Origin of the sequence: Shimia sp. NS0008-38b, assembly GCF_040370365.1 — a bacterium.
Classification (GTDB): domain Bacteria; phylum Pseudomonadota; class Alphaproteobacteria; order Rhodobacterales; family Rhodobacteraceae; genus Shimia.
In genome coordinates this window covers 962872-1076629 of sequence record NZ_BAABWQ010000002.1, presented here as the reverse complement: position 1 = coordinate 1076629, position 113758 = coordinate 962872, and the positions used below count along the sequence as shown (strand labels likewise).

Genomic DNA, 113758 nt, shown 5'->3' with positions numbered 1-113758 from the left:
TCGATTTATCCTGTCCAATGGGGACAAACCCCTGCCGCCCGCCGAATTTGATGATCTGCCGTCGGTGCTGAAGTCACTTTATTTGCAACAGCATTTTGCGGATTTTGTCGTGGAGGCTCAAGGGAGCTCTCCTCAAGATTTGCACCAACAATTCGGTGAGTTTTTAAAGACCCATAAGCCGCGCGATCGAAACGAGCCGACACAAGTTCCCGGCGTTATTGACGCGCGCAACTGTTAAGAGTGGTAGACCAGATGGCACGTAGCCTAAACCTTCATGACATTCAGGGAAACGTGGTGCGCGCCTATGGGCGGTTCTCATTTCCATTCGCCCGCTATTTCTTTTTCAACATTTCTGAGGCAAAGGCCGGACGCCGCTTTGTTGATGAAGTGCGCCAAAATGTTACCACGGCGGCGCGATGGCCTGAACAGGCGGACAAGCCTCAGTGTACGGTCAACATCGGCTTCACGTTCTTTGGTTTGTATCAGCTGGAGGTGCCGGCCCGCACTCTTAAGGGGATGCCCCATGAATTTGCAGAGGGCATGAAAGATCGCGCGTTTGTTTTGGGCGACCGTGATGTCACCAAAGTCGCGCAGGACGATCCGAACTGGGATGAGCAGTGGGATCAGATTTGGAAAGACAACCGCAAGCCGGGCACCGGTGGCGCACATGACGTTCACATTTGGATTTCTCTAAATGCGCAGCTGGAAACACCGGGAACGGATACGCCCGTTTCAGCCCTAGAGGAGCGCACACAGTGGTTGCGCGATCTTTGCGAGGCGTCCAACGGCGGTGTCCGCCTTTTGGCCACACAAGGCCAAGACGGCACCGCTGAGTATCAAGCCGCCAGTGCCGTTTTTGAGCAGCACGGCGACATATCACTGCCCACACCCAAAGAACACTTTGGCTTTGCGGATGGTATCGGAGACCCGGTGTTTGATGGTCAATTGCCGGAGACAAAAGCCAAGGACGGCGCCATCGGACGTGGCAAGTTTGTGGATGGAAAATGGGTCCCCATCGCCACGGGCGAATTCTTGCTGGGCCACCCAGATGAAAGCCAAGAGTTGCCGCCGTCCGCCATGCCGCCAGAGTTTTCTCAAAACGGAACGTTCATGGCCTATCGCAAGCTGCATGAAAACGTCAGCAGCTTTCACGACGTGATGGCGCAAGAGGCCGCGCGTTTCGCCAAAGTGATGCAAATTTCAGAGGGGGAAGCTGACGCCACATTGAGAGCAAAAATGTGCGGCCGCTGGGCCGACGGGGTGCCGCTGGCGCACAAGCCAACCTACGAAGAATGGCAGAAGTTCCGCGCAGAGAAGGATTTCGACAATAAGGATCCAATCAAAGCGCTAGAGCTTCAAATGTCCTACCTACGCAGCCCAGATGCGTCCAACTTCCGATATGCCGATGACATGCCGGGATTCAAAGTGCCCGGTGGCGCGCATATCCGGCGCATGAACACACGCGACTACCTTGATCCACTGAACAAAGGAGGTGTCGACGGTGATGGGAAACCATATCCAAACGACGGCGCCTCTCATGCGCTTAACAAACGTCGGCGTGTTCTGCGTCGTGGTCTGCCCTACGGCGCCTCCGATCCAACTCAAAACGACGACACCACCGAGCAAGGCGTGGTGATGATGGTGATCGGCGCCAGCTTGTTTCGCCAATTTGAATTTGTGCAGCAACAATGGGTGCAATACGGGCTCGACTTCCATCAAGGCAACAACACTTGTCCTATGGTTGGGGAGCACCGACATCATCAGCGCCACACCATTCCATCCGACCCTAAAACTGGAAAGCCGCCCTATGTCATGAGCAAACTCAAGACCTTTGTGGAGTGCCGCGGTGGCGACTATTTCTTCATCCCGTCCATGACCGCCCTGCGTATGATCGCCATTGGCAACGTGGACCCCACCTAAAGCATCATAAACAGCGTTCTGTTGTTTGCTTTGGCGACGCCGAAGCTGGACATCCAGCCGGACTCCCCCCTAAGTTTTGAACCAACTGTTCAACAAATGGGGTATTCCATGACGAAGACATTTTTGACCGCCGCACTCATGGCCGCCGTGTCAAGCACAGCCGTTTTGGCAGATGGCCATTGTGCCGACGGCAAAACGTTGACCGAAGGCACGCTGACCATCGCCACCGGCAATCCGGCTTACTACCCTTGGGTCATGAATGACGCCCCTGAGAGTGGCGAAGGGTTTGAGTCGGCTGTGGCTTACGCCGTTGCTGAGGAAATGGGGTTCTCCCCTGAAAACGTGGCTTGGACACGCTCTTCTTTTGATCAGGCGATTCAACCCGGTCCAAAAGACTTCGATCTCAACCTGCAACAGTTCTCCATCACTGAAGAGCGTGAAAAGATGGTGGATTTCTCATCCCCCTACTACGCCGCCCCTATGGCCGTTTTGGTTGCAGCCAATGTCGCGGATACACCTGCGACGGTGGACGCCCTCAAAGATCTCGTTTGGGGCGCGATGGGTGGCACCACTGCTGTACCTGTATTGATGAACAACATCGCGCCGTCCGGCGATCCGCTTCTTTATGGCGACAACGCTGATGTCACTGCTGCAATGCAAGCCGGCCAGATCGACGCCGCTTTGTTTGATCTGCCGACCGCCCTGTATCTCAGTGCTGTGGTAGTAGAAGGCTCAGCGGTGATTGGTCAGTTCCCAGCAGACCGCACGGAAAACCCCGACAAATTTGGCATGCTTATGGAAGACGGCAACCCCTTGAAGAGCTGTGTGGATGCAGCTATCGCCTCCCTAACGGAATCCGGGGAATTGGCTGGCATCGAAGCTGAGTGGTTGCAAGAGACCACAGGTGTGCCGCTGATCAAATAACATGACGCACAACAAAACGGCGGGCAAAACCCGCCGTCAAATCTACGAAGATCGCCTGCGCCGTCGCGCGCTCTTGATAGCGGGCTCAAGCTCTGTGGCGGTTTTCCTCGCCATTGTTTTGTTGGTGCCCATGGCGCCGGGCTGGGATCGGGTCAAAGTCAGCTTTTTCAATTGGGAGGTCTTTGTCAAAACCTTCCCGAAACTGCTCGAGGCCTTCAAACTGGACGTGGCGATTTTTCTGTGGTGTGCGCCCGCCATCACCGTCCTTGGCCTGTTGATCGCGCTGGCGCGGGACACCCGCAATCCTGCCCTGTTTCCGCTGCGCATATTGGGCGCGGCCTACACCGATATCTTCCGCGGCGTGCCCGTTGTGCTGACTGTCTATTTGATTGGCTTTGGCATCCCTGGCCTCGGTTTGCCCCGCCCATGGAATTCGCCCTACATCTGGGGCTCTTTGGCGCTGATCCTGACCTACGCAGCTTATGTTGCGGAAATCTTCCGGTCCGGCATTGAAAGCGTTCACAGCAGTCAACGCGCTGCGGCACAATCGCTCGGACTGTCCGATGCAGACACGATGCGCTTTGTGATCTTACCCCAAGCCATTCGGCGCGTGATCCCGTCACAGATGAACATGTTCATCGCCCTGCAAAAAGACGTCGCGCTGCTCAGCTTCATTGGTCCCGTGGAAATCTTTCGCCAAGCGGGTGTCTTCAAATCTCTGCTGGCCAATTTCACGCCCTATGTCGGTGCAGCGATGATCTTCCTTGCGGTAACCATTCCTGCCACACGCTATGCCGACTATCTGATCGCCAAACAAAATCGGGAGCGCAGCTGATGCCAAAACTGGCTTTGAAAGCTGTTGAGAAACGCTTTGGTGACAACACCGTGTGTGATGGTATCAATTTGACCGTCAACGAGGGCGAAATGGTCTGTCTGATTGGGGCCTCTGGGGCCGGAAAGTCGACGCTCCTGCGCTGCATCAATTTGCAAGAAACCATCGAAGATGGCGAAATTCTTCTGGATGGCAAAGACATCTCCTTGCCCGGTCTGGATCCACAACCGGTGCGCCGCCGCATCGGTATGGTGTTTCAGTCCTACAACCTCTTTCCGCACATGACGGCAGAGGAAAACGTGATGCTTGCCCCTCGCCGTGTCTATCGCAAAAGCCGCGCGTCGCTGAAGGCGGAGATCACAGACCTTTTTGACCGCTTTGGTCTCAAGGACCGCATGGGCCATTACCCGGATCAACTCTCCGGCGGGCAACAACAACGCGTCGCCATCGTGCGCGCTTTGGCAATGAAGCCAGAAGTGATGTTGTTTGACGAAATCACCTCCGCTCTTGATCCGCAACTTGTTGGCGAGGTCTTAGATGTGCTGCGCCTGCTCAAGCAAAGCGGTATGACCATGGTACTGGCCACCCATGAAATGGGGTTTGCCCGTGAAGCCGCAGACAAAGTCTGCTTCCTAAAAGACGGCAAAGTGATCGAAGAAGGCCCGCCCAGCGCGCTGTTTGATGCGCCTCAACACAAAGACACCCAAGCGTTTTTGGCGCGCGCGCTTAAGTGAGCGCACCGCCAGTCACGCTTCGGTCAGAAACAAATCCATCACATAAGGAATCGCTTTGATTTCACGCGACCGGTTGCCCGGGCGCATCTGGATCGGCTTGGTGATCCAATCTGCCCATTTCATCCGGCGACACCACTGCTGCGCTAAGGGCCAGATGCCCTCTGGTGCAGCCACCTGATAGACGGCCATGGCCTCGCGCAGCGCACCACGCATCTGAGCGGAATTGGCAGCAACGTTAAACGCAAACACCACCAAATCGCGCGCCTGCCCTTTCGGGGTGTTGTTGCGATGTTGATAGCGCTCAAAATCCAGCAACAGGACATCGCCATTCACAAGGCACATGTCTTTCGGACTCGGGCGCCCATGCGCAAATCCGAGACTGTGAAACGCTCCCAAAGATTGACTGGCATTCAACAACATATCGCGCTTGTGACCGTCACCCGCTTCATGTTGGAGACGATGCCGCAAATCCGCGCCACAATCCGGCAGCACCAGAAACTCCGGCCCATCAGCCACCAAATTCGGCACAGGCGCGTGCTTCGCGTTCATTTCGTGATAGGCCTGACGCTCACGCGCAAACGATTTTCGAGGATCGCCCTTTTGCAAGCGATAGCGAAAATTTAGGCGTTCAGGACGTTTGATCCAAAAGGTTTGCGTCTCTGTTTCAAGCCGCTCCACACGTGGCCCATCTTCTCGGGCACGACTTTCGACGAGCATCTTAAGCTCGTCTTCAACCGATATCGCTGCACTGTGTTCCATTGAGGTTATTTAGAGCGTCACCAAGACGTCGTAAAGATGTGACCAAATCGTCATACCGGCACTGGGCGACCTTTGGCCGAAATCCTTACAATCCACGCAAAACATTGAAACACCTGTTGGAAACCCGTAAGTGCATGACATCCAACACATTGAGGCTCAGATGGCTAACTTCCTCTATCAAAACGACCTGCCCGACGGGCTTGATCTGGGCCCGGTTGTGGCCATCGACTGCGAGACCATGGGCTTAAACCCGCACCGGGATCGCTTGTGTGTGATTCAGATGTCGGGTGGAGACGGCAACGCCCATTTGGTTCAGGTCGCCAAAGGCCAAACCAGCGCGCCCAATCTGGAAAAAATGCTAACCGACCCAAACGTATTGAAGCTGTTTCACTTCGGCCGCTTTGACATCGCTGCGATGTACAACGCCTTTGGCGCGCTGACCGCACCGGTCTATTGCACCAAGATTGCGTCAAAACTGGTGCGCACCTACACGGATCGCCATGGTCTGAAGAACTTGCTGCAAGAGCTTCTGGGTGTCGATGTTTCCAAGCAACAACAGATGAGCGATTGGGGCGCAGAAGCGCTGTCAGACGCACAGCTGGACTATGCTGCATCTGATGTTCTGTATTTGCACGCGCTGAAAGAAAAGCTGGATGCCCGCCTGGCCCGCGAGGGACGCACCGAAATCGCGCAGTCTTGCTATGATTTCCTGCCGACCCGCGCCAAGCTCGACCTGGCAGGCTGGCCCGAACAAGACATCTTCTCGCACTAAATCCACGGACGGACCTCGCCGCATGACCGATGCCGACAAACAGATTTTTCTGGAAACCGCCCGCCGGGTGATTTCCATAGAAACCGATGCGCTCCAAAAACTCGGCACAGGCCTCGGTCCAGAGATTGGCGAGGCCGTTTCACTGTTGCTCGCGGCCAAAGGTCGGGTGATCGTTTCAGGTATGGGCAAATCAGGCCACATCGCGCGCAAAATTGCCGCCACCTTTGCGTCAACCGGCACTCCGGCACATTTTGTGCACCCGGCAGAAGCCAGCCACGGCGATCTGGGTATGATGGCGCAAGGCGACGTGGCACTGGTGTTGTCCAACTCTGGGGAAACACCGGAACTGGCTGACCTCGTGGCGTATACGCGCCGTTTCAACATCCCACTGATCGGGGTGGCCAGTCGACCGGACTCCACGCTTATCAAACAAAGTGACGTGGGTTTGATTTTGCCAAAGACAGAAGAAGCCTGTGGCACCGGTGTGGTGCCCACCACCACAACCACCATGACACTTGCGCTGGGCGATGCATTGGCCGTGGCTCTGATGGAGCATCGCCGGTTCACACCAGAGAACTTTCGCGAGTTCCATCCCGGCGGTAAACTTGGCGCGCAACTCTCACGCGTCCGCGATCTGATGCACGACGGCGACGCGTTGCCCCTGATCACTGAAACCACCCCCATGACGGAAGCGCTCTTGGAAATCAGCCAAAAGGGCTTTGGCGTTGTGGGCGTCACCAACGCCAAAGGTGCGCTTCAAGGCATCGTCACTGACGGGGATCTACGCCGTCACATGGATGGTCTTTTGGACCGAACCGCTGTTGAGGTGATGACCGCCGCCCCTCAAACCATTGCACCCGGCGCATTGGCAGAAGAGGCCGTGGGCATCATGAATCAGCGCAAGATCACATGTCTCTTTGTGGTCGATCCTGCCAGCGACGGTGCCCCAATCGGACTGCTACACATCCACGACTGTTTGCGCGCTGGCTTGGGCTGAACACAGTGCGGCGGCGTCTGACATACTCCGCGCTGGTCGCTTGGCTGAAGGTGCTCTTGCCCTTGGCCGCCCTTGGTCTTTTGTCCACCCTTTTTCTTGTGTCGCACAAAGTTGATCTGGAAAGCGCCATTCCTTTCGCTGATGTAGAGCTGGAAAAGCGGCTGCGCGACCGACAGATCACCGCCCCCTATTTTTCTGGTCAAACCGAAACCGGTCACAACATCACTGTGACCTCGGCCACCGCCCATCCCGATCTTGAGGATTCCTCGCGCATCATCGCGCAACAAGTGGGTGCCCTACTGACCACCAAAGACGGCACCGAGTTGACCGTGACCGCCCAAGCTGGCGACATGGATGGCAGTTTCCAAGAGGTGATATTGGATGGCAACGTGGAGATATTGACCTCTGCGGGCTTCACTATCGAAACTGATGAGATGACGTTTAGCCTAGAGGATGCACGCGCGGAAACCGCTGGACAGGTGACCGCTCAGAGCGCGCTAGGCCAACTTAACGCGGGACGCATGGCACTGCGTCCTTCCGGGGAAAACAATGAAATATATTTGTTTTTCACAAAAGGTGTGCATCTTGTATACACGCCGCAAACGACGACGAGGTGACTTGTGAAACTGTTCCGATTTCTGTTGATGATAACGCTGGTTTTTCCGCCGGTGACCGGAACCGCACAAGGTGTGCAACTTGGCTTTGGCCAGACACAACAAAATATTGGTCTGCCGGTTGAGGTCACAGCCGAAAGCCTCTCGGTCAATCAAACCGATGGCAGCGCTGTGTTTGAGGGCAACGTGGATATTTCCCAAGGCGAAATGCGCATGACAGCCGATAAGGTCAACGTGCACTACAAAGAGGACTCGCAAGGCATCGACCGCCTTGTGGCCACCGGCAACGTACTTTTGGTTCAAGGCCCGGATGCCGCGGAAGCAGATGAGGCCGTGTACAGCATAGATAGTGGCTCCGTGGTGATGAGCGGCAATGTGACAGTGGCACAGGCCCAGACCACCATCACAGCCAATCAAATGATCCTGAATTTGCAAGACAACACCGCCAAATTAACCGGCCAAGTCAAAACCGTTCTGAGGTCCGAATAAAGATGACCAAACCAGAACTCTCAGTCACCGAAGGCCATTCCGGGCTGCTCGTGGAAGGCCTGCGCAAAGCCTATCGCAAACGTGTGGTCATTCGAGACTTCAGTATGGAGTTGCAACGCGGTGAGGTGGTGGCCCTCTTGGGACCAAATGGATCCGGGAAAACCACCACGTTTTATGCCGTGGCGGGCCTTTTGGTGCCCGAAGGTGGCCGTGTGTCCATTGATGGTCGGGACGTGACCACTTTGCCAATGTATCGCCGCGCCAAACTTGGCATCGGATATTTGCCGCAGGAGATGTCCATCTTCCGCGGCCTGTCGGTCGAAGACAACATCACCGCCATTCTCGACATCACCTATCGCGACCGCCACAAGCGCCGCGAGCGGCTCGAAGAGCTGCTGTCTGAGTTCTCCATCGAACATCTGCGTCGCGCCCCGGCGCTGGCACTTTCCGGAGGCGAGCGCCGCCGAGTGGAAATCGCCCGTTGTTTGGCTGCGGACCCCAAGTATTTGCTTCTGGATGAACCTTTCGCCGGTGTCGACCCGATCTCGGTGGGCGACATTCGCCATCTTGTGGCCGACCTTAAAAAGCGCGGCATTGGTGTGCTGATCACCGATCACAACGTGCGTGAGACCCTAGAGATCGTCGACCGCGCCTACATTCTGCATGACGGCAAAGTGCTGATGTCGGGCACACCCGGTGAGGTGGTGGAAAACGAGAACGTGCGTCGTGTCTACCTTGGGGACAATTTCAAGATTTCCTAAGTCGGCCAATTGATCCAGCGGAAAAACGCATAAACTTGCGCTCGATCATTGACTCTTTGCGGGCACAATACTCAAATATACCTATGACATTTGTTCGACTCCCCGCACTGACTGTTGCGGCCTTCTTACCAAGGCCTGGTCATTGGCAAGACGCACAGATGTCGATTTCCAGCATTCGGACCTAACATCATAATGGGCGCTTTAAGCCCGTGGTCCGAGATGTCATCGAAAAGGAGACAGGATGCGCTATCAGATTACCGGTAAACAGATCGACGTAGGCGAAGCCCTTCAAACGCACGTCAAAAACGAGCTTGGCGAAGTGTTAGAAAAATATGCGGGCAGACCTACGGATGCGAACATCACGTTCTCAAAACACGCCCATGAATACATGTGTGAAGCAACGGTTCACCTGTCCACCGGATTGACTGCGCAAGCCAAAGCCCACTCGACCGAAATCTATGGCGCTTTTGACGCCTGTGCCGAAAAAATGGACAAACAACTGCGCCGCTATAAGCGCCGTTTGAAAGATCATCACAAGGAACGTCAGGACCCGGTTGAACTTTTGGGAGCTTCCTCGTATATCCTCGCGCCTGAAGCCGAAGATCATGAGGCCGAGCCCGAAACCCTGCAGCCTGTCATCGTGGCAGAGATGGAAACCAAAATCCAATCTCTCAGCGTTGGCGAAGCCGTTATGCAGATGGAACTTGCAGGGTCACCGGTGCTGGTCTTCAAAAACGAAGGTAAAGACGGGCTGAACGTGGTCTATCGCCGTGAGGACGGCAACATAGGCTGGATCGATCCGCAGACATAAGCGAGCGAGCGTAAAGCGCCCTCCGGAGACACAGGCAAGATGGACCTTTCCACGATCCTCAAGCCAGAGGCAGTACGTGTTGTGACGGCTGCCTCAAGCAAGAAGCGTTTGCTTCAGGAATTTGGCGATCTTGCGGAGTCAGCTTACAAGCTGGCACCGCAACCGATCGTTGAAGCCCTGCAAGAACGTGAAAATCTCGGCCCCACAGGCGTAGGGCACGGGGTGGCGCTTCCGCATGCGCGATCCACACAAATAGATCGCGTGCTCGGCGCGTTTATCCTTTTGGAAAAACCTGTCGATTTCAATGCAGTAGATCGCCAACCCATCGACATTGCCTTTGCATTGTTTGCCCCCGAAGAAGCAGGTGTCGAACATCTAAAAGCTTTGGCCCGCGTGTCTCGTCAACTGCGCGAACCAACGATTTGCGCCAAGCTGCGCGCAAATCCTGACGCGGCCACTCTGTTCACAATTTTGACGGAAGCTGACAAAGTACAAGCGGCATAATCAGCCGCACATAGGTACATCTTACCGCGCCGCAGCCTTGCTGTCGGCGCGTTTTTATTTCCAGCTTTCAAATCCAAACGCAATATAGTCGCGCTTGTAAATCTCCTGCACCTTCTGCTCGATCTCTGCGTCATAAATTGCCTCAAGCGGCACCGGATGACCCGGATCGACAGGCATGGGATCGGGTGCATCCATGCGCCCAATCTGCATCGCCAAAGCTGGCAAGTAGCTCATCATCTCATCTTCACGCACAATCATATCGGGCAGTGCCAAATCAGCGAATCCCTTCATCGCAACCGATTGACTCACCCAATGGGCGTCTTGCCGAATCCCCGTCTGCCCGGCCAGATTCGCCTTCACAAAATCAAGGAAAGCCAAAAACGCTGCCCGATGTTCCGTCGGCCCATATTCTGGACCCGGCGGGTCTTTTGGAATCGGCATTTTATAAACCTGCCGCAACGTGCGCCGGATCTTTTTGTAAACGCCATCCTCAGCGGCCAGAATGCAGTCACAGAACGCCGCATGGGCGCGCACCACTGGATGACGCACAACCGTAAACCCACGATGAGCCTGGTGCGCCTTTTTCCATTGCCGCAGGCTCTTCTGACTGAAATCGCGGATCAACCCCTCTGGACTGACGTGATCCAGCGCAGCCATCCAAGCCTCCACCGTTGCCTGCGGTCCCGAGCGCATTGGCAGGTACAACAACGGCGCCGCAGCACAGGCCACGTAGCTGGGCACAGTTGCCCCGCGTCTGGGTTCAAAGTTGGGCGTGCGGTTCAGGTTGAAGCGGTCCAAATCGGCCAGCGCAAGGGACACCTCGCCAAAATTCTCCACCTTTTCTGACAGCGGGCTCGGGTTCTGGCGCTTCAGTTTTTGGTCCAGCGCCTCCAGCGCGCCCTCATGACCCAGAAACTGCGCCATGCCGTTCATCACCTGCACATCCTGCAGGTCCTCATACGCCACGTAAAATGCGGTCTGTCCGCTGACTTGCAGCGCCCGCATCAATGTGACCTGAAAGTCCTGCAACGCCTCCACGTGTGTGCGAAATTCCGGCCCATCAAATCTCACCTTGCTGTCTCGACGACGGCGCACATCGGTCAATTTCCATTGCCCGGTCGCCTGAGCGATTTTCCAGCTGACATAGCTGTCCAACGGATTGCGGGTCAGCACAATCTTGGCACACCGGCGATCCGCTAAAATCGTGTCCAACACGCGCGGATCGTGGTCATGGAAGTACCGAAACCCTGCCAAAGCTGTATCTGCCTTTACGGCATCAATAAGCTGCTGAGGATCAGCTGTGCGCGCGTCCAGCGTAACCCCTAAAATCTCTGTCTTGTTAGGGTAGCCAATGAAATGAGGGTTAAACGCCTCTCCGTGACACGTCAGGCCATCAAAAGCATTGATGTTGGCTTCTAGAAAGTTGGAGCCAGTGCGCATCTCGGCAAAGACCACAAAATAGTCAAAAGGCGTGTCCATACGGTCTTATTGCACCAAATAAGGTTTGCGGGGAGGTTTCTTCTGGTCTGTGTCCGTTTGTGACACAGGAAAATCCCCCATCAAATAGGGATGCATCCCCTGATTTTTCAGATTCTGTAGGAACTGACCAAAACCGGACAAATCGGTCATGCGCGGGGCTTCCGACAAACGTCGCGCCTTTTCCGAGCCAATTTCGTCAATGATCGTCTGCAGCGGTTCCATCGGTGCTTCGATAAATTCGGCCAATGTCCAAATCCGCACACGCGCCTTGGCATAGGGGCTGCGCAAAGCGTAAAGCTGATCATTTTCCAACTTTTGGAGCCGCGCGGCCTCGCTGCGGATGTCCGCAAAATTCAAATTCGACTTGAACAGTGGAATTGCCCAAGCACCACTGATCACTGACACCTGCGCATTGGGATCTTTGGCGAAAAACCACACCGGCGCGCCTTCGTCTCGTGGCCCCACCTGAAAACACTGACGCTCACCACGCGTGTTCCAAATCAGGTTGGTCAGAAAAGCGATCGAGTTGTAGTCCCGGTTTTTAGGCGTGTCACTCAATGCCCCGTTTATGACCCGTTGCTCGCCCTCAAATTCGGCACGGTCTGGCGCAAACAAATGCCCATGCACCCGCGCACCTGTGGCACGCGCCAACCACGGATGAAAATCTTCAAACAACTCGGCAAACCCATGGAACACAGAATAGCGCCCAAAGGTCATACCGTTTTCCCAACCTTCATTGGGATACCGACTTTGCATGTATAGCCCAGTGCGCCCTTTGGTGCGCCGCTCCACCGCTTTTGCAAAGATCCGGTCAATTTTGGCTGGGTTCGGCTCACTCATCTTAATCGCGCCCTCAGGGCTGCGCAAAAAGCCGTTGTAGAGCTTGTTGGCGCGCGGCCAAATTTTACGCGCCACAAAACAGTCAGACCGCCGCAGCAGCTGCAGATGGTCATCATAAAAAATGTGTGGCTTGCCTTGGAAGTCAAACTTGCTCAGCGTCAGTGACCGACTTTCGATGTTGCTGGAATAGACCCGCGACAATGTCTGAAAATAGCTTTCATCCGGAATCCATACCCGCTTGAAAAATGTGTCAAACACGTCGCGGTCAGGATCTTGCAAAATGGCCGACAAAGTTTGCCGGGTCAGACACCACCACTGGCTGCCCATATGCGGGGTAATGCCATTTGGTATCCGTCGTTTGATGCGTAGAAGCCGCTGAATATCCACCCATTTGTCAAACAGGTAGCGGTGCCGTTTCCAGGAAAACGGGAAATGCAGCGTAAAGCGCTCGTGATCCAGCCCCCCCACGGTCCACGGCACATCTGCAGTGGTGGCGCTTTCGATAAAGTCTGTCCGTGGACGCGCAGCAAGGTAGTCTTTCAGTTCCTGCACCGGCCTCAGCGGCAGACACGACCCGGATGACAGGTAGATGTGGCGCACTTCCGGGAAATCTTTGAGCATGGCCTCGCCAGCGGACTGCGACGCTGCGACAAGCCCCCAACTGCCCCATTCACACTTGTGGCGCTTACAGAACCGGACATCCGCAACGTCGCTGAGCGCATGCACAAATTTCTTATACGCCTTTGGTTTCACCGAGGCATCCACATGGATCACCACAGGACAGCCATAGGTCGTCCAATGACGGGCCACTTGTTCAGCACGATCGAGCGCCGTGTGCACCAACATCAGAATACCGACGCTCATGCCCAGTTTCCTTTGGACATCAGGCCCAGAATTTCCAACTGACGCCAGTTGATGTACTTCTCACTCCACTTACACCACAGCTCCGGGCTGTGCCGCAAACGCTCAGCATAGGCTTTATATTCCACACTGGCAGAATAGTGTTCGTTGCGCTCCAGCTCCTCTTCGGCCTTCACCGTGAACGTGTCGAGAAATTTGGCGTGCAACAGCAACCCAGAAGCCTTCTCTCCGCCCCATTCATCATAGACTTGGTTCAATCCGCGCGGCAAAAGCATGTGTGTGGAACTGGCATAGCAATACCGCCTGTTCCATTTCACCAAGGGAATTTTGTTCAACGCCGGGGCCAATTCAGGCTCGTCAGGGAAAAACACACGTGAGCGCGGCCCCCCCTGAATCCACAAGTTCCCATACATCGGGTTCTTGGTCATCGTGTAGTTGCCAGCATCAAACCAACAGGCAATCTCAAGCGGGTCCTGCCCGGATTGATACGGCTGTTCGGTCATCGGCCCTCGCGGGTACATGTCCAACAACATTGCGCTGAAGCTTTTGATAGAGCTGGCATCCAACCAATCGGTCAACGCGCGAATGGGTCGCGTGTCACAGAACGGGTAGATGAAGAATTCGTCTGGATCCGCCACCAAGCACCAGTGCTTGTGGCCATATCGGAACTGTAGCCAATTCAGCCAATCCACACCAAACTTAGACCGTTTGTAGCTTTTGCGGGTGTGCCAAACCGACACATCTGGCTGCTCCATCAAATATTCCAGCGATCCGTCATCGCTGTCATTGTCCACGATCAAAAAGTGGTTGATGCCTTTGTTGCGATAATAATCGAGGAAAAACGGCAGCCGCACCAGCTCGTTGCGCAGGGTCGAAAACAACAGCAGGTCAGACCCTTTGATCTGTTCTGTCCGGTCGACCATGCTCCGCAGCTCACGCCGCTTACGTATGGCGCGCGCGATGCGATAGCGACGTCTCACCCGAAGTCGATATGAATGCAGCGCGCTCACCGGTCTACAGTGTCCTTTCGTGTCCCCAAGGCACTGGAAACAGGGATATCACGTGACCCTTAAGACGGCGTTGAAATGCGCCTCCCAAGTTGGGGGAACGACATGTCGGCGCACTTGTGGATCAGATTCACCCGCCACACCCTGTGTGGCTGCCAGAGACCTAACAATTGTTTCCCATAGATAAACATCTGAAACGTTTGCGTAAATGGGATAATCATCAAGAATTTCGCGCATCACTGGTAACTCATTGGACACCACCGGCACACCCATCGCCGCGGCTTCCACAGGTGGCAACCCAAACCCCTCCACATGGCTTGGAAACAAAAGCCCGGACGCACCTGCCATTGTGACCGCAAGTGCCGTGTCGCTAAGGTCATTAAATTCAAGAATAAATTTCCCACGCAGGGGGGTTTGATCAAGCCGATCCAACACGCGCTTGCTCTCCCATCCCCGGCGCCCACAAATCACCAGACGGGGCATTTCATCGCCTTCGACGGTCTTTGCCATCTGCTCCCAAAGGGTCAACAGGAAAGCTGTGTTCTTACGCGGCTCTATTGTACCAACGCTCACAAAATAAGGTGACGCTACGTCAAGACCTGCCGCATTGTTCGCGAAATCGAAAAAATCGGGCTCCACACCCAAATGGGCGACTTCAATCGGCGGTACCGGACCCAGCTTTTGCATGTGCCGGGAAATGTCCTCTGCGGACACTTTAGAATTGGTCAGGATCAGGTCCGCAAATTGGCTGCACCGACGCAGGATTGCCGTGAGTTTATCCACCGCCTCCTGTGTCTGATAATGTGGGAAATCCAGTGGAATGGTGTCATGTAAAAACACCGTCACCCGCGCAGCTTCCACCGATTTGACCGCTTTGATCACCCGGTCGGTGAGCGTGGTTTGATCCACATTGATGTATACCGTGCCGGCCGGCAAATGCCGCCGCAACATTCGCCCCAAAGATCTGGGCCGTGCGCGCGCCACCGAAACCTGCCGCGCCAATGTATCCGGCGTGCGGCGTGGGCTGTCCGCACGATGTCTGACACGCGACACCAAATCCACCTTTGGCCAAGGTCGCACCCCGTCGATACACGCCAAACAAGCCTGCATGCCCGCGCGATCCAAAAGCACATACCCCAACCCCGTACGCACCAGGCCAAAGCAGGGCACCTCGTCTGCCACGATGGCACGCAGATAGGCCAAGCACACGCGGTCCACACCAGAAGGGCGGCGCCCCTGCAAAGCAAGAACACGTGTCAATTCCAGCAAGCGCGCTGTGGGATTACTTGTCGTAGTGTCCGGTCTGATGCCATTTCCATGCATCGGCAATCATCAGGTCCATAGTTGAGCGTTTGGGCTCCCACCCTAGCTCTTTCTCCGCGCGTGTCGAGCCCGACACCAACTTGGTGCAATCACCGGCGCGACGCGCACCTTCATGGCAAGGCACGGCTCTATTTGTCACCGCGCGCGAGTGGTCCACCACCTCGCGTACCGAGAACCCAACGCCAGTGCCCAGATTAAATACACGACTGCCTTTGCCATCTAACAGCCAACGCAATCCCAGCACATGCGCATCCACCAAATCACAAACATGCACGTAGTCGCGGATGCAGGTGCCATCCGGTGTGTCATAGTCGGTGCCGTGTATGGTCAGCGCGTCCCGCCGTCCATCAATCGCATCCAACATCAAGGGAACCAAATGCGTCTCAGGTTGGTGAAACTCACCCACCTCAGCCTCCGGGTCTGCGCCCGCCACATTAAAGTACCGGAAAATCACCGCATTCAGATCAAAGGCGCCCTCAAAGTCGCGCAACATATCCTCGATTGCACGTTTGGAAGCGCCATAAGCATTTATCGGCAGCTGCTCAACCTCTTCGTCAAGCGTCACATTATCGTGGTCACCATAAGTGGCACACGTCGAGGAAAAGACAAAATTGCGCACACCAGCCGCAACCGTTGCCTCAATCAAATTCAGCGACCCGCCAACGTTGTTGCGCCAATACAGGCCGGGTTCCTGCATGCTCTCACCCACCTGCGAAAGCGCGGCAAAATGAATGACTGCCACAGGTTGGTATTTGGCAAACACCTCGTCCAAACGCGCCCGATCCAAAAGATCGCCGCGCTCAAAAGGTCCGAATTTTACCGCATCTTCCCAACCTGTACTTAGGTTGTCATAGCTGACAGGCACGTAGCCCGCATTCGCCAATGTCTTGCACGCGTGCGAGCCAATATAGCCAGCTCCGCCTGTGACGATCACGTGCTGCACGATGCAGATCTCCCAAAAGTTGGTTTGTCGAGACGGGGTTTATTCCGCTGCTCGACGTGACGCAACCAGCGCTTCCAGATAAGAGGACAACTCATCACACAGGTCTTCACGCGCCAACCCAAAAGCAACGGTCGCTTGAAGAAAACCAGCTTTAGAGCCGCAATCATAGCGCTGCCCCTGGAACCGATAACCGTAAACGCCACGGTCTTTGGTGATTTCTGTCGCAATCGCGTCGGTCAACTGGATCTCTCCACCGGCACCTTCGCTTTGCTTTGCGAGGTTCTTGAAAATCTCGGGGGTCAAAATATAGCGACCGATCACGGCAAGATTTGAAGGCGCCTCATCTGCTGGCGGCTTTTCCACCATGCCTTTGACAGACACCAAAGACCCCATGTCTTCTTTCACATCAAGAACGCCGTAGGAGGAGGCTTTTTCGTAAGGCACTTCCATGGCCGCAACCATGCAACCACCGGTCTGCTGATAAGCATCGACCATTTGCTTGAGACAGCCAGTCTCTCCCGCAATCACATCATCCGGTAGGATCACCGCAAAGGGTTCATCCGATACCAAACGGCTGGCGCAAGCAACCGCATGCCCCAATCCCATGGCCCGATGCTGACGGATATAGGCGATTGTCCCACTTTCCATGTTGGTGGCTTGCAGCTCGGCCAACAGGTCTGTTTTGCCCTTTTCGCGCAGCGTTTGTTCAAGCTGTGGCGCGTGATCAAAGTAGTCCTCAAGCGCACTCTTTCCACGAGAGGTTACAAAAATGAATTCCGTTATCCCAGCTTCTCGCGCTTCGTCGATTGCGTATTGGATGAGCGGGCGGTCCACCAATGTCATGATTTCTTTGGGCACCGATTTGGTAGCAGGCAAAAACCTTGTTCCCATCCCAGCGACAGGAAATATGGCTTTGGTTACCTTACGTTGCATACGCTACTCACTTTCAATCTACAATTCTCATGCCGTCCTACATTACGTGTAGAAGGCAAATGCTCTAAATAAAATTTACATCCGGCCGATAACACGAACTATTTACCAAAGCCACATGAGGCCAGCCAAGATTTTTAGCAAATCATGTTTTCCTTACCCGACAAGAGCATTCTATGAGCACAATCTCACAGTTTTGTATCAATCGAAGACGTTAGAGATAGCAAACAACGATCCAACAAGCGCAATAACCGCTTGTGCAGGTTTGACCGCAGATTCGGCTGAGACCACAACATCACCGGGCTGAATCTCAAAACTATCTGCACCAAACAGCGTATCGGCTTTTGTCAAATCAAAGGCAAACACCACATGACGCTGCGAAGGACCGGTGCCGTCGGTGCGCAGGTCCTCTTGATCATACTGACGTAACACAAACACGCCTTGCGGGTTGGCGCGCTGAGAGTCCAAGCCACCCAACTGAGTGATGGCCTCCGTTACGGAAATAGATTCTTCGTTGAAATAGATTTGCTCTCTGTCGGATGTCGCCCCAAAACCGATGTAGTAGCGATCATCTTCCTCAACGATAATTTGGTCTCCGCCGCTGACGATCACGTTCTTGGCGGGGTCTTTCAGAAGACTATCCAAGGGAATTTCGTACGATTTGCCTGCGCGTTGAAGCCGAACCAGAGGGTTTTCCAAGCTTGGGCTGATGCCACCGGATTGCGCGATGATCGACAGAATCGACACATTGCGATCGGTCAATGGCAAACGGCCCGGTGTCACCACACCTGTCACAACATCAACGGAATTTCTCGGCCCGCTTGTGACATCAATTTGAACCTGTGCAGACGGCGCAATTGGCGACAACTGAGACTGGATCTTTTCGCGCGCTTGATAGGGCGTCAGACCGGCCACCATAATGTCATTCACGTAAGGTACAAAAATTGTACCCGCATCGGTCACTTCCACAGGGCGCAGCGGTACAGACCGATCTGTCGGGCCCAACAAAAGCGAATTGTCCTGATTGTCCCAAACTGTCAGCGTCACCAGATCGCCAGACTTTATCAAACGGCTCTGAGGCCCGGATTGCCGCGCAAACCAATGATAGTGCCCATGCCAGCCTGATTTCGGCCACGCCGCGATTTTGGCGGCTGACGCGCGTGTCACTTGTTCGACAGCAATATCTTCGGGGACATTTTGTTCACCAACCAGCTCAGACGCAATTGGTCCGCTCCGTGGCAAAGAACACGCGGAGAGGCTCACAAGCGCCAGCGCCGCCAAGATCTTTAATAGTCCTACCTGCATTACAAGCCCCAATTTTTTTGACTTGTTTTACGGGGCCGAGCCCCACACCAACAAGCTCCAAGCCGAATTAAATTAAAAACCGTGCGTAAACTGTCACAACAGCCCAGACACCAAACATTCAACACCAACATCTCAACAATATTTCTTTTGCACAAAAATCACGCGCATTGCTTCTGCTCAAGAACGTCACGGCCAACAAGAAGTCAACAGCGGACGAGATCGCAAAAACTGATTTTAATGCAACTGCGCCTGAGGTATGTCTAGTTCTGAAGCTGCTGCCTAAAAAATAAGTAGCGAAACACCTTTCTGTGGGTCTCCTGGGTAAGAATTTCCCCCTTTTTTGAGAGCAGATTTTTAGTATTTTTTGGCCAATTTGGCTACGTATGTCTGAGAATATATCATGTTTTTCAAAGTGTTATCATCGCTCTCGCACGCTCAAAAATCCCGAATCCTAATGGCCGTCGACTTGGTCATGGTTTCGCTTGCTCTGGGTGTCGCGCAAAGTTTAGCCGACGATTCGCGAGGTCTTGTGCCTGCGCTGTGGCATCTGCCCGTCTTATTGACGGTCTCCGCCGGCATGATCCTGCTTCTTGGACTAAATCGGATTAAGTTAAACACGTACGGCATGGACGACATCGCCAGTACCTTTGTTGTGGCTCTCTCCGCCGCGATCGCTTGTGCGGGCGCAGGCATTTTGATGGGCTCACAGGCGTTGGCCATCACAACGCTGATCGAAATGGCCTGCCTGTTTATGTTGCTGTCTATTGCCAGCCGCATCTTGATGTTCAAGATCGTTCAGAGCGCTTATGCAGCGCAGGGTGTCCGTCGCCGTGTGCTGATTTACGGTGCCGGTCAAACCGGTCAGCAGTTGGCCGCCGCCCTGCAGACCGACGATGAATTTGAAACGGCCTGCTTCGCAGATGACGACATCAATTTGCAAAAACTCACCATCCTCGGATTGAGGGTGCATGCGCCCAACCAGATCCCCGCGCTGGTGCGCCGCATCGGCATCGAACGTGTGATTCTTGCGATGCCCTCTGCTGATCAATCGGTGCGCCTGCGTTTGGCAAAGCGGTTGTCCGGTCTCGGATGTGAGGTTCTCGCCCTTCCGTCATTTGCAGACATCGTTCTGCGCGGAGAAGAGGCCACTGCCGCGGCCCCTGTGGCCTTAAATAGTCTTTTGGGACGGGATGCAGTCGAAGATGAATTGCCCGAAACAGAAATAACCTATCAAGGACGTCGCATTCTGGTCACCGGAGCGGGCGGTTCTATTGGTGGGGAACTGTGTCGCCAGCTGGCGCGCTGTAAACCAGCCGAACTGGTCTTGCTCGATCACTCCGAATACGCGCTCTATCAAATCTCTCAGTCACTGCGCGAATACCACCCCGACACCCAGTTCACGTCGGTTTTGGGATCAGTCGAACACGCAGAGCTCATTGCTGAAGTGCTCAACACCCACAAAATTGATGTTGTCTTTCACGCAGCCGCCTACAAACACGTCGGCCTCGTGCAGGAAAATGCGTTTGAAGGTGTACGCAACAACGTGATTGGCACCCGTGTTGTGGCCGAGGAATCTCGCCGTGCTGGCGTAGAGCGTTTCACGCTCGTCTCAACCGACAAAGCTGTGCGCCCAACGTCCATGATGGGCAGTTCCAAACGTTTGGCTGAGCTTTTGATCCAAGATCTTGCCACGCGGTCAGAACACACGAAGTTCTCGATGGTCCGTTTTGGCAACGTGCTGGGATCTTCCGGGTCAGTGATCCCGCTGTTCCAGCAACAAATCCGCGAAATGGGTCCGGTCACCGTGACCCACCGCGAGGTAACCCGCTACTTTATGACCGTGGACGAAGCTGTGCGTCTCGTTCTGCTCGCCGGAACTTTCTCTCGTGGCGGCGACGTGTTTGTGCTGGATATGGGCCAACCGGTTTCGATCTATGCCATGGCGCGCAAAATGATTGAGGCCTCAGGGCACGCCGTTCGGGATGAACTCAACCCGTCGGGCGATATTGCCATCGTCTTCACCGGCCTCAAAGAGGGTGAAAAAATGCATGAAGAGCTGCTGATCGGCAGCGATATGCTCACCACCCCGCATCCCAAAATTCTACGTGCTCAGGAAAACCAAATTTCGGAACTGGCGGTTGCGGGTGCACTGCAGGATCTGCGCCGCGCAATCGACACGCGGGATGAAACCCTGCTGAATGCGACGATACAACGATGCATCGAGGCGGACGCAATCGAGGTGGCCTCTTCAGGTCTCCCTGTCATTCCAAAACTGACAGTGGTTGGCGAATCTTAAGATCAGCCCTGCACAACGCGGGCCATCAGGCCCCGTAGTAGTCCCGATACCATGCCACAAATTTGGCCACACCTTCGTCTACATTTGTGGCGGGAATTGTGCCGGTCAGCTGTTCCAAAAGTTTTGCATCCGCCCAAGTTGCCGGAACATCACCTGGCTGCATGTCCATGAAGTTCTTTTTGGCCTCTTGGCCAAGCGCAGACTCAATCGCCTCAACGAACGTCATCAACTTTACTGGCTGGCCATTGCCAATATTGACCACACGCCATGGTGCCACCGCACTCAAGCTGTCACCATCCAATGAAACAGCTCGTGCATCCGGCATCGCCGGCACCGCATCGATCAACTTCACAATGCCTGTGGTCAGATCGTCGATATACGTAAAATCCCGGCTCATATCACCGTGATTGTAGATGTCGATGACATCGCCTTCTAAAATTGCCTTGGTGAATTTGAACAGCGCCATATCGGGCCGTCCCCATGGACCGTAAACCGTAAAGAACCGGAACATTGTGGTCGGGAGATGGTAGAGATGCGCGTAGGAGTGCGCCATCACCTCACCGGCCTTTTTGGTCGCGGCATAAAACGACATCTGGCTGTCTGCCTTATGTGTCTCTGCGTAGGGCATCTCCGTATTGGCGCCATATGCAGAACTGGTGGAAGCCAACAGCATATGCTGTGGCGGAAAGGCCCGCGCTGCCTCCAGCAATTCGAAGGTACCAACCAAGTTTGCCTCAACATAAGAACGCGGCGCATCAATCGAATGGCGCACCCCCGCCTGCGCAGCCAAATGAACCACCGCGTCTGGCTTATGGGCTTCAAACAGACCCATCAACACACCCGGGGCCTCCAGTCGACCCTCAACGGCTTCAAAGCCGATATGTTGTTTCAGGATTGTGTGACGCCGCTCTTTTAGAGTGACATCATAGTAATCGGTCATGGCATCGAGCCCAATCACGCGCCATCCATCCTGCAACAATCGCTGCGCGGTGTGAAACCCAATAAAACCGGCAGTCCCCGTAACCAAAGCAGTGCGTTGCTGATCTTGCATCATGTTGTTTTAACATCCTGTTTTTTAGTCTGGCTGAGCCCCTGCAAGAGGGTGTGAGCCAACAGACGTTGCCCGGCAACTCGCAGAAATTCTCGACGCACCCGCGCGCGAAACCTGCGAAGTCGAAACAGTTTTTGGTGGCGTTCAGAGCGACCAAACAAACCACCGACCTGCACCCAATACCCTTTTGGGTCAAACCGCACAGTATGAAAAAGCGCCGTGCGCGAAAAAATGAACACAGAAGGTCGCAGCCCATTCTGCACCGCCACCTCCGCCTCGCGCAAAATTGCACGCCGTCGCCAAAAGCGCCCTGCCATCAGCACCTGTGCCCCTCGCGTGGTTGCCAGCGGGCGAAACCCTTCAGAGGCACGAGAAATCACCGGGGTTTGCCCAAGAGTGCGCGCCTGCCCATCCTGAAACCCTTGGTCCAGCCCGCGCATCAATCGCCCAACATCTCCCGGCATCATGTTGCCGGCCACCATATGAGACACCAACCTGCGACGCTGCGCTGCGCGGTCTTTGCGCCATACCTGAGCGCGCATTGCTTCTGGGCAATGTTTGCGCAAAAACACTGCGGTGCTGGCACCAATTTCGGTCAAATCACGTGGCACCCGTGCATCTGTACGCTGCGTATTGGCCGCATAGCCATGATGCACCTCCGCCAAGGGCACTATCGCCGTTTTGTGCCCTGCCGCGGCCACCCTCAGATTGAGATCCGTCTCATCAAAGAAATAGTGAAAAGCGGGATCAAATCCGCCAAGATCGGCCAATACATCACGCCGAAACGCCATGTTTGTGCCTTCGGTTTTGATCGCCCGCGACGCATCCGGAGTCAGCACCACCGGCGCCTCTCCGTTCAGATCAATCGGTGCGGCCTGCCCGGTGCCATCAACGCTCTGCGCCTGCCATTGCCAGCTGACCCCATTGCGGCCACGCACATATCCACCTGCGGCGGCAACCTCGGGTTTGGCAAAAGGCGCCATAAGGTGATGCAGCCAGCCTGTTTCTGGCACCGCATCATCATCGATGAATGCCACAACTTCCCCTGCTGCCATCGCAATCCCACGATTGCGCGCCGCCGAAATATTAGCCACCTCATAAGGGGCCAGTTTGATCTGGTCTGAAAACGTAGTCTCTTTGACCGCATCCTGACCCGCGTGATCTGTCACAACGATCACCTCAAAGGCCGGATAATGCAGTTGCGAAATTCCCACCAACGCGCGCTTCAGGGCGTCGGGCCGTCCCCGGCTGACCACCACCACGCTGACGGTGGGCTGGGTCATGCCGTCCCCATCTCCGCCATCATGGCCTCGATACGTGGCACATCTTCGGGGTTGTTGAGTTCCCAAAACTGTCGCCCACGCGCATCGACCTCTACACAGAGAACCTGTCGGCCATGCTCCATAAACCGCAACTGCTCCAACCCTTCAAGCTGCTCCAATGGCCCCGCTGGCCAGCGCGGATACGCGCCCAGCGCAGACGGGCGGTAGGCATAAACCCCCACATGGTGGAACACTGGCGTGTCATCTTCATCAGCATAGGTATCAGAGGTGAACGGCACCACTTCTTTAGAAAAGTAGAGAGCATGATGATCGGTGGTGAACACTGCCGTGGTGCCTCCGACGCGGCCCGCTTTGCGGTCATCCAGAAACCCATTTAGCGCACGTCCATCGCACCTCAGTACCGGTGTGGCCACCTCCGCCATTGTGTCCTGGCGCAAACCGGCCACCAGATCCTCAATGAACCATGCTGGCGTAAGCGGCGCGTCCCCTTGAAGGTTCACCACAACCTCATAGCCGCCGCCCAGCGCATCAAAGGCCTCGGCGCAGCGCTCAGTGCCATTGGCGCAGTCAGGCGAGGTCATCACCACCTCTGCGCCAAAGGCTTCACTTGCGTCTTTTATGCGATCATCATCCGTGGCCACGACCACACGATCCACGCCCGAAACCTCACAGGCCGCGTCCCAACTGCGCTGAATGAGGCTTTTGGCCTCACCCGTTGCCCCGCGCAGCTCTGCAAGAGGTTTGCCGGGGTAACGAGAGGAGGCATAGCGTGCCGGAATGACAATCAGTACAGACATTAGGCTTCTTTCAAGTCGACCTTCGGCGCATAGGCAATGAAGAACGGGTTGGCAAAATCTTCTTTGCCATAGGCCAGAGGCGTGTGGTCGTCAAACCGTACCACGTTGCCACCAGCACCCAAAAGCACGGCGTGGCCCGCTGCGGTGTCCCACTCCATCGTGCGACCCACACGTGGATAGATGTCGGCCTCGCCGGTTGCCACAAGACAGAACTTGAGCGAGCTGCCCGCACTTTTCATGTCTTTCACGTTGTACTTGTTGATGTAGTCGTCAGTGGCCTGATCGCGGTGCGACTTGGATGCCACAACGTAAAGCGCAGCGTTGTCGCTTTCCGCCACATTGATCGCTTTCACTTCACCCACAGATTTGGGGTCAAATGCGCCGGTTTCTTCTACCGCCTGACCATCTGCCTGTGTGAAGAACATGCGGTTCTTCGCCGGTGCGTAAACAACCCCGCGCTGCGGCACACCTTTTTCAACGTAGGCAATGTTCACGGTGAAATCACCGCGACGGTGAATGAACTCTTTGGTGCCGTCTAACGGGTCCACGATCAAAAACGTGTCGCCTTTGGCTGCGTGGCTCTCCGACTGTTCTTCGGTCACCAGCATCACGTCCGGGAAAGCCGCGCGCAGCCCGGCTGAAATCAGCGCATCCGCCGCTTCATCAGCTGCCGTCACAGGGCTATCGTCGCTTTTGACTTTCACATCAAAATCATCAGCCCCGTAGATTTCCATGATCTTGTCGCCGGCCAAAATTGCCAGTTCACGGATAACGGGGATAAGAGCGTTGTAATCCAATGTATTTCTCCAGAATGACATTTGTTGTCTATTGGTGTGGAGCCCCTTATGGTCCCTGTGTAAGGGAACGGCAAGATTTCCATGCTACTGATAGAATATAGTCACGCGACAAAGGCAATGTTTCAGCAATCCGCCCCCAAAACGACACTCGCTTCGGCACTGAATTTATCCGAACTGGTGTATCACTCGATCGTCCGCAGCGTGCGCAAGTCGCACGGCAATGCGCTGATGTCGATTGTCATGAACATGCTGCAATCCATCGTGTTTGTGATGGCCTTCTACGTGATGTTCAGCGTGTTGGGACTGCGGGGCGCGGCCCTGCGTGGCGACTTCATGATTTACATCATGTCTGGCGTTTTTCTGTTTATGACGCACACCAAAACCATGAGCGCCGTGGTCGGCTCCGAAGGCCCCTCATCCCCGATGATGAAACACGCGCCAATGAACACCATCATTTCCATTTTGTCCGCAGCCCTCGGCACGCTCTACATTCAGGTGCTCTCGCTGTTTGCAATTCTGTTCATCTACCACGTGGCCTTCACGCCGTTTGACATCGAACAACCACTGCCAACCTTTGGCATGATCCTTTTGGCCTGGTTCACCGGTCTCGCAATCGGCACCGTGTTTTTGGCGCTGAAGCCTTGGTTCCCGACCTTTGTGCAAATTGCCAATACGGTTTATTCCCGCGCCAACATGATCGCGTCAGGTAAAATGTTTGTCGCCAATACACTGCCACCATTCATGCTGGCGATGTTTGACTGGAATCCACTGTTTCACTGCATTGATCAGGCCCGCGGATTTGCCTTCATCAATTATGTGCCGCGCAACTCATCAATCATCTACCCGATTTCCTTGGGAATTGTGCTGTTGATGATTGGTCTGATGGGTGAGTTTTACACCCGCAAACATGCCTCCCTCAGCTGGAGCGCACGTCGATAACCTGCCTTATGGAATACCAAATGCCTTCACGGCATCTAATGTGACACCACCCGCAGCGTCACATTGATACGGCCACCATCTGGCAGCACCGACGAGCTGCCGAATCTGATCCGATCCACCCCGTGATAGGCCAATCGCGCTGCGCCACCCATCACCACAACATCCCCTGAGCTGAGCCACAGAGATTGGGTTTTGCCACCTCTTTCTGTCCCACCCATGCGAAATAACCCATCATCTCCAAGCGAAAGTGACACCACCGGATAGGCAAAATCACCTTCGTCGTTGTCTTGATGCAATCCCATGCGCGCGCCCTCCCCATAGAAGTTGATCAGGCAACAGTCTGGTGTCCGCTCAATCCCGGTCAGCGTCCGCCAAACGTCGAGAATGCCAGCAGGAATCGGTGGCCACTGCATTCCGTCAGGATGGCGGGGTTCATACCGATAACCACCTGCGTCGCTGATCCACCCGACGCGCCCTGCGCTGGTCATTTGAACACTCATCTGTTTGCCAAAACGGGTGACGGGATGGCGCATCGGTGCCACCCGCGCAACCTCACGTAATTCGGCAACCATCTTGGTCTGTGCCGGGCCGTCCAAATGACCTTTGAAGACTTCAAAACCGGCAATTTTTATTGGTGAACGCAGAATTTCGGCCCTCATATTTAAAATGCAGCATAATTTGTAGCGAATCCGCCACAATCCCCCTTCCGAGATGCTTGCAGCACATATTTATGCTCCCTATATACGCTGCGAAGCGCATAGCGGCTCACTGCCAATATGCTAAGTGGATCGAGGCTTGGATGCCATAACGGGTCCGACCTTGAAATATCGCCTTACGTGAAAGGGATCAAAATGAGCAAAGTGATTGGTATCGATCTCGGTACAACAAACTCCTGTGTCGCCATCATGGATGGCTCTCAACCGAAAGTCATTGAAAACGCCGAAGGTGCGCGCACCACGCCGTCCATCGTCGCGTTCACCGATGACGAGCGCCTTGTGGGTCAGCCAGCAAAGCGCCAGGCTGTGACCAACCCAGAAAACACCGTATTTGGTGTCAAACGCCTGATCGGCCGCCGGGTTGATGACGCGGATTTGGCCAAAGACCTGAAAAACATGCCGTTCTCCGTAATCAACGGCGGCAACGGTGACGCTTGGGTCGAAGCCAAGGATGAGAAATACTCTCCATCCCAGATTTCTGCTTTCATCCTCGGTAAGATGAAAGAAACCGCTGAGTCCTACCTCGGCGAAGATGTGACGCAAGCGGTCATCACCGTTCCTGCGTACTTCAACGACGCTCAGCGTCAGGCCACCAAAGATGCCGGCAAAATCGCTGGCCTCGAAGTGCTGCGCATCATCAACGAGCCAACCGCCGCCGCTCTGGCCTACGGTCTGGACAAAGAAGAAACCCAAACCATCGCGGTCTATGACCTCGGCGGCGGTACCTTCGATGTGACCATTCTCGAAATCGACGACGGCCTGTTCGAAGTGAAATCCACCAACGGTGACACGTTCCTGGGTGGTGAAGATTTCGACATGCGCATCGTGAACTACCTCGCGGATCAGTTCAAAAAAGAGCACAGCGTCGATCTGACCAAAGACAAAATGGCGCTGCAGCGTCTGAAAGAAGCTGCTGAAAAAGCCAAGATCGAACTGTCCAGCTCCAGCCAGACAGAGATCAACCAGCCGTTCATCTCGATGGACCCTGCCACCGGCACACCACTGCACATGGTCATCAAACTGACCCGTGCAAAATTGGAAAGCTTGGTCAACGATCTGATCAAAGCCTCCATGAAGCCTTGTGCAGCCGCTCTGAAAGACGCTGGCCTGTCTGCCAATGAGATCGACGAAGTTGTTCTCGTGGGTGGTATGACCCGTATGCCGAAGGTTATCGCTGAGGTGACCAAATTCTTCGGCAAAGAGCCGCACAAAGGTGTGAACCCAGACGAAGTTGTTGCCATGGGCGCCGCCATTCAGGCCGGTGTTCTGCAAGGTGACGTGACGGACGTTGTTCTGCTGGACGTGACCCCGCTGTCTTTGGGTATCGAAACCCTTGGCGGTGTGTTTACCCGCCTGATCGACCGCAACACCACGATCCCAACCAAGAAGTCTCAGATCTTCTCCACAGCCGAAGACAACCAGAACGCTGTGACGATCCGCGTCTTCCAAGGGGAACGTGAAATGGCTGCGGACAACAAGATCCTTGGCCAGTTCAACCTCGAAGACATCCCGCCTGCCCCACGCGGCATGCCACAGATCGAAGTGACCTTTGACATCGACGCCAACGGCATCGTGTCTGTGGGCGCGGCGGACAAAGGCACCGGCAAAGAGCAGAAGATCACCATCCAAGCCTCTGGCGGTCTGTCTGATGCGGACATCGAAAAGATGGTTCAGGACGCGGAAGACAACGCCGAAGCCGACAAAGATCGTCGTGAGATGATCGAAGCCCGCAACCAGGCCGAAAGCCTCGTGCATGACACTGAGAAACAGGTGGCAGAGCACGGCGACAAAGTGGACCCATCCACTGTTGAAGCGATCGAACTGGCAGTTGCAGCACTGAAAGACGAGTTGGAAGATGACGGCGTCACAGCTGAAAAGCTGAAGTCCGGCATCCAAAACGTCATGGAAGTTGCGATGCGTTTGGGCGAAGCGATCTACAAATCTGCTCAGCAGGACGTCGGTGGAGAAGCACCAGACATGGACGAAGGCCCAGCAGCCGATGATGACATCGTCGACGCTGACTTCGAAGATCTGGATGACAACAAGCGCTAATCGCAGCGCTAAGGACTAGAAAATCGGGCCGGTCCGCTTGCCGGATCGGCCCTTTTCAGTCCGGCCAAAGGAGTAACCCATGGCAAAACGTGACTTCTACGAGGTGCTTGGCGTCAACAAAGGGGCTTCAGCGGACGAACTCAAAAAAGCCTATCGCAAAAAAGCCAAAGAACTGCACCCTGACCGCAACTCGGACAATCCCGAAGCGGAAAATCAGTTCAAAGAGGCCAACGAAGCTTACGAAATTCTCAAAGACGCAGAGAAAAAAGCAGCCTACGACCGCTTTGGTCATGCCGCCTTTGATGGTGGTATGGGCGGCGGTGGCGCCCGCGGCGGCCATCCCGGCCAAGGTGATTTCTCATCAGCTTTCTCAGATGTGTTTGATGACCTATTCGGCGACATGATGGGCGGCGGTGGTCGCGCTGGCGGGGGCCGTCAACGTGCGTCTCGCGGTGCTGACCTGCGCTACAACCTGCGTGTGTCTCTGGAAGAAGCCTTCGCGGGCCTGCAGAAGACCATCAACGTGCCAACCTCCGTGGTCTGTACCAGCTGTGATGGATCCGGTGCAGAAGGCGGCGCGGAACCGGCCACCTGCCCAACATGCTCCGGCATGGGTAAAGTGCGTGCACAACAGGGTTTCTTTACGGTCGAGCGCACCTGCCCGACGTGTTCTGGCTTGGGTCAGATCATCAAAAACCCCTGTAAGTCTTGTAACGGCCATGGCCGTATAGAAAAAGACCGCGCGCTGTCTGTGAACATCCCTGCAGGTGTGGAAACCGGCACCCGTATCCGGCTCGCTGGTGAAGGCGAAGCTGGCATGCGTGGCGGCCCCGCCGGTGATCTCTACATCTTCATTGAGGTCAGCCCACATAAGATCTTTGAGCGCGATGGTGTGAACCTCTACTGCCGCGTCCCGGTCTCTATGACCAGCGCAGCGATGGGCGGCGACATCGAAGTGCCCACCATCGACGGTGGCCGCTCTCGTGTGAAAATCCCGGCGGGCTCTCAATCCGGCCGTCAGATGCGCCTGCGCTCCAAAGGCATGCCCGCCCTGCGCGGCGGCGGCTCAGGCGACATGATGATCGAGTTGGCGGTGGAAACCCCGGTCAACCTCACCAGCCGCCAGAAAGAGCTGCTGCGCGAATTTGAAGAGCTGTCGGAGGAAAACAACCCCGAAAGCAGCAGCTTCTTCAGCTCTGTCAAAGGGTTCTGGGACAGTATGAAGGGGTGAGCCGCGTCTCGGAAACCCTCCAGTGGAGGGTTTCAGCGGCGAACGGGCGGAGCCCAAAGAGCAAAACGAAAAGCTCCTGTAGACATCTTCGGGAGCTTTTCATCGTTCTATCAACCGTCGCGATCCTGCTCTGCTATCCAGAGCACGTACGCGCAATCCGCTCCATCAATTTCGACAACCCGACTGTTGTGCATCAAAACGCCCAAACCATGCTCCTCTTCCCATCTACAATCAAATTGGTAGCCTACATAAGGAACGCCATCTTTCGAAATTTGATGCACAAAGACTTCTTCAAGGACCACAACTTTTGACAGTTCATCGACTGTTGCGAGTGTCGGCAAGTCCTCCTCATTTTCATCGAGGTTGTAGTCTTCGAAGTATTGTTTCCGAAAATCTGGATAGGCAGCAAAGACCGCGTTCAGCAGAAAAGGTTTTTGCATTTCATAGTTGTTGTAAAACCATTCCACCAAACCAATTTCAAACGCACTCATTGGAGAGTCGTCTCTGCCTTCAGGTGCAAAGGTCAGAACACTGGTGTGCCCTTGAGCAAAGTCTGACCATGCAGGCAACAAAACGTCCGATTGCCACCAATGCTCCCTAAATTCAAATTGCATAGCGCATCTACCCGGTCCCCTCCAAATGCCCCATCACGGCCGACAAAACCTCCTCAGGCCGTTCCTCAATCAAGAAATGCCCCGCCGCGAGCCCCTGCCCAACAGCCTTAGGAAACCACACCTTCCACGTCTCCAGCGGATCTACGTGGTGATCAATCGCGCCCTTGGTGCCCCATAAGATCAAACAGGGCATATCAAACTGCCGCCCTTCGTCGGCCCGGTCATGCTCCAGATCGACACCAGCCCCCGCCGCATAGTCGCGGCACCAGGCGTCCACCACTGACGGCTTGCCCGCCGCAGCCTCATAGGCCGCCATCGCTGCGGGATGAAACATCCCCACATCACCGGACAGCCCCACCAAAGCAGAGCGCATATACATCACCGGATCACTGTTGATCAGCGCCTGAGGCATGCCGCCCGGCTGCGCCAAAAACATCCAGTGATAGTATTTCTTCGCCAGCCAATCATCCATCGTGCGCCACACGTCCAGCGTGGGCAGAATGTCCATCAGAGCCACCGACAACACCGCCTCGGGGTGATCCAACACCATGCGGTGTGCCGTGCGGGCCCCGCGATCATGGGACACCACGTGAAACCGCGCATGCCCCAAGGCCCGCATCACAGCCACCTGATCCGCCGCCATGGCGCGGAAGGTCATATCCCCGTCCAACGCCGTCGAGTCGCCATAGCCACGCAAATCCGGCACGATCACGCGGTACCGCTCCGCCAGCTGTTCGGCGATCACATGCCACATCACATGCGTTTGCGGAAAGCCGTGCAGCAAAAGCAATGGCGTACCTTGCCCACCAACCTTTGCGTGAATTGTTGCGCCGGCCAACGGAATATCGATCTCAGAGAACCCTGAAAACATATTGCTTAAGCCGTGATTACTCCCGCAACGGTGCCAAAGAGTACATTGCCCGAAGAAGCTCGCCGGGCTGAACGTCCGGCATCGCCGCTTTGAAGATCTCTTGCATGGTCCCGCGCGCATACATCACCGACAAAAGTCGGTCGACCAGCAGGCGAAACTCGGTGTCGCCGCGCGCCATTGCCAATCCATGCTGTTCAACGGTCAAAAGCGCGTTGCCCAATTTCATATTCTCGCGCTGAGGGCTGTTAAGCCATAGACCCGCCAATATTGACTGATCCGCAAAATAGGCCGCCAATTCCCCATTCTCCATTGCCCGCATCGCAGCACCATGATCTGCAAATCGCACAACCTCAGCAAAGATTGCAGTGGACGCCAACGTGTTGTTCAACGCGGTCTCCGTTGTGGTGTCACGCCGCACACCCAATTTTTGCCCCGCCAGATCTGCGAGATTGTCAGACCCGTTCAGTGGCAACAGCACAGATGTGCCATCCGCAAAGGTTGGAATTGAAAAGTCCACTATTTCGCGACGGCTCAATGTGATCGTCGCAGCACCGCACAACAGGTCGACGTCTCCAGCGGCCACTCTTTCGAACCGATCTTGAACGGACACAGGGACAAACTCGACATCCAAATTCGGGATCTTGATGTGGTTCAAAATACCCTGCGCAAGCTCGCCGCAGACGAAAGGTGAATAGCCGGCTGGGCTGCCATCTTCAGATTGGTATGAAAGCGGCGCAGCATCGATCCGATACCCAAGCTTCAGCATGCCAGTTTCTTTGATGCGATCCAATGTCTGCGCACTTGATGCGCCCGCAACCAAAGCTCCTGCCAAAAGGGCTGTCATAAATGACTTCATAATGTGTCCTGTCATAAAACCACATGGAATTACCCCACTGTCACAGCTTCCACGCGCGGTCACAAGTCGGTTGTGACGCTGAAAGCGTTAACCGGCGAACAACCTCCGCAATACAGTCGCAATACCGACGTAAAACCGATCCCTCAAAACGCCGTGGTCCAACTAATTTTAACCTTTGGCCGCCGAAATTAACCTTTGGTTTACCAAGATTGGGCAAGCTTGCTTCATGACCAAAGCCCGCGACTTTGTCCAAAGGCCGCTACCGTTTTTTGAGACGGATGAGGCCCCTGTCGCACCACTCACAACTGGCAAGGTGCCCTCCTATCTTGCCGATCATCGCAAACGTCTGCGCACCCGTTTTCTCTCTGGCGGGGCGCAGGCTTTGCCCGATTATGAGCTACTGGAGTTGGTCCTGTTCCGGGCGATCCCACGGCAAGATGTCAAACCGCTGGCGCATAAGCTTCTGGAAACATTTGGAGATTTCAACGCAGTCGTCAGTGCCCCGATCGTGCGTCTGTCAGAGGTAAAAGGCGTCGGCGAGGCCGTGATCTGTGAACTTAAGATCATAGAAGCTGCGGCTCATCGTCTTGCCCGGTCCCGTGTCATAAATCGACCGGTGTTGTCGGGGTGGAATGCGCTGATTGACTACTGTCACACGACCATGGCCCATCGTGACACCGAACAGTTTAGGGTGTTGTATCTAGACACAAAAAACACACTGATTGCGGATGAGCCACAGGCAGAGGGCACCGTAAACCACGTCCCGGTCTACCCACGCGAAGTTGCCAAACGGGCGTTAGAACTCAACGCCAGTGCTTTGATTTTGGTCCACAACCATCCCTCCGGCGACCCCACGCCGTCCGAGACGGATATTTCCATGACCCATCAAATCAATACAGCCTGCAACGCGCTGTGTCTGACGTTGCATGATCATATAATCATTGGAAAATCTACAGAACTGAGCTTCCGCTCTAAAGGCTATCTGTAGTTCACTTAACCCAAATCTCCACCCGCCTGTTGACCTGCCGTCCCCAATCGGTGTCGTCACAGGCCATCGGCATCGCCTCGCCAAAGGCATGCACTTGAATATCAATCCGCTCAGGGCTTGCTGTCTCAGCTGCAGAAAGCACAGCTTGCCTCACCACCTCTGCACGCTTGAGGGCAATTTTCTGGTTGCCTTCTGCGGGTCCGTCTCCGTCGGAAAACCCAATGAAATAAAGGCTTCTCGCGTCATACATTCCAGCCTCGATTGCCCGCGCAAGCTGTTGCACATTTGAGCGTGATTGCGCATCTAGCCGCGACGATCCAGCCTGAAATCTAAACGATGTCGACAATCGTTTCATGCCTTTTAGAGTGCCCGTCATGCTCTGCAACACCTCAAGGCTGACCTCGTCACCAGCCCCCGTGATCGCATTGGCAAAACGATCCCCTTGTAGATTGATGGATATTTCCTCTGCGGTTTGGTCCACAAATCCAGCGCGCCGAATAACTATCTGCGCCGAAGGACTGCGCGTATAGCTCAGAAAATCACGCGCCACTTTCGGTAGCCTTCGCGCTGGAAAATACAGAAACATCGGTGCGTTAAGCGGATAGTCCTCGGTCTTGATAGTGCGCCGTGACGCGGTCATTGAACGTCCACAGGACCCGGTCAGGGTAACCTGCTGTGTGCTGCCGGTCTCGGCAAAAGAAGCAATCCCGATCGCAAAGGGGTCACGCTCCACAGCACTTACCAAAGCATCGTTGCGCCCATGGCGTATGGCGATTCCGGTTGTCGTCAGATTGGCGCGCTTCATCAATTGATCTTCCACCGCCTGTGCGAAGCCAGACGTGGATGCGATGAGATGCAAGGTGATCGGCGCATCTGGGCCACCCAAAATCGACCAGTTGTCAATTTTTCCTGCAAATACATCGGCCAACTGCGACAATGACAACGTTGCGACCGGATTGCCCGCCGCCACAACGGGCACCATACCATCCAATGCCAAGACTCGGCTTCTATTGGCATCCGTCATGTCGCCTAGACCTGCCTCAAACCCGAGCTCAGCCTCTTTCGGCCGGATTTCTCGCAAAGACATGGCGATGTCAGCCTCATCAGCCAAAAGGTCAGCGAACCCTTCATCTGCGTTGCTGGCGTGAAACTGAAACCGCGCTAAAGTTTGTCCCGTGCTCGACGCACTGAGTTCGTAGCTAAACCTATCCAACGCTTCGGCATCTCGTTTCACGGTGTAGCCTTCGTTGCGCGCGAAAGCCTCCAAGAGTGCGGGCAACAGAATATCTGCCATAGTCGCTGAACCTGAGATCGCGATGTCCGCCACATAGTTGATAAGGTTGGGGCATCCTGGTCCCTCACAGGACACACCAGAGCCATCTACCGTAAGCTCCCCGAAGACAGTATGGACACGGTAAAACTCGCCATCGAACCCCAATAGAGTTCCGGAAATTTCGACCTCACCATCGTGAGACTTGAGCAATACATCCTGCGCAAATCCCGGAAGTGCCCCGCAAAAAAGAAAAAGTGCGGCGCATACCGCCGCACGAACTTTCATCATCTTGATGTCCTGACCGCCAGTTTAGTTTTGTGCGATTGTCAGGTCTTCTACGAGGTTTTTCAACAGGAGATATTCCCCCACGGCGGAGCAATCTGGCATTTGCATCGTAAGCTCATGCAGATCTCCCAAAACACCCTGTCTCAGTGCCAGACTGGAAAGAGAAATTTCTTGATTACAGTTGGATGCGGTAACTTCGGCCTCGATGCTTATGGCAATGTCACCAGAGGCTTTTGCGATGCCACTGGGGAACGTATAAATCTCTGCATTGGTGCGATCACCCTGCGCGGCGCCATTTAGGCGCATCAAGAACCCTCCAGAGCCGCCAGCAAGCGCAGCTACCGCACGTGGTGCTTCTCTCCAAACATGACCAGCATCGCCATAGCCCGCACCAAATTCGCGCGCATGAAGCTCAGGTCCATCGACACCGTGCCACTGAAGAACAACCCGGTCGTAGAACGGTAGCGAGTCCACACGAGCGCGCGCACCCACTTGCGCACCGTCTGAAAACGTCACTGTGAAAGCAGCTTCTTCGGCAAGAGCCGGCATGACAATTTCTGCAAGCCCCTTATCAGAAAGAACTTTTCGGAAGCTCAGGCCTTCGTGACTAACTTGGACAGCTGACTGGGACTGACAGGGAGCTGAAATATGCAAGACGACAAGTGCGCCAGCCGTCGTTTTGGCGGACACATCTGCAGCACAGCCCAAGCGCGGAACTCTTTCTTCGGAAGGCACCAATCCTACCGGTAAATCATCCGATACGGCTACCAGAACAGGCGCGTTGGGAAAAGTGGCCGCAATTCCTTGCTCTTTGGGCATGTTGGGCAACGCCACAATACTACCGAGTTGCGGGACATTTAGGTCTTTAGGCAAATAGGTGTCATCATAGGTTCGGGCGCCGCTCTGATGCTCTTCGACGACGAGTACGGCCGCTTCACTGGTTTGCATGACGAAGCCTATACAAATCGCAATTGAAAACGTGGCAAATGCCAATGCGTAACGACGATAAACGTTTTTTAGATCCTGCATCTTTTCTCCTTGCGCCCACACACGCCTCGATGCCGTAAGGTCACAAGCAAAAAGGGCGCCCATAAGGCACCCTTTTGATCTTTGTCTGTCACTTTTGGACAAAAATTAGGTCAGTCTACCATGACAATGCTTGAATTTTTTGCCTGATCCACAGGGACATGCCTCGTTGCGACCAGGATTTCCCCACGTGCTTGGATCGTTTTCATCAAACCCATCTCGGGCTTCACCTGCGGGCGCCTCTGACTGCGCAACACTCGCAGGCGGTTGGTCTGCTTGGGCACCAGCCATCATGGCTTGCTGGCGTTGCGCCATTTCTAGTGCCAATTGTTTTTGCTCTTCCTCAGAGATCGGCCGTACTCGAGAAAGTGTGGTGGTTACATCAAGCCTTAGGCCATCCAGCATACTTTCAAATAGCTGGAACGCTTCATTTTTGTATTCGTTCAACGGGTCCCTCTGGGCGTACCCACGGAAACCAACAACGGAGCGCAGATGCTCCAGCGTCAAAAGATGCTCGCGCCATTTGGTGTCAATAGTTTGTAAAAGCACCTGCTTTTCGATCATCCGCATGGCCTCCGGACCAAAGCTCGTAGCTTTGGCAGCCATCATCTCGTCGGCAGCATCTTCCAAGCGCTCACGTACACTGTCGTCGTCCACACCTTCTTCATTGGCCCACTCAATAACCGGCACATCAATATTCACATGCTCAATACACGCCGCATACAGGCCTTCGGTGTCCCATTGATCTGCATAAGTTTTTGGTGGCAGGTGACGCTCGACCAGCTCGTCAATGACTTCATGACGCATGTCTTGAACAATCTCAGACAGGTCTGCGGCTTCCATGATATCGCGCCGCTGTGAAAACACCACCTTACGCTGGTCGTTCATTACATCATCAAACTTCAAGAGTTGCTTGCGAATGTCAAAGTTACGGCCTTCAACTTTGGCCTGCGCGCGCTCAAGCGATTTGTTCACCCAAGGGTGCACAATGGCTTCACCCTCTTTCATGCCCAAAGACGAAAGAACTTTGTCCAGACGATCGGAGCCGAAAATCCGCATAAGATCATCTTCAAGGCTCAAGAAGAAGGAAGAGCGTCCAGGGTCACCCTGGCGGCCAGAACGCCCGCGCAACTGATTGTCGATCCTGCGGCTTTCATGTCTCTCTGTTGCAAGCACAAAGAGGCCACCGGCTTTTTTGACGGCTTCTTCATCAGCAGAATGCTGTGTTTCAATTTGCTCGCGGATAGCTGTGTGATCACCGTCGGGATCAGCGGCGATGGCCTCGAGCACTTTGAACTCCACATTGCCACCCAACTTGATGTCGGTGCCACGTCCGGCCATGTTGGTCGCGATCGTGACCGCGGCCAATTTACCCGCGTCTGCCACGATTTGGGCCTCTTGCTCATGTTGACGGGCATTCAGAACACTGTGTTTGACGCCAGCTTGATCCAGAAGATTGGACAAGAACTCTGATTTCTCGATCGATGTGGTCCCAACAAGGATCGGTTGACCTTTTTCATTGGCTTCCTTGATCGTCTCGACAATGGCGTCAAATTTTTCACGCGCTGTGCGATAGACGGCATCATCTTCATCGACACGTGCGATGCCACGGTTGGTCGGAACTTCAACCACACCAAGGCCATAGATTTCTTGAAATTCTTCTGCTTCGGTCGCTGCGGTACCGGTCATTCCACCAAGCTTGTTGTAAAGGCGGAAGTAGTTCTGAAAAGTTACCTGCGCGAGTGTGACGTTCTCAGGCTGAATGTCACAGCCCTCTTTGGCCTCAATCGCCTGATGCAAACCTTCAGAAAGACGCCGCCCAGCCATCATACGGCCCGTAAACTCATCGATCAAAACAACCTGACCATCGCGAACAATGTAGTCTTTGTCCTTGGTGAACAGTTTATGTGCCCGCAGCCCTTGGTTTACATGATGCACAATTGTGGTGCTCTCCGGATCATATAGGCTCTGCCCTTCGGGCAATACGCCACGGGCCTGGAGGTGTTCTTCTAGAAACTCGTTGCCCTCATCGGTGAAAGTCACGTTCCGTGTTTTTTCATCCAAAGCGTAGTGGTCGTCCTGCACATCTGGGATCAACTGGTCAATTGCCACATACATATCGCTGCGATCCTGGCTCGGACCGGATATGATGAGCGGCGTACGCGCTTCGTCGATGAGAATACTATCCACCTCGTCCACAATAGCGAAATTGTGTTCGCGTTGGGACATCTCAGTCAGTTCGCTTTTCATATTGTCGCGCAAATAATCAAAGCCGAGTTCGTTATTGGTCGCGTAGGTAACATCACATGCATAGGCCGCACGCTTCTCGTCTTCAGGCTGCTGAGGGTAGACAACACCGGTGGTCATCCCCAGAGCACCAAAAACGTTACTCATCCAGTCAGCGTCCCGTTTGGCAAGGTAGTCATTCACGGTAACCACGTGCACGCCCTTACCCGTCAAAGCGTTCAAATACGCGGGGAAAGTGGCGACCAAAGTCTTACCTTCACCGGTTTTCATCTCTGAGATATTGCCTTGGTGCAGAAAGATCCCACCCATCAGTTGGACGTCAAAGGCGCGTAAACCAAGTGCACGCTTCGCCGCCTCACGACAGTTGGCGAAAGCTTCAGGCAACAGGCTATCAAGCGGCTCACCGCCTTTTGCCCGATCCACTAAATCCTGTGTTTTCGTTTTGATTTCATCATCGGAAAGTTTCTCAAACTCCGGTTCCAGAGCGTTGATTTTTTCAACGATCGGACGTGTCGCCTTGATCTTCCGATCATTGGGCGTGCCAAAAACTCTTTTGGCGATTTTTCCGAAACCGAGCATATAACTTGTCCTTCGTTGACGCTTTCTTGCGTGGCTAAATCTTGCTGTCGTGCTCCAGTGCTCCTAGAAACGAGAAACAGCCTGTTTGCCTTAACCTCAAAGCGATGTAAGGGGCGTCAGGAACAGTGTCAACGCCGCCAGCCCACGCGGCACCAGCCAAGGACGAAACGATGTCAAAACACCTCAACTTCCTGTGCACTTGTGCAGCTGCAGTTTGTTTTTCTCTGCCCGCTACTGCACAAGAAGAACCATCTTTGGACACCGTTATGGCAACGGTGAACGGTGAGGTAATCACTCTTGGCGACATGATTTCCGTTCGTGCCGGTCTACAACAACAATACCAAGAATTGCCCGTTGAGACCCTCTTCCCCAGCATTTTGGACCAATTGGTTCAACAAACCGCACTGGCTCAAAGCTTGGCTGATGTGCCCCAATACGTCGAAATCGCCCTGAATAACGAACGACGCACCTTAATGGCTTCTGAAGCGTTGGAAGCATTTGTGGCGACCAATGAGGTGAGCGACGATGATCTCAAGGCAAGTTATGATGAAGAGTTCCGTGAATTTGTTGGTGAGGATGAATTCAACGCAAGCCACATTCTCGTTCCTTCTGAAGAAGAAGCCATCGCAATACGAAAAGAGCTTACCGATGGAGCAGACTTTGCAGAGACCGCAAAGGTGAAATCCACCGGGCCCTCCGGTGCATCTGGTGGCAGCTTGGGGTGGTTTGGTACTGGGCAGATGGTAAAGCCTTTTGAGGACTCTGTGATGGATTTGGCGGTTGGTGAAATCTCTCAACCAGTTCAAACCCAATTTGGCTGGCATATCATCATCTTGAACGACATCCAAAAATCCGAGGCTCCGACCTTTGAAGAAGCACGTCAGGAATTGCTAAACCGTGCTCAACGTGTCGCCGTCGAAGCATTTATTGCAAAACAAGCCTCCGAGGCAGAAGTTGACAAATCTGGCGCAGAAAATGTGGATCCAACAGCGCTTCTAAGGGTAGATCTGCTGCAACCTAGTCGGACACAGGATTGATCCATGGCTGAAATCACGCATGTATCGCCGTTGGCACCCTCTGATTTTCCAGACATTCCCATCGTTGACGGAGTCGCTTTTGCCACCGCAGAGGCTGGAGTAAAATACGCCGGTCGCAAAGACGTGATGCTCGCACAATGCGCTCCGGGAACGACAATTTCAGGTGTATTTACAAAGTCCGCGACCCGATCGGCGTCGGTGCTGGACTGCCAAGAAAAAATTGGCATATCCAGCGATGCGGGCGCGGCAATTATTGTGAACGCAGGCAATGCCAATGCGTTCACCGGCAAAAACGGCGTGACGGCCACCAAATCTGTCACACATGCAGTTGCGGCCTGCCTTGATGTTCCAGAGGAGCGTGTATTTTCCTCCTCTACAGGCGTTATTGGAGAACCGCTTCCCCATCAGCGTATCACTGAGAAACTTGAAGTGCTAAAAGCAAACCTTTCAGCGGCATCCATAAGGGATGCGGCAGAAGCGATCCGGACAACCGATACATTTGCTAAGGGTGCGAAGTGCATTTTTGAGACCAATGGAAAGACCGTCAACATAGCGGGCATTGCCAAGGGCTCAGGTATGATTGCGCCCGACATGGCCACGATGTTGGTCTATATTTTTACTGACGCCAAAATTTCACAGTCAGACCTGCAGTCTGTGGTGTCTGATCTCAATGCCGAAACCTTTAACGCCATTACGGTGGATAGCGACACTTCTACGTCGGACACACTCTTGGTGGCAGCAACAGGTGCCTCAAACGTCGAAGTCACCTCAGAAACAGAAGAATTCCGGCAGGCTCTTCATTCAGTAATGCTACAATTGGCGCATTTGGTTGTACGAGACGGTGAAGGTGCAACGAAATTTGTTGAAGTGAGGGTGACGGGTGCAGCGTCTAAGGCCGATGCACGTACTCACGCCATGGCCATCGCAAATTCTCCGTTGGTCAAAACTGCTATCGCTGGCGAAGATCCCAATTGGGGTCGCATTGTAATGGCCATCGGTAAATCTGGTGCTGCGGCCGATCGGGATCTTTTAAGCATTCGCTTCGGCGACATTTTGGTTGCGGAAAACGGCTGGGTGTCGCCGGACTACAAAGAAGACGATGGCGCTCAGTATATGCAGAGGCAGAACATCCAAATTTCGGTGGATTTGGGTTTAGCGGAGGCGCAAGACACCGTGTGGACCTGCGATCTCACACATGGGTATATCACCATAAATGCGGACTACAGATCTTGAGGACGGTTCTCGTATCAGCTGTCGTCCTTGTTGACGCCGATGGGCGTATCCTTTTGGCGCAACGCCCTGAGGGCAAGTCTATGGCGGGCCTCTGGGAATTTCCGGGCGGCAAAGTTGAACAGGGCGAAACCCCGGAAGCCGCTCTAGTTCGGGAACTTCAAGAAGAGCTTGGAATAGGCACTTGGGCGAGTTGTTTAGCACCTCTTACATTTGCGTCTCACAGCTATGAGAACTTTCACCTGCTTATGCCACTTTATGTCTGCAGAAAATGGGAGGGTGTTCCACAACCCAAAGAGGGACAAACTCTCAAGTGGGTAGGCGCTGAAAAATTAAGAGATTTTGAGATGCCACCCGCCGACATTCCACTGATTCCGATGATTCGTGATTGGGTTTGAGTCAAAATTTAGTCATGCGTCTAATTTTTCCGCTCAATTTATGCGCGAAATTGGAAAGATTTTCTTCATTTTTTCGGGATGCACGCTATTATGACATGTGCATGACGATCCTGTTGTGCACCAAATGTTAACCAAACCGATGTTTATTGGATGTCAATCAAGTGGGGATTTTTGACATGCTTAAGACAATAACTGTAGGCAGCTGTGTATCGATCCAGGGCCCTGTCGTGAAAAACTTTCCAGATGGGCGCGTGTCCATCCGTGTGGGTGACAAGGTGTATTCTGGTAAACCGATTTCCTAACCACAGCCACATGAGCAACGAAAAAAGGGCCTCTCCTATTTCAGGAGTGGCCCTTTTTCTTAGTAACTTGGATTTTTGTGTACGCTGGATCACTCCAGCGTACGTGTAACCTCTTCACGTTCGAAGATCTCGATCACATCACCCGCGCGAATATCGTCATAGTTCTCAAATGCCATGCCGCATTCCTGACCAGACTGAACCTCTGCCACTTCGTCCTTAAAGCGTTTCAGAGTCTTCAGTGTGCCTTCGTGAATCACAACGTTGTCGCGCAACAAACGCACACCAGCGGAACGACGCGCGATACCTTCAGTAACAAGACAGCCAGCAACTTTGCCGACACCAGTGACTTTGAAGACCTCTTTGATGGCTGCGTAGCCAATGAAGTTCTCGCGAATTTCAGCAGATAGCAGACCTGAGGCTGCCGCTTTCACATCATCAACCAAATCGTAGATCACAGAGTAGTAGCGGATCTCTACACCTTTTTGATTGGCGGTGTTGCGAGCAGAAGCGTTGGCACGAACGTTAAAGCCCATGATTGGCGAACCACTGGCTTCCGCCAGACCAACATCGGTTTCGGTAATCGCGCCCACACCGGAATGTAGCACGCGAACTCGCACCTCGTTGTTGCCGATTTTCTCCATCGCTTGAACGATCGCCTCGGCAGAGCCTTGCACGTCAGCCTTTACCAAAATTGGCAGTTCGGCAACATTTTCGTCTTCCTTGGCTTTCTGCATCAACTGTTCGAGAGTTGTAGCTGCACCCGCAGCGGCGCGTTTATCCTTAGCAACCTGAGCGCGGTATTCGGCGATCTCACGAGCTTGAGCTTCAGTGGCAGTCACGTTCAAAACGTCACCCGCTTCAGGTGTGCCGTTCAGGCCAAGAACCTCTACGGGCACCGAAGGTCCGGCTTCCTTTACGCGCTCGCCTTTATCGTTAATCAGCGCACGAACTTTACCATATTGCTCGCCCACGACGAAGATGTCGCCCTGACGCAGGGTACCTTTCTGAACCAGAACGGTTGCAACCGGGCCACGACCGACGTCCAATTGAGCCTCGATCACAGCCCCCTGCGCGGCACGATCTGGATTCGCCTTGAGCTCCAAGATTTCGGCCTGCAGCGCAATCGCTTCCAACAGAGCATCCAGACCCTGGCCAGTATGTGCAGAAACTTCCACATCCTGAACTTCACCGGACATGGCTTCCACGATGACCTCATGCTGCAGCAACTCTGCGCGCACTTTATTTGGATCCGCTGCCGGTTTGTCGATCTTGTTGATCGCCACGATCATCGGCACCTCGGCAGCCTTTGCGTGGTTAATCGCCTCGATGGTCTGAGGCATGACCGAGTCATCGGCCGCCACCACCAACACTACGATGTCTGTCACCTGCGCACCACGAGAGCGCATAGATGTAAAGGCAGCGTGACCAGGTGTATCGAGGAAAGAGAGTGTTACATCATCATCGGTTTTGACCTGATACGCACCAATGTGTTGAGTGATGCCTCCGGCCTCGCCCGAAACCACTTTTGCATCGCGAATCGCATCCAAAAGTGACGTTTTACCGTGGTCAACGTGGCCCATGATGGTGATTACCGGTGGACGGGACTGCAAGTCACCTTCAGCTTCATCACTGTCGGAGATCACATCTTCCACGTCAGCGTCAGAGACACGCACAACTTTGTGGCCAAATTCTTCGATGATCAACTCAGCTGTATCAGCATCAATTGTTTGGTTTTGCGTGACCATCATGCCCATGTTCATGAGCGACTTAACAATGTCAGCAACACGTTCGGCCATACGGTTAGCCAGCTCAGACACAACAATGGCCTCTGGCAGCTGCACATCACGCACAACCTTTTCGCGCTCAACTGTGCCACCCATCGCTTTTTGACGCGCGCGCTCTTGCTTACGCTTCATCGCAGCCATCGACCGATGACGATTGTTTTCACCACCAGTTGCCTGGCCCAGAGTCAACTTACCGGAACGGCGACCGTCATCTCGACCTTTACCACGACCACGCTGTTCACGTTCCCGATCAGCTTTTCGAGGCGCTTGCGTTGGAGCGGGCTTTCCAGTCGGTGCGCCGCGCCCTTGAGGAGCCGCCGCTGCCGACGGAGCAGCAGCGGGCGCTGCGGCTTCAGCTGCCGCACGCTTGGCGGCCTCTTCCGTCTCTTTTTTCTTACGTTCTTCTTCTTCGGCCTTTTTACGCGCTTTTTCTTCAGCTTCACGCTGTTCACGCTCTTTGGCTTCCGCTTCAAGGCGACGCCGTTCACGTGCCTCAGCCCGTTCTTTTTCTTCGGCTTCACGCTTTGCAGCGTCTTCAGCTTCGCGCGCTTTCGCAGCTTGTAGCGCTTTCAAACGGCGCTCCATTTCCGCATCCGAAATGCCCGCCGGGCGGCGATTAGGATCACCACCTGCTTTGGGGGAAGCGCCCCCAGTTTTCGCCGCACCAGGCTTGGGCACTACAACGCGCTTGCGCTTGGTTTCCACCACGACATTTTTCTTGCGTCCGTGGCTAAAGCTCTGCGTCACGTTGCCAGGGCGGCTTCCACCGCGCAGACCCAAGGTTTTTTTACCGTCGTTATCGCTCATCTGGCTGTCTTGTCCTTCCCGGAGGCCGATGCCACCGTTTTTTCGCGTACGCCTTTTAATCTTAGGGCTTCCTCTACAACACGTTTTGTGAGTCCGCCAGACGCAAGCGCTCCATGTATCACAGTTTGTCTCCCAAATGCCAAACCCAATTCAGCGGCTGAGAGCCAATCTATGTGGTGCCCTCCAACAGGAGGTCTTAGTTTCGTTTTGCCACGTTCAGAGCCATCACTAGCCTGCAGCAGGACCACGGCGACATCTTTGGTCAGCCAGTCCTTCACTTTTTCGTATCCAGTCACGGCCTTACCCGATTTCCGAGTAAGGCTGATTAAATCCACAGTGCGGCGCCCGAGTTGGCGAGACACTTCTGCAACCAAATCTTCCGGCACGGAAACCTGTTGCTTTGCAGCCCGAGCGAACACGCCTTTCTTGGTCGCTTTCGCCAGAACTTCGGCATTGGCCGTGACCCATATCCCGCGACCGGGCAATTTGCCAGCGATATCCGGCACTACCTGATTATCAGGGCCGACGACAAACCTAATGAGCCCTTCGACAGGCAGCACGTCGCCTGTGATGATGCACTTGCGCTCTGGCATTTCGCCCTTTTTGCCGGGACGGCCACCTCGGCTCATTTCACGCCCACTGAGGCCTGAGATCAGGCCTCAGCCTCCTCGGTTGCGCCGTCGTCGCCGTGTTCGTCTGCAGTTTCCAAATCTGCCGGATCAACCCATCCCAAAACGATACGGGCAGTCATCACCATATCCTGAGCCTCTTCAAGCGTTATGCCATAAGGCTCCAAAACACCGTCATCTTTGATGCGCTCGCCATTTGACGTGGTCCAACCACCCGCGAGTTCCCAGTCAGCACATGTAGCAAAGTCTTCGAGGTTGAGAACGCCATCTTTCGCCAAAGCTTCGATCATTTGGGGTGTCAAACCATCAAATGCAACAAGGCTGTCCTGAACACCCAACTCGCGAGCCGCATCCAGAGCGGCCTTATTTTTTGCATCAATGTAGTCACGAGCACGCGCTTGAAGTTCGTTTGCTGTACCTTCATCGACACCGTCGATAACAAGCAACTCATCAACTTCAACGTAAGCAACTTCTTCAAGGTTGGAGAAGCCTTCAGACACCAGAAGTTGTGCGAAGAATTCGTCGAGGTCCAAAGTATCCATAAACAGCTTGGTACGCTCTTCGAACTCTTTCTGGCGGCGCTCAGATTCGTCCGCTTCTGTCATGATATCGATGTCCAGCGCCGTCAGCTGACTTGCAAGGCGCACGTTTTGTCCACGGCGACCGATTGCAAGGCTCAACTGCTCATCGGGAACAACAACTTCGATCTTACCGGCTTCTTCGTCCAGAACAACTTTGGACACTTCGGCTGGCTGCAGTGCGTTCACCAAGAACGTTGGCTGATCTTCATTCCAAGGAATAATATCGATCTTCTCGCCTTGCAGCTCGTTTACTACTGCTTGAACGCGAGAGCCGCGCATACCCACACACGCGCCGACAGGATCAATCGATCCGTCATGCGAGATCACAGCAATTTTAGCGCGCGAACCTGGATCACGAGCAACAGCTTTGATGTCAATAATGCCGTCATAGATTTCTGGCACTTCCATCTTAAACAGTTCGGCCATGAATTCTGGCGCGGTCCGGCTAAGAAAAATCTGGTGGCCGCGCGGCTCACGGCGCACTTCCTTAATATAGGCACGCACTCGGTCGCCAGAGCGATAGCTCTCACGACCAATTTTGTCATTGCGACGCAAAACAGCCTCAGCACCGCCAACATCAACAATCACATTGCCGAATTCTTCGCGTTTCACTGCGCCGTTGATGATTGTACCAGCACGATCTTTAAAGTCTTCGTACTGACGATCACGCTCAGCTTCACGCACCTTCTGCAAAATCACCTGCTTGGCAGACTGCGCAGCGATCCGGCCCATTTCAACTGGCGGAACTTCTTCTACAAAGACGCTGCCAACTTCAGGATTCTCCATGTACTGCTTTGCCTGATCAACCGTAAATTCCGCTTGATAGTTTTCCAGCAGCTCATCCTCGACGACAGTGCGCACACGCGTGAATGTCGCCTTGCCGGTTTTGCGGTCGATGGACACGCGAATATCCATCTCAGCGCCGTAACGGCTTTTGGCAGCGCGTGCGAGCGACTCTTCCATCGCCTCAACAACAAGGCCAGGGTCGATCATCTTTTCGCGCGCAACTGCTTCGGCAGTTTGAAGCAGTTCAAGTTGGTTTGCAGAGGTGATTGCCATTAGTCTTTACTCCTCGGACTCGCCGGTCTCGATGTCGTCAAATTCTTCTTCGTTCAAGATGCCCGCGTCTTTACGAGCTTTCAGCATCTCTTTGATCAGATCGTCAGTTAGCATCAGTTTTGCATCTGCCAACCAATCGAAGTTCAAGCCAACCGTTACGGTTTCACCTTTGTCTTCGATATTGATCAGCACATCTTCGCCTTCAATACCCGCTAAGATACCGCGAAAGCGCTTGCGCCCATCAATCAACTCGGAAGTCTCAATCTTGGCTTCATACCCTTCAAAGGCATCAAAGTCTTTCATGCGCGTCAGCGGACGATCCACGCCGGGGCTACCCACTTCCAGAGTATAAGAGTCTGCCAAAGGATCTTCGACATCCAGTACAGCGCTGATGGCATTGGAAATCTGTGCGCACTCGTCAACTTCAATACCGCCGCCCGGCCGTTCGGCCATGACTTGCAGCGTGTGGGACTTGCCGCCCATCAAGCGCAAACGTACTAATTCGAACCCCATGTCCTCAATGACAGGGGTGATAATATCAGCCAGCTTACGGTCTATCGCCGCCTTGGCAATTAGTTCACTCATATACGTGTTCCAAACACAAAAAAACGGGCGCGCGGCCCGTCGATCTTTCCCGGTGGAGCGCTTGGACTAACCCGCGCGCGCCGCTGTTGGAGGGGATATACGTGTGGAGAGCTGAGTCTGCAAGTCCCAATCGTATCCTGCGTTAAGCCCGCCACCACCTTTCAGCAAAACGAGCATTGTCCATCGCATAATGTGCACCAATTTTTGCCGGGACTGCAATGCTCCCCGAGTGCGCCTGCAAGTGATTCATAAATGCAGGAACAACCAGACCGCTATGCGATCGAACACGCTCTTGTAGATCAATGTAGTGTGTTTTGCGTTTGGCTGTATCCATCTCTGAACGCGCAGCCGCTAATGTGCGGCCAAATTGCGGATCCTGCCAACCACAACGATTCCACATCGCGCCGGGAGCAAGAAAAGTGGAGATCGCCCAGTCTTCCGTTGCTCGACCAGCCGTGGATTGTAGGTGCGCATGTGCATCGGCTGTCACGATCTCAACACGAAGCCCAACCCGTGCCATTTGGCGTTTAAACAGAGAAACCGCCCCAGCACCTTCGCTTGATACTTGCACTCTCAGGTGATCAACTCCGGCCTTAGACAAAAGCGACCTGGCCTTTGTTGGATCGAACTCTAGTCCAGAAAGGTTTTCAGCGAAATATGGGTTTGCCGGACCGACAGGTGTGTCCGCACCGATCCGCCCAAACCCCAAGAGGGTTTCATCCACAAATTCAGATCGATCAATCGCGTGTTTGACAGCTGCGCGCACTGCATCCAGATCAGTCCATGACACATCGCCAATCACGGCAAAGCAGTAGTGTTGATTACCACTCAAACTCTGCAGAGACAAAGAGCGCATTTCATCAACTTGGAGGGCGTGCGCGGGAGAAAGTTGCGCGGAAACATCCAACGCTCCCTCCAGAAGGCCATTTACTCGAGCGGCCGAATTGGGTTCATTCCACAGGTCAATTTCATCAAAGAAACCGGCCTTGTCACCCTTGTAGTGCGAAGCGACCCTTGTGGCCCTTAGATGGACGCCGGGTTCGAAATTCTCAACCCGATAGAGACCCGTCCCAACGCCGTTTTGTTGCGCCAGCTCAACATATCCGGAGGGATAGATCACCAAATGGTAGTCAGAGACGAGGTAAGGAAAATCAGCATTGGGCGCGGCCAAGACGAATTGAACCTGATGCGGGGTGACTTCTCGGATGTGTATCACATCACGCAGCAAAGGCTCCGCCGGCGACACACCGACCGCCTGCATGTGCAACGCAAAACTCTCGATCACATCCTGCGCGACAAAGGGTTTTCCATTGTGAAACGTTGCATCCGATTGCAGATCAAAGGTCCAAACCTTTGCATCCACACTCGCCTCCCAACTTTTCGCCAACTCCCCGCGGAGTGCGCCATCAGGACCAATTTCCGTTAAACAATCAAAAACAGCGCCATGTGCCGCGGCCATCATGAAAAGACTATCGTGAGTCCGAGTGTCCCAGCTGTCCAATACAGACCCACCAGACAAGGCTGCACGCAAGGTTCCACCCCGTTTGGGCGTCGCCGCAGACAAACCCATACCAGACGCCGCAAGCACACCGGCTGCGGCACCAGAGGTCAAAAGGCTGCGTCGGCTGATTAGAGACAAATGCGTACTCCGGTTGGTCGGTTCCAAATCAGACGCATTTCCACCTTGGATGTCCAGACGAATTCTCAAATTCTGGCAAGATCGTCCATGATGCGTACAAGTTCTGCGCTTATGCCGGGCTCTGACAAAGCATGACCTGCGTTCCGTATGATGCGCAAGTGTGCCATTTCTCCCCACGCTGTCGCAAGATCATGCGCAGCTTTGGGTGGACAAATCATGTCGTAGCGACCCTGAACAATGTAGCCAGAAATGCCCTTGAGGATTTCCATATTCGCAAGGATGTGCCCGTCCTGCTCAAGAAAACCGCGATTGGTGAAGTAGTGATTCTCCAAACGCGAAAAGGCGCGCGCGTATTCCGCCGGGGCTTCGCCACCGGTTCCATTTGAATATACCGACGCCAGCGCATTTTCCCAACTTGCCCAAGCGCGGGCGAACTTCACCTCAGTTGCATGATCACCACTAAAGAGGCGCTTATGGTATGCCGCAATCAAATCACCTTGCTCAGATTCCGGAATAACATCTTTAAACCGCTTCCAAGGTTCGGGCCAAAAATGCCCAGCGCCACCGCCATAAAACCAATCTAGCTCCGATTGCATCATGAGGAAAACCCCACGCAAGACCAGACAGGCCGTGCGCGCCGGGTGGCTTTGGGCATAAAGAAGGGACAATGTCGCACCCCAGCTTCCACCAAAGACGATCCATTCGTCGATATCCAACGTAGTACGAATATCTTCCATATCTGAGACCAAGTGCCAGCTGGTGTTGTGCTCCACTGCTGCATGGGGGCGAGACCGACCACAGCCGCGCTGATCGAAGAGGATGATACGATAGTACTTAGGGTCAAAATAGCGACGCATCGCTGGACTACACCCGCCGCCGGGGCCACCGTGCACAACAACAACCGGCAACCCACTTGGATTGCCAGATTGTTCCACGTAGATGCTGTGGCCATCGCCCACGTCCAGCATCCTCTGGTCAAATGGTTCGACCGGCGGGTAAAGATAGTGCACTGCGCGCTTTTGGCCCGAGTTTTTGTCCATGTCCGACCTATACTGGTTGCGACGCCCAAATGAGCATGGAGAGATTAAAATGCAAGCCACCAATACCACGGTAGACCCTGCCGAAGTGGCCAAGTTCGAGGCTATGGCGGCAGAGTGGTGGGACCCAAATGGTAAATTTAAGCCACTTCACATGCTCAATCCCTGTCGTCTTGACTACATTACGTCTCAGATTGCGGCAGAGTTCAATCGCGACCTTTCAATGCCGCGCCCATTTGAAGGTTTGAGACTGCTTGATATTGGCTGTGGCGGGGGCCTATTGTCTGAGCCAATGGCGCGTCTAGGCGCTGATGTGATCGGAGCTGATGCAGCGGCGGGAAACTTACCCGTCGCCCGCGTACATGCGGCACAATCTGGCCTTAAAATTGACTATCGGCACTGTACAGCAGAATCACTTTCAGAAGCGGGTGAGCAATTTGACATTGTTCTAAACATGGAAGTTATCGAGCACGTGGCCGACCCACTAAGCTACATGACAGCCTGCCAGAAATTGCTCAAACCCGGTGGTCTACATTTGTGCTCAACCATAAATCGCAACGCCAAGAGCTTCGCGATGGCCATCGTTGGGGCAGAGTTTGTGATGCGTTGGTTGCCCAAAGGCACACATGAATGGAACAAATTCATTACGCCCGATGAGCTATTTGCATTGATCGAACAGTCCGGTCTTGCTCCCGTTGATCGCAAAGGCTTTGTGTTCAACCCACTTAGTTGGCGTTGGTCCATCTCAGACCGTGACCTAAGTGTGAACTACGTAACCGCGAGCATAAAACGCTAAATGAGCCTAGCCATGTTCTTCTAGTTTCAACCGCAATTCACGCAAAATGGGGAGGGCTGCACGAACGCGGTCGTCTCCAAGTTTGCTCACCATGTCGTTGATGATTGGCGCCATACAGGCGAGCGCGGCATGCCGCGCTTGTCGACCAGCCGGACTAATAGCAACCATTTTCCGGCGCGCGTCGTCCCAGTCCGGGCGGATATGTACGTATCCTGCAATCTCAAGTTTGTGCAACGTATTGGTCATAGCTCCGCGTGTTAAATGAAAAGTCTTAGCCAGTTGCGCAGGGCTGCGTTCAATATTTGAGCGGTCTAGGTGGTTTAGAACAGAAAAATGCGACAACTCCATGCCCTTAGGCAACACCTTCGACAACCGGGATCTGGCAAGCTGATCCACCATTAGAATCTCGCCAAACAATGTAATGGCCAATCCGCTCGTTTCGTTCATTTAAGGCCCGCTAAACTCTCGATCGTGTTGCAGTGATGGCACTTGCCTGCGCGCTTTGTGGACCAAAGACAAATCGACATCAACAAGCGTCACACCAACACTCACACCCGCATCAGCAAGAATCTCTCCCCAAGGACTGACAACCATAGAATGCCCATGTGTGCGACGGGAGTGGCCGCGACTACTTGAGTGAACACCTGTTTGCGCAGGCGCGATCACAAAGCATCCTGTCTCAATGGCGCGCGCGCGCAGAAGCACTTCCCAATGCGCAGCACCTGTGACGTGTGAGAAAGCCGCAGGGACTGTTAAAATCTCAGCGCCCGCCTGCGCCAAGGCGCGCTGCAGTTTGGCAAAGCGGACATCATAACACACTGTCATGCCGATTTTGCCAAACGGGGTCTCTGCCACCACAGCTTCTTCACCTGGTCGATAGCCATCAGACTCCCGGTAAGTTTCTTCCGGCGTGACGTCAACATCGAACATGTGGATCTTATCATAGCGCGCGACGATTTCTCCGGTGTCTGAGATCACAAAGGATCTGTTCGCAAATCTCGCATCGGGGTCGTCTGTCTTAAGTCCCAGGCTGCCAATCAGCAGCCAAATCGAAAGCTCAGAGCTTAGTTTTTGGAGGGACAAGAGCGTGTCGTCCTCACCCTCATGTTGTAGAACGTCGCTTTGCTGCTTTCTACTGGTAGAAAGACAATTCATAACCTCTGGCAAAAAGGCAAAGTCCGCGCCGCGCGACTTTGCCTCCCGCAACATCTTGGAGGCCTGCGCCAAATTGTCCTTGGGGCTATCCGAAGAGGTCATTTGAAGAAGAGCGACGCGCATGTTCAGGTCACGCTGCCAAGAGCGAATCTAGCTTCCCTGCTCGCTCCAAAGCGTAAAGATCGTCACAACCGCCAACGTGTGTATCGCCAATAAAAATCTGAGGCACAGTTCGCCCGCCGTTTGCCCGCGTGATCATCTCTGGTTTGCGGTTGGGGTCCTGAAAAACGTCGATTTCGGTAAACGACACGTCTTTCTGATTCAAAAGGCGCTTGGCGGCATGACAAAATCCGCACAGAGGGCTGGTGTAAATTTCGACAGGCTGCATGTTGTATCCTTTGCGTTCTTGCAACATTTGTCAGGCATTTAGGTGCCCTTTGCAACGCGTGCCAGTGTCACCACACACACATCTTTGGCATTTCCATGTAAACAAGCCCTTGTTGCCGCTTTCAGCGTCGCACCACTTGTCAATACATCATCCACAAGAAGCACGTTTGCGCCACCCAACAAAGTGCTCCATTTGGGATTCGGCACAATGGCATTGTTAAGTTTTGCATAGCGCTCTTTCGCCCCAAGACCTTCCAAACTGCCGCGGGCGCCGATTCTGAGCAACAAGTCGGGACAATAGCGCGCACCTAGCATTGCAGCCAAAGCTTGGGACATCAATGCAGCTTGATTGTATCTCCGCTTTAACAGACGGAGTCGATGTAGCGGAACAGGGGCAATCAGAACGTCTTGCGTGAGTAACGGTTTGGCCGCCTGTGCCAACCATTTTGCGGCAGGCAAAGAGATGTCAGTTCGATCTCCATGCTTCAGCGCCAAGACCAGATCTCGTCCCGCTGCGGTATACCTAAATGCTGATCGCCCCTTGCTCCAAGGCGGTGTCTCGACCAGACACTCATCACAAACCACACCGGCTTGCGCATCTCCTCCAGCCATTGGTCTCCCACATGTGTTGCAGACCTCTGACCCCAGAAACTCCACCTCTGCCCAACACGCCGCGCATAGTCCAAAATCACTTTCGACCATGACACCGCAAGCCACACATCTGGGCGGAAACAAAAGCTGCAACGCTGTTTGAATCTTACCCTTCACAGGCCTATTGTCTGCGCTATGCAAAATAACCCTCAACTAACTGACAGAACAACATTGGATCGCAACCGAGCGCGTGCCGATCAAACATCCGGCATGTTCTTACACCACGCGGCGATAGACGAGATTCAGGATCGCCTCAGCATGGTTAACAGGGAGTTTACAAGCCCAGCCATTGTAACGGGGTTTCCTGATGTTTGGGCAAGTTGCGTCCCAAATCCAACTCTTGTTCCTGATACGGATGTGTTGGACCTGAAAGACGGCACCCATGATTTGGTGATCCATGCCATGGGTCTACATTGGGCGGATGACCCCGTTGGGCAAATTATTCAATGTCGCAGAGCTTTAAAAGATGATGGGTTGTTTCTAGCAGTGTGTTTCGGAGGACAAACGCTCAGCGAATTGCGCGCATCCCTCGCACAAGCCGAAATTGAGATTTCTGGCGGCCTGTCTCCACGTATAGCGCCGATGGCAGAGATCCGGGAATTGGGTGCGCTACTACAACGCTCTGGCCTAGCCTTACCTGTCGCAGATTCCGTCCCGCAAAAAGTGACCTATGAAACACCTTGGTCGCTGATGAACGATTTGCGTCTCATGGGTGAAAACAATGCCTTACGAGACCGGATAAAAACGCCAACACCGAAATCTATTTTGATCCGAGGTTGCGAAATCTACGTAGAGACGTTCATGGAACGCGGACGTATTCCTGCAACCTTCGAATTGATTTTTCTCACAGCCTGGGCACCGGATGATAGCCAACAACTACCGCTGCGCCCCGGCTCTGCTCAAAATAGGCTCGCAGATGCGCTCGGTGCTTCTGAAATTAAACTCCCTAAGTGACCAGCCAAATCGGACTCCCTAAATGTCTCAAGTGACCCGCCCACCCCACGCTCCAACGGAGCACCCAAAAATCGCGCGCGGAAAGACCGGCGTGCTGCTCGCCAACCTTGGAACGCCGGACGACTACAGCTATTGGCCGATGCGTCGATATCTGAACGAATTTTTGTCAGACAAACGAGTCATCGATTACCCGGCGTGGAAATGGCAGCCGCTTTTACAACTCATCATTCTGACAAAACGCCCTTTCTCAAGCGGCAAAGCGTATGAGTCGATCTGGGACAAAGAAAACGGCGAAAGCCCTCTGATGGTCATAACCAAAGAGCAAACCACAAAAATCGCGGAGACCCTTACGGAGCGACACAGCGATCATGTAATGGTTGATTTTTGTATGCGGTATGGAAATCCTTCAACAATTTCCAAAGTCCGCGAAATGGTGGCGGCAGGCTGCGAACGTATTCTGTTTTTTCCCTTGTATCCACAATACGCAGGCGCAACCACCGCGACAGCCAACGATCAATTTTTCCGCGCGCTCATGAAAGAAAAATGGCAACCTGCTGCGCGCACCGTATCGGCCTACTTCGACCATCCTGCCTATATTGAAGCTTTGGCTCAGTCTGTTGAAGCGTCTTACGCCATGCAACCCGAACGTCCAGAGTTGTTGGTGGTTTCTTACCACGGGATGCCAAAACGCTATCTGATGGAAGGTGATCCTTACCATTGTCAGTGCCAGAAAACGACGAGGTTGCTGAAGGAGCGATTGGGATGGGACGACACTGAGCTGCGGACAACGTTTCAATCTCAGTTTGGTCCGGAGGACTGGCTCCAACCCTATACGGTGGAAGAGGTCGCGCGTGTGGCCGCCGAAGAAGGAAAGAAAAGTATTGCCGTTATCGCGCCGGCATTTTCCGCGGACTGCATTGAAACGCTCGAAGAGATTAACGAAGAGATCAAAGAGAGCTTTGAGCACGCTGGAGGCGAACACTTTCTCTACATTCCATGTTTGAACGCAGATCAAGCACACGTGGGTGCTCTGTGTGACATTATCGACGAAAATTTGGGGGGATGGGTGTCCTAGAGCCTTTTCGGTGCTTTGAAATTCAACCCTGAAACGACAAAAAGGCGGGGTACTACCCCGCCTTTTTGAATTTTAAACGTTGTTCGTTTTAGCTTGCGGAAGCAGCAGCTGCAGCAATAACCAGCAGCAGCAGCGGAATCCAAACACCGCTTGCGGAGCTTCCAGCTTCTTCTTCAATCACTACAGGTTCAACAACCGGATCGGCCATGGAGCCAGCAAATGCAGTGGAAGCGGCAGCAGTCAGAGCAGCAGCGAGAACGAGTTTCTTCATAGTATCCTCCAGAATTCGCTTGCCACCATTACAATGAGGGCGATGACAAGCACCCAAGACTTACCTCGTAGTACCCGTCTAAACAGCAAATCTGAGTGTTTGCAAACACAAGAATGCTGTTCCGCGCCTACCAGAGACAAAATGTCGTCAAATTAGCAACACTTGTGTGCCGACTTTTGTCAATGAAAACAACTCGGCAATGTGCTCATTGTACAATCCAATGCAGCCGTTTGAGGACCGGCGCCCTATCTTGCGCGTATCATGAGTTCCGTGAATACGGTAGTAGGTCCAACTCAAGTAAAGAGCATGTGTGCCCAATGGGTTATCGGGACCCGGGCCAACATAATCAGGCCATTCCGGATTGCGTTTCTGCATAGACGGTGTTGGACGCCAGCTTGGACCCTCAACTTTGCGTACGACTTTGGTGCGCCCGAGCCGTGTGAGGTCCTCCGTCAAAGGTACGGACGTCGGGTACAATTTGTACACTGACTCATCCTCTGACCAATAGTGCAGCGCACGTGAGGTGACATCCACCAACACAGCGCCGTTGTTAAGGTTACTAAAATAGGGGGCCCAATCCAGCGAACGGAAACTGGAAATATTGCGCACTACACGCTCATCCAGATCGCGTTCTACTTCGGTGGTGCCCGGCTCCGTTTGCGCAATCGCAGGCGTGCTCAAAAAGGCAGCACCGCTTGCCAAGAATGCCCGGCGGCCAAATCTGTTGGACCGATTTGCAGTCATGTTCTTCTCCAGAAACTCAGACTTAAAGTTGTCGCCAGCATATGGCGGGAATGCCTCAGTCGCAATTCAATCAATTGTCAAAGAGCGATGTCACGCCGATGTGGGTTTTCACGGCAACTTTGCGCAGGTAGGAGTGTGTCATTAAATTTTGGTGGACAGGATCACAATGCGTGTAATTGCTCTTTTGTTGGTGGCAGCTCTTGGTTTGACGGCATGTGGACCCGGGACTGGGTCGTCGGGTGCGCGCCAGTACAAGATTTCTTCAGGCAACACGTCACGTGTTCAGTTTCGCGTGCTTGATTCCATCAACGCGTTGCGACAAGCCTCCGGAGCGCCAGCGGTCGAACTGAATGCGCAACTCAATGCAGCAGCAGCCACGCACGCCCGCGATATGGCGCTGCAGAACCGTCCTTGGCATTTTGGCTCTGACGGTTCCTCTCCCTTGGATCGTGTTTCCCGCGTTGGGTATACGGGGAGTTTAACGGGAGAAACCATCAGCGAAACTTATGAAAGTGAAGTTGAAACCCTCGCAGCTTGGATGCAACAAGACGACACCCGTGCCGTTATCCTCGACCCAAAAGCCCAAGACATGGGATTTGCTTGGTTCCAAGAGGACAACGGTAAAATCTGGTGGACAATGGTCATGGGACGTCAGCCTGACACCGTATTCGCCGGGCTCTAAGGATAGATAGACACCACGGTTCCGTTGTTTACCATGGCATAGATATCACGCATTTCCTTATCGGTCACCGCAATGCAGCCCGCGGTCCAATCGTCTTCGCCGTTCCGAAACGCTTTGGGACGCCCATGGATAAAGATATCACCGCCGGGCGATTTCCCAATCGACGCCGCATATGCCCGGTCTGCTGCATTGGGATAAGAAATGCCAATTGATAGGTAAAATGCGCTGTTGGGGTTACGTCGATCGACCAGATAGTCACCTTCAGGCGTGCGACCATCCCCCTCGATTTGCTTATGACCAAGTGGTTCAAAACCCAGCTCGATATCATAAGATTCAAGCACTTGATCGTGGTGCAGCAAGTACATCTTCCGACGCTCTTTAAACACCGCAACACGCGTCACTTCAGGTCCATTGTAGGTGATAAATTTGCTCGAACAACTTGCCAACGCAAACGCCAGAACGGCAATCATCATCGCGGAAATAAGACGCATCCTGCGGTCCTCTTAAGTATGTTTTTTCTGCCTCTGCAATCAAACTACCAGAACTGCAAGGCCGTTTCTTTTCACGGCTGCGTGATACACCCTATTTCCGAATAAACCTTGAAGCCAACTCCACATGAGACGACCAACGGAATTGATCCACAGTCTGAACCCATTCCAAAACATATCCGGAGGCCACCAGCACAGCGGCGTCTCGCGCAAAGGTCACCGGGTTACACGACACATAAGCGATCTCTGAAACATGCGATTTTGCCAGTTCAGAGATTTGTGCTTCTGCACCAGCCCGCGGCGGATCAATCACGGCAAAATCATAACGTAGATCTTCCGCAATCACCGGGTTTCGGAACAGATCTCGCCTCTCACTTGTCACTTGTTTTAGACCACTGGAGCCACGCCAGCCTGCATCCAATGCACTGACCATCGATATCTCACCTTCGATCCCATGCATCTGGTATTTTTCTGCAAGCGGGAACGTGAAAGTCCCACACCCAGCAAAGAGATCAACGCCAATTTTTCCGCCTGATATAGCCCGTTTAACGGCTGCGAGGAGGGCTTGTTCACCCTCCTTTGTCGCCTGCAAAAAGGCACCCGGTGGTGGCACAATCCGGGCGGCTCCAAATAGCTGATATGGCGTCATCCGCGTCGTGACCACTTCACCGTCCCAGGTCAGGCGGGCCAAACCAAAACGCTCCGCCTGCTGAGCCAATCCCGCCAACAACGCGCCATCAAGTGGTTTGCCTCCTGAAACAGCAAGATCCAGACCGGTTTCTGCCAAGGTCACGGTTGCGCTCAACGCGCCTTTGCGTGACCCCGCCATTTGGCTCAACTCCGAGACAATCTCCAAAGCCGGCATCAGGTCGGGATGCAAAAGTTGACAATCTGGCACATCCACAATGATGTCAGAAGCCCGCGCGTGAAATCCGACCAATGCGCCTTTCTTTGTGCGCCGTGCGGACAGAACCGCACGCCTGCGCGATTGGCTGGGCGACGTGATGATTGGCAACAGGTTGCTTTCCAAGCCTTGCGCGGCCAAAGCTTGCCGCACAACGTCGACTTTCCAAGTGGCCACAAACCCATCTGACGCGTGCTGCAACAAGCATCCCCCACAGGCTTTGAAGTGGCGACAAGGTGCTTTGACACGGTGCTCGGACGGTTGCAAAACACGCATATTCTTCAGCGTATTGCCCTCAACATCACCTTCCACAATTTCATCGGGAAGGGTCAGAGGCGCATACAGTGGGCCGTCGGCAATTCCATCACCGTGCAGGCCCAGTCGCTGGATTTTGATCTGGCTCATACCTGTCCCCTAAACGGCGACGGGTATGAGGTCAATTTTTACTCCGCTGCTTCATCCGCATTCAGAAAGCCGCCTGATTGTCGCGCCCAGAAACCCGCATAAAGTCCAGCATGCGCCAAGAGTTCAGAATGGCTACCCTGCTCCACGATACTGCCTTGATCTAAAACGAGAATTCGATCCATTTCGGCGATGGTCGACAGGCGGTGTGCAATCGCAATCACGGTCTTTCCAGCCATCATGCCATATAGCGTGCGTTGGATCGCTGCCTCAACTTCACTATCCAATGCACTTGTGGCTTCATCCAGCAACAAGATCGGCGCATCTTTCAAGATGACACGCGCCAAGGTAATTCGTTGGCGTTGTCCACCTGATAGTTTCACACCGCGCTCACCAACATGTGCATCGTAACCTTTGCGACCTTGGGGGTCCTCCAACTCCAGAATGAAGTCATGCGCTTCGGCTTTTTGCGCGGCAGAGATCATCTCGCTTTCGGTGGCGTTTGGACGTCCGTATAACAGGTTGTCACGAACGGAACGATGCAGCAGCGAACTGTCCTGTTGCACCATGCCAATCATGTCGCGCAGACTGTCTTGGCTGACCTGCGAGATATCCTGCCCATCGATCAAAATACGCCCGCTTTCGGCATCATAGAACCGCAGCAACAGTTTCACGAGCGTGGATTTTCCGGCGCCAGAGCGACCAATCAAGCCAACTTTTTCGCCGGGTGCTATTGTGAGCGCCACCTTTTCCAAACCGCCACTGTCACGACCATAGTGGTGCGTCAGGTCTTGAACCTCAATTTTTCCTTCGGTCAAATTCAAGCGGTCTGCCGATTTTTCATCCACCAGGTCAATAGGTTGCGCAATGGTTTCCATGCCTTCGGCCACCACACCCAACTGACGGAAAAAGGAGGTGAGCGCCCACATGATCCAGCCGGTCATTGCATTGAGCCGCAAACTCAGGGCCGTGGCAGCGGCAACAACACCAACACTTGCCTGACCCTGCATCCATAGCCAGATGGCCCAACCCACAACAGCCACAATCAACACACCGTTCAGGGCCACCAACATGATGTCCATCAACGTGAAGATACGCATTTCTTTCTGGAAGGTTTCCCGTGTGTGTTCAATGGCTTCCTTGGCGTATTCAAGTTCACTGTTGTTGTGTGCAAAGAGCTTCACCGAATGGATGTTGGTATAGGCATCCACAACCCGGCCCGTCACCTTGGAGCGCGCGTCAGACGCCTCCTTTGAGGCTGGCCCAACCCGCTTAACGGTCCAAGCGACCAGACAGCCATAGAGCACAAGCCACCCCAACATAGGCAACACCAAACGCGGGTCGGCATCAGCCAAAAGGAATGCAGCACCAACCACATAGGCGATCGAGAAGGTGATGGCGTCAAACACTTGGAACACAGCTTCGCCGGCGGCGGGTGGGGTTTGCATAATGCGGTTGGCGATGCGACCGGCAAAGTCGTTCTCAAACCAGCCAACAGATTGACGCAAAACATGTTTATGGGCCCGCCAACGGATCAAAGTGCCAAAGTTTGGCAGCACGGTGTTGTTCAGCAGGAGGACATCCAGGGCCTGCAACGCCGGGCGCAAAAACAGCACAAACAGGATCACGACAAGAAATTCCGTCGCGTGATTGTCCCAAACCTGTGCGGGATCGCCGGACAGTAGATCCACAATGCGGCCCATATAGGCGATCAGACCGATCTCAACCGCCGCCACAATAACTGACATTATCGCTGCAAAAACAAAGACTTTGCGAAACGGCTTCGCATAGTCGCGCATAAACGGCCACAACTTGGTGGGAGGCGCATCTACTTCATCGTAGTCGCAATAGGGGTCAACGAGAGTCTCGAAATACTTGAACATGAGAAGTCCTGAAAAAAGTCAAAAGTGCAAAATGAAGTGACTTGCCATATCTGGCCGCCACAGCAGTCAGATTGGCTTATGAAAACCAGATCCCGCGATACATCTTGCACTCCTTCTCATGGTTGAGTCGCTGTTATGCTGTCTGAGCGTTGCCGCTTAGTCAACATCGGATTTACCATAGTTTTGTGACGTCGGTATCACGTCGGTATTGCGACTGTTTCACGGAGGTGCGCCGCTTGTGTCTCAGGAAAAGGCAAACACAACGCGCGTTACCGTTGCTCCGCGCCAACGGCGCGGCCGGGCCCAAGGCTTTTGGTGTCAGCCAAAAGGGGCGGGAGCCCCGGCTTGCGAACGTTTTCAGTCCAGACTGTCGAGAAGTTGGGATTTGCTGAGCAGGAAGCCCGAGCCAATCCAACGCGCTTCCAACTCTTTGAGCGCGGTGCCCAGCGCGGCGCCCTGAAACTGCGCCATCAGATCACCAGGGCGGATCGGAAACTCCGCCTGCGCGCCCGCCTCTGCCTGTTCAAGCTGTGCGGAGTCCCATGGCGTTTCCAAAACCGCAGCGCGCAGCAAAAGAATGGAGCGCGCCGCCGCAACGCCATGGCGATAGCCAAGCGCGCCGGCACCCTCCATCGATTCCAAACCAGCGCGCAGGAGGTCTCGCGACCGGCTCGCCTTCTTTGACAGACGCAATGCGGTTTCCACACCCACCCCGCCCAGCGCAGTGAGGCGTCTGATCGGATCGATGGGCACGTGATTGACCTCTTCCAGATGCACCAGAGGCGCCAAAGCCCTGTCATCGGTGCCCGGTAGGATCTGCGACAACACTCCGGTGCTGCGCATGGCCGCCACCGCAGGCGCAGGATCATCGGCACCCATGAGCTTTAACACCTCAACGCCGACTCGTTCTTTGGACAACGACAAAAGACCTTCGGTGTTGGCGGCAATGGCTGCCAATGCCTCCGGGTCCATGCCGTCTTCTGCATCGCCATAAAGGGCGTGGAAACGGAAGTAGCGCAGAATGCGCAGGTAATCCTCACAAATGCGATCTTGTGCATTGTCTATGAACCGCAGGTGACGCGATTGCAGATCCGCCATGCCGCCGAGCGGATCAACCACGGTGCCATCGCTGCGCGCATAAAGCGCGTTCATGGTGAAGTCACGGCGGTGCGCATCATCCTCAACCGAGTCAGAGAACGCCACCACAGCGCGCCGACCATCGGTGTCGATGTCGCGACGAAATGTTGTGATTTCATGCGGAATGCCATCTGCAACCACCGTGACTGTGCCATGATCCACACCAGTAGGAATGGCGTGCAGCCCTGCAGATTTGGCCAATGCCATCACCTGTTCGGGGTGTGCATCTGTGGAAAGATCAATGTCATTGACCGGCGCGCCCAAAAGCGCGTTGCGCACGCAGCCTCCAACAAACAGAGCTTGGTGGCCATGTGTCTCTAACATGGCGCAAACGGCCTGTGTTGCCGGGTTGGTCAGCCACTCTCCACTTATCTTCATGACACGCTCACCCGTTCTGCCAAGCCCCGCAAAATACGCGCGGTCGCGCCCCAAATGTAGTAGGGTCCAAATGGCACAGTGTAGTAGTGGCGCCGTTGTCCTTGCCAGCGGCGTGATTGTATCAAAAACCGGTTGGGATCGGTGACATGCGCGAGGGGCACGGAGAAGACTTCTTCGACTTCACCGGGCTCGGGGATCACGTCGAATCTGTCTCTAACATGGCCCAAAACCGGGGTGACCAGAAAGCTCGTCACCGTTTCATGAGTGGGCAAAGTGCCCAATACATCGACATGTGCCGTGGGCAGTCCAATTTCTTCGTGGGCTTCACGCAGCGCCGCCGCGACCACATCCGCATCTCCCTCATCTTGTTTGCCACCGGGAAAGGCTATTTGCCCCGGGTGATGCTTCAAATGGCTGGCGCGTTTGGTGAGGATGACATGTGGCGTGTCTTGTCGCATCTCTATTGGCACCAACACCCCCGCCGGGCGCAGTTTGCGCCCTTTAGGAAGCACAACATCGGGATTGAGATCAAAGTCAGAAGAGGCCGCGCTGTCTGCTGACAACGCGGCCTTGATATGGGCGAGTGGATCAGACGCCGGTGGCATCTGAACCGGACGTTTTGGCGTCAAATCCCACCGTAGCGGGATCAAGATCGTAGTGGGTGCCGCAGAATTGGCAATCGGCGGTCACACGGCCTTCTGGCGTGGTCATTTTTTCGATGTCTTTGGCCGAGTAGATCGACAGCGACTGACGCACGCGGTCCTCAGAGCAGGTGCAGCCAAATTTCACCGGCTGTGCATCATAAACGCGAGGGGATTCTTCGTGAAACAGTCGCACCAACAGATCCGTGGGCGGCACGGACGGACCAATCATTTCCAGATCTTCGACGGAATCCAAAAGGATATTCGCTCGGTTCCAGTTTTCTTCATCGTCCTCGTTCAACACGTCTTTGGCCAAGAGCAGGCCACCTTCGCCGCTGCCGCCTTCACCGGAGACATGTGGGCTTGCTTTGGGCATGTGTTGCAACATGATGCCACCCGCACGCCAATGCTCTCCCACGCCAGGCTCAATAGATTTGCCAAACTTCAGAGAAAAGCGCGTGGCCAACTGCTCTGACTGGGCAAAGTAAGCTTCCGCAGACGCCTGAAGCGACCCACCGGCCAGCGCAGAGATGCCTTGGTATGGCTGGGTTCCTTCGCCCTGATCAATCAGAACGGCGAGGTAGCCGCCACCCAGTTGTTCAAACGGTGTGCCATCTGTGAGACGGTCCTCATCAAAGCTCGCATAGGCGCGAATGCGTGCGATATCACCTTCCTTCTGCGGCGCGTAATAGTCCGTCGCGATCATCCGCACAGGGCCATCGGTCTGCACCTGCAGCGATAGTTTCCAGCGCAGGCTGATGGTTTGACCAATCAGCGCGGTCAGAAGCGCCATCTCGGCCACCAGCGCCTCAACCGTCTCCGGGTAGGCATGTTGTTTCAGCACACCCGAAAGCACACCATCCAGACGGGCCACACGCCCGCGAATATCAGATTTGTCCAACTGGAACGGCAGCACAGTGTCGTCCCAGGCAATTTTGCTTGCAGCGTTCATGGGGTTTCCTTATCGGCCTTCCCTTGCCATACCGCGACTATATAGGGCCAGCAAGGGCGACAAAAAGGGGTTTCATAAATGATACCACGTTTCGGGACACCACCACACAAAGACAAACGCTATACATTGCGCCCGGGTGCCTATGCTGTGCTGCTGCGCGAGGGGCAGATGCTGATCACACATCAATCAGCACCGTTCCCCGAGTATCAGCTGCCCGGGGGTGGCATCGATCCCGGAGAAAGCCCTGTGGTGGCGTTGATGCGGGAGGCCTATGAGGAGACCGGGTATCGCCTCACAAAGCCACGGCGATTGGGGGCGTTTCGCCGGTTCACCTACATGCCGGAATATGATCTTTGGGCCGAAAAGCTGTGCACCATCTATGTCGCAACACCAACGTTGCGTCTTGGCCCACCAAGCGAACCCGGGCACAAAGCGGTTTGGATGGATGTGGCTGAGGCCATTGCGGTGCTTGGAAATGACGGGGATCGCCACTACGCGTCGCAATTTTTGCCGTAAGAAGGCTTATGTGCCGCGGTATTCCAACAGGATGCCGGACACATCGTCCGGGAATCCCTTGCCGCCTGAAAATTCGTCCAGTTTCCAGACCATGGCCTGAAGCGTGTTTTCGAGTTCATGATCCTGTAGATCAACCATCATCGCCGCAAGCCCCTCTTCGCCCAGCATGCCGGTGCCGGTGTCCGGACACTCTGTCACGCCGTCTGACAGCAAAAACAGCCGGTCACCTGCATTCAAATCGATCGAGAACTGCTCATACTCTGCGCCCGGTATCAGACCGACCGGCAATCCGCCGGGCCCGTCTTGTTCGATGGTGCCATCGGCACGCTGCACGACAGGATGCGGATGTCCCGCTTGGGCCAACACCACGCGACCCGTGGCCAGATTTACATCCGCCAAAAGCATCGTGAAGTAATGTTCGGTTTCCATCTCATCCAAAATGATCTCATTCAGACGCGCCACCACTTGTTCCGGTGGCAGATGGGTATGGGTGCCATCCGGCAGCACCTGCATCGCAACGTTGTGCTCAGGCGAGGTTGCCGAGAGGTACCCCGCCAGACGCGCAGTGATCAGCGCGGAGCTGATGCCGTGGCCAGACACGTCAATCGCATACAGTCCAATCCGTGTGTCGGTGATTTTATAGTGACCCACCAGATCACCACCCACATGGCCAGAGGACTGCAACAACAAAGATACAGAGCCGCGGCCGAAATCCCGGAACCGTTCCGGCACCAAAGACTGCTGCAACTTCTTAGCGGCCAAAAGGTCGTTATCCAAAGAGTCGTACAACCGCTGAAGTTCGTCCAACGTTTCGGAAATCATTTTGTTTTTGTCGGTCAATTCCCGCTGCATACGCAAAATACGTTCTGCCGCAGAAATCCGGGCGCGCAACTCATAGCCATTGACCGGCTTGGTCAGGAAGTCATCCGCTCCGGCATCAAAGCCCTGCGCAACCTCGGTCTTTTCGCTCTTGGAGGTCAGCAGAATGAAGTAGCCGTATTTCTCGGTCTTCAACTCACGAAACGCACGACAAAACTCCAGTCCGGACATGCCAGGCATCATCCAGTCCGAGAGGATCAAATCTGGCGGATCTTCCCGACAGATATCGAGCGCTTCTTGTCCAGAAGCGGCCTCGATCACATCATACCCATCTCGTTTCAGAGACAGGCTCAGGATACGGCGTTGCACACGGCTGTCGTCTACCAACAGCACGCGCTTGATCACCCCAACGTCTGGGGCGACATTTTCCACCGATTGAACAGAGGTCGTTGACAAAACTCCTGAGCCCTTGTTGATATTTTGACTTATTGCGTCAGACATATAATGTCGTCGCTACTTAACATGCCGTCAAAAGTAAAAATGAGATAGTTCAAATTTTATCGGCTAGGATTTGTTAACACTTTTTTGCCATTCTGTTGGGGGAATTTATGAGGAAGTACCCATGATTGACTGGGAACGGGTAGAAGAGCTGCGCAGCGAGATCGGCGCGGAAGACTTCGGTGAAGTGGTGGAACTCTTTTTGGACGAAGTCGAGGAGGTCATCGGCCGCCTCCGCGAAGGGGCCGATATCAGCAATCTCGAAGCGGATTTGCACTTCCTCAAAGGAGGAGCTCTGAACCTTGGATTCCGTGCTTTTTCTCAGCTTTGTCAAGCAGGTGAGGCCGCAGCAGCGGCGGGTAAAGCCGATACAGTTGACCTGTCTGCGATCTTGAATGCCTTTGCGGAAAGCAAAGATGTTTTTTCTCAAAAACTCGCGGCTGCGTAACCCCTGATACGCTGTGAGCGGGCGTGACATCGCCGCTCTTGGTGTTGCTCAAATGCACAGTCGCTGAGTCAGAAAAGCCTGATGGCATCACGTCATACGGGCATTTCTGATTCGTTTTGCCTGTCCGTCGGATGGTTTTCCTCCAAAACGTCGGCGTTTTTCGGCCTGTCGCGACACATCAGAGCACAAATTGGCCTAAGGTTTCATCGTTGGTGATGTCAGTATAAGTCATGCCAGCCTGTTCGATGCGACGGAACAAAGCTTCGAAATTCTGCGGGCTGGATGTTTCAATACCGATGAGAACCGACCCAAAGTTGCGCGCCGATTTTTTCAGATATTCGAACCGGGCAATGTCATCTTCCGGACCAAGGGTTTCCAGAAAATCGCGAAGCGCACCAGGACGTTGGGGCATGCGCAAGATAAAGTATTTCTTCACACCAGAGTAGCGTTGCGCACGCTCTTTGACTTCGGGCAGGCGTTCAAAATCAAAGTTCCCACCTGAGGTCACGCAGACCACGGTTTTGCCTCTGATCTGGTCTGCCACATCGACAAGTGCATCCACAGCCAAGGCACCAGCCGGCTCCAGCACGATGCCTTCAACGTTCAACATTTCCAGCATGGTGGCGCAAATGCGATCTTCCGACGCCGCCAGCACATCGCTGAGATTCATGTCCGACAGGCGCGCAAATGTCTTGTCGCCAATCCGCGCCACAGCGGCGCCATCCACGAAGCCATCCACATGCGCAAGGCTCACAGGTGCGCCCGTTTCAAGCGCGGCGGCGAGGCTCATACCGCCTTCGGGTTCGACTAAAGTATAATGCGTGCTGTGCCCAAAAAAGCTGCGCACACCCGCAGACAGGCCGCCGCCGCCTACAGGAAGGATGATATGATCGGGCGCAGACCCCAGCTGATTCGATATTTCGACGGCCACAGAGGCCTGCCCCTCGATCACGTCTTCGTCGTCAAATGGGGATAAAAAGGCGGCACCGGCTTCTGAGCAATAGGTTTGGGCCGCTGCCAATGTGTCGTCAAAATAGTCGCCAACCAGACGAATTTCGACGTTGTCGCCACCAAAGACTTGGGTTTTGAAAATCTTCTGTTGTGGCGTGGTGACCGGCATGAAGATCACCCCCTGAACGTCAAAATGTTTGCACATGTAAGCGACGCCTTGGGCATGGTTGCCCGCGCTGGCACAAACAAAAATCGTCTGATCCGGGGCGCTGACCCGAAGCTTGCGCATGGCATTAAACGCGCCGCGCAGTTTGTAGGACCGCACGGGTGTGAGATCTTCGCGCTTGAGCCAGATATCGGCGTCAAAACGGGCAGAAAGGTGGGCATTCAGCTGCAGAGGCGTGGCGGGAAAAACGCTGCGCATGGCGGCTTCGGCAGTGCGGGCACATTTACGAAATTCGCTCATGTGCCCTGAGTGGCCGAAGCCAGAGGTTTTGGCAAGGGTCAGTCGACGGAGCGGCCTTCAATGAAGTGGCCATATAGGGTGGTTAGGGCGCTGATGTTCAGTACAAACAGAACACTTGAACAAAGGAGGGAAACCAAACTTCCAATTGCCATCGAAACTCGGGATGCAACGGCGACAACCTGATCGACAGCAAACCCAACTGAAAATAGAACTAATAATAGAATTGCGATTGCGCTCGTCGCTCCTTTGGTTGCGGAGAAAGCTTCCATTATTCCCAACCGTTCGCCTATGGCAGCGGCAGGAAGAACGACAACCAAGCGATACATAAGTACAGACACACCAAACGTCATGACTATCTTAAAAATGGAGAACGCCTCCAACGAGTGCGACAACGCCAGAGTTCCGATGCTGAAATAAAAGGGGGCGGCGACAGCGAGGCACAAAACAATAAGTATAAGGCTACGACTGAAGTATGAAAGCATCAGCTCTCTACGAAGTGGAGGAACCCAGCTTGTTGGGGTTTCCTCTAGCAAAACGAACCGATGCCAGGAGACCACCGTCCAAAGAAAAACAAGGACGAGCAATATGGCAGCGCTCAGGAGAGTGAAAAGCTGAGCGACGGAGCTGCCAAAAATAGATGACGATACGCCCCCAAGAGCGACGATTGCCGCCGCCCCGAAAATCACTGGAACCAAAAAAAAACTTTAAGCACCTCGCGCCAATTCCCAACAACCATGTTCAGCGCATGTTTGAACAGTTTCCAACCCTGCATTTAGTACCTCTTGTAGCTCGTATTTTTGGTTTATTTGTTGCGACGTGCTCAACAAGCCCACAACCCGGTGCCTGCGTTCACGCTTTCAACGTCTGTACCAAAGCCGCCTAGGTTTTGTCGCCTAGGTTCTCACGGCGCACCCCATGGCGGCTTTGGCAAGGGTCAGTCGATCGGGCGGTCCTCGACGGCAACGCCGTAAAGGGTGGTCAAAAAGCTGATACCCAACAAGATATAGAGCCAATTGATCGCCAAAATTAAAACACCGCCGAGCATGGGGATAAGGCCACCAATGAAGGCCCCCAAGAGAGCCAATGCAAAAATGGTCCCAACAAATACCACCATCGCGCCCAAGATCGATCCAGACAGCGGTTTGGTGGCGGCCCATGCCTCTTTCATTCCTATTTTGTTGCCGATGGCACAGGCAGGTAAAATGGGAGACAGACGATAAAATGCCCAACTGCCTGCAATAGCAACGACTACGACGGCTGCGATGGCCAAAATAGGCGCCCAAAAGAGTGCACCGCCAACAAGGATCGCTACGAAAACAGTTGCGAGGCCGACCACAAGACCAAGCAACACGCCATAGCCAAAGTACGCCAGTATGCGCCCGCCATAGAATGTCGGCACCACACCATTGGGATACTCTTCGAGCAAGACAAACCGATGCCACGCAACTGCAACCCACAACGTGGCAATCATGGTCAGCAGTTGGAAAATCAATGAAGACGCCGGAGGCGAATTTGGATTTCCGGGATCAAAGTCCATAAGGAAGTAGTCGGGTCCATACAAAATCAGCGCCACTATGAGCACCGCGAGCAAAGGCGAAGACAGCCGCAGAGATTGATGTAAATTGCCAAATATCAATCGTAAAGATTGCCGTAGAAGAGTGAAGCCCTGCATAAAACATCCCAAAGTTTAGCTGAAATCAAAGTTTTCGCGCTTATCTGATCCAGATTTCTCGACAAATGCAAGTCTGACAACCCGGTCTCCTTGCCCACAGGGCCAAAACCCGTTATCGCGCGTGCGATATATGGACGAAGGGAAGTTACATGTCGGCTCCGAAGAAAGTTGTGCTGGCCTATTCCGGTGGCCTGGATACCTCGATCATCCTGAAGTGGCTGCAAACCGAATATGGCTGTGAGGTGGTGACCTTTACCGCGGATCTGGGTCAGGGCGAAGAGCTTGAACCTGCGCGTCAGAAGGCGGAACTCTTGGGTATTGCACCCGAAAACATCTACATCGAAGATGTGCGAGAAGAGTTTGTGCGCGACTTTGTTTTCCCAATGTTCCGCGCCAATGCGGTCTATGAGGGCCTGTATCTGCTGGGCACATCTATTGCGCGCCCGCTGATCTCCAAACGGTTGGTTGAGATCGCTGAAGCGACTGGTGCGGATGCGGTGGCGCATGGCGCAACCGGCAAAGGCAACGATCAGGTGCGCTTTGAGCTGGCAGCCTATGCGCTCAACCCGGACATCAAGGTGATAGCACCTTGGCGTGAGTGGGACCTGTCTTCGCGCACCAAGCTGTTGGAATTCGCAGAACAGCATCAAATCCCTGTGGCCAAAGACAAACGTGGCGAGGCACCATTCTCCGTGGATGCGAACCTGTTGCACACGTCTTCTGAGGGCAAAGTGCTCGAAGATCCAGCCGTGGCCGCGCCAGATTACGTGTACCAGCGCACCGTGCACCCTGAGGACGCGCCAAACGAGCCGGAATTCATCGAGATCGGTTTTGAGAAGGGCGACGCGGTCAGCATCAATGGCGAGGAGATGAGCCCAGCCACAATCCTGACCAAGCTGAATGAATATGGCGGCAAACACGGCGTTGGACGTTTGGACCTTGTTGAGGGCCGCTTTGTGGGCATGAAATCCCGCGGCATCTATGAAACGCCGGGCGGCACGTTGCTGCTTGAGGCGCACCGTGGAATCGAGTCGATCACCATGGATCGCGGCGCGATGCACCTGAAAGATGAGCTGATGCCGAAGTATGCAGAGCTGATCTACAACGGTTTCTGGTACTCGCCAGAGCGTGAAATGCTGCAGGCCGCGATTGACGCAAGCCAAGAGCACGTGACCGGAACCGTGCGGTTGAAGCTCTACAAAGGCTCCGCGCAAACCGTGGGTCGCTGGTCAGATCACTCGCTTTATTCAGAGGAACATGTGACCTTTGAAGATGATGCAGGTGCCTATGATCAGAAAGACGCGGCGGGCTTCATCCAGTTGCAAGCGCTGCGTCTGAAATTGATCGCGATGCGCAACAAGCGCACCGGCGGGTAAGCAAGCAGACATCACATTTTATAGGCCTCGCTTCAGACTTGAGCGGGGCCTTTTTTGTGCCTGCTGTTTGGACATTGGCCCGCTTTACGAGAAAAGGCTTTGAGAAGCGCACTCTCCCCGTCTAGGTTTTTGAAAACACTACAAAGCACTCGACTTCCAAAAATGCCGGGGAGGGCTGTCGGAATGGGGACGATCACCAAGGTTCTGGTGGCCACAGCATTCGTGTTGCTGAGCGCCTTCGCCGCACTCTCTCAAGAGGAACCTGCCCCAGCAGACGGTCCTCCAACTATGGATGATGCGACGTTTATTCAAACCGTTGAGGTTGATGGCGAGCCGCTGTTTGCTGTGCGTGGTTCCACCGCTTTGCCCGCAGAAGAACGTGCCGCGCTTGTCACCAAACGCATCACAGAGGTGGCCAGTAGCAGCGAAGCTGTCAGTGTGGAAATGCGCGTTGAACGGAGCGAATTGGGGCTATCGATTTTTGCTGACAACACAATGGTGTCCGTCACCACGCAGGCCGATGCAGACTACGAGCAAATGGACGTTGATGTGCTTGCGGCGTTGCACGCCGACTCTATCAAAGAGGCCATTGTTTCCTATCGCGCCAACCGCACAGACGAGGCTTTCTCTCACAGCACAATCACCGCACTGATGTGGAGCGGTGTGTTTGGAATCTATTGCATCGTCTTGTTCTGGCTCAGAAAACGTGTGCCGCGTTTCATCGCCGGAATCGTGGAGCATCAAACGCGGGGGCTTCAGCAGGCCACAGGCGACATTGTCCAAAGTCAGGCGGTGTCAAACATTGCCAAGTTCTTAATACGGCTGTTGGTTGATGTGACTCTGTTCACGGGGTTTTACTATTACCTGTCGTTTGTTTTGCACTCCTTTCCCAACACCCGGCCGGTCGCAGAATTGTTGATCCGCTATGTGACCGATCCAATCTTGGGGCTGCTGCATGGGTTTGTGGGCTATTTGCCCAACTTCATCACCATTGCCATCATTGCCGCTGTGACTCGCTGGATGATCAAAGGTGTCTATTTGTTTTTCGAAAGCGTCGATCAGGGGGTGGTGGAACTCAAATCCTTTGAAAAACACTGGATTTGGCCTACTTATAATCTGATCCGGGGCGGGTTGATTTTGACCGCTGCGGTGATCTGTTTCCCCTACATTCCGGGTTCAGATTCCGCTGCGTTTCAGGGGCTGACCATCCTGGTTGGTGTCATGGTGTCTTTGGGATCAAATTCGGTGATTTCCAACGTGCTTGCCGGTCTGTTTGTGCTCTACAAACGCTCAATGAACATCGGAGATCGCATCCGCGTTGGCGACTACTATGGAGACGTGATGCAAATTCGGCTGATGGAAACATACCTTAAGTCGGTCAAAAATGAGTTGATCTCGATCCCCAATGCGACGCTTTTGAATTCTGAAGTGATCAACTATTCCAGCAAGATCGACGGAAAAGGTCTGCTTTTACACACCACCGTGGGCATCGGTTATGAGGAGCCGCGCAAGAAGGTAGAGGCCATGTTGGTGGAGGCCGCGCGGCGCACCAAAGGTCTCAAAAATACGCCTGCGCCATTTGTGCTTGTCACAGGTCTCTTGGATTTTGCGACCAATTATCAGATCAATGCGTTCACGACGCGTGGATCGTATTTGCCTCTGTTGCTCAGCGAATTGCACAAGAACATCACCGATGTGTTCAACGAAAACGGTGTGCAGATCATGACGCCCAATTACGAAGCAGACACGCCAGAGCTGAAAATTTCTGACAGTGAATGGGACGAACCTCTGGCGCATCAAACCTCCAAGGACGCCTAAGAAAGCCGTCACTTCCAAACTCTCAGCGACAAACAACGTCACCTGAGCGGAAATTAACGTTCCGGTAAGGGTCGCCACGTAACCCTTGCGTCAACGCAGACTCTGCGATCCATCTTTGGTATCAACTGTTTATAGGACAACACCCTCATGCTGGCAGATATTACAGCCCAAATGGCCGAAAACCTCAAAGACCGTACGTTTGACGGTACATTGAAATTTGATTGTGGGGACGCTGGTGTGGTTGTGCTCGCAGATGGCACCGCATCACAAGACGACCGGGACACAGACTGTACTGTATCAATTTCCGAGGACAATCTTGTGAAACTGCTGGCTGGTGATCTCAAACCCACCACGGCGCTGATGTTGGGCAAACTAAAAGTGTCCGGCGACATGGGCACCGCGATGAAATTGGGCCAACTGCTCACCTAAGCTGCGGCTTTTTAAAGGTCAAAATGCTGCGGCGGGCTCTCTGGCGATCTTGCTGAGAGGCCCTAATACCGGCAGTGGGCCGGTCATTGGGGCGCAGACAGCAACATGGACGTCGCCGCGTCAAACCGGCTCGCATCGTTTTCGGTATGCGCGATCATTTGTGCCCCTTCCAGCATTGCTAGGGTGGCGGCGGCTTGTGCGGAAGGCGCTGCGGTTGTCGCAAGAGTTTTGTCATCGCACGCCTGCTTATAAAGTCCTTCCAGCCAATCCAGCATCATGCCACGAAATGCGCGCATCTCGACTATGATGGGCTCTGCAAGGTTGTCGCGGCTGACCGACATTGCCACGCAAAGGCACATTGACTCTCCGCCATTCAGGGCAGCGCGATATCGTGCCACCACAGCCTCCAGCTTCGCACGGGCGGTCAATCCGTTTGCATCCATCTTGTTCAATTCGTCGCCAAGCGTCTTTGCATACCGCTTCATCAACGCGACACCCAAGGCGGCTTTGCCAGGAAAGTGATAGTGGATCGAAGCGGTCTTGATATCATTGGCCAGCGCCATGTCGGCAAAGCTCATGCCGTCAAACCCGCGTCGCCGCACCAGATCTTCGGCGCTGTCTAAAAGCTGTGTTTTCCGGTCCATCACATTCTTGTCTCACTACGAATAGGTCGCTCCAACCGTTAGTACATTCTGTCCGGTTAGGCCACGCGCGACAATGCCAGCGGCTTCCAACGCACCTTCAAGATATCCGCCAAAGCTTGGGGCAACCTCCGTACCGGCAAAGAAGATGCCATGGTTTTCAAGCGCCTTAAGCGCGGGAGGCATCCCATAGCTGGGATGCGCGTAGACCGGGATATGGTCAATTTTGGTAGCAGTGTGTGCATCAAAGGCCCAGTCTTTCAGAAACACTGCGCGGGGATTGCCGGCATTTGGCCCAAAGAGATTCACAAGCTGTTCAACCGATGCCCTTTTCAACATCGCCTGATCCTGGCGCGTTTCGGCGGGCACACCAACAAACCCAAAAAGCGCAAACGGTTCACCCTCAGCTGGCGACGCATCGTGGATTTCGACCATCGGGCCACGTCGGCTCATCACATCACCGGACAAGCCCGCCGCACGCCAAAACGGATTATCATAGACAGCGACAATTTTTGCCTGACCTGCCATCCAGGTTGGCACATTCTGCATGATCTGGCGGGTCTGGGCGTCCAGCGTCGGCTCAAACTCAATGGTGTCTTGCGCAAGCCGTGGAGGCAGCGCGATGGCAATCCGCTGTGCTTTGATCGTCCTCAGACCTTCGAGGGTGTGCACGACAACAGTATTTTTTGTGATGCGCGTTGCGGCGGTCTGCAAATGCAGCCTCTCGCGGGGCAGCGTATCGGCAAGCGACGCAATCAAACCGCCAAGACCTCCCGCGACACGCAGCGAACCTTGCATGGAAGCAAAACCACCTCCACGTGCGACACGGCCGTGCTCATCTTCAACGCACAACGCACCCTCGGAATATTGCTCAAAAATCGATAGGCCCAAATCAAGCGTCAGTGCCGCCATCCGGGGCTGACCGGGCCAGAACCATGCGGGGCCAAGATCATAGTACCCCGCGCCGACATGCCCGGTCTTGATGCGCCCGCCGAAGCGGTCCCGTGCCTCCAGCAGCTGAAAGTCGACACCCGCATGCAAAAGATGCCGCGCAAGCGTCAGACCCGCAAGTCCGCCACCGATGATTGCCACATCGGTTGTTAGATCGTCCTGCAACATCAAAACCTTTCGCTTGCGGGGCGCAATTCCATCTCATGCGACCCGATTGATTTCGGCTGCTGTGTGATCTGCCAATGCGTTGCGGCAATGTCCGCGGATGTCATCATGTTTACGGACCAATGCTTTGAAATTCGCGTGACCTTGCTGTGTCGATGCTACCGCTCAGACTGACATGCGCCACAACGGCCAGAGGTTTGTGTGACGATGTCACGACCTAGGCCGCAGGCGCTTTGGCAAAGGGTAGATGTCCGGTTTTCATCCAGACCTTTGCACCTTGCGCCCCGGACACCGCGTTGAGCGGTGTGCCCTCCGGCAGTCGCAACCATGAGCCTTTGCGCAGCTCATCACCACCTTCAGACATAGAGCCTGCAATCATCAACACCTCAATCCCTCCGGGTTCTTTGACCGTGAGTTCGGCACCGGGATCTAGATGGTAATAAGACACCTCTTCGCGGTCGTCCTTGTGCAGCACAGCTTTGGCAACGCCGTCAACCGGCGCGCCCAGTTCGTCTGCCATCTGTTTGCGGAATTGGGTACGGTCACCCATGTCGAACTGCCATAGTTTCACGAAGATCGTGCACCCCAGTTCTGAACCGGGCGTGTGGCTGGTGGTTGGAGGGTTGCGCACATAGGTACCTTCGGGGAAGTCGCCATGTTCGTCTTGAAACACACCGTCGAGCACGATGAATTCTTCTCCGCCCGTATGGGTGTGTGCCGAAAAATGGCTGTCAGGTGCGTATCGCACAATGGTCGTCGCACGGGCCACCTCGTTGCCGATGCGGTCGAGCATGCGCCGGTCTACGCCGGGCATCGGTGAGGTGATCCAGTCGATTGCGTCGGAATGTACCAACACCCGCGCGTCAAAATCAGCATTCAGTTCCATTGCGATATCCTTTTGAGCGTCATCATTTTGCTTCCCCGTTTTTGGTTTCAAAGGTGAGGTTAACCAGAGACCGAGGGCCGCGCGGACACCTTCGCACGCCAAGCAGATAGATTTGTAAGATTGGCCGGGATATCGATTTGCGCAAAGTCCGCAAAAGCAAGTCCCGCAAAAGCCGTGATGTCGGCCATCGAGAACGTGTCGCCTGCAAGAAAGTCGTTTTCGTCAAGAACGCTGTCCAAATAGGCCATGGTGCGTGTCGCAACGTCCTTTCGTTTGTTGCCCCACTCTGCGCACTGGTCGGTTTCCAAGTCAGGGCCGAGGCCGGGGGTTGCGTGATGAAAATAGTCTCCAACCGCGTTCAAAAGACCCGATTCAGCACGCAAATTCATCATCGAGATTCGTGCGCGCTCTTGCGGGGTCCTGCCGGTCAGAAGAGGGCCATCAAACGTGCCATCGATATACTCGGTGATCGCAGTGCATTGTGAGATGTGGCTGCCGTCATCTAACTCAAGGCAGGGCACAACAGCATCCGGGTTTTTCGCTTTGAACGCATCGGTTCGATGTTCACCTGCCATGACATCGACGGGGATGAACTCGACCTTATCGGTCGCTCCCTTCTCCGCCAGTGCAATCCGCACACGTGCAGGATTTGGGAAACCTTCGACGTCATAGACCTTCATGCTGATTCTCCTTGTTGAGCTGGTAAGATGCAATCTACCTACTATTAGGTAGATTGCTTTACAAGGCCTCTCGAAATCAGAGGTCAATTGGACCGCGACAACGTCTTAAGACGTTTGAAAGTTGAGAGGTCCGTTAGGGTGGAAAACCGCTCGGTGAGTTTGTGTTATTCAATCGCGCTGACGCTCACCGCATCACCGAAGGTGTGGCCCGCAAACGGGCAACACCTTTTCTCCAAATGCCCCCTAAATCCGACGGGCTTTCATCTCTTCATAGAGCGGCAATGCGGCTTCCAACACGGGCTGCAACGCATCCGGTACCTCCGGCAAAGGGCCCTCGGCGCCGGCAAATCCTGTGGAGTTCCAGACGGCCCCGTACCAGTGTCTGGCCCAGACACCGTCGTCCTTGTGACCACCCTTGGGCCAATTTAACATTGCCTCATGAAAGTCCAACCCAATGGCATCACACATTTTTTCCAAGACATCCTGCGGGTTTTCGCGAATATCATGGCTGTCGACCACAACCGGTGTCTGGCCCCAGCCAGCGACCATTTGCATCAACTCTGCCTGCTGTGGAAACCCAATATCGGTCAAGGTGGGGTTTTCTCGTTTGGCGGCATAGGATGCAATCACCCGCGCTGGGTGGCGTAACAGGAACACATTCTTCACCTCGCGCATCCAGTCACGTGGCACACCCTCAATCATATGTTGCGTCATATGTTTCTGGTAATAGTGCGTTTTTCCATCCGGATTGGCATCGGTCAGCCCCGCGGCCACCATCTTGGGGTCTTGGTCTTGAGACGCCAAGATCTCCGAACGCATCGGGTGGTCTATGCCGGTCATGGCCAGATAAGCGGCGTAAAAAGGTTCATCCACCACAGCGCAATCAGACCGATTTCCAAAAGCGTACATCATGGCAGTGGAAAGATTGCGGGGGCCGCTCCACATGGCAATTTTCATGTAGATTCTCCTGTAGGTATTGCATCGGTATCGCGACTGTTTCGCGACGGTGTGTTTTTGTGTGATCAGCTGGCTTTGGCGTCGGCAATCACGAGGTCTTTGTACAGGCCGCGAATGTGTTTGGTCATCTCACCCATGTCGCCGCTGCCGATCTGACGTCCGTCAATTTCGCCAATGGGAGTTTGCGCGCCAAAGGTTCCAGTCAGAAAGGCTTCGTCCGCCCCGTAGGTGTCGACCAGAGAATAGTTGCGTTCATACACCGGGATGCCATCTGCCCGGCAAACATCGATCACTTTTTGGCGGGTGATGCCGTTCATGCAGTAATCCCCGGTGGACGTCCAAACCGCGCCTTTGCGTACAATGAAAAAGTTACAGGCGTTGGTGGTGTTCACAAACCCATGCACATCCAGCATCAGCGCCTCGTCAGCCCCAGCTTTCTCAGCGGCAATGCACGCGAGGATACAGTTGAGTTTGGAATGCGAATTCAGTTTGGGGTCTTGTGTCATTGGCAAGCCCCGCACATGCGGCACGGTCGCGAGCCGGATTGGGCGCGGGATCGAAGGTTTGGAGTGTTCCATAATGATGGTCATGGTTGGGCCCTGTTGGCTCAGGCCGGGATGCTGAAACGGGCGGGTTTTCACACCGCGTGTCACCATCAAACGCGCATGTGCATCCGTCGTCATGTGATTGGCGATGCGGGTGTCCTCGAGCGCTTGCACCACGGCGGCTTTGTCCATACCGAGATCAAGATCAATTGCTTTGGCAGCTTCAAACAGCCGGTCCATATGCTCATCAAGGAAAGCCCAGTGGCCATCATAAAGCCGCAAGCCTTCCCAGACACCGTCGCCCAACATAAAGCCGCTGTCATAGACAGACACGACGGCTTCCGCCTTGGGCACAACTTTGCCATTCAACCAGATTTGGATCTCTTCGTTGCGCGCATCTTCTGCCGCTTGGTGTGTGGTGACGTGGTCTGTCATGTGCCTGCTCCGCTCAAATTATCGTGGTGACGCTAGCGCCGCTGACTGGTGAGTCCAAGCGCAATCTGGCGCAGCCCGTTCCTGCGCAGTTGACAGCCCTCAATTCGGTGGCGCTAGATGATATTCCCAAGTAATTGGAACACATGACTTTGACTTCTGACGATTTTCACGCTGCCAATCCATCCCAGAAACCCAGGCCACTGCTTGTGCTGGGCTCGACCGGTAAATTGGGTCGCCTGATGCGGGCATGCCTTCAATTGAACCCTGACCTTTTGTCCGGCTGGGCACCGATTTGGGCGGCGCGGCGCACAGGCGCGGGGGTCGATGTTGTGATCTCTGAGAGCACTGCGGCGTCAGACATTCCAAATGCAGACGCCGTTTTGGCACTTTGGGGTGTGGTGCCGGGACGCGGAGATCTAAGCGACAACCTGCAACTGGCGCAGCGCGCGGTAGAGATTGCACGCATCTGCGGCGCAAAGCGTGTGCTGCATTGTTCCAGCAGCGCGGTCTACGGACCGGGAAAATCCTGTTGTGAAACGGCGGTGCTGACCCCCGTCAATGCCTATGGTGTGGCCAAGATTGAGATGGAACAGAGCCTGATATCCACGCCAAACAGGGCGGAAACCACGCCACAATCTTATGTGCTGCGGCTTGCAAATGTTGTTGGGGCTGACAGCTTGTTTGACGCTATGAAAACCACCAATCCTATCACGTTGGATGCCTTTGATGTCGGCGTGAGCCCTGTGCGGAGCTACGCGACGCCGAGTCTGATCTGGCGCGCGGTGAAGGCCGTTCTTGCGCAGGAGAGCCCACCGGAAATTTTGAATGTGGCAGCGGCAAACCCGGTATCGATGCATGCCTTATTGGACGCAGCAGGGTATCCTTTTGTGTGGCAACCTGCGCCGTTTACGGCTGTGCAAGAAGTTTCGATCAATGTGGACCTGCTCCGCCGATTGACCAAACGGCAGTTGGTGATGGAGCCCGCAAATATGATTGCCGAATGGCACAAGCTAAGAGACATGGTGACATGATCGGACCGGGCACAACATTTGGACGACGCCTTATGGACCTGGGATGGGTGCTGTTGTTGCTGGTTGTCTTGTGGCCGCTTTTGATTGGCATTGCCTTACTGATTTTGATCCGGGAAGGGCGACCTGTGCTCTACGTGTCTGAGCGGATGAAGACGCCGGAGATCGGCTTTGCCCTGTTGAAGTTTCGCACGATGACCAATGTGGAGGTCGATAGCGGCGTGTCAGGCGGCGACAAGACTGATCGTATCACCAAAACCGGGCGGTTTTTGCGTCGTTACCGGCTGGATGAGTTGCCTCAATTGCTCAACATTCTGAAAGGGGACATCAGCTTTGTGGGTCCCCGGCCGCCTTTGCGCCGCTATGTAGAACGCTTTCCAGATGTGTATCGCGAAGTCTTAAAGGACCGTCCCGGTGTGACAGGGCTGGCGACGTTGATCTACCATCGCACGGAAGAGCGGCTGTTATCAGAATGTAAGACTGCGGAGGACACCGAAGCCGTCTATGAGCGATGCTGCATCCCGCGCAAAGCGCAGTTGGATATTTTATACGCGCAGTCCCGCACCTTATGTTCCGATCAGCGGCTGACGGTGGCGACCGTGTTCCGGCGTGTGAAGCCGGTTTTTCGCGCGCGCGACCATCAGTGACATGTATCACTGGAAGTCACCATGACGTGACATCCGGTTTCACGGGATTGAGCCTGAGCACTCTGATGCGCAAGATCAAAGCTGAAGGAGTGATCTGATGTCAAAGTTGCAGAATCTGAAAGCCTTGGGACTGTTTGCGGTGATCTTGTTGGGAGGGCTGATGAACGTCCAACGCGCTGACGCCGCGGGACGGGATACATTGGTGGTTGCCGGCGGGTGCTTCTGGTGTGTCGAAAGTGATTTTGAAAGTGTGCCCGGCGTGATTGAAGTTGTGTCGGGCTATGCTGGCGGCACAACCAAATCTCCGACATATAAAGATGTGACCAAAGGCGGCACGGGTCACTACGAAGTGGTAGAAATTACATTTGATCCAGACAAAGTCAGCCGGGACACATTGTTGGATTTGTTTTTTCGCTCGGTGGACCCGACCGATGCTGGTGGTCAGTTTTGTGACCGGGGTGACAGCTATCGCACGGCGATTTTTGTGACAGGCAAGTCAGAGCGTGCGCAAGCAGATGCGGCCAAAGCAAAGGCGCAAGCTCAGCTTGGTCAGACCATCGTGACGCCGATCTTGAAAGCCGGAAAATTCTATGAGGCTGAGGCCTATCATCAGGATTACTACAAAGGCAAAAAGATCGTCCTGACCCGATTTGGGCCTAAGAAACAAAGCGAGGCCTATAAACGATATCGCATGGCCTGTGGGCGCGATGCTCGGGTGAAGGCACTTTGGGGATCAGACGCGCCGTTTGTTGGGCACTGATTGACGACTGACGACAAAGGCGCGCCTTTGTGGCGTGGCCTCTGTCGCGGCGGGTGCTGCCTGTTCATAGATATTTGCGGCACAGTGAGACCGGGTTCTAGAAGCGGGCTTCGTCCACGTCTTTGAGATCAGGAATGACGTCAGCTGTGCCTTGCCGGGTCACCATCAAAGCACCAGCGCGCATGGCAAGTGCAATACATTGTTGCATGGGCAGACTGCGATCTCGGGCGGCAAGCACATATCCGGTGAACGTATCTCCCGCTCCAGTGGTGTCGACCGGTGTGACTGGCATCGCCGGGAAATCACGCGCAGAGCCATTGTGAAGCCAGCGTGCGCCATCAGCGCCCAAGGTGATTATCACGTCGGTGACGCCCAGCGCCTCGGGTTTGGTCTTGGTGGCCTCTTCAAGTTGGGCGGCCTCGATCTCATTGAGGATCAAAAAGTCCAGAAATGGCAGAACTTTTTTGGCGGCTTCCGCCTCAAACGGTGCCGCGGCATAAGCCACATAGAGGCCCAGTTTTTTGGCAATATTTGCGGATTCCACCTGATTTAGGGTCTCATTTTGCATCAAGAGCGTGTCACCAGGGGAGGCCTCGGACAAAGCGGCAGAGATGATATTTTGTGGGATCTGGTGATTGGCCCCGTTCAACAAAACGATGCTGTTTTCACCAGCTGCGTCGACAGTGATCACCGCTTGCCCCATCGGCGTGTCGGCCAGAGTGGCGACATGGCGCGTATCGACCCCAAATTCCATCAGCCGTTGTATCGCCCAAGCCCCGTCCGCACCAACTGCGCCCACATGCACCGCATGAGCGCCCGCTCGCGCTGCGGCGACGCTCATGTTCGCACCTTTGCCACCCAAACCGCGTGTCACATCAGTGGCCGCCAGTGTCTCCCCGGGTCCGGGAAGGTGCGGCACTTGATAGAAGTAATCCGCGTTTATGCTGCCGAGGTTGTAAATTGCCATGAGATGCGTCGCTTTTCCTGAAGATGATCGTTCTTATTTGATCAGATGGTCAAAATAAATACCAAATGGCCTTTCAGGCAACTGTAAACCACGTTTTGCGCTTTCCGATAGGGGTTGGGGTTTGCTATCTGAGGAGGACCAAACCTTGGGGGGTCTGAGCAGTGAAAGGCGGAAAGCCGGGCGTCACGCCGATGATGGCGCAATTTCTGGAGATCAAAGCGCAATATCCAGACGCGTTGTTGTTCTACCGTATGGGCGATTTCTACGAGATGTTTTTTGACGACGCGGTGGCGGCGGCAGAGGCACTTGATATCGCGCTCACCAAACGGGGCAAACATGACGGCGAAGATATTCCCATGTGTGGCGTGCCACATCACGCGGCTGAAGGATATTTCCTAACACTCATTCGCAAGGGGTTTCGTGTCGCGGTATGCGAGCAGCTTGAAAGCCCTGCGGAGGCCAAAAAGCGCGGATATAAAGCCGTGGTGAAACGCGATGTTGTGCGGCTGGTGACGCCGGGGACATTGACAGAAGACAGCCTCTTAGATGCGCGGCGTCACAACTTTCTGGCGGCCTATGTTCTGGTGCGCGACGAGGCCGCGCTGGCCTGGGCGGATATCTCGACGGGCGCATTGTTTGTGATGCCGATGAGCCCTATTCGACTGGGTCCTGAGCTGGCACGTTTGGCCCCAAGTGAGTTGTTGGTGGCTGAAGGGTCCGAGGCGGACATGTCACAAGTTGTAGAAGACATGGGGGTGCCGATCACCTCTGTGTCGCGTGGAAGTTTCGACTCTGTTTCGGCAGAAAAACGTGTGTCTACGCTCTTTAAGGCATCGTCCTTGGAAGCTTTTGGCACATTTTCTCGTCCCGAGATTGGTGCGCTTGGCGCGATCGTGGATTACCTGGAGCTGACCCAAAAGGGCAAGTTACCGCTGTTGCAACCCCCAGTGCGCGAAGCAACACAGGGGGTGATGCAGATCGATGCGGCCACACGGCGCAATCTTGAGCTGACGGCAAGCCTCTCCGGTGGGCGCGCCGGGTCATTGTTGGCAACAATTGATCGCACGGTAACCGCCGGCGGCGCGCGCCTTTTGGAACAACGATTGTCGTCGCCCTCCATGCGACTGCCAACCATTCTTGGGCGCCAAGAGTCTGTGAGCTATATGGCAACGCAGCGCAATGAAGCGGCGGATTTGAGAGAAGCTCTGCGCCGGGTGCCCGATCTGGATAGGGCGCTATCGCGCCTGTCCTTGGATCGCGGCGGGCCCAGAGACTTGGCAGCGGTGCGCAATGGGCTTGGACAGGCTGGCGAATTGGCAGCACGCGCGTATGCTGGCGAACTCCCCAAAGATTTGAGCGAGTCGCGGATGGCGCTTGAGGGCCATGATACGTTGCTCGATCTGCTGGAAGAGGCGCTCATTGCGGAGCCGCCCTTGTTGGCGCGAGATGGTGGATTTATCGCACCGGGCTATGATGAAGAGCTCGATGAAAGCCGTGAGTTGCGCGACGAAGGACGTGGTGTCATTGCCGGAATGCAGGCGCAGTATGCTGAGACCACGAGCATCACGTCGCTAAAAATCAAACACAACAATGTGCTTGGGTACTTCATCGAAACCACGGCCAAACATGCTGATGTGATGATGTCGGCCCCCTTGTCTGAGACGTTTATTCACCGACAAACCACAGCCAACCAAGTGCGTTTCACCACGGTTGAGCTGAGCGAGATGGAAACCAAAATCCTCAATGCTGGTAACCGGGCACTTGAGATTGAAAAGCGGCTCTATGACGGCTTAAAAGGCGCTATTTTGGACCGCTCTGCTGAGGTCGCCACTGCGTCCAAAGCGCTTGCAGAGTTTGACCTCGCAACCGCACTGGCGGAGCTGGCCGCAAATGAAAAATGGACCTGTCCGGTTGTGAACGACAGCCGTGATTTTGCCATTGAGGGCGGGCGGCATCCGGTTGTTGAAGCCGCGTTGCGCAAAACCGGCGATCCCTTTGTGGCCAATGATTGTGATCTTTCAGGTGGGGATGCGGCGAGCATCTGGTTGCTGACCGGTCCAAACATGGCCGGTAAATCGACCTTCTTGCGGCAGAACGCCTTGATTGCACTGTTGGCGCAGATGGGCAGCTTTGTGCCCGCGGACAATGCAACGATTGGGTTGGTCAGCCAGCTGTTTTCACGTGTGGGCGCAAGTGACGATCTGGCGCGCGGGCGATCAACCTTTATGGTTGAGATGGTGGAAACAGCAGCGATCCTCAATCAGGCAGACGACCGTGCCTTGGTGATATTGGACGAGATCGGACGCGGCACAGCAACCTATGACGGCCTGTCGATTGCCTGGGCAACGCTGGAACATCTGCATGATGTGAACAAGTCGCGTGCGCTGTTTGCCACACATTATCACGAGATGACCCAGCTTGCTGGCCAGATGAGTGGCGTGGACAATGCGACGGTGACGGTGCGTGAGTGGGAAGGCGAAGTCATCTTCCTACATGAGGTCACACAAGGGGCTGCGGATCGCAGCTACGGCGTGCAGGTCGCACAATTGGCCGGTCTGCCGGTGGCTGTGGTGAACCGCGCACGGGTTGTCTTGGACGCGCTGGAAAAAGGTGAACGTGAGGGCAAAACGCAGAAGGCGTTGATTGATGACCTGCCGCTGTTTGCCGCCGCGCCAGCCCCGGTTGCTGCGGCTCCAAGTGGTCCGTCACCGTTGCAAGAGAAGCTGTTGGATGTGCATCCGGACACACTCAGCCCACGTGAGGCCTTGAACTTGATTTATGAGTTAAAGGATTTGGCGGGCGAGTGATCTCACCAGCTTCCTGAGGCTCCTCCTCCTGATGAACTGCCGCCGCCAGACGAACTGGACGAGGAGGAGGAGGAACTGTTGGACACACGTGTGATGGTTTTGCGCAGGCTCCATTGGTCGTTACAATGCAGACATCGGTAATCAATGCGTTTCAAACCGGTGGAAGATGTTGTGGCACTTTGCAGAATGGTGGTGTCAGATTCTACGGTTTTGAACCCGCAAGACCGACAGGCACTGTAGCGTGAAAACCAGCCTTTGTAGGCTTCGATTGTCATGTGATCACACCGCATACATTTCCACACGTCGTAGTCGACACTTTTGAGCTTTTCCTCAGAGATTTGGCCTTTTTGAAGGTGCTGATCATCCCAAGTTTCGTCGATGCGCTCCATCTTGGATCCATCCACAGGGCAACGGCGCGGGCGGTTGCGCTGCCACTTTTTGAAGATCACCGCAAAGACGCCAAGAACTGGCGCTAATAGGGCGTAAAACCACGCACCTAACCGATCGACCCATCTGCGAGACGCATTAAAAAGCTTTTCACTTTCCGAGGCCTGAAACTCGCCCGGCCAGGTGCCGGTGACTTCATAAATGACCTGAGACACACCCACGTCGATACCATTAAAGAAGTCACCTTTTTTGAATCGCGGCGTGATCGCCGTGTCGATGATGTTTTTCATCGGCGTGTTGAGCGTAAGCCCGTAGCCGGAGCCAACTTCGATGCGCATGACACGATCAAACTGGGAAATCAGCATAAGGAGGCCATCGTTGCGTTGCGCGTCGCCGATGCCCCAACTGTTGAACAGATTGGTGGCGTAAGGTTCGATCTGGCCGGTGTGGCCGTAGTCAAACATCGTGGGGATAGTGAGAACGGTGAATTCGATGTCCCGCTCCTGCATCAGCTCTACCAGCTTGGCGCGCACCTGCGCCTCTTCGTCGGGGGACAGCACGTCGGCGTAATCATTAAGGTAACGATCAGCGCGCACCGGATAGGTTTCAGCGGTGGCAAAATGCGCCACAAAAAAGGTGGCGAACAGAGTGGTTAGAAAAACACGCAAAAGAAAAGCTCCCGAAACATCGGGAGCTTTGTAGCAAGGATATGTGCAGCTGTTTAGCCCGGGTTGGAACTCACGCCGACTTGCGCAGGGCGCAGAAGGCGGTCGTGCAGCATGAAGCCTTGGGCAGAAACCTGGATGATTTCACCGGACTTTGTGCCGGGCACAGGCGCTTCGAACATGGCCTCGTGTACGTTGGGGTCAAACTTATCACCCACTTCAGGGGAGATCACTTCGATGCCGTGTTTGGAGAAGGTTTTCAGCAGCTCACGCATGGTGAGCTCAATGCCTTCGATCAGCGCAGCAGAGGCTTCTTTCTGCTCTTCTGTGATGGTTTCGACCGCACGTTTCATGTTGTCAAACACCGGCAACATGTCACGGGCCAGTTTGGAGCCGCCATATTGCTCTGCTTCGCGACGGGCCTTGTCGCCGCGTTTGCGAGAATTCTCAGCATCCGCCAGTGCGCGCATCCAGCGATCTTTTAACGCGTCGCGTTCGGCACGCAGCTCGTCAATCTCAATCGCCTCATCGTCAAGCTCATCCAAGCTTTGAGCAAATTCTTCGGCCTCGGCATCTGCGATGTCGTCCAGAAACTCGTTTTCTTTCGGCTCAGCCATTTCTCACCTCTAACCGCGGTCGGTTATCAATTTACCGACCAATTGTGCCGTGTAATCCACAATCGGCACGATGCGTCCATAGTTCAGGCGCTTGGGTCCGATGACCCCGACAGCACCCACGATCTTACGATCAGCGTTCATATAGGGAGACACCACCAAAGAGGAACCCGAAAGTGAAAAAAGTTTGTTCTCAGAGCCAATAAAAATGCGCACACCGTCGCCTTCTTCGGCAAGTTCCAGGAAATCAGCAATATCTCGTTTACGTTCTAGGTCATCAAACAGGGATCTGATCCGTTCCAAATCCTGTTCTTCCTCATCCGTGCCCAAAAGATTCGCACGTCCTCGCACGATCAGCCGCTCTTGTTGCTCGCCCTCATCAGCCCACAGCACCAAACCATTTTCCACAAGATCCGCGGCGAGTGAATCGATCTCCTGACGGCGTTTGGCGATTTCTTCTTTCACGGCTGACCCCAACTCGCTGAGCGTGCGGCCCTCAGCGACAGCGTTGAGGAAATTCGCAGCCTCGCGCATGGAGCTTGGGGTTTGACCAGCGGGCGGTGTGAACAACCGGTTTTCCACGTGGCCATCTGCAAAGACTAGCACCACCAAAGCGCGGTCATGGCCCAGAGAAACAAATTCGATGTGCTTAATTGGGGCTTCGTGTTTGGGTGCAAGAACCAGCGAGGCCCCTTGTGTGACGCCTGAGAGCGCGGTTGAGACCCGATCCAGCATGTTACCCACATCGCCATCTGCTTGGTCACCCATGGTCGCGTCGATTTTTTGGCGGTCGCCCTGATCGAGGTCTCCCACCTCCAAAAGACCGTCCACAAACATCCGCAGACCTTGCTGAGTTGGGATTCGCCCGGCAGAGATATGCGGGCTGTCCAGCAGGCCGAGGTACTCCAGATCCTGCATCACATTTCGAATTGTCGCGGCGCTCACTTTCTCTGACAGGGAGCGGGTCAGTGTACGTGAACCCACCGGATCGCCGGTTTCCAAATACCCCTCGACCACGCGGCGAAACACCTCGCGGGAGCGATCATTCATCTCGTTGAGAATTTTGCTACTGTCTGTCATTCGCCCGTGCCTTTGTTGTTTCAATAAAATAGCCTTAAAGCCAAAGGTCAATCGGGGTTGCGCCACACCGCACTGCGCGTTTATGCCCTCTGCAAACCAACAAAGGAAGATTTCCATGCGCCCCTCAGGTCGTCAGCTTAATGAAATGCGTGAAGTGTCCATCGAAACCAATGTGACCAAACATGCCGAAGGCTCTTGTTTGATCAAAATGGGCGACACCCACGTGTTGTGTACCGCCTCGCTGGAAGCGCGGGTTCCACCCTTTATCAAAGGCTCCGGCTTGGGTTGGGTCACGGCAGAATATGGCATGCTGCCACGCTCGACATCCTCACGCATGCGCCGCGAGGCCACCTCTGGCAAACAGGGCGGTCGTACCGTGGAAATCCAACGCTTGATTGGCCGCTCACTGCGCGCCGGCGTGGATCGTGTTGCTTTGGGTGAACGTCAGATCACTGTGGATTGTGATGTTATTCAGGCTGATGGCGGCACACGTTGTGCGTCAATCACCGGCGGTTGGGTGGCGCTGCGTCTGGCAGTGAACAAGTTGATGAAAGCCGGTGATGTGATCACTGATCCGCTTATTTCTCCCGTGGCTGCAGTGTCTTGTGGCATTTACGCCGGTCAGCCGGTGCTAGATCTGGACTACCCAGAGGACAGCGAAGCCGGTGTTGATGGCAACTTTATCATGCTGGCGAATGGTCAGATGATCGAAACGCAGATGAGCGCTGAGGGCTCCACCTATTCGCGTGATCAAATGAATCAGCTTTTGGATCTGGCCGAAAAGGGCGTGGCTGAATTGGTTGCCGCACAGCAGGCAGCGGTGGCATGACCCGGAAATTTTCCGACAAAAAGCTGCTGATGGCGACACACAACAAAGGCAAGCTTGAGGAGATGATCCATCTGCTTGAGCCCTTTGGTGTGTCCGTCATTGGCGCCGCAGAGCTGGACCTGCCAGAGCCGGAAGAAACCGAGGACACCTTTGTCGGCAATGCACGGATCAAGGCGCATGCAGCTGCGAAGGCGACTGGGCTCCCTGCCCTATCGGATGACAGCGGCATCACCATCGACGCACTAAACGGCGCCCCGGGGGTGTATACCGCGGATTGGGCAGAAACCGGCAATGGCCGCGATTTTGTGATGGCGATGACACGCGCACATAACGAGCTTGAAGCGATCGATGCACCGCATCCGCGTTTGGCACAGTTTCGGTCTACTTTGGTATTGGCGTGGCCCGATGGACATGACGAGGTCTTTGAGGGTGTCGCGCCCGGCCATTTGGTTTGGCCAATGCGTGGCAAAGACGGCTTTGGATATGACCCGATGTTTGTGCCCGAGGGGCACGACGTCACCTTTGCGGAAATGGACCGCTGGGAAAAGAACAAAATCAGCCATCGCGGTCGCGCGGTGAAAGCCTTTGTGGCGGGTTGTTTTGGCTGAAGATTGGCAAAACGGGGGCTTTGGCCTGTATATACATTGGCCATTTTGTCAGGCCAAATGCCCCTACTGCGATTTCAACAGCCATGTGAGCCGTGAAATCGATCAATCAAGATGGCTTAGAGCCTATTTGAACGAATTGGACCGTGTTGCCGCAGAAACCTCCGGTCGAATTCTGAACACTGTGTTTTTTGGCGGTGGCACCCCCAGTTTGATGGACCCCGACGTTGTGGCCGCGATTCTGGAGCGGGTGCGCAAGCTATGGCCAACCGCCAACGACATGGAAATCACCCTAGAGGCGAATCCCGGGTCCGTTGAGGCCGGTCGATTTGCCGGGTATCGCGATGGTGGCGTCAACCGTATTTCCATGGGTATTCAGGCGCTCAATGATCGCGATCTGCAGCGGCTTGGACGCATACACACCGTAGACGAAGCACGTCAGGCCTTTGATATCGCGAGAAAAACCTTTGATCGCGTGAGCTTTGATCTGATTTATGCCCGACAAGATCAAACCATTGAGAGCTGGCAATCTGAACTGCGTGAAGCACTTTCGATGGCCATTGATCACCTATCGCTCTATCAACTCACTGTTGAACAGGGCACTGCATTTGGCGACCGGTACAACCGCGGAAAACTGCGTGGCTTGCCCGAAGACGATCTTGCTGCAGACATGTATGAAATCACACAGGCGATTTGTGCTGATGCAGGCATGTTGCCCTATGAGGTGTCTAACTATGCCGCGCTTGGGTCGGAATCCCGTCACAACCAAATCTATTGGCGCTATGGCGACTACGCCGGAATTGGGCCCGGTGCGCATGCCCGGCTCACTTTTGACGGCCAACGCCATGCGATTGAGACTTGGCGTAACCCGAATAAGTGGTTGGAACAGGCAGAAAGTGGAAACGGTGAGAACTTGCGCGAAGCTGTTCCGCGAGACGGACAAGCGGCAGAATTTCTGTTGATGGGTCTTCGGCTGACTGAAGGCGTTGATCTTCGTCGGTATGAAGATTTGGCGGGGCAAGCGCTCGGCGGGCCGCGTTTTGATCATCTCATTGAAATTGGCATGATCGAAGTTGACGATGTGAGGCTGCGCGTCTTGCCTCAGGGCCGGATGGTGCTTAACTCAGTTCTAGCTGAACTTTTGGTGGACTAAATGCGCGTGCTCTGGCTGATCTGTGGACTGACCTGTGTTGCGCTCGCGTTGATCGGGGTTGTCCTCCCCCTGTTGCCCACCGTGCCATTTCTACTTCTGGCTACCTTCTGTTTTGCCCGATCCTCTGAGCGGCTTCATACATGGTTGCTAACGCACAAAACCTTCGGGCCCATGATAGAGGACTGGCATCGCAGCGGCGCGATCCGTCCAGCTGCAAAAAAAGCGGCAACTGTGTCGATTGCTGTGGTTTTCGGTATTTCGCTGGTCTTTGGCGTCAAAACCACCGTTTTGGTCATTCAAGCGGTGGTTTTGAGCGCGGTACTTTTTTTCATCTGGTCGCGGCCTAACTCGTAGCTGACAAAATTCGACACAACTCATCAAGCTCATCAAGTGATTGATAAGTAATGGTAATTTTTCCATTCTCGCCGCCAGAAACATGATCAACCGCAACTTTCATGCCCAAATTCGCCGAAAGATCGCCCTCTAGAGCAACTGTATCAGCGTCCTTATGGGTCTTTGGGCGTGATTTTTTAGTTTGCTCGACGAGAGAGCCTGTTTTTTTCGCCAGTTTTTCGGTCTGGCGGACGGACATGCCATCTTTCACCACCTTGCGCGCAAGCTCGGAAGCGTTGTCAGATGTAATCAGGGCGCGCGCATGGCCGGCAGACAGATGACCCTCGCGCAGCATCACTTGAACATCATCCGGCAAATTCAGCAGTCGCATAAGGTTGGCGATGTGGCTGCGACTTTTGCCAAGTGCTTCGGACACCTTCTCTTGTGTGTGACCAAACTTCTGCATCAGTTGGCGATAACCCATCGCCTCTTCCACTGGGTTCAGATCCGCACGCTGGATGTTTTCGATGATGGCAATTTCGAGGACTTCAGTGTCGTCGTAGTCACGAACAATGACAGGCAGTTCATGTAGCGTTGCCATTTGTGAGGCACGCCAGCGGCGCTCCCCCGCAACAATTTCATAGCGATCAGCGCCTTTCCTGCGGACGATCAATGGCTGGATAACACCCTTTTCACGGATGGAGTTCGAAAGATCTTCGAGTTGTTCCGGGGTGAAATCCCTTCGTGGCTGGTCAGGGTTTGGTTCAATTCGCTCAATGGGCACAACCAGATCAGCCCGACGTGGCGTTTCATTTTCCTGACGAGTGTTGTCTTCAGTGACATCTGCCATCAATGCGCTGAGACCACGACCTAGGCCACGTTGTTTTTTCTTATCTGCCATCTGGTGCCTCCCTTAAGCGGCTATTTTATAGTTTTTTGCCAGCAGTTCTTTGGCCAAGGCACGATATGCCACCGCACCTTTTGACGTCGGGTCGTAGTCCAACACAGACTGTGCATAGGAGGGCGCTTCCGACACGCGAACATTCCTTGGGATCTTTGTGTCAAAGACCAGATCTCCAAGGTTGTCGCGCGCATCTTGCTCAACCTGCTGAGACAGGTTGTTACGCGCATCATACATTGTCAGCACGACACCCTCGATGCGCAGGTTGCTATTGGCGGTTTGACGAACCTCGCGAACGGTCAACATCAGTTGCGAAAGTCCCTCCAGGGCAAAGAACTCACTTTGCAAAGGTATCAGCACAGAATGGGCCGCGATCATTGCGTTGACCGTCAGAAGGTTCAATGATGGTGGGCAATCGATCAATACAAAGTCAAAATCGTAGGGATCCATTGCCGTCTGTCGCAAGGCATCATGCAGCAAAAAACTGCGCTTTTCGTTCGACATGAGTTCGATATCAGCTGAACTGAGATCAACGGTTGCCGGAACAATCATCATGTTTTCGGAATCCGTGGGGAGTATCACTTCCTCAAGCTCCACCTCCCCGGTCAACAGGTCGTACGTTGTATAGGTGCGGTCCTCAACCTCAACACCCAACCCAGTAGAGGCGTTGCCCTGCGGGTCCAGGTCCACCAAAAGCACCCGACAGTCTTGCTCCGCAAGCGCCGCAGCCAAATTTATGGTGGTTGTGGTTTTGCCCACGCCGCCCTTTTGGTTGGTCACGGCAATGATTTTTGGGCCCTTAGGGCGTGTGGGATCCGACACGTTTTATCTCTCCGACCTTCAGGATGACCGCTTCTGAGTCTGTGATACTTTTTACCACTTCATAGTCAAATGACCACGATTCCTGTGCCTTTGCGATCTCTTTTTGCCAACGTGCGCCTTTTGGGAACACCGCGGTGCCCGATGCCTGCAAATGGCGCTCAGCAAAGTCCAAAAGCAACGAAAGGTCTGCCAAAGCACGGGCAGACAAGACTTTCGCATTCTGAGGTTCAGCTTTTTCAATCCGATCTGTGACAACAGTGGCCTTTACGCTCGTTTCTCTCAGCACAGTGCGCAAGAACGCGCATTTTCGTTGATCGCTCTCAATCAGCGTCACAGATTCCGGGGATTCGGGTTCATCACACATGAGCGCAATAACCAACCCAGGGAAACCTCCGCCGCTTCCGATGTCCACCCAGCTCTCCGCGTTTTTCGGAGCACAGCGCAATGTCTGAACAGAATCGAGGATATGGCGCTCCCAAAGTGCGTCGATTGTGGACTTGGAAACCAAGTTGATCCGTGGGTTCCACTTCACCAAGAGGTCAGCAAGCACGTCTAACCGCGCCAATGTTTCACGTGAAACATTCAACTGGTCTTTGATGTGATCTGGACAGGACATCAGGCTGACTTCGCTCGTTGAGCCTGACGCAGCTTGGCCAGAAGCAAGGTGAGTGCCGCAGGAGTCATGCCGTCTATGCGACCCGCCTGCCCCAAATTGGATGGGCGCACCGCATTGAGCTTGGACTTGAGTTCATTGCTGAGACCTTCGATCACATCAAAATCAAAACTGGAGGGAATGATTTGCGTTTCATCACGGCGCATGGCCTCCACATCTCGCTTTTGACGCTCAATGTAGTTCGCATATAGCGCATCACGTTCCAGCTGTTCCTGAATTTCAGGGTCAATGGTAGAAAACCTTGGGTCCAGAGGCGAGATGTCCGAGAACTGGACCTCCTGAAACGCCAACACCTGAAATGCGGTACGGCGGTTTCCATCTTGGTTGACGGCAATACCCGCCGCATTGATTTCCTTTGGGGTGAAGCCCCGCTCCTCAAGAACAGATTTTCCCGATATCAGCTTTTCGAGTTTGTTGCCAAAGACAGTTCTACGGTTCTCACCAACGAGACCTAGATCCATTCCGATCGGCGTCAGACGTTGATCTGCGTTATCTGCACGCAAAGACAACCGGAACTCGGCCCGCGAAGTGAACATACGGTAAGGTTCTGTCACGCCGCGAGTAATCAGGTCATCGACCATCACACCAATGTAGCTGTCTGATCGGCTGAAGTGGTGTGGGTCCTTACCTTGGGCAGACAACGCCGCGTTCAGGCCGGCGACGAGGCCCTGTGCTGCGGCTTCTTCGTAGCCTGTGGTGCCATTGATTTGGCCCGCCAAATACAGACCCGGCACATTTTTAACGCCCAAGTCGGCATTCAATGCGCGCGGATCGATATAGTCATATTCGATGGCGTAGCCCGGCTGAAGAATTTCAACATCTTCCAGCGCATAGATTGAGCGCACATAGGCCTCCTGCACATCGACAGGCAAAGATGTCGAAATGCCGTTGGGGTAGACGGTGTCATCATCAAGACCCTCGGGCTCCAAGAACACTTGATGGGAGTCTTTATCAGCAAACCGCACAATCTTGTCTTCGATCGAGGGGCAATAGCGGGGCCCAACACCTTCGATGTGTCCACCGTACATCGCAGAGCGTTCGAGATTCTCGCGTATGATGTCATGTGTTTTGGAATTGGTATGGGTGATGCCACAGGCCACCTGTCGTGCAAACGGTCGGGTGTTCAAAAACGAGAACATCACCGGCATGTCATCACCTGGTTGGCTGTCGAGCAAATCCCATTTGATGGTCTTCCCGTTCAAGCGCGGCGGGGTGCCTGTTTTAAGCCGACCCAGAGGAAGGTCAAAGCTGTCGATGCGCTCTGCCAGTTTCACCGAGGCATTGTCACCCATACGCCCGCCGGAATGAGAGACGTCGCCAATATGGATGATGCCGCGCAGGAAGGTGCCTGTGGTTAGGACAACCGCGTGGGCAGAGACCTCTGATCCATCAGCCAGAATAACACCTCGGACAGCCTGTCCATCCATGCGAAAATCTGTGGCTTCGCCTTCGATGATGGTCAGGTTGGGCGTGGCTTCGATCTCAGCCAGCATCTCGGTGCGATAGATTTTGCGATCTGATTGCGCACGAGGTCCCTGCACTGCTGGACCTTTGCGACGGTTCAACAGACGAAATTGAATGCCAGCTTTGTCAGCGATCCTGCCCATGACACCATCAAGCGCGTCAATCTCCCGAACAAGATGGCCTTTGCCAAGCCCACCAATCGCCGGGTTACAGGACATCACGCCAATACCAGACTTGTTTAGCGTCACCAAAGCCGTGGCAGCGCCCATACGTGCGGAGGCCGCAGCAGCATCTGCACCGGCATGACCGCCTCCCACAACAATGACGTCAAAATGTTTCACGTGAAACACTCCTAAAGTTTGATCTATTTACCGATGCAAAAGCTCGAAAAGATTTCGTCCAGCAGGTTCTCTACATCGACATGACCCACAATGGAATCAAGAGCACGAATCGCAGTGCGCAGTTCTTCGGCACCAATATCATAGCTGTCGGGACCCAAGGCGAGAATCGCACGCGCCGCATCCAAAGATTCTGAAGCACGGATCATCGCGATGCGGTGGCGCTCTCTGGTCGCCGTTCCAGATCGGCCAGCCTGTTGGGACAGCTTGTCTGTGATTTCTGACACAAGCTCAGACACGCCAAGACCTGTCTTCCCAGAGATCGCATCCTTCGGATCATCCAAAGTATCCGCTTTGGCCGAACGGATCACATCATTCTTCATAGGAACAAAATCCGGGACTTCCCCATCCGCAAACAAAAACACGCGTAAATCTGCGGCCTCTGCCCGTTCACGGGCGCGTTGGATACCGATACCTTCGACGTGGTCATCAGTTTCACGCAGCCCTGCAGTATCAAGCAAGGTGACAGGAAGTCCGTTGAGTTCCATCCGGACTTCGATGACATCGCGCGTGGTGCCAGCATATTCGGAGGTGATCGCAGCCTCGCGCCCTGCGAGCGCATTAAGCAGAGTGGACTTTCCAACGTTGGGCGCCCCAAGGATGGCGACTTCGAACCCAGACCGAATGCGTTCAGCGCTCTCAACGCCGACAATTTCACGGTCAAGCTCAGCACGTACCTCAGTGAGCAAGTTGGTAACCTCTGGCGTCACATCAACGGGCACGTCTTCGTCTACAAAGTCGATGGTGGCCTCAATCAAAGCTGCTGCTCGGATGAGATCCGTGCGCCACTTTCCTGCAAGATTTCCGAGGTCACCGGACAGGACGCGCAGGGCCTGACGCCGTTGTGCTTCTGTTTCTGCATCGATCAAATCGGCCAAGCCTTCGACCTGAGCCAAATCCAGACACCCATTCTCCAACGCACGGCGGGTAAATTCACCAGCCTCAGCCAGGCGAAGACCCTGCATTTCCGACAGCACTCGCAACACTGCATTTACCACAGCTGTGGAACCGTGCAGGTGAAGTTCCAAAACCTCTTCGCCAGTAAAGCTGTTATTCTGCGGGAAGTAGAGCGCAAGTGCCTGATCCAGACGGCGGCCTTCACGATCTTTCAGAAGTTTGAGTGCAGCGAAGCGGGGCTTTGGCAGATCACCAAAGAGCGCCCTGCCCACCTCAGCCACCCGGCTTCCAGACACACGAACGACAGCGACCCCCGCTTTACCGGGGGCCGTTGCAAGAGCGAAAATTGTGTCAGCCACGTAGGCCATCACAGATCCCTTTAGGTGTTCATCGAGTCAAAGAACTCGGAATTGGATTTGGTTTGTTTCAACTTTCCAAGCAGGAACTCAACAGCATCGGTGGTGCCCATTGGGTTGAGAATACGGCGCAGCACAAAGGTTTTCGCCAGATCGCCCTTATCGACAAGCAGCTCTTCTTTCCGTGTACCGGACTTTAGAATGTCGATCGCTGGGAAGACACGTTTGTCTGCCACTTTACGATCGAGCACAATTTCACTGTTACCTGTGCCTTTGAATTCTTCGAAGATCACTTCGTCCATGCGCGAACCGGTATCGATCAACGCTGTCGAGATGATGGTCAACGAGCCACCCTCTTCAATGTTACGCGCTGCACCAAAGAATCGTTTGGGGCGTTGCAGCGCATTTGCATCCACACCACCGGTCAGAACCTTACCAGAAGACGGTACAACAGTATTGAATGCACGACCAAGTCTTGTGATTGAGTCCAGAAGGATCACAACATCTCGTTTATGTTCGACCAATCTCTTGGCTTTTTCAATCACCATTTCGGAGACCGCAACGTGGCGCGTGGCTGGTTCGTCAAAGGTAGAGGACACAACCTCACCTTTCACGTTGCGTTGCATGTCGGTCACCTCTTCGGGGCGTTCATCGATCAGCAATACAATCAGGTAGCATTCCGGGTGGTTGGCTTCGATGCTGTGCGCGATGTTTTGCAGCAACACGGTTTTACCGGTGCGTGGCGGCGCAACGATCAAGGAACGCTGACCTTTACCAATCGGCGATACCAAATCAATGATCCGCGCAGAGCGATCTTTGATTGTCGGATCTTCGATTTCCATTTTCAGGCGCTCATCGGGGTAGAGCGGTGTTAGGTTGTCGAAGGCAATTTTGTGTTTGGCCTTCTCAGGCGCTTCAAAATTGATCAGAGACACGCCTGTGAGGGCGAAGTAACGCTCTGTGTCGCCAGGAGCCGTCATGACCCCGTTGACGGTGTCTCCGGTGCGTAGAGAGAACTTACGGATCATGTCAGGGCTGACATAGATGTCATCTGGACCCGGAAGATAGTTGGCCTCAGGTGAGCGCAAGAAGCCAAAGCCGTCTTGAAGCACTTCCAGAACGCCGTCGCCGGAGATTTCCCATCCATCATCTGCGCGTTCACGCAGAATCTGGAACATCATCTCACCTTTGCGCATGGTAGAGGCGTTTTCGATTTCCAGTTCTTCTGCCATCGACAGAAGATCTTTCGGGCTTTTGGCTTTTAGATCACCAAGAGCAAGCTTTTCTTGTTCCATGAAAATATCCTGTACTGCCCGAACGTGGGGCAGGTCATGTACTCTATGTTTGGAAGACACTTAGCCCGGACGGGCCAGTTGACAGTATTTCTAAGCAAAGGACGTCGCGGAGTCAAACCCCTCAGAATTTGACGACCACAGATACAACAATGATCACCATTAGAACCGTTGGAACCTCGTTGAGCATCCGATATTGGCGGCCTGTGAGAGTGTTTTCATTGCGGTCAAATTTCTTACGCATCTGCAAGAGAAAATGATCAAAGCTTGTCATGCAAATCACTGCGATTGCTTTGGTGTAAGGCCAAACTGCTGACCAATCGACAACACCAGGGGTAAAGACCAAAGTCAGGCCGGCAATCCACGCAGCGATGCTTGCGGGTGCCATGATGTAGCGCTGAAGCTTGTATTCCATGATTTTCAGAGTTTCGTCGAGCTGGTCCCCATTCTCAGCGCGCTCAGCGTGATAGACGAACAGCCTTGGAAGATAGAAGAGCCCCGCCATCCAGCTGATCACAGCCATAATATGAAAGGACAGAACATAGGGGTAAATATCGACGAGAAAGTAACCCATGTCAGATGGAACCTCGGATTGAATGACCTGTTCGGTCTGAGCCTCTCTAAATAAATAAATATATATAGAAAAGGATGATGATTTTGTAGGAAGCGCAAAATCTGTGGATTATTGATTTCCCCCAACCTTTACCCACAAGGGGATAGATACCCCCTACCATTTTAGGAAATTTGAGCAAAAGTTAATAGTTGTTAATATTTCCATAGGGTTGAGCGAAATATGACAAGCGGATGACTGTGGATAAAGGTGAGGATGGTCTTGTATCCGGGTGATTCCTCCCACAGGAAAAGTTGTCCTCATCCACGGTGTAGGAAAACGGGAGATTTCCTTGGAAGGGGGAGATGTTTCCCCAGCTTGCAAATTTCCGCATAAGTTTCCAGAAAGGACTCCAAAGATGTCCCTGCCCTTCTCCACGGAACTATCCACATGCCCGCTCCCTTGATCCTTGCGTCAGGCTCCGAGATACGCGCTCAGTTGCTACTAAACGCAAATGTTGGTTACGAAATCGTTAATGCTCGTGTGGATGAAGAGATGATCCGCCGTTCTTTGCAGGCGGAGGGCGCAACACCACGAGATGTTGCTGACGCTTTGGCCGAATCCAAAGCGCGCAAGGTCAGTTTGAAACGTCCCGAAGCGCTGGTGCTTGGATGTGATCAGGTTCTTGATTTTCAGGGTACAATTTTTTCCAAGCCTGATAGCATCGAGGATGCGCGCAATCAGCTGATGTTGTTGCGTGGCAATCGTCACATGTTGTTGTCAGCTGCGGTGATTTATCAGGACGGTGAACCATTGTGGCGGTTTGTTGGTGTGGTGCGGCTGTTCATGCGTCAATTCAGCAACGCCTTTCTAGATGACTACCTTGAGCGCAACTTTGAAAGCATTCGTCATTCAGTTGGCGGCTATAAGTTGGAAGAAGAAGGTGTGCGGCTTTTTGAGAAGGTGGATGGAGATTACTTCACTGTGCTTGGCATGCCGCTTGTAGAAATATTGTCGTATCTGACATTGCGGGGAGAACTGCCAACATGACGCTGCCGTCTATTCCTTTGGCTGGGGTGATTGGGAACCCGATCGCTCATTCTAAATCGCCTCTGGTGCATGGTCATTGGCTAAAAACATATGGCATTGCTGGACACTACGTGCCGATCGAGGTTGAAGCTGATGCGCTTGGAGATGTGCTTAAGGCGATGCCGAAAATGGGATTTGTTGGGTGCAATGTGACACTCCCGCACAAAGAACGCATTTTGCAATTTGTCGATCAGATCACCGATCGTGCCACGTTGATTGGGGCGGTGAATACAATCATTTTCCGCAATGATGGCAGCATTATGGGTGATAATACAGATGGTTACGGGTTTATTGAAAACCTGCGACAAGGTGCGCCGAACTGGGATGCGGCGTCTGGGCCTGCTGTTGTGTTGGGCGCTGGTGGCGCGGCGCGCGCAGTGGTGGCATCCCTTTTGGATGCGGGCGCGCCGGAGATCTTGCTGACCAATCGCACACGGGTGCGCGCCGATAATCTGCGTAAAGATTTTGGCGCCCGGGTGAAGGTGATGGAATGGGTGCAGGCAGGAAACATTCTTGAAGAGGCGGCTACGCTGGTGAACACAACTTCACTAGGGATGACGGGTAAATCAGAATTGCGGGTGCCCATGGATGGGTTGCGCAAAGAAACGCTTGTCACCGATTTGGTGTACACCCCACTGACGACAAATTTCCTGCGGACCGCCCAAGAGGCAGGCTGTGTCACAGTAGATGGCCTTGGGATGTTGTTGCATCAGGCGGTTCCAGGGTTTGAGCGATGGTTTGGCCGGCGTCCGGTGGTGGATGACACCACACGTCGGGTTGTGTTGGGATGAGCTTTAGGCTTGGGCTCACTGGCTCCATTGGCATGGGTAAATCCACGACGGCCAAGATGTTTGCAGACTTGGGGTGTGCGGTTTGGGATGCGGATGCGGCTGTGCATCGGCTTTATTCAAAGGGCGGTGCAGCAGTAGACGCGATGCAGGCTATGTTGCCGGAGGTCGTGGTGGATCAAGCGGTGTCTCGAGACAAACTAAAGCAGTTGATCGGGCGGGATCCGGCGGTTCTCAAGACCGTTGAGCAGGTTGTTCATCCGCTAGTCGCCAAAGATCGTGCAGCTTTTGTGGAGGCAGCAACTGCGGATATCTTGGTTTTTGACATTCCTTTGCTGTTTGAAACTGGTGGGAACACCACAATGGACGCCGTGGTATGTGTCTCTGTTTCACCTCAAATCCAGCGAGATCGTGTTCTGGAACGAGGAACGATGACGGAAGCGCAGTTTGACCATATTCGGGCCAAACAGATGCCGAACGACGAAAAGGCGGCGCGTGCAGATTATGTTGTCTTCACTGACACACTTGACCACGCACGCACACAGGTGGAGAAGATTGTGACCACCATCAGGGGACAGCTGGATCATGCGTGAAATTGTACTTGATACGGAAACCACTGGGTTTGATCCGTTTTCTGGTGACCGGATTGTCGAGATTGGTGCGCTGGAGCTGTACAATCACCTGCCGACAGGGGAGACGTTTCACGTCTATATCAACCCAAAGCGTGATATGCCTGAAGAGGCTTTTGGCGTGCATGGGATCGGACCTGATTTGCTGGCGATGCCACGAGAGGCGCAACCGGGCGAAGTCACGCTAAAGGACAAACCGGAATTTTCGGCCTTTGGTCAGAAGTTTCTCGATTTCATCGGCACTGACAGCAAGCTTGTCATCCACAATGCCAAGTTTGACATGAAGTTTCTGAACGCGGAATTGCGCTGGATGAACTTGCCAGAAATTCCGATGGAGCGCGCTTTGGACACATTGGAGATCGCGCGCAAAAAGTTCCCGGGCTCTCCCGCAACATTGGATGCTTTGTGCCGACGGTTTGGGATCGACAACGCAGCCAGGACGCTGCACGGTGCTTTGTTGGACTCTGAAATTCTAGCAGAAGTCTATCTGGAGCTCATTGGTGGGCGTCAGCCAGACCTGGTGTTGGCTTCTGGTGGCGCAGGTCGTGTCGGCGGCGCCTCCGCGCAGGAAGATTGGCGTCCTGCGGCGCGTCCTTCGCCTCTCCCCAATCGATTGACGGCAGAAGAAGAAGCGGCTCACAAAAAATTCGTAGAGAAAATGGGGGAAGATGCCCTGTGGACCAAGCTGGGCTAGCATGAGCTGGCGCCGCCCCTTTGGAGGGCAGCGCCGCAATGGTCTTAGTTTGCGAGCGGCTGTTGTTCGCCTTGCTCTTGGGCGCGACGAGCAAGTTCGGCGCGGTACAATGCAACAAAATCAATAGTTTCCAAGTTCAGCGGCGGGAAACCACCGTCACGTGTCACGTCAGACACGATGCGGCGTACAAACGGGAACAGCATGCGTGGGCATTCGATCAACAAGAACGGGTGCAGTTGATCTTCTGGCACACCTTCGACGTGGAACACGCCAGCGTAGTCCAGTTCTAGAATGAACATCTCTGCACCGTCGTCTTTGTTTTTGGCGGTGATGTTCAGTTTCATGGAAACTTCGAATTGGTGCTCAGCGCTGCGCTTTTTGGCGTCAAGGTTCACCTGAACCTGAACGTCTGGCTGTGGGTTGCCCGTAGAGCCTTTCTGCGCAAGGATATTCTCGAACGACATATCGCGCACAAATTGTGTCAGCACGTTCATTTTCAGCTGTGGCGCTTGGGCCGCACCGTTTTCGTTTTCCGCCATGGGAGTCTCCAAAAAAATCGCGTTTGGCCTGCTTTAACAGGTCAAAGTATGTGTCTCAATGCTTAGTCCACCCTGACGAGGTATGTGTGGGTTTTTTAACGGCATCGATTTGCTCGCTGTCCGGTTTTGGCGATGGATCGACCTCTGAAAACTCACCGTCAATCACATCAGAGTCGGCACGGCGCGCCGTAGAACTATGTCCGCCGGTGTGAAAGGCAGATGATTGTGTGCCGCCCATACTGAAACTTTGAACGCGTACCCGTTTGCGAAAGTAGTGGAACATGGCCGTCCGAAAAACAGGTGTTAGCAAAGCGAAACCCACTGCATCGGTGAAGAAGCCCGGTGTGAGCAAAAGAACACCTGCGATTAAGATCATGGCACCATGCGCCAAAGGCTCAGTCGGATCATCAAGTTCGTTAAAGGATCGTTGCACGTTTCCAAGCGCCGCCAGACCTTGGCTGCGCACAAGATGTGTGCCCAGAATTGCCGTCAACAAGACAATTGCGAGGGTCGGCCAGAGACCAATGGCACCACCAACGCTGATGAAGAGCGCGATTTCAATCATAGGGACCGCAACAAAGGCCAATAACAGCCACATCTTAGCTTTACTCCAATGCTTCTTTTGGTGAGGTGGACTTGACCCCGCCTGTGACTTACATAAGTGCGATAGAACGCTGTTTCCATGCCCAATAAGAGGTTCAAATGAACTCCTCCCTGATTCAACTCCTGGTTCTCGCCGGTATTGCCGTGTTTTTGATTTTGCGCCTTCGCAATGTTTTGGGCACGCGAGACGGGTTTGAAGCCCCTCGACAGGATGCCGAAGCACCGTCACGTCGCAGAGGTCCGGAGCTCGAAGTGATCGAGGGCGGACCAGACCAAGATATTCTGGACCATGCAGAAGAAGGCAGTTCACAAGCCCAAGCGCTGGCGAAGATGAAATCTGCAGAACCCTCGTTTGGTGTGAGCGACTTCCTAGGGGGCGCGCGTGGTGCGTATGAGATGATCCTGATGGCCTTTGAGAAAGGCGACCTTGATGAGATCAAACCCTTTTTGGGTGAAGAAGTGTACGACAGCTTCGCCCAGGTGGTCGAAATGCGTGCAGACAAAGGCCTGACAGTGGAAAGTGAATTCATCGGTGTGCGCGAACTGACGCTGCAAAATGCGCAGTTTGACGATGCCACCAAAGAAGGTGAAATCACTGTGCGTTACATTGGTGAGTTGACACATGTGGTGCGCGACAACGGCGGCGATATCGTTGAGGGCAGCGAAAGCCAGATCAAGCGGCAGAAGGACATTTGGACCTTTGCGCGCGTGATGGGATCGGATGATCCGAACTGGCAGTTGGTTGCCACGGGCGAATGAACCGGACGTTTCGGGCAGCGCTGGCCGCGGCTCATTTGGTGGCCGGTAGCTTGGTCGGAGGGTCAGCCTTGTCCGAAACAACCATGAACATCCTATCTTTTGAAGATCTTGACGGCTGGGAAGTGGATGACCATGAGGCGGCGCGTCAGGTCTTCTTGAACACTTGCGCCGATTTGGATGCACCAGATTGGCAGACATTGTGTGCTGCCGCGACTGGCATCAAGGATGCGCGAAAATTCTTCGAGCTGCTGTTTCGCCCGGTTTTGATTGAACAACCCAACAAAGAGGCTTTGTTCACGGGCTATTTTGAACCAGAGCTTGAGGGTGCATTGACGCCAAGCGCGCGTTATCGGTATCCGGTGTATCGCATGCCGCGTGAAGCACGTGCAGGTCAGTGGCTCACACGGAGACAGCTTCAAACCAGCGGCGCGATGAATGGGCGCGGTTTGGAAATCGCTTGGGTCGACGATTCCGTAGAGCTTTTTTTTCTACAAATCCAAGGATCTGGGCGAATTCGTCTGCCTGATGGATCTTACATCCGCGTTGGATACGGCGGCTCCAACGGGCACAACTACAGCTCCATTGGTGCAGAGTTGGTGAGGCGCGGCGTCTATAGCCCACATCAAGTCAGCGCACAGGTCATCAAGAACTGGGTGAATCGTAACCCTGTGGATGGCGCAGAGCTTTTGCGACACAACGATAGCTTTGTGTTCTTTCGTGAAGTGAGCCGGGTACCTTCACACAAAGGTCCACTTGGGGCGATGAACCGGTCGATCACTGCCATGCGTACAGTTGCAGTGGACCCAAAATTCACACCGCTTGGCGCGCCGGTCTGGGTGGAAAAAGACGGAGCCGGCCCTTTGCGCCGGTTGATGATCGCACAGGATACCGGATCTGCGATCAAGGGCGCACAACGGGCGGATATTTTCTTTGGTACAGGTGACGCTGCCGGGCGGGCGGCGGGCACGCTTAAAGATCCGGGGCGCATGGTGGTGTTGCTACCGATACAGCGGGCCTATGCAATGTTGCCGGAGTCTGTTCTGTGAAACGTCGGAAATTGAGTGAGGAAGACGTGTCGCTTTGGCGACAGGTGGCGGATACCGCTGAACGTTTGCATCCCAAAGCGAAGCCGACAGATTTTGCGAAAACCATCACCAAACCCGTCAAGACACCACGTGCACACCCTGCCCGCGAAGCTTTGCCAGCTTTTGAGGTCGGTGCGCTGGCGAAAAGTCGCCCGCCCGGTCATGATTTGATGGGCAGCGTGTCTGACCGTGTTGCGCGTCAGCCGGTGCAAATGGACAAGAAAGTTTTTGGTCGCATGAAGCGCGGCAAGCTCGTGCCGGAAGGCAAGATTGACCTTCATGGGATGACGGCTGATCAGGCGCATGGGGCGTTGACGGGGTTTGTCCTGCGGTCACACTCAGAAGGTAGACGGTTGGTGCTTGTGATCACCGGCAAAGGCAAAGACCGGCATGATGATGGCCCAATTCCAACGCGGCGTGGGGTTTTGAAACACCAGGTCCCGCAATGGCTTGCCCTGTCGCCGATGAAGAGCTGCGTTCTTCAGGTGGCTGAGGCGCATATCAAACATGGCGGTACTGGAGCGTACTACGTCTATTTAAGACGTTAGGTTTTCGGTGCACGTTTTGGCAATGTTGGGGCATAGCGCGCCATGGCCACCCAAACCAGACCACATGCCCCCAAAAAGTAGAGCGCAATTCCGACAAATTGCAGCTCAATGCCAACTCCAAAATCAATCAAGTAACCAATGATGGCGGGGCCAACAGCCGAACCAAACACCATGACAGCCGCCGCAAGTGCTTTGATTCCACCAATGTTTTTTGTGCCATAGAATTCTGCCCAGAACGCCGTGATCAGCGTCGCATTTGCACCCGACGCCAAGGCCATTGCAATCAATCCAATTGCCCCTCCCCAAAGGCTTTGGATACCGGCAAATGCAAGGAAACTGACGACCATTGGGAGTTGATAGTAGGGCAATAAGCGCGCGGTTCCCAAACGATCGAGTAACCAGCCCGAAATCAGCATCGCAGCGGTGCTGACCACTGTGAACATTGGATAAAGCGCGACAAGATCGAAGTGTGTCCAGCCTTTGATTTCGGCAAAATGGACCTGATGAAAGAAAAATGCCGTATTGAACGCGGGTGGTCCAAGCAATGCTGGCATGATGAACCAGAACAGCCCATTGCCCAACGCGTCTTTGCGGTGCCAATGACGGTTGTTCATGCCAAAGGACTCGTTGGCTTTGGCTGCGGCGCGTGGTGTGCGTTCTTGTGCAAGAAGCGCCCACAGGATGGGAATACCAAGCAAGGACACCACGGCTCCCCCAACCCATAAGCGGTGCCAGTCCACTATGTCTTTTACGGCGACAACACCCAAGGGTAGCAAGGCCTGACCGATCGCAAATCCAAGGGCAGAAATGGCCAATGCACGGCCACGTGTGGCGACAAACCAGCGCGCCATTGCCACAGCCGCGATGTGGCTGAGCATGCCTTGCCCGGTGAAGCGTAAGGCCAGAATAACAAATGGCAACATCCATACGGCAGACAAATTGGCCATGGCAAAACAGGCCGTCGCGAGGCCGACCAAAATGACTGCACCCAAAATACGGACGCGAAAGTGATCGGTTAGCACGCCAGCCCAGACCATTATGACAGCTGAGGCGGTGGTTCCGATCAGATAGATGCCACTCCAATCGCCATGCGACAGGCCAAACTCAGTACGGATTTCACCGGCAAACAGAGCTATGAAAAACGTTTGCCCAAAGCTTGATAGAAACGAGAGAAGAATTCCGGGTAGCAAAAACCGGAAATTTTCGCGCACGAAGGTGACAGTGGACGTCATGATCCGTCAGCCGGTGCCGCCACCTGAATGGCAATAGCTTCGTTGGTCACGCGTACTCGTTCGGCGCTGCGCATCAGAAAGTTTGGATCGTCTGGCGCTAGCAGAGCGTCAACACCTTGCGCGTCGCTCAACAGCGAGATCAGCGAGGGGCTTTCGGCGAAGGTCATGTGGTTGTTGCTGCTGTCGCTGGAGAACTTGGACACATCCACAACAATGACTGGTAAGTCTGCCAACGCATCTGGGTTTGACAGCTGTCCCAGCCGTTGGTTTGAACGGTTGATGCGGCTGGACAAGCGCAGTGCAGTGTCTTGGGTAGATGTCATGATCACAGTGGGCCTAGGTAAGGTTTTGAGTGGTGTGAGATTGCGTACAAACAACTCCACCGGCATATCTGGAGAAATCAGCACCAACCCATCGAGATTGCGCGCCACCCAGCCCGGAGTTTTCAATTCGATTTGGCGCAGGGTTTCGGTGATAAGAAGTGATCCCAGTGAGTGCCCCACAAGCAAGAGCCGACGGTTTTGAGATGTGCCAAGGGCACGGAGCGTGGCTTCCAGATCGTCGCGCGAATACAAAACGCTTTCGCGATCATAGGCGTATCCAATTGGGCTGCCTGCGCTGGGCCAAGCGAAATTCACCACGGCGCCGCGCAGATCAAAATCGCTTTTGATTTGGGCCAGACGAAACAGGCTGTCCTGATAGGTGTTATAAAACCCATGCACAAACAGAATGACTTCTCGGTCTTCAGGGGGTTGGGTTGCAAGGTCTTTTGAAATCTGGTGCGAGAACTCCTGGAGGGTCGGAATCGCGCGCTCTTGGGCAATGACGAAGTGTTTTTCGGAATCGGGCCGCGCGCTGAAACTTGGCGGCTGACCGGGAATATGGGATGGCGGGATCGACACTGTGGTGTCCAAAAAGGTCATGCCTGCGCCGCGTGTTGCGTGTAGGTGACCCGCCTCATTGCGCTGTCTGTTGGTGGCGACATAAATCTGGCGTGTGTTCTCTGATGTCAGCGCTTCTGGCTGCACGGGGGCAGTGATGCGATCGGCGCAAGCAGAGACACAAAGGGCTGTGAGTGTTATGAAGAAAAGGCGCACGAAAAATCCCGGCAAGACAACTTGCCGGGACTATGGCTGTGATTTCAAGGACCTGCTAGGGGGAAATCAGAGCACGTAGCGGCTGACGTCTGTGGATTTGGCCAGTGCGCCCAAATTCGTCTCCACAAAGGCAGAGTTGACCGTGATTTCCTCGCCTGATCGATCAGGTGCGGAAAACCCGAGCTCTTCGAAAACCCGCTCCATCACAGTGTACAGACGCCGAGCCCCGATGTTTTCGACCGATTGATTGACGTCGGCCGCGATCTTAGCGAGCGCGGCGATACCGTCGTCGGTAAAGGTCACGGTGACTTCTTCGGTGCCCATCAACGCGGTGTATTGGCGGGTCAAGGCGTTGTCAGTTTCAGTGAGGATGCGGACAAAGTCTTCCTCGGTAAGCGCGCGCAATTCAACCCGGATCGGCAAGCGGCCCTGAAGCTCTGGAAGCAGATCGGACGGCTTAGCGATGTGGAAGGCGCCGGATGCGATAAACAGAATGTGGTCGGTTTTCACCGGACCATGTTTGGTGGACACGGTGGTGCCCTCAATCAAAGGCAACAAGTCACGCTGTACACCCTCGCGGGAGACGTCGCCGCCGCGTGCCTCTTGGCGGGCGCAGACCTTGTCGATTTCGTCGAGGAACACGATGCCGTTTTGCTCCACCGCTTGTAACGCGGCGGCATTGACGGTTTCGTCGTCCAGCAGCTTGTCTGCTTCGTCAGAAATCAGCACTTCGTAGCTTTCGGCAACGGTCAGGCGCTTCTTGGTTGTGCGGCCGCCCATGGCTTTGCCAAACAGATCGCCAATGTTCATCATGCCCATTTGGCCGCCCGGCTGTCCGGGTATATCGAATATGCCACCCAATGGATTGGAGGTGTCTGCAAGCTCAAGCTCGATGATGGTGTCATCCAGAAGCCCATCTTTGAGTTTCTTGCGAAACATCTCTCGGGTGGCTTCGCGGGCGTCTGTGCCTGCAATGGCTTCAATCACCCGTTCTTCTGCGGCGGCATAGGCCTTTACCTTTACATCTTCCCGCATGTGTTCGCGAGTTTGCAGGATTGCGGCATCCACCAAATCGCGGATGATCTGCTCAACATCGCGGCCAACGTAGCCGACCTCGGTGAATTTGGTCGCTTCAACCTTGATGAACGGTGCGCGGGCAAGTTTGGCCAAACGACGCGAGATTTCCGTTTTTCCAACACCGGTGGGGCCGATCATCAGGATATTTTTTGGGTAAACTTCATCGCGAATATCGTCAGCCAGTTGTTTACGGCGCCAGCGGTTGCGCAAAGCCACAGCAACGGCGCGTTTGGCGTCGTTCTGTCCGATGATGAAGCGGTCAAGTTCGGATACGATTTCGCGAGGTGTGAGATCAGTCATAGTGTGTCCAATCAGTGAGAAGGCGGTAGGCGGTGCAGCGGCAGGATGCCGGATAGCGGCGCAAGAAGGGCTGCGCGGATGCGCGACCAAAAGGCGCCGAGCACCACAAGAAAAATACCGAGGATAAAGACGGTCATGGCAGCGCCCTCACCCTCAAACACTGTGCCGGCAAGGGCCACTGTGTAGCCGATGGCAGCAATCAGGAAGGAACGGCGGTCAATGATGATGGCGATCACGGCAAAACCGAGAAGGAAGGCGATCAGCAAAAGGTGAGCGTTGTTACTGCCCGCATCCAGAAGCGTCAGTGCGACGGTATTTATGAGGGCGGGTGCAGCGACCACATGAAGCCAAAAGCCCTGTGCGCTGCGGCGGGTGACGCGGTGCGGATCAGACATGTCAAAATACATAGCGACAGCAAACACAGCGATGCCCACGCCCAATGTGATGAAAGCGAAAGGGCCGCCTGCTGACAGCAGGAACAGATCTTCGGCGCTGGTTGGGGTGCCTGCTTGATTTGCACCCATCATCAATGCGATTCCAAACACGCCCACCGCAATAAGGGCCATGGCGAAAGGCACACGGAACCGAAGCCAAAAGATCAGCATCGCCAAGGTGGTAAGTGCAAGCGGCAGGGGCAAACTTGAGAAGTCTTCTTGGGCCACCATAAAGGGCTGCGCGAAATAGGCTGTTATACCGGAGCCTGCGTTGATGGCCCAGAGGCAGGACAACGCGATGGCGGGGGCCACCATGCGCCGGCGGCGGATAAAGTATTCTGACAGGAGCCAAAGCACGACAGCTGAAAGGGAGGTCATGCTTACAAGCTTGGCCTTGTAGTTCACGATTTCGGTGGCCAAAGCGATGCCATTGATCGCTGCCCAACCGCTGGCCAGGATCAAAAGGCCAATGACGATGAAAATCTCGTTGAAGCCTTTGAAAAGCTCAAACGGTTCATCTCCGATGGCGAGATCTTCACGTGCGCCGCGGCGGCTGTCGGCCAAGGCCGCAAGCGATGCGGCCTGTTGTTCGTTCAGTAGGCCAGAACCAACGGCTGCACGAAGATCATCTTTGGAAATCATATCTAAGTTATCTTTCGTTATGCGAGCACGTTGGCGAACACATCGTCTTTCATCATGTCGTCAAACCACTCTGGATAGCGCCGAGAAGGCGCGGCGGCAGCATCCAACGCTGACATTTCATCACCTGTCAGCTCGATATTGGCGGCGGTGATGCCGGTTTCAAGCTGAGCCAGTTTAGAGGCGCCTATGATCACCGTGTGGTCGCGACGTTTGTTCAAAATCCACGCTTGCGCAATTTGCGCTGGAGCGGCTTTGTGCGCTTCTGCAGCTGCATTCAGCGCAGCAATGACGGCTTGCGCTTGCTCTTTGGAGACCTGCAAGAAGTCGCCTTCGGCCAAGCGACCTTCGCTGTCTTCTAATTTGTTGAGGTCATATTTGCCGGTCAAAAGCCCGCCCGCCAATGGGGACCATGCCATGAGGCCAATGCCCAGCTCCCGGCCCATGCGCAAAATGTCCATTTCGATGTCACGCCCAACAGCGTTGTAAAGATACTGGCCGGCCACAAATTGGCTCATGTTGTTGTCGCGTTGGAACTGGACGGCTTGAGAGACCTTCCAAGCGGGCCAGTTGGAGATACCAATATGGCGTACTTTCCCGGCGTCGATCACTGTTTGCAGAGTGGACAGGGTTTCTTCCATCGGAGTGGTGAAATCTGTTTTGTGCAGCACCAAGAGGTCGATCCAATCGGTGTCCAGCCGCTTAAGACAGCCATCAACCGAGGACAGAATATGTCCGCGAGACAGACCCGCATCGGTGATCCGCTCACTTTGTCTAAAGCCCAATTTGGTGCAGATCACTGCATCATTGCGTTTGCCTTTGAGCGTCTTGCCAAGGATATCCTCAGCCTCGCCATTGGAATAGCCGTCGGCCGCGTCAAAGAAGTTGATGCCACCATCCAATGCAACATCAACCATGCGCTGGGCGTCTTCAAGGCCGACTTTGGCGACGCCGGGAATCCAATCGGATCCATGGGTAAAGGTCATGGTACCAAGCGCAAGGCGAGACACCACGAGGCCAGAGTTGCCCATGCGGGTGTAGGTCATATCGCTCATTTGCTGATCTGTTCGACTGTGAGGTTGCCGTTGGTGTAGACGCAGATGTCTCCGGCAATGGCCATGGCTTTGCGTGCCACGTCTTCGGCGGAAAGATCAGTGTCCATTAACGCGCGGCCAGCCGCCAGCGCATAGTTGCCTCCAGACCCAATGGCTGTGACGTCATGTTCGGGTTCCAGCACATCCCCTGCCCCAGTGATTACAAAAATGTCTGCGCCGTCAGACACGATCAACATCGCTTCGAGTTTTTGCAAGTATTTGTCGGTGCGCCAGTCTTTGGCCAACTCAACGGAGGCCCGGGCCAGTTGCCCTGGTGTTGCCTCAAGTTTTGCTTCGAGCCGCTCCAGCAATGTAAACGCATCTGCGGTGGATCCGGCAAATCCTGCCACAATATCAAAACCACCCGGAGACAGGCGGCGCACCTTGCGTGCGGTGCCTTTGATCACGGTTTGGCCAAGGGAGACCTGACCGTCACCGGCAATCACCACTTCGCCATTTTTTTTCACACCAATGATGGTTGTGCCGTGCCAACCCGGAAATTGATCCTCTGACATGAAAATCTCCTCTTTGTCTGCGCCCTATATGAGCCTGTGGATGGGCGTGCACAAGGGCCGCGACCGTCTGCGTGGGGTTGCTCGTACGATATCCAGCGCATAGCGTCGCGCCATGAGCAAGGATACGTCTGCCCGGTTTTACTTACCTCTGGAGCTTCGGCAAAGGGCTGAGGTTGGAGAGCACAACTTTATCAACAAAGTGGCCCGTGTTTTGGAAAGCGCAGGGCTGGAGGTGATGTTTGAGGCGCCTGAGACCGCAGACCCACGGAAAGGGGGGTACTCGTTGTTCTTCATGCGAGATCCTTTTGTGCGCAATTCTGTGACCTTGCGGCGGGCGTACTACTACCCGTTCTGGCACATTGAGCGCACAAATGAGCGTTGGCATTGGGAGGTCGCGGAGACAGCGTTTGAGAGCAGAGACATCGACGAACAAGAGGCGCGCAAGTTTTTTCAGGCGTGGCGGCGTCGGTTGTATGGGGATGCGATCAACGACGTTCGCAAAGGGTCATTTGTGTATGTTCCGCTACAGGGGCGTCTTTTGGAGCAGCGCTCGTTTCAAAGCTGTAGTCCAATTGAGATGTTGGGGCATGTGTTGGCGCAGGAACCGGAGCGCAATGTTGTGGCCACTTTGCATCCCGGAGAGATCTACACCGAGCAGGAACAAGAGGTTTTGAGACGGCTCACCGAGGAATACCCAAGGCTGAAGGTGCAGGTTGGCGGCATGGAAAGACTTCTGCCGCGCTGCGCCTATGTTGTGAGCATGAATTCCAGCGTTGCCTTTGCGGGGTTCTTCTTCAAAAAGCCATGTGTTCTGTTTGGGCGGATCGATTTTCATCACATTGCGGCGAACGTGCATCAACTCGGCGTAGAGGGGGCTTTTGCTCAGGTGCGAGAGATGAAGCCACCTTATCCTGCGTATCTGTGGTGGTTCTTACAGAACATGTCGATCAATGCGGGGCGTCCGGAAGCAGACGACATTATTCGTGCGCGGCTGCTTCGTTTGGGCTGGCCTGTCGGATAAGGACGTCGGATCAAAAAAGGCGCCCCAAAGGAGCGCCTTTGTGAAGAGATTAAGACAAGATCAGATGGAATCTTCGATCCAGCTTTGCAAAGCGGCTTTTGGGGCTGCGCCTGCGCGGTTGGAAATCACCTGACCGTCTTTGAAAATGAACAGCGCAGGAATGCCGCGCACGCCCAGAGCAGCGGCTGCGCCCGGGTTGGAGTCCACGTCGACTTTGGCAATTTTGATTTTGCCATCGAGTTCGGCGGAGAGCTCTTCGAGCGCTGGGCCGATTTGTTTACAGGGGCCACACCATTCGGCCCAGAAATCCACGACGACGGGTACGTCGGCGTTTTTTACTTCTTCGTCAAAAGTGGCATCGGTGACAGCGACGGTTGCCATTGGAGGTCTCCTAAAGGGGAAAAGCGATAAGTCTTGGTTGATGGAACCTAGGTTTGCGGGGGCCGATCGTCAAGATATCCTGTGGCGGCTAGAGAATTTGTCACAAGATCGTGTGGCAACTCCATGAACTCAGCTTTGGCAGTCCACAAGATGGCGAGCCGAATGGGTTGGTCGGGAAAAATCTGAGCCAAAGCATGTGCATAAGCGCCCATTTGCCGCAAAAGCCCTTCTGGAGTTTGATGGGGTGATGCTGGCACCAAGGCATTGGTCTTAAAATCCACCGCCCAGACGTCGGTGTCGGTGACCACAAGGCGGTCAACAACACCATGCATACGATGCTGCCCAAGCATGGCCGTGACGGGGACTTCGGCAAGTGCTTCTGAGGAAAACAACCATGACAGGTTCCCCGAGGTAAGATTGGCGCGAGCCTCTTTGAGCAGATCTGCCAGCTGGCCTTTGGCCATGATTGGCAGATCGTCTTGCAGAAGACTTTCGGCGATCTGTTGCCAGCGGTCTTGCGGATGTAATGGCAGGTGTTCGAGCAACAGGTGCAGCCACGTGCCCCTTTGCATGGCGGCGTCTTGATCCAACCCTTGATCGCCTGGCAACGCTTTGGCTCCGCCAAGATCAGAGGGGCTCAGCGCGGTGGGAACAGGTGTTGGATCGACGGCTGGTGTCGTTAGGAACGCGGGGACGTTTGTCGTGGGTTCGGATGGAGATTTGTCACGTTCAGTAACTGTTCCAGCCCAATCACCGTGTTTGAGATGCAGTCCCTCACCTCCGTCAAATTGAAACGGTGCCGCGCCAGATGCGACCATTGCCCCACGTACGATGTCATACCAACTGTTGCCGTCTTTGCCGAGGTCTCCCGCGCCTGCAACGATGAGCCATTTTTCTGCTCGCGTCATTGCCACATAAAGCAGACGCAACCGTTCAGCGGTTTGTGCGTCTGCCAAAAGACTGCGGGCTTCTGCCAATCGCGCGGGTGCGGCGTCGGCGGGCATGTTCCACAAAGCGGTGACGTCAATCGGAACAATCGGCGCGTCGGTCTTGATAAGACGTTTGCCGGTGTCGGGCATGATCACAATTGGCGCTTCAAGCCCTTTGGACCCATGCACTGTCATCACCCGAATACGGTTGGTGGCGCTGTCCATCTGGCGTTTGATTTCCAGATCATCGGTTTCCATCCACTGCAAGAAACCAGTGAGGGAGGGAACGGAAGATTGTTCATAAGCCAAGGCCTGAGACAGCAAGGCGTTGATACCATCTTCCGCCTCAGCCCCAAGGCGGGACAAGAAAGCATTGCGGCCGCTATGGCGGGTCAGAATGCGCTCGATCAGATCGTAGGGGCGCAGAAAGTCTGTTTGGCTGCGCATATCATTTAGAACAGCCATAGTGCGCTCAAATTCGTCTGCCCGGTCGCGTAACGCAGCCCATAGATAGGATTTGGCCGGACGGCGATGGGCGAGGTCAAACAATGCCTGTTCGGACCAGCCAAAGATCGGTGAGCGCAGTATGGTGGCCAGAGATAGATCATCTTCAGGCGTGGCAAGGAATGACAAAAGCGCGCCAAGGTCGCGCACTGCCATTTCACCACCGACCTTCAAGCGGTCTGCACCAGCAATTGGCAACCCCTGCAGCTTGCAAGCGCGGATGATCTCGTGAAACAGATCGGATCGGCGCTGCACGAGGATCAGAAAATCTCCTGGCTCTATGGGCCGTTGTTGAAACTTGCCGTCTGACCCGCGCGTGTCTGCAATTGTGTCTTGCGCAATCATGCGTTTGATTTGGCGCGCAACACGTTCCGCAAGGATCACGGTGTGGTGGGTGTCTCCCAAGCGGTCAACGGGATCAAACCAATCATCTTTCTCAGCTTTGGTCACAGGCTCCACTACGGGCCAAAGATCAACCCGACCTGGCATGTCACTGTTAAAGGCGATGTGGCGGTTGCCGGTTGGAAACCCTGCTTCAGCGTGATTTTCAAAACACTTGTCCACCAAATTGAGAACGGCAGGAGAAGAGCGAAAAGAGTATTCTAGGCTGAGGTTCTGGAGGTGGTTGCCCGTTGGTTCCAAACGGTTCGCAAATTCTTCGCGCATGCGGTCAAATTCTGCGGGGTCCGCACCCTGAAAACTGTAAATTGACTGTTTTTGATCTCCCACCACAAAAATCGTGCGGGTGATATCGCTGCGTGCGCCTGAACCGGAGGTGAATTCTTGGGCCAGACGTTCGATCACCTGCCATTGCACAGGACTGGTGTCTTGAGCTTCGTCCACAAGGATGTGGTCGATTCCACCGTCCAGTCGATAGAGAACCCACTCGGCAACAGCTGGTTCGTTCAAAAGATTTCGGGCCCGCAGGATCAGATCGTCAAAATCCAACCAGCCGCGTTTCTGTTTGGCGCTCTCATAGAGCACAAGAAAACGTGCTGCGAAAGCATGCAATGCCGCGCTGCGTTC

At 54.3% G+C, this 113758-nt stretch carries 113 protein-coding genes (2 of these 113 running past the window's edge); 45 read left to right on the top strand and 68 right to left on the bottom strand.

The genetic code is table 11. The features are described from left to right. From ABWV47_RS11335 to ABWV47_RS11315, 5 genes are all read left to right on the top strand, one after another. On the top strand, positions 1 to 238 hold the end of the coding sequence (locus ABWV47_RS11335; RefSeq protein WP_353311789.1) for a hypothetical protein. 770 nt of this gene lie to the left of the window's left edge; the window shows 238 of its 1008 coding nt (coding positions 771-1008); the start codon falls outside the window, past its left edge; the stop codon is at positions 236 to 238. Positions 239 to 252: 14 nt separating this feature from the next. After that, positions 253 to 1920, top strand: a complete 1668-nt coding sequence (locus ABWV47_RS11330) for a Dyp-type peroxidase (protein ID WP_353311787.1) — start codon at positions 253 to 255, stop codon at positions 1918 to 1920. A 108-nt stretch (positions 1921 to 2028) separates the two neighbouring features. After that, positions 2029 to 2844: an ABC transporter substrate-binding protein gene (locus ABWV47_RS11325; protein WP_353311785.1), complete on the top strand. Its 816-nt coding sequence runs from the start codon at positions 2029 to 2031 to the stop codon at positions 2842 to 2844. 1 nt (position 2845) lies between these two features. Further along, complete coding sequence (locus ABWV47_RS11320) at positions 2846 to 3679, top strand: amino acid ABC transporter permease (protein ID WP_353311783.1); 834 nt, start codon at positions 2846 to 2848, stop codon at positions 3677 to 3679. Beyond that, positions 3679 to 4410 (top strand): amino acid ABC transporter ATP-binding protein, encoded by a 732-nt coding sequence (locus ABWV47_RS11315; protein ID WP_353311781.1) that lies wholly within the window; start codon positions 3679 to 3681, stop codon positions 4408 to 4410. The genes ABWV47_RS11320 and ABWV47_RS11315 overlap by 1 nt, the downstream gene beginning before the upstream one ends. A 12-nt stretch (positions 4411 to 4422) precedes the next feature. Here ABWV47_RS11315 and ABWV47_RS11310 read toward each other — a convergent pair whose 3' ends face one another. After that, positions 4423 to 5169: a BUD32 family EKC/KEOPS complex subunit gene (locus tag ABWV47_RS11310; protein WP_353311778.1), complete on the bottom strand. Its 747-nt coding sequence runs from the start codon at positions 5167 to 5169 to the stop codon at positions 4423 to 4425. A gap of 160 nt (positions 5170 to 5329) precedes the next feature. Here ABWV47_RS11310 and ABWV47_RS11305 point away from each other — a divergent pair, with 160 nt between their 5' ends. The 7 genes from ABWV47_RS11305 to ABWV47_RS11275 all read left to right on the top strand — a co-directional run bounded on the left by ABWV47_RS11305 (position 5330) and on the right by ABWV47_RS11275 (position 10117). Then, on the top strand, positions 5330 to 5941 hold the full coding sequence (locus ABWV47_RS11305) for a ribonuclease D (RefSeq protein WP_353312094.1): 612 nt from the start codon (positions 5330 to 5332) through the stop codon (positions 5939 to 5941). A 22-nt stretch (positions 5942 to 5963) separates the two neighbouring features. After that, on the top strand, positions 5964 to 6938 hold the full coding sequence (locus ABWV47_RS11300; protein WP_353311776.1) for a KpsF/GutQ family sugar-phosphate isomerase: 975 nt from the start codon (positions 5964 to 5966) through the stop codon (positions 6936 to 6938). A gap of 98 nt (positions 6939 to 7036) precedes the next feature. Continuing rightward, positions 7037 to 7555, top strand: coding sequence for an LPS export ABC transporter periplasmic protein LptC (gene lptC, locus ABWV47_RS11295; RefSeq protein WP_353311774.1), 519 nt, complete (start codon positions 7037 to 7039; stop codon positions 7553 to 7555). A gap of 27 nt (positions 7556 to 7582) precedes the next feature. Next, positions 7583 to 8041, top strand: coding sequence for a lipopolysaccharide transport periplasmic protein LptA (gene lptA, locus ABWV47_RS11290; RefSeq protein WP_353311772.1), 459 nt, complete (start codon positions 7583 to 7585; stop codon positions 8039 to 8041). Positions 8042 to 8043: 2 nt separating this feature from the next. Further along, positions 8044 to 8802, top strand: a complete 759-nt coding sequence (gene lptB, locus ABWV47_RS11285; RefSeq protein ID WP_353311770.1) for an LPS export ABC transporter ATP-binding protein — start codon at positions 8044 to 8046, stop codon at positions 8800 to 8802. A 241-nt stretch (positions 8803 to 9043) separates the two neighbouring features. Beyond that, a complete protein-coding gene (gene hpf / locus ABWV47_RS11280) occupies positions 9044 to 9613 on the top strand; it encodes a ribosome hibernation-promoting factor, HPF/YfiA family (RefSeq protein WP_353311768.1) in 570 nt (189 codons plus the stop codon). 39 nt (positions 9614 to 9652) lie between these two features. Then, entirely contained in the window at positions 9653 to 10117 is a 465-nt protein-coding gene (locus tag ABWV47_RS11275) for a PTS sugar transporter subunit IIA (RefSeq protein ID WP_353311766.1), read from the top strand. Between the two features lie 54 nt (positions 10118 to 10171). Here the strand turns inward: ABWV47_RS11275 and ABWV47_RS11270 are convergent, their stop codons facing one another. The 7 genes from ABWV47_RS11270 to ABWV47_RS11240 form a co-directional block, all read right to left on the bottom strand. Further along, positions 10172 to 11596, bottom strand: coding sequence for a sulfotransferase family 2 domain-containing protein (locus ABWV47_RS11270; protein ID WP_353311764.1), 1425 nt, complete (start codon positions 11594 to 11596; stop codon positions 10172 to 10174). A 6-nt stretch (positions 11597 to 11602) separates the two neighbouring features. Next, entirely contained in the window at positions 11603 to 13300 is a 1698-nt protein-coding gene (locus ABWV47_RS11265) for a DUF5927 domain-containing protein (protein ID WP_353311762.1), read from the bottom strand. Further along, positions 13297 to 14307, bottom strand: coding sequence for a glycosyltransferase family 2 protein (locus ABWV47_RS11260; RefSeq protein WP_353311760.1), 1011 nt, complete (start codon positions 14305 to 14307; stop codon positions 13297 to 13299). Before ABWV47_RS11260 ends, ABWV47_RS11265 begins: the two co-directional genes overlap by 4 nt. Positions 14308 to 14355: 48 nt before the next feature. After that, positions 14356 to 15573, bottom strand: a complete 1218-nt coding sequence (locus tag ABWV47_RS11255; RefSeq protein ID WP_353311758.1) for a glycosyltransferase family 4 protein — start codon at positions 15571 to 15573, stop codon at positions 14356 to 14358. A 13-nt stretch (positions 15574 to 15586) separates the two neighbouring features. Further along, positions 15587 to 16570, bottom strand: coding sequence for a UDP-glucose 4-epimerase GalE (galE, locus tag ABWV47_RS11250; RefSeq protein WP_353311756.1), 984 nt, complete (start codon positions 16568 to 16570; stop codon positions 15587 to 15589). Positions 16571 to 16609: 39 nt separating this feature from the next. Continuing rightward, positions 16610 to 17503, bottom strand: a complete 894-nt coding sequence (galU, locus tag ABWV47_RS11245) for a UTP--glucose-1-phosphate uridylyltransferase GalU (RefSeq protein ID WP_353311754.1) — start codon at positions 17501 to 17503, stop codon at positions 16610 to 16612. Positions 17504 to 17701: 198 nt separating this feature from the next. Continuing rightward, the gene (locus tag ABWV47_RS11240) at positions 17702 to 18805 is read right to left on the bottom strand and encodes a polysaccharide biosynthesis/export family protein (protein ID WP_353311752.1); all 1104 of its coding nucleotides are present in this window, start codon (positions 18803 to 18805) and stop codon (positions 17702 to 17704) included. A gap of 577 nt (positions 18806 to 19382) precedes the next feature. Here ABWV47_RS11240 and ABWV47_RS11235 point away from each other — a divergent pair. Then, complete coding sequence (locus tag ABWV47_RS11235) at positions 19383 to 21101, top strand: polysaccharide biosynthesis protein (RefSeq protein WP_353311750.1); 1719 nt, start codon at positions 19383 to 19385, stop codon at positions 21099 to 21101. A gap of 25 nt (positions 21102 to 21126) precedes the next feature. On the opposite strand, the gene ABWV47_RS11230 is transcribed toward ABWV47_RS11235, so the two are convergent. The 4 genes from ABWV47_RS11230 to cysQ are packed head-to-tail and all read right to left on the bottom strand — an operon-like array spanning position 21127 to position 25050. Continuing rightward, positions 21127 to 22155 (bottom strand): NAD-dependent epimerase/dehydratase family protein, encoded by a 1029-nt coding sequence (locus tag ABWV47_RS11230; protein ID WP_353311748.1) that lies wholly within the window; start codon positions 22153 to 22155, stop codon positions 21127 to 21129. After that, complete coding sequence (locus ABWV47_RS11225; RefSeq protein ID WP_353311746.1) at positions 22152 to 23435, bottom strand: glycosyltransferase family 2 protein; 1284 nt, start codon at positions 23433 to 23435, stop codon at positions 22152 to 22154. The genes ABWV47_RS11230 and ABWV47_RS11225 overlap by 4 nt, the downstream gene beginning before the upstream one ends. Next, complete coding sequence (kdsB, locus tag ABWV47_RS11220) at positions 23432 to 24232, bottom strand: 3-deoxy-manno-octulosonate cytidylyltransferase (protein WP_353311744.1); 801 nt, start codon at positions 24230 to 24232, stop codon at positions 23432 to 23434. Before kdsB ends, ABWV47_RS11225 begins: the two co-directional genes overlap by 4 nt. After that, positions 24232 to 25050, bottom strand: coding sequence for a 3'(2'),5'-bisphosphate nucleotidase CysQ (gene cysQ, locus ABWV47_RS11215; protein ID WP_422062612.1), 819 nt, complete (start codon positions 25048 to 25050; stop codon positions 24232 to 24234). Before cysQ ends, kdsB begins: the two co-directional genes overlap by 1 nt. 96 nt (positions 25051 to 25146) lie before the next feature. On the opposite strand from cysQ, the gene ABWV47_RS11210 reads away from it, so the two are divergent. Continuing rightward, on the top strand, positions 25147 to 25968 hold the full coding sequence (locus ABWV47_RS11210) for an ABC transporter permease (RefSeq protein WP_353312092.1): 822 nt from the start codon (positions 25147 to 25149) through the stop codon (positions 25966 to 25968). A 35-nt stretch (positions 25969 to 26003) separates the two neighbouring features. Here ABWV47_RS11210 and ABWV47_RS11205 read toward each other — a convergent pair whose 3' ends face one another. Then, positions 26004 to 26627: an alpha-ketoglutarate-dependent dioxygenase AlkB family protein gene (locus tag ABWV47_RS11205; RefSeq protein WP_353311740.1), complete on the bottom strand. Its 624-nt coding sequence runs from the start codon at positions 26625 to 26627 to the stop codon at positions 26004 to 26006. A 192-nt stretch (positions 26628 to 26819) separates the two neighbouring features. On the opposite strand from ABWV47_RS11205, the gene dnaK reads away from it, so the two are divergent. Next, positions 26820 to 28736, top strand: coding sequence for a molecular chaperone DnaK (gene dnaK / locus ABWV47_RS11200; protein WP_353311738.1), 1917 nt, complete (start codon positions 26820 to 26822; stop codon positions 28734 to 28736). A 79-nt stretch (positions 28737 to 28815) separates the two neighbouring features. Continuing rightward, positions 28816 to 29967, top strand: coding sequence for a molecular chaperone DnaJ (gene dnaJ, locus ABWV47_RS11195; protein ID WP_353311736.1), 1152 nt, complete (start codon positions 28816 to 28818; stop codon positions 29965 to 29967). 110 nt (positions 29968 to 30077) lie between these two features. On the opposite strand, the gene ABWV47_RS11190 is transcribed toward dnaJ, so the two are convergent. Genes ABWV47_RS11190 through ABWV47_RS11180 form a run of 3 tightly spaced genes read right to left on the bottom strand, consistent with a single transcriptional unit; the run spans position 30078 to position 32308 of the window. Then, entirely contained in the window at positions 30078 to 30581 is a 504-nt protein-coding gene (locus ABWV47_RS11190) for a DUF6985 domain-containing protein (protein WP_422062615.1), read from the bottom strand. A gap of 7 nt (positions 30582 to 30588) precedes the next feature. After that, the gene (locus tag ABWV47_RS11185; protein WP_353311732.1) at positions 30589 to 31452 is read right to left on the bottom strand and encodes an alpha/beta fold hydrolase; all 864 of its coding nucleotides are present in this window, start codon (positions 31450 to 31452) and stop codon (positions 30589 to 30591) included. Between the two features lie 16 nt (positions 31453 to 31468). Further along, positions 31469 to 32308, bottom strand: a complete 840-nt coding sequence (locus ABWV47_RS11180) for an amino acid ABC transporter substrate-binding protein (protein ID WP_353311730.1) — start codon at positions 32306 to 32308, stop codon at positions 31469 to 31471. A gap of 226 nt (positions 32309 to 32534) precedes the next feature. Between ABWV47_RS11180 and radC the strand changes: the two genes are divergently transcribed. Then, positions 32535 to 33296, top strand: a complete 762-nt coding sequence (radC, locus tag ABWV47_RS11175; RefSeq protein WP_353311728.1) for a RadC family protein — start codon at positions 32535 to 32537, stop codon at positions 33294 to 33296. Between the two features lies 1 nt (position 33297). Here the strand turns inward: radC and ABWV47_RS11170 are convergent, their stop codons facing one another. From ABWV47_RS11170 to secA, 3 genes are all read right to left on the bottom strand, one after another. Then, on the bottom strand, positions 33298 to 34857 hold the full coding sequence (locus tag ABWV47_RS11170; protein ID WP_353311726.1) for a phosphate ABC transporter substrate-binding/OmpA family protein: 1560 nt from the start codon (positions 34855 to 34857) through the stop codon (positions 33298 to 33300). A 21-nt stretch (positions 34858 to 34878) separates the two neighbouring features. After that, positions 34879 to 35883, bottom strand: coding sequence for a hypothetical protein (locus tag ABWV47_RS11165; protein ID WP_353311724.1), 1005 nt, complete (start codon positions 35881 to 35883; stop codon positions 34879 to 34881). 105 nt (positions 35884 to 35988) lie between these two features. Next, positions 35989 to 38706: a preprotein translocase subunit SecA gene (secA, locus tag ABWV47_RS11160; protein ID WP_353311722.1), complete on the bottom strand. Its 2718-nt coding sequence runs from the start codon at positions 38704 to 38706 to the stop codon at positions 35989 to 35991. 266 nt (positions 38707 to 38972) lie between these two features. Between secA and ABWV47_RS11155 the strand changes: the two genes are divergently transcribed. Genes ABWV47_RS11155 through mutT form a run of 3 tightly spaced genes read left to right on the top strand, consistent with a single transcriptional unit; the run spans position 38973 to position 41371 of the window. After that, a complete protein-coding gene (locus tag ABWV47_RS11155) occupies positions 38973 to 39743 on the top strand; it encodes a peptidylprolyl isomerase (protein WP_353311720.1) in 771 nt (256 codons plus the stop codon). Between the two features lie 3 nt (positions 39744 to 39746). After that, positions 39747 to 40976: a bifunctional glutamate N-acetyltransferase/amino-acid acetyltransferase ArgJ gene (gene argJ / locus ABWV47_RS11150; protein ID WP_353311718.1), complete on the top strand. Its 1230-nt coding sequence runs from the start codon at positions 39747 to 39749 to the stop codon at positions 40974 to 40976. Continuing rightward, positions 40973 to 41371, top strand: coding sequence for an 8-oxo-dGTP diphosphatase MutT (mutT, locus tag ABWV47_RS11145; protein WP_353311717.1), 399 nt, complete (start codon positions 40973 to 40975; stop codon positions 41369 to 41371). Before argJ ends, mutT begins: the two co-directional genes overlap by 4 nt. Positions 41372 to 41762: 391 nt before the next feature. Here mutT and infB read toward each other — a convergent pair whose 3' ends face one another. The 6 genes from infB to pip form a co-directional block, all read right to left on the bottom strand. Next, a complete protein-coding gene (gene infB, locus ABWV47_RS11140) occupies positions 41763 to 44264 on the bottom strand; it encodes a translation initiation factor IF-2 (RefSeq protein WP_353311715.1) in 2502 nt (833 codons plus the stop codon). Continuing rightward, positions 44261 to 44893 (bottom strand): RNA-binding protein, encoded by a 633-nt coding sequence (locus tag ABWV47_RS11135; RefSeq protein ID WP_353311713.1) that lies wholly within the window; start codon positions 44891 to 44893, stop codon positions 44261 to 44263. Before ABWV47_RS11135 ends, infB begins: the two co-directional genes overlap by 4 nt. Before the next feature lie 23 nt (positions 44894 to 44916). Next, on the bottom strand, positions 44917 to 46533 hold the full coding sequence (gene nusA, locus ABWV47_RS11130) for a transcription termination factor NusA (RefSeq protein WP_353311711.1): 1617 nt from the start codon (positions 46531 to 46533) through the stop codon (positions 44917 to 44919). 6 nt (positions 46534 to 46539) lie between these two features. Then, positions 46540 to 47118, bottom strand: a complete 579-nt coding sequence (gene rimP / locus ABWV47_RS11125) for a ribosome maturation factor RimP (RefSeq protein WP_353311709.1) — start codon at positions 47116 to 47118, stop codon at positions 46540 to 46542. Positions 47119 to 47260: 142 nt separating this feature from the next. Next, positions 47261 to 48757 (bottom strand): ABC transporter substrate-binding protein, encoded by a 1497-nt coding sequence (locus ABWV47_RS11120; protein WP_353311707.1) that lies wholly within the window; start codon positions 48755 to 48757, stop codon positions 47261 to 47263. A 65-nt stretch (positions 48758 to 48822) separates the two neighbouring features. After that, positions 48823 to 49797, bottom strand: a complete 975-nt coding sequence (gene pip, locus ABWV47_RS11115) for a prolyl aminopeptidase (RefSeq protein WP_353311705.1) — start codon at positions 49795 to 49797, stop codon at positions 48823 to 48825. A gap of 49 nt (positions 49798 to 49846) precedes the next feature. Between pip and ubiG the strand changes: the two genes are divergently transcribed. Then, entirely contained in the window at positions 49847 to 50590 is a 744-nt protein-coding gene (ubiG, locus tag ABWV47_RS11110) for a bifunctional 2-polyprenyl-6-hydroxyphenol methylase/3-demethylubiquinol 3-O-methyltransferase UbiG (protein WP_353311703.1), read from the top strand. A gap of 6 nt (positions 50591 to 50596) precedes the next feature. Here the strand turns inward: ubiG and ABWV47_RS11105 are convergent, their stop codons facing one another. Genes ABWV47_RS11105 through ABWV47_RS11090 form a run of 4 tightly spaced genes read right to left on the bottom strand, consistent with a single transcriptional unit; the run spans position 50597 to position 52900 of the window. Further along, entirely contained in the window at positions 50597 to 51037 is a 441-nt protein-coding gene (locus tag ABWV47_RS11105) for a MarR family winged helix-turn-helix transcriptional regulator (protein WP_353311701.1), read from the bottom strand. Next, positions 51038 to 51868 (bottom strand): carbon-nitrogen hydrolase family protein, encoded by an 831-nt coding sequence (locus tag ABWV47_RS11100; RefSeq protein ID WP_353311699.1) that lies wholly within the window; start codon positions 51866 to 51868, stop codon positions 51038 to 51040. Positions 51869 to 51875: 7 nt separating this feature from the next. Next, positions 51876 to 52133, bottom strand: a complete 258-nt coding sequence (gene grxC, locus ABWV47_RS11095) for a glutaredoxin 3 (protein ID WP_353311697.1) — start codon at positions 52131 to 52133, stop codon at positions 51876 to 51878. A 38-nt stretch (positions 52134 to 52171) separates the two neighbouring features. Further along, a complete protein-coding gene (locus ABWV47_RS11090; RefSeq protein WP_353311695.1) occupies positions 52172 to 52900 on the bottom strand; it encodes a double zinc ribbon domain-containing protein in 729 nt (242 codons plus the stop codon). A gap of 18 nt (positions 52901 to 52918) precedes the next feature. Between ABWV47_RS11090 and ABWV47_RS11085 the strand changes: the two genes are divergently transcribed. Together ABWV47_RS11085 and hemH are read left to right on the top strand one after the other, a co-directional pair. Continuing rightward, on the top strand, positions 52919 to 53737 hold the full coding sequence (locus ABWV47_RS11085) for a methyltransferase domain-containing protein (protein ID WP_353311693.1): 819 nt from the start codon (positions 52919 to 52921) through the stop codon (positions 53735 to 53737). Between the two features lie 22 nt (positions 53738 to 53759). Continuing rightward, entirely contained in the window at positions 53760 to 54812 is a 1053-nt protein-coding gene (gene hemH, locus ABWV47_RS11080; RefSeq protein WP_353311691.1) for a ferrochelatase, read from the top strand. 88 nt (positions 54813 to 54900) lie between these two features. Here hemH and ABWV47_RS11075 read toward each other — a convergent pair whose 3' ends face one another. Both ABWV47_RS11075 and ABWV47_RS11070 read right to left on the bottom strand, forming a co-directional pair. After that, entirely contained in the window at positions 54901 to 55083 is a 183-nt protein-coding gene (locus tag ABWV47_RS11075) for a hypothetical protein (protein ID WP_353311689.1), read from the bottom strand. A 147-nt stretch (positions 55084 to 55230) separates the two neighbouring features. After that, the gene (locus ABWV47_RS11070; RefSeq protein WP_353311687.1) at positions 55231 to 55827 is read right to left on the bottom strand and encodes a L,D-transpeptidase; all 597 of its coding nucleotides are present in this window, start codon (positions 55825 to 55827) and stop codon (positions 55231 to 55233) included. A 166-nt stretch (positions 55828 to 55993) separates the two neighbouring features. Here ABWV47_RS11070 and dalA point away from each other — a divergent pair, with 166 nt between their 5' ends. Next, a complete protein-coding gene (dalA, locus tag ABWV47_RS11065; protein WP_353311685.1) occupies positions 55994 to 56509 on the top strand; it encodes a divisome-associated lipoprotein DalA in 516 nt (171 codons plus the stop codon). Here dalA and ABWV47_RS11060 read toward each other — a convergent pair. The 6 genes from ABWV47_RS11060 to hslO all read right to left on the bottom strand — a co-directional run bounded on the left by ABWV47_RS11060 (position 56506) and on the right by hslO (position 63294). After that, on the bottom strand, positions 56506 to 57000 hold the full coding sequence (locus ABWV47_RS11060) for a L,D-transpeptidase family protein (RefSeq protein ID WP_353311683.1): 495 nt from the start codon (positions 56998 to 57000) through the stop codon (positions 56506 to 56508). The two genes, dalA and ABWV47_RS11060, sit on opposite strands and share 4 nt — an antisense overlap. 91 nt (positions 57001 to 57091) lie before the next feature. Then, positions 57092 to 58306 (bottom strand): class I SAM-dependent RNA methyltransferase, encoded by a 1215-nt coding sequence (locus ABWV47_RS11055; RefSeq protein ID WP_353311681.1) that lies wholly within the window; start codon positions 58304 to 58306, stop codon positions 57092 to 57094. A 38-nt stretch (positions 58307 to 58344) separates the two neighbouring features. Beyond that, positions 58345 to 60186 carry an ABC transporter ATP-binding protein gene (locus tag ABWV47_RS11050; protein ID WP_353311679.1) on the bottom strand — a complete coding sequence of 614 codons (1842 nt, stop codon included), beginning with the start codon at positions 60184 to 60186 and terminating at the stop codon, positions 58345 to 58347. 357 nt (positions 60187 to 60543) lie between these two features. Continuing rightward, positions 60544 to 61701, bottom strand: coding sequence for a CCA tRNA nucleotidyltransferase (locus tag ABWV47_RS11045; RefSeq protein ID WP_353311677.1), 1158 nt, complete (start codon positions 61699 to 61701; stop codon positions 60544 to 60546). Continuing rightward, positions 61698 to 62306 (bottom strand): CoA pyrophosphatase, encoded by a 609-nt coding sequence (locus tag ABWV47_RS11040; protein ID WP_353311675.1) that lies wholly within the window; start codon positions 62304 to 62306, stop codon positions 61698 to 61700. The genes ABWV47_RS11045 and ABWV47_RS11040 overlap by 4 nt, the downstream gene beginning before the upstream one ends. Then, entirely contained in the window at positions 62290 to 63294 is a 1005-nt protein-coding gene (gene hslO, locus ABWV47_RS11035; protein WP_353311673.1) for an Hsp33 family molecular chaperone HslO, read from the bottom strand. The genes ABWV47_RS11040 and hslO overlap by 17 nt, the downstream gene beginning before the upstream one ends. 78 nt (positions 63295 to 63372) lie before the next feature. Between hslO and ABWV47_RS11030 the strand changes: the two genes are divergently transcribed. Then, entirely contained in the window at positions 63373 to 63810 is a 438-nt protein-coding gene (locus ABWV47_RS11030; RefSeq protein ID WP_353311671.1) for an NUDIX hydrolase, read from the top strand. A gap of 6 nt (positions 63811 to 63816) precedes the next feature. Here the strand turns inward: ABWV47_RS11030 and ABWV47_RS11025 are convergent, their stop codons facing one another. Then, positions 63817 to 65130 (bottom strand): PP2C family protein-serine/threonine phosphatase, encoded by a 1314-nt coding sequence (locus tag ABWV47_RS11025; RefSeq protein WP_353311669.1) that lies wholly within the window; start codon positions 65128 to 65130, stop codon positions 63817 to 63819. 121 nt (positions 65131 to 65251) lie between these two features. On the opposite strand from ABWV47_RS11025, the gene ABWV47_RS11020 reads away from it, so the two are divergent. After that, complete coding sequence (locus ABWV47_RS11020; protein ID WP_353311667.1) at positions 65252 to 65575, top strand: Hpt domain-containing protein; 324 nt, start codon at positions 65252 to 65254, stop codon at positions 65573 to 65575. A gap of 178 nt (positions 65576 to 65753) precedes the next feature. Here ABWV47_RS11020 and ilvA read toward each other — a convergent pair whose 3' ends face one another. The 3 genes from ilvA to ABWV47_RS11005 all read right to left on the bottom strand — a co-directional run bounded on the left by ilvA (position 65754) and on the right by ABWV47_RS11005 (position 68565). Then, complete coding sequence (gene ilvA, locus ABWV47_RS11015; RefSeq protein WP_353311665.1) at positions 65754 to 66992, bottom strand: threonine ammonia-lyase IlvA; 1239 nt, start codon at positions 66990 to 66992, stop codon at positions 65754 to 65756. Between the two features lie 38 nt (positions 66993 to 67030). After that, positions 67031 to 67687: a hypothetical protein gene (locus ABWV47_RS11010; RefSeq protein ID WP_353311663.1), complete on the bottom strand. Its 657-nt coding sequence runs from the start codon at positions 67685 to 67687 to the stop codon at positions 67031 to 67033. A 239-nt stretch (positions 67688 to 67926) separates the two neighbouring features. Next, the gene (locus ABWV47_RS11005) at positions 67927 to 68565 is read right to left on the bottom strand and encodes a hypothetical protein (protein WP_353311661.1); all 639 of its coding nucleotides are present in this window, start codon (positions 68563 to 68565) and stop codon (positions 67927 to 67929) included. 248 nt (positions 68566 to 68813) lie between these two features. Here ABWV47_RS11005 and ABWV47_RS11000 point away from each other — a divergent pair, with 248 nt between their 5' ends. The 3 genes from ABWV47_RS11000 to ABWV47_RS10990 all read left to right on the top strand — a co-directional run bounded on the left by ABWV47_RS11000 (position 68814) and on the right by ABWV47_RS10990 (position 72287). Beyond that, on the top strand, positions 68814 to 70040 hold the full coding sequence (locus ABWV47_RS11000; RefSeq protein WP_353311659.1) for an argininosuccinate synthase: 1227 nt from the start codon (positions 68814 to 68816) through the stop codon (positions 70038 to 70040). A gap of 162 nt (positions 70041 to 70202) precedes the next feature. Further along, positions 70203 to 71858, top strand: a complete 1656-nt coding sequence (locus ABWV47_RS10995) for a mechanosensitive ion channel family protein (RefSeq protein ID WP_353311657.1) — start codon at positions 70203 to 70205, stop codon at positions 71856 to 71858. Positions 71859 to 72005: 147 nt separating this feature from the next. Further along, positions 72006 to 72287: an SCP2 sterol-binding domain-containing protein gene (locus tag ABWV47_RS10990; RefSeq protein WP_353311655.1), complete on the top strand. Its 282-nt coding sequence runs from the start codon at positions 72006 to 72008 to the stop codon at positions 72285 to 72287. Positions 72288 to 72370: 83 nt separating this feature from the next. Here ABWV47_RS10990 and ABWV47_RS10985 read toward each other — a convergent pair whose 3' ends face one another. From ABWV47_RS10985 to ABWV47_RS10960, 6 genes are all read right to left on the bottom strand, one after another. After that, the gene (locus tag ABWV47_RS10985; RefSeq protein WP_353311653.1) at positions 72371 to 72931 is read right to left on the bottom strand and encodes a TetR/AcrR family transcriptional regulator; all 561 of its coding nucleotides are present in this window, start codon (positions 72929 to 72931) and stop codon (positions 72371 to 72373) included. A 15-nt stretch (positions 72932 to 72946) separates the two neighbouring features. Continuing rightward, the gene (locus ABWV47_RS10980; RefSeq protein WP_353311651.1) at positions 72947 to 74047 is read right to left on the bottom strand and encodes a flavin monoamine oxidase family protein; all 1101 of its coding nucleotides are present in this window, start codon (positions 74045 to 74047) and stop codon (positions 72947 to 72949) included. A 214-nt stretch (positions 74048 to 74261) separates the two neighbouring features. Then, a complete protein-coding gene (locus ABWV47_RS10975) occupies positions 74262 to 74930 on the bottom strand; it encodes a cupin domain-containing protein (RefSeq protein ID WP_353311649.1) in 669 nt (222 codons plus the stop codon). Positions 74931 to 74989: 59 nt separating this feature from the next. Next, positions 74990 to 75610 (bottom strand): glutathione S-transferase family protein, encoded by a 621-nt coding sequence (locus ABWV47_RS10970; RefSeq protein WP_353311647.1) that lies wholly within the window; start codon positions 75608 to 75610, stop codon positions 74990 to 74992. A 243-nt stretch (positions 75611 to 75853) separates the two neighbouring features. Then, entirely contained in the window at positions 75854 to 76567 is a 714-nt protein-coding gene (locus tag ABWV47_RS10965; protein WP_353311645.1) for a sulfotransferase-like domain-containing protein, read from the bottom strand. A 65-nt stretch (positions 76568 to 76632) separates the two neighbouring features. Further along, positions 76633 to 77547 (bottom strand): D-amino acid aminotransferase, encoded by a 915-nt coding sequence (locus ABWV47_RS10960; protein ID WP_353311643.1) that lies wholly within the window; start codon positions 77545 to 77547, stop codon positions 76633 to 76635. 143 nt (positions 77548 to 77690) lie between these two features. On the opposite strand from ABWV47_RS10960, the gene ABWV47_RS10955 reads away from it, so the two are divergent. From ABWV47_RS10955 to msrA, 3 genes are all read left to right on the top strand, one after another. Then, positions 77691 to 78578, top strand: a complete 888-nt coding sequence (locus ABWV47_RS10955; protein ID WP_353311641.1) for an NAD-dependent epimerase/dehydratase family protein — start codon at positions 77691 to 77693, stop codon at positions 78576 to 78578. Further along, positions 78575 to 79222, top strand: coding sequence for a sugar transferase (locus tag ABWV47_RS10950; RefSeq protein ID WP_502959696.1), 648 nt, complete (start codon positions 78575 to 78577; stop codon positions 79220 to 79222). The genes ABWV47_RS10955 and ABWV47_RS10950 overlap by 4 nt, the downstream gene beginning before the upstream one ends. A gap of 97 nt (positions 79223 to 79319) precedes the next feature. Continuing rightward, on the top strand, positions 79320 to 79982 hold the full coding sequence (msrA, locus tag ABWV47_RS10945; RefSeq protein WP_353311637.1) for a peptide-methionine (S)-S-oxide reductase MsrA: 663 nt from the start codon (positions 79320 to 79322) through the stop codon (positions 79980 to 79982). A gap of 97 nt (positions 79983 to 80079) precedes the next feature. On the opposite strand, the gene ABWV47_RS10940 is transcribed toward msrA, so the two are convergent. Next, a complete protein-coding gene (locus tag ABWV47_RS10940) occupies positions 80080 to 80949 on the bottom strand; it encodes a ribokinase (protein WP_353311635.1) in 870 nt (289 codons plus the stop codon). 191 nt (positions 80950 to 81140) lie between these two features. On the opposite strand from ABWV47_RS10940, the gene mutS reads away from it, so the two are divergent. Next, a complete protein-coding gene (gene mutS, locus ABWV47_RS10935; protein WP_353312090.1) occupies positions 81141 to 83756 on the top strand; it encodes a DNA mismatch repair protein MutS in 2616 nt (871 codons plus the stop codon). A 2-nt stretch (positions 83757 to 83758) separates the two neighbouring features. Here the strand turns inward: mutS and ABWV47_RS10930 are convergent, their stop codons facing one another. The 3 genes from ABWV47_RS10930 to hrcA are packed head-to-tail and all read right to left on the bottom strand — an operon-like array spanning position 83759 to position 86502. Continuing rightward, positions 83759 to 84811 (bottom strand): TPM domain-containing protein, encoded by a 1053-nt coding sequence (locus ABWV47_RS10930; RefSeq protein WP_353311633.1) that lies wholly within the window; start codon positions 84809 to 84811, stop codon positions 83759 to 83761. Positions 84812 to 84864: 53 nt separating this feature from the next. Then, entirely contained in the window at positions 84865 to 85425 is a 561-nt protein-coding gene (locus tag ABWV47_RS10925; RefSeq protein ID WP_353311631.1) for a nucleotide exchange factor GrpE, read from the bottom strand. A gap of 9 nt (positions 85426 to 85434) precedes the next feature. Further along, entirely contained in the window at positions 85435 to 86502 is a 1068-nt protein-coding gene (gene hrcA, locus ABWV47_RS10920; protein WP_353311629.1) for a heat-inducible transcriptional repressor HrcA, read from the bottom strand. A gap of 115 nt (positions 86503 to 86617) precedes the next feature. Between hrcA and rph the strand changes: the two genes are divergently transcribed. The 4 genes from rph to ABWV47_RS10900 are packed head-to-tail and all read left to right on the top strand — an operon-like array spanning position 86618 to position 89443. Continuing rightward, the gene (rph, locus tag ABWV47_RS10915) at positions 86618 to 87331 is read left to right on the top strand and encodes a ribonuclease PH (RefSeq protein WP_353311627.1); all 714 of its coding nucleotides are present in this window, start codon (positions 86618 to 86620) and stop codon (positions 87329 to 87331) included. Further along, positions 87328 to 87939, top strand: a complete 612-nt coding sequence (rdgB, locus tag ABWV47_RS10910) for an RdgB/HAM1 family non-canonical purine NTP pyrophosphatase (protein WP_353311625.1) — start codon at positions 87328 to 87330, stop codon at positions 87937 to 87939. The genes rph and rdgB overlap by 4 nt, the downstream gene beginning before the upstream one ends. Beyond that, complete coding sequence (hemW, locus tag ABWV47_RS10905; protein ID WP_353311623.1) at positions 87932 to 89089, top strand: radical SAM family heme chaperone HemW; 1158 nt, start codon at positions 87932 to 87934, stop codon at positions 89087 to 89089. The genes rdgB and hemW overlap by 8 nt, the downstream gene beginning before the upstream one ends. Further along, a complete protein-coding gene (locus ABWV47_RS10900; protein ID WP_353311621.1) occupies positions 89090 to 89443 on the top strand; it encodes a YbaN family protein in 354 nt (117 codons plus the stop codon). On the opposite strand, the gene ABWV47_RS10895 is transcribed toward ABWV47_RS10900, so the two are convergent. The 7 genes from ABWV47_RS10895 to hemJ all read right to left on the bottom strand — a co-directional run bounded on the left by ABWV47_RS10895 (position 89433) and on the right by hemJ (position 96799). Further along, positions 89433 to 90323, bottom strand: coding sequence for a ParB/RepB/Spo0J family partition protein (locus tag ABWV47_RS10895; protein WP_353311619.1), 891 nt, complete (start codon positions 90321 to 90323; stop codon positions 89433 to 89435). The genes ABWV47_RS10900 and ABWV47_RS10895 overlap by 11 nt on opposite strands. A gap of 12 nt (positions 90324 to 90335) precedes the next feature. Beyond that, the gene (locus ABWV47_RS10890; RefSeq protein ID WP_353311617.1) at positions 90336 to 91145 is read right to left on the bottom strand and encodes a ParA family protein; all 810 of its coding nucleotides are present in this window, start codon (positions 91143 to 91145) and stop codon (positions 90336 to 90338) included. Further along, on the bottom strand, positions 91123 to 91761 hold the full coding sequence (gene rsmG, locus ABWV47_RS10885; RefSeq protein ID WP_353311615.1) for a 16S rRNA (guanine(527)-N(7))-methyltransferase RsmG: 639 nt from the start codon (positions 91759 to 91761) through the stop codon (positions 91123 to 91125). The genes ABWV47_RS10890 and rsmG overlap by 23 nt, the downstream gene beginning before the upstream one ends. Beyond that, a complete protein-coding gene (mnmG, locus tag ABWV47_RS10880; RefSeq protein WP_353311613.1) occupies positions 91761 to 93623 on the bottom strand; it encodes a tRNA uridine-5-carboxymethylaminomethyl(34) synthesis enzyme MnmG in 1863 nt (620 codons plus the stop codon). The genes rsmG and mnmG overlap by 1 nt, the downstream gene beginning before the upstream one ends. A gap of 23 nt (positions 93624 to 93646) precedes the next feature. Beyond that, on the bottom strand, positions 93647 to 94945 hold the full coding sequence (mnmE, locus tag ABWV47_RS10875; RefSeq protein ID WP_353311611.1) for a tRNA uridine-5-carboxymethylaminomethyl(34) synthesis GTPase MnmE: 1299 nt from the start codon (positions 94943 to 94945) through the stop codon (positions 93647 to 93649). Between the two features lie 11 nt (positions 94946 to 94956). Beyond that, the gene (rho, locus tag ABWV47_RS10870) at positions 94957 to 96228 is read right to left on the bottom strand and encodes a transcription termination factor Rho (protein ID WP_353311610.1); all 1272 of its coding nucleotides are present in this window, start codon (positions 96226 to 96228) and stop codon (positions 94957 to 94959) included. A 121-nt stretch (positions 96229 to 96349) separates the two neighbouring features. Next, on the bottom strand, positions 96350 to 96799 hold the full coding sequence (gene hemJ, locus ABWV47_RS10865) for a protoporphyrinogen oxidase HemJ (protein ID WP_353311608.1): 450 nt from the start codon (positions 96797 to 96799) through the stop codon (positions 96350 to 96352). A 426-nt stretch (positions 96800 to 97225) separates the two neighbouring features. Here hemJ and ABWV47_RS10860 point away from each other — a divergent pair, with 426 nt between their 5' ends. The 4 genes from ABWV47_RS10860 to dnaQ are packed head-to-tail and all read left to right on the top strand — an operon-like array spanning position 97226 to position 99975. After that, entirely contained in the window at positions 97226 to 97825 is a 600-nt protein-coding gene (locus ABWV47_RS10860; RefSeq protein WP_353311606.1) for a Maf family protein, read from the top strand. Beyond that, positions 97822 to 98655, top strand: coding sequence for a shikimate dehydrogenase (locus tag ABWV47_RS10855; RefSeq protein ID WP_353311604.1), 834 nt, complete (start codon positions 97822 to 97824; stop codon positions 98653 to 98655). The genes ABWV47_RS10860 and ABWV47_RS10855 overlap by 4 nt, the downstream gene beginning before the upstream one ends. Next, positions 98652 to 99245 (top strand): dephospho-CoA kinase, encoded by a 594-nt coding sequence (gene coaE / locus ABWV47_RS10850; protein WP_353311602.1) that lies wholly within the window; start codon positions 98652 to 98654, stop codon positions 99243 to 99245. The genes ABWV47_RS10855 and coaE overlap by 4 nt, the downstream gene beginning before the upstream one ends. Then, on the top strand, positions 99238 to 99975 hold the full coding sequence (gene dnaQ, locus ABWV47_RS10845) for a DNA polymerase III subunit epsilon (RefSeq protein ID WP_353311600.1): 738 nt from the start codon (positions 99238 to 99240) through the stop codon (positions 99973 to 99975). Before coaE ends, dnaQ begins: the two co-directional genes overlap by 8 nt. A 44-nt stretch (positions 99976 to 100019) precedes the next feature. Here dnaQ and secB read toward each other — a convergent pair whose 3' ends face one another. Beyond that, on the bottom strand, positions 100020 to 100514 hold the full coding sequence (gene secB, locus ABWV47_RS10840) for a protein-export chaperone SecB (RefSeq protein WP_353311598.1): 495 nt from the start codon (positions 100512 to 100514) through the stop codon (positions 100020 to 100022). 55 nt (positions 100515 to 100569) lie between these two features. After that, positions 100570 to 101112 carry an FxsA family protein gene (locus ABWV47_RS10835; RefSeq protein WP_353311596.1) on the bottom strand — a complete coding sequence of 181 codons (543 nt, stop codon included), beginning with the start codon at positions 101110 to 101112 and terminating at the stop codon, positions 100570 to 100572. A gap of 104 nt (positions 101113 to 101216) precedes the next feature. On the opposite strand from ABWV47_RS10835, the gene ABWV47_RS10830 reads away from it, so the two are divergent. Genes ABWV47_RS10830 through ABWV47_RS10820 form a run of 3 tightly spaced genes read left to right on the top strand, consistent with a single transcriptional unit; the run spans position 101217 to position 103509 of the window. Then, positions 101217 to 101876 (top strand): Tim44/TimA family putative adaptor protein, encoded by a 660-nt coding sequence (locus tag ABWV47_RS10830; protein WP_353311594.1) that lies wholly within the window; start codon positions 101217 to 101219, stop codon positions 101874 to 101876. Continuing rightward, complete coding sequence (gene mltA, locus ABWV47_RS10825; RefSeq protein ID WP_353311592.1) at positions 101873 to 102922, top strand: murein transglycosylase A; 1050 nt, start codon at positions 101873 to 101875, stop codon at positions 102920 to 102922. Before ABWV47_RS10830 ends, mltA begins: the two co-directional genes overlap by 4 nt. After that, the gene (locus ABWV47_RS10820) at positions 102919 to 103509 is read left to right on the top strand and encodes a Smr/MutS family protein (protein WP_353311590.1); all 591 of its coding nucleotides are present in this window, start codon (positions 102919 to 102921) and stop codon (positions 103507 to 103509) included. The genes mltA and ABWV47_RS10820 overlap by 4 nt, the downstream gene beginning before the upstream one ends. On the opposite strand, the gene ABWV47_RS10815 is transcribed toward ABWV47_RS10820, so the two are convergent. Genes ABWV47_RS10815 through hslV form a run of 6 tightly spaced genes read right to left on the bottom strand, consistent with a single transcriptional unit; the run spans position 103506 to position 109897 of the window. Then, positions 103506 to 104741, bottom strand: coding sequence for an MFS transporter (locus tag ABWV47_RS10815; RefSeq protein WP_353311588.1), 1236 nt, complete (start codon positions 104739 to 104741; stop codon positions 103506 to 103508). The genes ABWV47_RS10820 and ABWV47_RS10815 overlap by 4 nt on opposite strands. Beyond that, positions 104738 to 105853, bottom strand: a complete 1116-nt coding sequence (locus tag ABWV47_RS10810; RefSeq protein ID WP_353311586.1) for an alpha/beta hydrolase — start codon at positions 105851 to 105853, stop codon at positions 104738 to 104740. Before ABWV47_RS10810 ends, ABWV47_RS10815 begins: the two co-directional genes overlap by 4 nt. A 51-nt stretch (positions 105854 to 105904) precedes the next feature. Then, positions 105905 to 107215 carry an ATP-dependent protease ATPase subunit HslU gene (hslU, locus tag ABWV47_RS10805; RefSeq protein ID WP_353311585.1) on the bottom strand — a complete coding sequence of 437 codons (1311 nt, stop codon included), beginning with the start codon at positions 107213 to 107215 and terminating at the stop codon, positions 105905 to 105907. 11 nt (positions 107216 to 107226) lie between these two features. Beyond that, a complete protein-coding gene (locus ABWV47_RS10800) occupies positions 107227 to 108291 on the bottom strand; it encodes a hypothetical protein (RefSeq protein WP_353311583.1) in 1065 nt (354 codons plus the stop codon). Between the two features lie 17 nt (positions 108292 to 108308). Continuing rightward, positions 108309 to 109343: an aldo/keto reductase gene (locus ABWV47_RS10795; protein ID WP_353311581.1), complete on the bottom strand. Its 1035-nt coding sequence runs from the start codon at positions 109341 to 109343 to the stop codon at positions 108309 to 108311. After that, positions 109340 to 109897: an ATP-dependent protease subunit HslV gene (gene hslV / locus ABWV47_RS10790; RefSeq protein ID WP_353311579.1), complete on the bottom strand. Its 558-nt coding sequence runs from the start codon at positions 109895 to 109897 to the stop codon at positions 109340 to 109342. The genes ABWV47_RS10795 and hslV overlap by 4 nt, the downstream gene beginning before the upstream one ends. Before the next feature lie 112 nt (positions 109898 to 110009). On the opposite strand from hslV, the gene ABWV47_RS10785 reads away from it, so the two are divergent. Then, positions 110010 to 110918 carry a hypothetical protein gene (locus tag ABWV47_RS10785; protein ID WP_353311577.1) on the top strand — a complete coding sequence of 303 codons (909 nt, stop codon included), beginning with the start codon at positions 110010 to 110012 and terminating at the stop codon, positions 110916 to 110918. Between the two features lie 60 nt (positions 110919 to 110978). Here the strand turns inward: ABWV47_RS10785 and trxA are convergent, their stop codons facing one another. Together trxA and addA are read right to left on the bottom strand one after the other, a co-directional pair. Further along, entirely contained in the window at positions 110979 to 111299 is a 321-nt protein-coding gene (gene trxA, locus ABWV47_RS10780; protein ID WP_353311575.1) for a thioredoxin, read from the bottom strand. A gap of 47 nt (positions 111300 to 111346) precedes the next feature. Beyond that, positions 111347 to 113758 carry the 3' portion of a double-strand break repair helicase AddA gene (addA, locus tag ABWV47_RS10775; protein WP_353311573.1) on the bottom strand. Its footprint extends 987 nt past the window's final position, so only the last 2412 of its 3399 coding nucleotides appear in the window; its start codon lies beyond the right edge, outside the window; it ends in the stop codon at positions 111347 to 111349.

Excerpts from the sequence above, each read along its gene's own strand:
- ABWV47_RS10925 (WP_353311631.1), bottom strand. The coding sequence starts at position 85,425 with ATGGCTGAGCCGAAAGAAAACGAGTTTCTGGACGACATCGCAGATGCC.
- ABWV47_RS10955 (WP_353311641.1), top strand. The coding sequence starts at position 77,691 with ATGACTTTGACTTCTGACGATTTTCACGCTGCCAATCCATCCCAGAAA.
- rimP (WP_353311709.1), bottom strand. The coding sequence starts at position 47,118 with ATGAGTGAACTAATTGCCAAGGCGGCGATAGACCGTAAGCTGGCTGAT.
- ABWV47_RS11320 (WP_353311783.1), top strand. The coding sequence starts at position 2,846 with ATGACGCACAACAAAACGGCGGGCAAAACCCGCCGTCAAATCTACGAA.
- ABWV47_RS10980 (WP_353311651.1), bottom strand. The coding sequence starts at position 74,047 with ATGTTGCAGGACGATCTAACAACCGATGTGGCAATCATCGGTGGCGGA.
- infB (WP_353311715.1), bottom strand. The coding sequence starts at position 44,264 with ATGAGCGATAACGACGGTAAAAAAACCTTGGGTCTGCGCGGTGGAAGC.
- ubiG (WP_353311703.1), top strand. The coding sequence starts at position 49,847 with ATGCAAGCCACCAATACCACGGTAGACCCTGCCGAAGTGGCCAAGTTC.
- ABWV47_RS11225 (WP_353311746.1), bottom strand. The coding sequence starts at position 23,435 with ATGACCCAGCCCACCGTCAGCGTGGTGGTGGTCAGCCGGGGACGGCCC.
- ABWV47_RS11045 (WP_353311677.1), bottom strand. The coding sequence starts at position 61,701 with ATGAAGATAAGTGGAGAGTGGCTGACCAACCCGGCAACACAGGCCGTT.
- ABWV47_RS11170 (WP_353311726.1), bottom strand. The coding sequence starts at position 34,857 with ATGATGAAAGTTCGTGCGGCGGTATGCGCCGCACTTTTTCTTTTTTGC.
- dalA (WP_353311685.1), top strand. The coding sequence starts at position 55,994 with ATGCGTGTAATTGCTCTTTTGTTGGTGGCAGCTCTTGGTTTGACGGCA.
- ABWV47_RS11300 (WP_353311776.1), top strand. The coding sequence starts at position 5,964 with ATGACCGATGCCGACAAACAGATTTTTCTGGAAACCGCCCGCCGGGTG.
- ABWV47_RS10900 (WP_353311621.1), top strand. The coding sequence starts at position 89,090 with ATGCGCGTGCTCTGGCTGATCTGTGGACTGACCTGTGTTGCGCTCGCG.
- dnaQ (WP_353311600.1), top strand. The coding sequence starts at position 99,238 with ATGCGTGAAATTGTACTTGATACGGAAACCACTGGGTTTGATCCGTTT.
- ABWV47_RS11190 (WP_422062615.1), bottom strand. The coding sequence starts at position 30,581 with ATGCAATTTGAATTTAGGGAGCATTGGTGGCAATCGGACGTTTTGTTG.
- ABWV47_RS10965 (WP_353311645.1), bottom strand. The coding sequence starts at position 76,567 with ATGAAAATTGCCATGTGGAGCGGCCCCCGCAATCTTTCCACTGCCATG.
- ilvA (WP_353311665.1), bottom strand. The coding sequence starts at position 66,992 with ATGAGCGAATTTCGTAAATGTGCCCGCACTGCCGAAGCCGCCATGCGC.
- lptA (WP_353311772.1), top strand. The coding sequence starts at position 7,583 with ATGATAACGCTGGTTTTTCCGCCGGTGACCGGAACCGCACAAGGTGTG.
- ABWV47_RS10830 (WP_353311594.1), top strand. The coding sequence starts at position 101,217 with ATGAACTCCTCCCTGATTCAACTCCTGGTTCTCGCCGGTATTGCCGTG.
- rho (WP_353311610.1), bottom strand. The coding sequence starts at position 96,228 with ATGGAACAAGAAAAGCTTGCTCTTGGTGATCTAAAAGCCAAAAGCCCG.
- ABWV47_RS11310 (WP_353311778.1), bottom strand. The coding sequence starts at position 5,169 with ATGGAACACAGTGCAGCGATATCGGTTGAAGACGAGCTTAAGATGCTC.
- hemJ (WP_353311608.1), bottom strand. The coding sequence starts at position 96,799 with ATGGGTTACTTTCTCGTCGATATTTACCCCTATGTTCTGTCCTTTCAT.
- ABWV47_RS10785 (WP_353311577.1), top strand. The coding sequence starts at position 110,010 with ATGAGCAAGGATACGTCTGCCCGGTTTTACTTACCTCTGGAGCTTCGG.
- ABWV47_RS11325 (WP_353311785.1), top strand. The coding sequence starts at position 2,029 with ATGACGAAGACATTTTTGACCGCCGCACTCATGGCCGCCGTGTCAAGC.
- kdsB (WP_353311744.1), bottom strand. The coding sequence starts at position 24,232 with ATGTCTGTACTGATTGTCATTCCGGCACGCTATGCCTCCTCTCGTTAC.
- lptB (WP_353311770.1), top strand. The coding sequence starts at position 8,044 with ATGACCAAACCAGAACTCTCAGTCACCGAAGGCCATTCCGGGCTGCTC.
- ABWV47_RS11265 (WP_353311762.1), bottom strand. The coding sequence starts at position 13,300 with ATGAGCGTCGGTATTCTGATGTTGGTGCACACGGCGCTCGATCGTGCT.
- ABWV47_RS10895 (WP_353311619.1), bottom strand. The coding sequence starts at position 90,323 with ATGGCAGATAAGAAAAAACAACGTGGCCTAGGTCGTGGTCTCAGCGCA.
- ABWV47_RS11060 (WP_353311683.1), bottom strand. The coding sequence starts at position 57,000 with ATGCGTCTTATTTCCGCGATGATGATTGCCGTTCTGGCGTTTGCGTTG.
- ABWV47_RS11100 (WP_353311699.1), bottom strand. The coding sequence starts at position 51,868 with ATGCGCGTCGCTCTTCTTCAAATGACCTCTTCGGATAGCCCCAAGGAC.
- ABWV47_RS11185 (WP_353311732.1), bottom strand. The coding sequence starts at position 31,452 with ATGTTTTCAGGGTTCTCTGAGATCGATATTCCGTTGGCCGGCGCAACA.
- ABWV47_RS10940 (WP_353311635.1), bottom strand. The coding sequence starts at position 80,949 with ATGGCAATTTACAACCTCGGCAGCATAAACGCGGATTACTTCTATCAA.
- ABWV47_RS11030 (WP_353311671.1), top strand. The coding sequence starts at position 63,373 with ATGATACCACGTTTCGGGACACCACCACACAAAGACAAACGCTATACA.
- ABWV47_RS11135 (WP_353311713.1), bottom strand. The coding sequence starts at position 44,893 with ATGAGCCGAGGTGGCCGTCCCGGCAAAAAGGGCGAAATGCCAGAGCGC.
- ABWV47_RS10815 (WP_353311588.1), bottom strand. The coding sequence starts at position 104,741 with ATGACGTCCACTGTCACCTTCGTGCGCGAAAATTTCCGGTTTTTGCTA.
- ABWV47_RS11165 (WP_353311724.1), bottom strand. The coding sequence starts at position 35,883 with ATGCAGGATCTAAAAAACGTTTATCGTCGTTACGCATTGGCATTTGCC.
- ABWV47_RS11055 (WP_353311681.1), bottom strand. The coding sequence starts at position 58,306 with ATGAGCCAGATCAAAATCCAGCGACTGGGCCTGCACGGTGATGGAATT.
- ABWV47_RS11330 (WP_353311787.1), top strand. The coding sequence starts at position 253 with ATGGCACGTAGCCTAAACCTTCATGACATTCAGGGAAACGTGGTGCGC.
- ABWV47_RS11050 (WP_353311679.1), bottom strand. The coding sequence starts at position 60,186 with ATGTTCAAGTATTTCGAGACTCTCGTTGACCCCTATTGCGACTACGAT.
- trxA (WP_353311575.1), bottom strand. The coding sequence starts at position 111,299 with ATGGCAACCGTCGCTGTCACCGATGCCACTTTTGACGAAGAAGTAAAA.
- rsmG (WP_353311615.1), bottom strand. The coding sequence starts at position 91,761 with ATGTCCTGTCCAGATCACATCAAAGACCAGTTGAATGTTTCACGTGAA.
- ABWV47_RS11070 (WP_353311687.1), bottom strand. The coding sequence starts at position 55,827 with ATGACTGCAAATCGGTCCAACAGATTTGGCCGCCGGGCATTCTTGGCA.
- ABWV47_RS11155 (WP_353311720.1), top strand. The coding sequence starts at position 38,973 with ATGGCAACGGTGAACGGTGAGGTAATCACTCTTGGCGACATGATTTCC.
- hpf (WP_353311768.1), top strand. The coding sequence starts at position 9,044 with ATGCGCTATCAGATTACCGGTAAACAGATCGACGTAGGCGAAGCCCTT.
- rdgB (WP_353311625.1), top strand. The coding sequence starts at position 87,328 with ATGACCCGGAAATTTTCCGACAAAAAGCTGCTGATGGCGACACACAAC.
- radC (WP_353311728.1), top strand. The coding sequence starts at position 32,535 with ATGACCAAAGCCCGCGACTTTGTCCAAAGGCCGCTACCGTTTTTTGAG.
- secA (WP_353311722.1), bottom strand. The coding sequence starts at position 38,706 with ATGCTCGGTTTCGGAAAAATCGCCAAAAGAGTTTTTGGCACGCCCAAT.
- ABWV47_RS10960 (WP_353311643.1), bottom strand. The coding sequence starts at position 77,547 with ATGACAGACCACGTCACCACACACCAAGCGGCAGAAGATGCGCGCAAC.
- msrA (WP_353311637.1), top strand. The coding sequence starts at position 79,320 with ATGTCAAAGTTGCAGAATCTGAAAGCCTTGGGACTGTTTGCGGTGATC.
- ABWV47_RS10835 (WP_353311596.1), bottom strand. The coding sequence starts at position 101,112 with ATGTGGCTGTTATTGGCCTTTGTTGCGGTCCCTATGATTGAAATCGCG.
- ABWV47_RS11180 (WP_353311730.1), bottom strand. The coding sequence starts at position 32,308 with ATGAAGTCATTTATGACAGCCCTTTTGGCAGGAGCTTTGGTTGCGGGC.
- ABWV47_RS10975 (WP_353311649.1), bottom strand. The coding sequence starts at position 74,930 with ATGGAACTGAATGCTGATTTTGACGCGCGGGTGTTGGTACATTCCGAC.
- rph (WP_353311627.1), top strand. The coding sequence starts at position 86,618 with ATGCGCCCCTCAGGTCGTCAGCTTAATGAAATGCGTGAAGTGTCCATC.
- ABWV47_RS11040 (WP_353311675.1), bottom strand. The coding sequence starts at position 62,306 with ATGCCACCGGCGTCTGATCCACTCGCCCATATCAAGGCCGCGTTGTCA.
- ABWV47_RS11085 (WP_353311693.1), top strand. The coding sequence starts at position 52,919 with ATGCAAAATAACCCTCAACTAACTGACAGAACAACATTGGATCGCAAC.
- argJ (WP_353311718.1), top strand. The coding sequence starts at position 39,747 with ATGGCTGAAATCACGCATGTATCGCCGTTGGCACCCTCTGATTTTCCA.
- ABWV47_RS10990 (WP_353311655.1), top strand. The coding sequence starts at position 72,006 with ATGCTGGCAGATATTACAGCCCAAATGGCCGAAAACCTCAAAGACCGT.
- ABWV47_RS11000 (WP_353311659.1), top strand. The coding sequence starts at position 68,814 with ATGTCGGCTCCGAAGAAAGTTGTGCTGGCCTATTCCGGTGGCCTGGAT.
- cysQ (WP_422062612.1), bottom strand. The coding sequence starts at position 25,050 with ATGTCATTCTGGAGAAATACATTGGATTACAACGCTCTTATCCCCGTT.
- secB (WP_353311598.1), bottom strand. The coding sequence starts at position 100,514 with ATGGCGGAAAACGAAAACGGTGCGGCCCAAGCGCCACAGCTGAAAATG.
- grxC (WP_353311697.1), bottom strand. The coding sequence starts at position 52,133 with ATGCAGCCTGTCGAAATTTACACCAGCCCTCTGTGCGGATTTTGTCAT.
- ABWV47_RS11205 (WP_353311740.1), bottom strand. The coding sequence starts at position 26,627 with ATGAGGGCCGAAATTCTGCGTTCACCAATAAAAATTGCCGGTTTTGAA.
- ABWV47_RS11305 (WP_353312094.1), top strand. The coding sequence starts at position 5,330 with ATGGCTAACTTCCTCTATCAAAACGACCTGCCCGACGGGCTTGATCTG.
- ABWV47_RS11025 (WP_353311669.1), bottom strand. The coding sequence starts at position 65,130 with ATGTCTGACGCAATAAGTCAAAATATCAACAAGGGCTCAGGAGTTTTG.
- nusA (WP_353311711.1), bottom strand. The coding sequence starts at position 46,533 with ATGGCAATCACCTCTGCAAACCAACTTGAACTGCTTCAAACTGCCGAA.
- ABWV47_RS10860 (WP_353311606.1), top strand. The coding sequence starts at position 97,226 with ATGCCCGCTCCCTTGATCCTTGCGTCAGGCTCCGAGATACGCGCTCAG.
- ABWV47_RS11210 (WP_353312092.1), top strand. The coding sequence starts at position 25,147 with ATGTTTCAGCAATCCGCCCCCAAAACGACACTCGCTTCGGCACTGAAT.
- ABWV47_RS10970 (WP_353311647.1), bottom strand. The coding sequence starts at position 75,610 with ATGAAGGTCTATGACGTCGAAGGTTTCCCAAATCCTGCACGTGTGCGG.
- hslV (WP_353311579.1), bottom strand. The coding sequence starts at position 109,897 with ATGTCAGAGGATCAATTTCCGGGTTGGCACGGCACAACCATCATTGGT.
- ABWV47_RS11235 (WP_353311750.1), top strand. The coding sequence starts at position 19,383 with ATGATCCTGCTTCTTGGACTAAATCGGATTAAGTTAAACACGTACGGC.
- ABWV47_RS11230 (WP_353311748.1), bottom strand. The coding sequence starts at position 22,155 with ATGATGCAAGATCAGCAACGCACTGCTTTGGTTACGGGGACTGCCGGT.
- ABWV47_RS11275 (WP_353311766.1), top strand. The coding sequence starts at position 9,653 with ATGGACCTTTCCACGATCCTCAAGCCAGAGGCAGTACGTGTTGTGACG.
- dnaK (WP_353311738.1), top strand. The coding sequence starts at position 26,820 with ATGAGCAAAGTGATTGGTATCGATCTCGGTACAACAAACTCCTGTGTC.
- ABWV47_RS10855 (WP_353311604.1), top strand. The coding sequence starts at position 97,822 with ATGACGCTGCCGTCTATTCCTTTGGCTGGGGTGATTGGGAACCCGATC.
- hrcA (WP_353311629.1), bottom strand. The coding sequence starts at position 86,502 with ATGACAGACAGTAGCAAAATTCTCAACGAGATGAATGATCGCTCCCGC.
- ABWV47_RS10995 (WP_353311657.1), top strand. The coding sequence starts at position 70,203 with ATGCCGGGGAGGGCTGTCGGAATGGGGACGATCACCAAGGTTCTGGTG.
- pip (WP_353311705.1), bottom strand. The coding sequence starts at position 49,797 with ATGGACAAAAACTCGGGCCAAAAGCGCGCAGTGCACTATCTTTACCCG.
- ABWV47_RS10800 (WP_353311583.1), bottom strand. The coding sequence starts at position 108,291 with ATGATTTCCAAAGATGATCTTCGTGCAGCCGTTGGTTCTGGCCTACTG.
- ABWV47_RS10985 (WP_353311653.1), bottom strand. The coding sequence starts at position 72,931 with ATGGACCGGAAAACACAGCTTTTAGACAGCGCCGAAGATCTGGTGCGG.
- coaE (WP_353311602.1), top strand. The coding sequence starts at position 98,652 with ATGAGCTTTAGGCTTGGGCTCACTGGCTCCATTGGCATGGGTAAATCC.
- ABWV47_RS11240 (WP_353311752.1), bottom strand. The coding sequence starts at position 18,805 with ATGCAGGTAGGACTATTAAAGATCTTGGCGGCGCTGGCGCTTGTGAGC.
- hslU (WP_353311585.1), bottom strand. The coding sequence starts at position 107,215 with ATGACTGATCTCACACCTCGCGAAATCGTATCCGAACTTGACCGCTTC.
- mnmE (WP_353311611.1), bottom strand. The coding sequence starts at position 94,945 with ATGGCCTACGTGGCTGACACAATTTTCGCTCTTGCAACGGCCCCCGGT.
- ABWV47_RS11270 (WP_353311764.1), bottom strand. The coding sequence starts at position 11,596 with ATGGACACGCCTTTTGACTATTTTGTGGTCTTTGCCGAGATGCGCACT.
- ABWV47_RS11020 (WP_353311667.1), top strand. The coding sequence starts at position 65,252 with ATGATTGACTGGGAACGGGTAGAAGAGCTGCGCAGCGAGATCGGCGCG.
- galU (WP_353311754.1), bottom strand. The coding sequence starts at position 17,503 with ATGCAACGTAAGGTAACCAAAGCCATATTTCCTGTCGCTGGGATGGGA.
- ABWV47_RS11075 (WP_353311689.1), bottom strand. The coding sequence starts at position 55,083 with ATGAAGAAACTCGTTCTCGCTGCTGCTCTGACTGCTGCCGCTTCCACT.
- hslO (WP_353311673.1), bottom strand. The coding sequence starts at position 63,294 with ATGAACGCTGCAAGCAAAATTGCCTGGGACGACACTGTGCTGCCGTTC.
- ABWV47_RS11105 (WP_353311701.1), bottom strand. The coding sequence starts at position 51,037 with ATGAACGAAACGAGCGGATTGGCCATTACATTGTTTGGCGAGATTCTA.
- mutS (WP_353312090.1), top strand. The coding sequence starts at position 81,141 with ATGATGGCGCAATTTCTGGAGATCAAAGCGCAATATCCAGACGCGTTG.
- dnaJ (WP_353311736.1), top strand. The coding sequence starts at position 28,816 with ATGGCAAAACGTGACTTCTACGAGGTGCTTGGCGTCAACAAAGGGGCT.
- ABWV47_RS10950 (WP_502959696.1), top strand. The coding sequence starts at position 78,575 with ATGATCGGACCGGGCACAACATTTGGACGACGCCTTATGGACCTGGGA.
- ABWV47_RS11315 (WP_353311781.1), top strand. The coding sequence starts at position 3,679 with ATGCCAAAACTGGCTTTGAAAGCTGTTGAGAAACGCTTTGGTGACAAC.
- mltA (WP_353311592.1), top strand. The coding sequence starts at position 101,873 with ATGAACCGGACGTTTCGGGCAGCGCTGGCCGCGGCTCATTTGGTGGCC.
- ABWV47_RS10795 (WP_353311581.1), bottom strand. The coding sequence starts at position 109,343 with ATGAGCGATATGACCTACACCCGCATGGGCAACTCTGGCCTCGTGGTG.
- hemH (WP_353311691.1), top strand. The coding sequence starts at position 53,760 with ATGTCTCAAGTGACCCGCCCACCCCACGCTCCAACGGAGCACCCAAAA.